Raw genomic sequence first — 112,661 nt, 5'->3', positions numbered from 1 at the left:
CGTGATTCAGGACGCCAAGTTCAAGACCTACGGCTGCGGTTCGGCGATTGCTTCGTCGTCGCTGGTGACCGAATGGGTCAAGGGCAAGACGCTGGATCAAGCGATGTCGATCAAGAACACCCAGATCGCCGAAGAACTGGCGCTGCCGCCGGTCAAGATCCATTGCTCGATCCTGGCGGAAGATGCGATCAAGGCTGCGGTTGAGGATTACAAAGCCAAGCACGGCGAGCAAAAGCAGGCGGCTTAAAAGCTTATCTAGCGAAAAGAGATCGACGGCATATGGCAATCACACTTACAGAAAAAGCGGCTAAGCATATCAACCGCTATATCGAGCGGCGCGGCAAGGGCATCGGCCTGCGCTTCGGCGTGCGCACCACCGGTTGCTCGGGGCTGGCCTACAAGCTGGAATATGTGGACGAGAAGACTGACGAAGATGCAGTGTTCGAGTCGCACGGGATCCAGGTATTTGTCGATCCCAAGAGCCTGCCGTATATCGATGGCACCGAACTTGATTTCGCGCGTGAAGGCTTGAACGAAGGTTTTAAATTTTACAACCCGAACGTCAAGGATGAGTGCGGCTGCGGCGAGAGTTTCCGGATCTGACGCTGGATTTGAGACTCTCCGATTGACCTTGCATCACGTTGGACTAGATGGATGACCAAGCCTGTTGCACTCCAACAGGCTTTTGTTTTAAGAACTATGCAAAATCATTTCGAACTATTCCACCTGCCGCAACACTTCACGCTGGATACTGCGGCGCTCGAACGTGCCTATCACGAGGTGCAGAACCAGACGCACCCGGACCGTTTCGCCAATGCCAGCAGCGCTGAAAAGCGCGTCGCAATGCAATGGACCACGCGCGCCAATGAAGCCTACCAGACGCTCAAGAGCCCGTTCAAGCGCGCCGCCTATCTGTGCGAGCTGAATGGCGTCGAGCTGCAGGCCGAGTCGAATACGGCGATGCCGGCGGCGTTCCTGATGCAGCAGATGGAATGGCGCGAAACCCTGGACGACGCGCGCGCGGCGAAGAGCCTGCCGGCGCTGGAGCAGCTGGACGGTGAATTGCGCGCAGCGCGCAAGGCCGATCTGCAACGCATCGGCATCTTGCTGGATGCGCAGGATTTCCAGCAGGCAGCGCAATACGTGCGGCAGCTGATGTTCCTGGACAAATTTGGGGAAGAGATCGGCAATGCGTTCGCCGTTCTTGAGTCGTAAGATTAAAACACTTAACCGAGTACGAGCATGCCTGAAGTCTGGTTATTCCTGATTGCCGCAATGACGCTGACCCTGGCGCCAGGGCCGGACAATATCTATGTGCTGACGCGCGGCATAACGCAGGGCCGCAAAGCCGGCCTGGTCGCGGCGCTGGGTTTCAGTTCCGGCTTGATTTTCCATACCATGCTGGCGGTGCTGGGTTTTGCTGCGCTGATCAAGGCTTCGCCGCTGGCGTATTCCTTGTTGCGCTACGCCGGCGCCGCTTATCTGATCTACATCGGCGTGCGTACTTTGCGTTCGCACTCAGCGATCCCTTTGCAAGGCAATGCCCAGCACATGAAGCTGTCGCGCATCTATTGGCAGAGCGTGATCGCCAACATGCTGAATCCGAAAGTGACCTTGTTCTTTATCGCATTCCTGCCGCAGTTCGTGAATGCAAGCGCTGGCCATATCCCGGCGCAGATGTTGCTGCTGGCAGCAGTATTCATCGCGCAGGCGCTGGCAATTTTCAGCGTGGTCGCCCTTTTTTCCGGCCTGGTCGGCGCGTTCTTTCAACGCAAGAAATCGGCCGCCACTACCATGAACCGCTTGGCGGGCTGTGCATTTATCGGACTCGGTATTCGCATCGCTCTGCCGCAATAAGCAATAAACGAAAAGCAAGTCACCCTATGGCACTTTTACAAATCTCAGAACCAGGCATGTCCACCGCGCCGCATCAGCATCGGCTGGCGGTGGGTATCGATCTGGGCACTACCAACTCCCTGGTTGCCACGGTGCGCAACAGCATCCCCGAGGTGCTCAACGATGAAGCAGGGCGGCCGTTGCTGCCCTCCATCGTGCGTTATCTGCCGAACGGCAATGCCCACATCGGTTACAAGGCGCAGGCTGCGCAGACCACAGATCCGAAGAACACCATCCTCTCGGTCAAGCGTTTCATGGGCCGCGGCCTGAAGGACATCGCCTACGCAGAAAATCTGCCTTACGATTTCCTCGATGTGCCGGGCATGGTGCAATTGAAAACGGTGGCCGGGGTCAAGAGCCCGGTCGAAATCTCGGCCGAAATCCTGGCGACCCTGCGCCAGCAGGCGGAAGATGCGCTGGGCGACGATCTGGTCGGCGCGGTGATTACGGTGCCGGCTTATTTCGACGATGCGCAACGCCAGGCCACCAAGGACGCCGCCAAACTGGCCGGCATCAATGTGCTGCGTTTGCTCAACGAACCGACCGCGGCGGCGATTGCCTACGGTTTGGATAATGCCTCGGAAGGTGTGTACGTGGTCTATGACCTGGGCGGCGGCACCTTCGATATTTCGATCTTGAAACTGACCAAGGGCGTGTTCGAAGTGTTGGCAACCGGCGGCGATTCGGCACTGGGTGGCGACGATTTCGATCACAGGGTAATTTGCTGGATCAGCCAGGAAGCAGGTCTGGCGCCGTTGTCCGATGAAGATGCGCGGGTACTGATGGTCAAGGCACGCGAAGCCAAGGAACTGCTTTCCAGCAAAACCGAAGTCACCATCGACGCCGCTTTGGGTTCCGGTGAACAAGTGCATCTGCTGTTGACCGCAGAGATTTTTGACGAGATTACCCACCATCTGGTAGCCAAGACCTTGACGCCAACCCGCAAGGCTTTGCGCGATGCTGAATTGAGTGTCGATGATGTGGATGGCGTGGTGCTGGTTGGCGGCGCTACCCGCATGCCTAGTATTCGCAAGGCGGTGGGCGCTTATTTTCAAACCACGCCGCTGGCGAATATCGATCCAGACAAAGTGGTGGCGCTGGGCGCCGCGATCCAGGCCAATCTGCTGGCCGGTAACCGCGCTCCTGGCGACGACTGGCTGCTGCTGGATGTGATTCCCTTGTCGCTAGGCATAGAAACCATGGGCGGCTTGGTGGAGAAGGTAATTCCGCGCAATTCCACCATTCCCTGCGCGCGCGCGCAAGAGTTCACCACCTTCAAGGATGGCCAGACTGCGATGGCGATCCAGGTTTTGCAGGGCGAGCGCGAACTGGTCAGCGATTGCCGTTCACTGGCGAAGTTTGAACTGCGCGGGATTCCGCCGATGGCGGCCGGCGCTGCAAGAATCCGCGTCACCTATCAGGTCGACGCCGACGGTTTGCTGTCAGTCTCGGCGCGCGAGTTGCGTTCCGGCGTGGAAGCGTCGATCAGCGTCAAGCCGTCATACGGCCTGGCGGATGACGACATTGCCAGGATGCTGCAGGAATCGTTTGCCTCGGCCGATGTCGACATGCAGGTACGTGCCTTGAAAGAGGAGCAGGTGGAAGCCGAGCGTATCGTGCTGGCCACCGAATCGGCCTTGCAAGCCGACGCTGCCTTGTTGTCCGAGCAGGAGCGGATGGATATAGCCGGCTTGATCGACGCTGTCCGCGTACAGGCGCAGGGCACGGATCATCTGGCCATCAAGGCCGCGGTCGATGCGCTGGCGCACGGCACCGAAGAGTTCGCCGCCCGTCGCATGGATCGCAGCGTGCATGATGCCCTGACCGGCAAGACGCTGGACCAGGTGTCATAAGAAAAAATTTTACGCATAGAGCTTCATAAAGACTCAACCTATTCCCGAGGTAAACCAAGTGCCCCAAATCGTCGTACTGCCCCATCCCACTTTCTGCCCGGAAGGCGTCGTGATCGATGCCCCGAGCGGCCAATCCGTTTGCGATGCCTTGCTCACGCACGATATCGAAATCGAACACGCTTGCGAAAAATCCTGCGCCTGCACCACTTGCCACGTGGTGGTGCGTGAAGGTTATGCATCCCTCAACGAACTGGACGATAAAGAAGAAGATCTGCTGGATATGGCCTGGGGTCTGGAAGCGACCTCGCGCCTGTCGTGCCAGGCTATCCTCGGCGAGGAAGACCTGGTGGTCGAGATTCCGAAATACACGATCAACCACGCCAGCGAAAATCACTAAGCGAACCCCATCAGATAAAAGGATAGGCCCCCATGAAATGGACCGATACATTGCGCGTTGCAGAAGCCTTGTATGACAAATTCCCGGAGATCGATCCGGAAAAGATCCGCTTTACCGATCTGCACAAATGGGTGCTTGAACTGGATGGCTTTGAGGATGAGCCTAATCGCTCCGGCGAAAAGATCCTGGAAGCGATACAAGCGGCCTGGATAGAAGAAGCCAGATAAAAGCGTCGATACAATAAAAAACCGCTGTCACTACGATCGTAGCGACAGCGGTTTTTATTTGCGGAAGCTGTTTTAGCCGCGGCCTTCCAGGTGACCGTTGACTACACGGACCGGATCGCCGACACGCCATCCTTCGCTTGATTGCGGGAAGCTGCGCACTTTACCGTCATCCATCCGCACCATGACTTGATAGGTGGTATTGGTACGAGTGCGTTTTTCAACTTCGTTACCGGCAAAGCCGCCGCCAACGGCGCCAGCGACAGTCGCCAGGGTATTGCCGTTGCCATGGCCGACCTGATGGCCCAGGACACCGCCCAAGACCGCACCTGCCGCAATCCCTAAGCCGCTAGGCGGGACGGCGTGCTGGATTGCCTGTATCGATTCAACCCGGCCGCAGCTGTGGCAGACGGCAGGTTGCGGCGCTGGCGCCGGCTGGCGTGGCGCTTGTGCATATTCTTGGCGTGGCGCTTGCGCATATTCTGGGCGCGGAGCGGACTGTGGCTGCTGAGCCTGGGCCGGCTGCTGCTGTCCGTAGTAGCCATTCTGGCCGGTTGGCGCAGTGCCTGCCTGTGGCAAGGCTCCAGCTTGCTGATTGTTATAGTCCCCAGGCGCCGTCGACATGGCGGCAACTGGCGCCGGCGCCGGTGTCGAATTCGAGCTAGGAAACAAACCGGTCATGGCGGCTACCGCTACCAGGCTGGCCAGTGTCACTGCCACGGCCGCACCGGCGACCAGTGGATGGATGCGATTATTCGGTTTTGGGTTGTCCATTATTATTACCTCCGGAAAAATATTGTTTATTGCACTGATACCATTATCGAAGCTTAAACCGCGCAAAACCATGCCGATAATGTGTCAGCTGTATCTTAATGTAACGAGTTCAGGCACAGAGTAAATATTTCCAGGGGCAAGTAAAAATTATCTTGCAATAATTGAATGTGTCTGAAAACTGACGCGTCGATCAGCGGCACGCCAGTTTTTCAACAAACGTTTAGACAGTATGGCTCATGCCCACCGCATACCCGGTGGTATTGAGCGTGGTTTTTTCACGATACAGATCGGCATACAAGGCAGTGCGCTTGGACAGCGGGTGGCTGTAACCAAGAAAACAATTGGGGTCAGAGTCAAATTGTTTTTGGTGATTGCTGGGGTTTGTACTCCGTGGTCCGTCAAATGGGGTCAGAGTAATTTACGACGATGAAGCTGTCGTAAAAAAACTCTGACCCCATTTAACTGCGCATGACTTCGGTTTATCAGTCTTCGCGGCGCAGGTGCGGGAACAGGAGCACGTCGCGGATGTTTGGCGAGTCGGTAATCAGCATCATCAAGCGATCGATGCCGATGCCGCAACCGCCGGTTGGCGGCATGCCGTATTCCAGCGCGCGGATGTAGTCGGCGTCGAAAAACATGGCTTCTTCGTCGCCGGCGTCCTTGGCGGCAACCTGGGCCTGGAAGCGGGCGGCCTGGTCTTCCGAATCGTTCAACTCGGAGAAGCCGTTGGCGATTTCGCGGCCGGTGACGAACAGTTCGAAACGTTCGGTGATGCCGGGTACGGTATCGGAGGCGCGCGCCAGCGGCGATACTTCAACCGGATAGTCGACGATATAGGTCGGATCCCACAATTGCGCTTCAGCGGTCTCTTCAAACAGAGCCAGTTGCAAAGCACCGAGGCCGGCGTGAGCGTGCGGCTTGACGCCGAATTTTTTCAATTCAGCCTTGATGAACTCGGCATCCTGCAGCTGTGCGTCCTGGTACTGCGGCGCATATTTGTTGATGGCGCCGACAATCGTCAAGCGTTGGAACGGTTTGCTCAGATCCAGTTCACGCCCTTGATAAGTCAAAGTGGCAGTGCCGTGGGCATCGATCGCAGCCTGGCGGATTACCTGTTCGGTGAAGTTCATCAGCCATTGGTAATCGACGTAAGCCGCATAGAATTCCATCATCGTAAATTCCGGATTGTGGCGTGGCGAAACGCCTTCGTTACGGAAATTGCGATTGACTTCAAACACGCGTTCAAAACCGCCAACCACCAGGCGTTTCAGATACAGCTCAGGCGCGATGCGCAAGAACATCTGCATATCCAGCGCGTTGTGGTGGGTGATGAAGGGCTTGGCCGCAGCGCCGCCGGGGATGGCGTGCAACATCGGTGTTTCGACTTCCATGAAATCGTTTTTTTCCATGAAGCGGCGGATCGACGACATGGCAGCGGTGCGCACTTTGAAAGTGCGGCGCGTGTCTTCGTTGATGATCAGGTCGACGTAGCGCTGACGGTATTTTGTTTCCTGATCGGCCAGGCCGTGGAATTTATCCGGCAGCGGACGCAGCGATTTGGTCAGCAGACGCAAGGTGGTGACTTTGATCGACAGTTCGCCGGTCTTGGTCTTGAACAGCGTGCCTTCGGCGCCGATAATGTCGCCCAGATCGTAATGCTTGAAGTGGTCGTAATCGGCTTCGCCGATGTTTTCCTTGGTGATGAACAGCTGGATGCGGCCGTCGGCCTTGCTGCCCGAAGCATCCTGCAAAGTCGCGAAGGAAGCCTTGCCCATCACCCGTTTCAGCATCATGCGGCCGGCGACCACGACTTTGACCGCAGCGGCGTCCAGCGTCTCGTTTTCCTGCGCGGCATATTCAGCCTGGATGCTGGCAGCTTTATGCGTCGGCCGGAAATCGTTAGGGAAGGCCACGCCTTGGGCGCGCAAGGCGCCGAGCTTGATGCGGCGTTCCGCGATGATTTTATTTTCGTCTTGCGGGACAGGTTGTTGCTGATTGTCTGTCGTCATGTCAGTGTCTTTTTAAATGATGCGATGAAACGTCTGTGGTGCAGCTGAGAAGCTGGAGGGCATTGCCACGGACATCGCCCGTGGCATGGTTTGCAACCTGGTTTGTAACTTACACGCCTTGTTTGAGCGAGGCTGCGATGAAATCGTCAAGATCACCGTCGAGGATGGCCTTGGTATTGCCGCTCTCGAAGTTGGTGCGCAAATCCTTGATGCGCGATTGATCCAGCACATAAGAACGAATCTGGTGGCCCCAGCCGACATCGGTCTTGGAGTCTTCCAGTTTCTGCTGCTCGCTCATGCGCTTGCGCAATTCCAGTTCATACAGCTTGGCTTTCAGCATGTCCCACGCTTCGGCGCGGTTGCGGTGCTGGCTGCGGTCGTTCTGGCATTGGACCACGATGCCGGACGGCATATGCGTCAGACGCACTGCGGAGTCGGTCTTGTTGATGTGCTGACCGCCGGCGCCGGATGCGCGGTAAGTATCGACGCGGACATCGGCCGGGTTGACCTCGATATCGATCGAGTCATCCACTTCCGGATAGACGAACAAGCTGGAGAACGAGGTGTGGCGGCCGTTGGCGGAATCGAAAGGCGATTTCCGCACCAAACGATGGACACCGGTTTCGGTGCGCAGGAAACCGTAGGCGTATTCGCCCTCGACCTTGAGCGTGGCGGTCTTGATGCCGGCCACTTCACCGTCGGATTGTTCCAGGATGTCGACCTTGAAACCCTTGCGCTCGCAATAGCGCAAATACTGACGCAGCAGCATCGAGGCCCAGTCCTGCGCTTCGGTACCGCCGGCGCCGGCCTGGATATCGATAAAGCAGTTGTTGGGATCCATTGGATTGCTGAACATGCGGCGGAATTCCATACCCTCGACCAGCTTGCGCAGGCCCTCGGTATCGGCTTCGATCGCCTCAATGGTGTCTTCGTCCTGCTCTTCGCGCGCCATCTGGAACAGGTCGCTGGTGTCGCGCAGATCGGCTTCGATCTTGGTCAGCGTCAGCACGATGGCTTCCAGCGATTTCTTTTCCTTGCCCAGGTCCTGGGCGCGCTTCTGGTCATTCCAGACGTCCGGGTCTTCCAGTTCGCCGTTGACCTGGTCGAGTTTCTCTAACTTCGTATCGAAGTCAAAGATACCTCCGTAGTTCGGCTTCGCGGCTGGTCAGGTCCGCAAGCAGGTTTTGTAGGGAATTTAAGCGTTCGGCTTCCATTTTCGGCTCTTTTGCAATCAAACCCTAAATTATACGCCAGCGCCATGACAGATGGCGCTGGCGTTTGTGTTTTGCCCTTCTTTGGCGAGTTTTTTGCAATAAATATAGACAAATGTGAACCATTGCAACAAAGCGCACATCGAACCCGCAACTCTCTACAATGGATTGCGCGTTTGATAACTTACCTGCCGATTTACCTGCCGGGCCTTGCCGTATATGTTGATTATGTTCATGCCGATTAAGGCAAAAATCTATTGCCGCGATGCCGGTTTGCCATCGTTTTTGTTGATGGTCCCACTGTGTATGGCGCTTGGCGCTTGCGGCATGCTGGCGCCGACGCCGGCGCCGCATGGCGAGGTGCAGGGCGCCTCCACCAACGGCGCCGAGCTGGCGCAGTCCGACGTCAATCGCTTTGCCACCCTTGCCATGCGCGACAATCTGGATAGCCTGTACCGCTTGCTGGACAAACTGTATCGACGCAATCCAGCCGAATGGAAAAAGACCGCCAGCAGCCGGGAACTGGCGATCAAGCGCGTGCGCGACGCCATCGAAGCGCGCCAGCCGTGGCCGGAGCTGCAAGGCAAACATGACATACAAGCGTTGTCGCTGGCACTGGCTGCGGATTTCAGCGGCGACCGTGCAGCGGCTTTCATTTACGCCGCCGCCGACATGATCATCGTCGCCCATGGCGGTAAAACCAGGTTCTACCTGATCGACGGCTTCGACGCCCAATATCTGTACAACGCCGCCCGCAATATGGAGATCGCGTCATGGATACTCAACAGCCGGAAAAATCCTGCAGGCCAGCCCTTGCTGCTTTCCAATGACATCAGCGACAGCGAGCGCAACATCAGTTTTGAAAGAGAATTCGGCAAGATCATCGGCCGTATCGATTTACTGGCCGAGATGACGACCGAGAAATATAAACGTGCGGGTATCAGCTATCTGCAGAATCTGGTGGGCGGTACGTTCCTGCAGTTTTTGCCGGTACGCTAAGTCGCTGCGTTGCTGCGTTGCTGCGGCAGATCGCTTACGTTGATAGGGGAAGTTTCGCTATCAGGCGACTTCGAGTTCGACATGCACACGACGCCCAAGTGCTGCCGCAATGTTCACCAAAGCATCCAGGGAAAAGCGCGATACCCGGCCTCGCAAAAGATCGTTGACGCGCGGCTGGGTTACGCCGCAGTGGCTGGCGGCCTCAGTTTGCGTCCATGCGCTTTGTTTGACGATGTCGGCGATCTGTTGCATCAGTTCAGCCCTGGCGCGTAGATTCGCGGCTTGTTCCTGTGTGTTGGCAAGCGCATCCCATACGCTGGCGTAGCTTTCGATCTTGCTCATTTTCTACCTCTCATCAATTGCGCAAGGCGTTCCTTAGCAATCTCAATGTCGCGCCTGGCGGTGGCTTGCGTCTTCTTCTGGAAGGCGTGGAGTACATACACGGCATCGGCAATCCGGACAGTGTATATAACCCTGTAAATACCCGAATCGTCCCTTATCCTGATTTCTTCAACGCCCATGCCGATTGATGACATTGGCTTGAAGTCGTCTGGCTGCTTGCCCTTTTGCACTTTATCAAGTTGATAGCCGGCATCTTGTTTTGCATCCTCGGGAAATTCACGTAGGCATTTCAGCGAGTCGCCAAGGAAGCGCACCGGCTTCATGGTCTGATTATACTGGTTCGGATATAAATTGCAATTGGTGTGGATAGACATGGAATATTTGACTAAAGGTGCTAGCAGATAGCAGGCCAGGATGTCCTGTTTTGTCCGCATTATGTCTACCGGAAGCATTTCGCGATATTGGCTATCGGCTTAACATGAATTTAACGATGGCAATCCGGTTCCGGACTGCTCGTGGATGGAATGAGGTTTAAGCATGTTGAGCGTGGGAATATTGGTTTTCGACGATGTTGAAATTCTGGATTTTTCCGGTCCCTATGAAGTGTTTTCTACCGCCGCCCGGGTGCATGGCCGCAGCAATGGCAACCACGCGGCGGCAAATCTGTTCCAGTGTTTCCTGGTGGCGCCGAGCATGCGCCCGGTGCGCGCCCGAGGCGGCATGAAAGTGCTGCCGGATTGCGTGCTGTTGCCATCCTCCGAGCTTGACGTGCTGCTGGTGCCGGGCGGCGATGTTACTGCCATCCTCAATGACGACGCGGTGATCGCCTGGATTGCTGCGCAATCGCTGGCTGCGGTGATCACCGCTTCGGTCTGTACCGGCGCCTTCCTGCTGGCTAAGGCGGGTTTGCTGGATGGCCTGGATGTCACCACGCATTGGGAGGATCAGGACGATTTGCAGAGCAGCTTCCCGGCGCTGACAGTGAAGCGCGATGTGGCTTGGATCGATTGCGGTAAAGTGGTGACTTCCGGCGGCATTTCGGCAGGCGTCGACATGAGCCTGCATCTGGTCGAGCGGCTGGCCGGAGCCGCATTGGCCGCCGCCACTGCTAAACAGATGGAGTATCGATGGCTGCAATAGCCGACCACACAGGTGTCGAGGAAATCACCATCCCGGTCTATTTCCTGCTGCGTGACGCCACCATGGCGCTTGACCTGATCGGTCCGGCGGAGGTGCTGCGCTACGCCAACCGGATTGCCGAACGCGAGGGCCGGGCGAATTTTTTCGATGTGCGCTATATCAGCGCCGCCAGCAGCATCAGTACTTCCATCGGGCTCGGCTTGACCGGTTTTGATGGATTGCCACACAGCTTACCGGCCAACGCCATCCTGGTGCTCAACGGTTGCACCGGCAGCGACGACGATTTCAGCAGCGCCGCCGACCAAACCGCAGTGCGCTGGTTGCGCACCCACTGGAACGATTCGCATCGATTATTGTGCATTTGCACCGGCGCCTTGCTGGCCGGTTACGCCGGCTTGCTCGACGGCCGCCAATGCACCACCCATCACAGCCACTGCGACGATCTGCGACGCATTGCACCGCGTGCGCATGTATTGGAAAACCGGATTTTTGTCGAAGACCGCAATGTCTACACCAGCGCCGGCGTCACCACCGGCATCGATCTGGCCCTGCATGTGGTGGCGCAAATTACCGGTCACGCCCGCAGCGCATCGATTGCCCGTTCGCTGGTGGTGTACATGCGGCGCGCCGGCAGCGATCCGCAACTGTCGCCGTGGCTGGCTTGCCGCAATCATTTGCACCCCGCGGTGCATCGGGTGCAGGACGCGATCATCGGCAATCCCGCCAACGACTGGAATCTGCAGCAGCTGGCCGATATTGCCTGCACCAGCGAGCGGCATCTGACGCGCCTGTTTCGCGAGCATACCGGCAGCAGCCTGGTCGACTATATCCAGCGGATCCGGGTTGCACTGGCGCGCGAGTTGCTGACGCAATCGAAGCTGGATATGGAGCATGTGGCGCAACAGGCGGGATTTAATTCGACCCGCCAGTTGCGGCGGGTGTGGAGCAAGTTTGAGACCTTGCCGCCTAGCCGGCAGCGGTTGGCGGGGTGAGTCTTCGGGTGTTTACATCGCCTCCGCATGCTCCACCATCAACTGCACCTTGGTGACGCCGTTATATTCGTTGGCGTCCAGCCGGAAGGCGACCCTGGCCTTGGCGCCCAATTCATCGGTATGACCGAACCAGATAGCGTCGTAACGCGTGCCGTTTCTTTCCAGCGACAGCTTCAAATGTTTTTCTTTCAGGATGCGTTGGCTGACGACTCTGAATTCGTCGCAGAAAACCGGGGCGGCGAAGCCCTGGCCCCAGACCTGGGCGTCCATCAATTCGATGAAGCTGGTGGTGTAGTAGGCGTCTTCCAGCGGGCCGTCGGTTTCGATCACGCGCTCCAGCTGGCTTTGTCCGAGCCAGTCGCGGCCGACTTTTTCGAAGGCAGCGGCGAAGGCGTCGAAGGCGTCGGCGCGGATGGTGAGGCCGGCGGCCATTGCGTGGCCGCCGAATTTCTGGATCAGGCTGGGTGCGTGTTTGGAGACTAGGTCCAGCGCGTCGCGTAAATGGAAACCTGGGATCGAGCGGCCGGAACCTTTGATCAGGCCTTCGCTGCCGGGCGCGAACGTGATGGTCGGCCGATAAAATTTATCCTTCAGGCGCGAGGCGACGATGCCGATTACGCCCTGATGCCATGAGGCGTCGAAGACGCTGATGGTGGTGCTGTCCTGCGGTTTGAAATCGTCCAGCAGGGCCAGCGCGGTGTCTTGCATATCGGCTTCGATATCACGCCGTTCGCGGTTGATGGTGTCGAGCTGTTGGGCGATGGCCCAGGCGCGGCCTTCATCGTCGGTGGTCAGGCATTCGATGCCGAGCGCCATGTCGGCCAGGCGGCCGGCGGCGTTCAGCCGCGGGCCGAGCGCAAAACCGAGGTCGAACGGCGTGGCGCGGCGGGCTTCGCGGCCGGCGGCGCGGAATAACGCGGCGATACCGGCATGCATGCGGCCGGCGCGCATGCGCTTCAGGCCTTGCGCTACCAGGATGCGGTTGTTGGCGTCCAGCTTGACGACGTCGGCGACGGTGCCGAGCGCTACCAGATCCAGCAGTACGTCTAGTTTGGGCTGGCTCTGGGCGTCGAACACGCCGCGCCGGCGCAGCTCTGCACGCAGCGCCAGCAAGACATAAAACATGACGCCGACACCGGCCAGGTTTTTGCTGGGGAAGCCGCATTCGGGTTGGTTTGGATTGACGATGACTCTTGCTGCCGGCAGCGTATCTGCGGGTAAGTGGTGGTCGGTGACGACCACTTCGATGCCGCGCCGGTTAGCCTCGGCAACGCCGTCGATGCTGGCGATGCCGTTATCGACGGTGACGATGATGTCGGGCGATTTTTCGCGCGCGGTCAGCTCGACGATTTCCGGCGTCAGGCCGTAGCCGTATTCAAACCGGTTCGGTACGATGAAATCGATGTCCGCACCCAGCAGGCGCAGGCCGCGCAGGCCGACGGCGCAGGCGGTGGCGCCGTCGCAATCGTAGTCGGCAACGATCACCATTTTTTTCCTGGCGGCGATGGCGTCGGCCAGGAAGCTGGCAGCGGCGTCGATGTGCAGCAGGCCGGATGGTGGAATCAGGGCGTTCAGTTCGCTTTCCAGCTCCTTGGCATCGAGCAGGCCGCGCGCCGTATACACGCGCGCCAGGACCGGATGAATGCCGCTTTGGCGCAGCCGTTCAGAGTCGCGGAAGGAATAGGGGCGGGTAGTGATGCGGGTCATGGCAATAGGCTGGTGAGGGCCGGCTTCAACCAGAATTTCTTGAGCGAGAGCCGGCTGGTGGTTAATTCGAGCGTGTGTGTGTTGTCGCTAACGATCAGGGACAGACTGTCCAGCTGACGCTGTTGCATGGCTTGCAGCAATGGCGCGAAATATGCGCTTTCCAGGGTTTGCAACTGCTGCAGCCAGCTCGACCATTCGCCGGTGAGGGCAGGCTGGATCAACTGGTCCAGTACCAGCAGGCCATGCTCAGGTTTGGCGTCGATCACTTCGGCGATGGCGGCATCGGCGCGTGCAGTCCTGGCGTATTGGCCGAGGCCGGCGAAGCCGTCCGGCAAATTGAATACCTGGCGTTGGCCTTGGGTTGACGGCTGGGCGCTGGCGCCGCCCCATAGCCAGAGGGAGTTGACGCTTTGCCGTCCCTGCATTTCGCGGCGTTGGTTCAGCGGATGGGAAAACCACAGCATCTGCACTTCATTTTGCAATTTGCGCCAGGCTGGGGCGCCGTCGCCATGCGGCATCCAGATATCGATGTTGTGACCGCAGGTGGCGTCCGGGGTGGAGGTCAGCAGCCCTTGCCAGTCGTCGGCGCGCAGGAACCAGGTGTTGGCGTTGCCGTAGACCAGCATGCGGCCGGCCTCGGCGCACAGCGGCAGCGCGGCCTCGAACAATTCGCGCGAGTCGGTTTCGCTCAAGCCGATCTGGCGGATGTCGGTTAGCACCAGATGGTCGCGGGCGATGTGGATGTGGGCCGGATGCAATATAAACCAGACGCCTTCGTCAACACGCAAGCCCAATGCGCGCATGGCGGCGCAGGCGAGGGCAGGGCTGTTCTGGGCGTCCTGGCCGAATGGCGGCAGGGGAAATTGGGAAGCCAGCCACATTTCGTGCGGCAGGGCCCTGGCAAAATCGTCAAACTGGCGGCGCTGAGGGCCGCTTTTGCTGCGCGCCAGCAGCGTGGCAAGGGCCGGCAGTTTCAATTCACGCAATAAATCGCGCGCCAGTTCCGGCGGTGGCAGGCCGAATGGCAATAGGATAGTTAAATTACTCATGGCGCGATTGTAGGGCATCCCGGGATGGAGGGGAAATTCGCGCTGGCCGGCGCTCGGCTTTCAGCGCGCTTAACAAACGCAGCTAACTGGGGTCAGAGTGAACTTTCTGCGCGCTTTTTGCAGAAACTTCACTCTGACCCCACTTAGCGGGCCACGGAGTAGCTACCTCATCGATAGAAAGAACAAAACCGCATGGCGCGCTTTGTCTCTCTCCGAATCCGTCATGTGGGGGGCAGAGTCAAGTTTCGCGATGAAGCTCTGCGAAAGTTGACTCTGACCCCAGATGACTCTTGCCGTGGCGATGTCATGAATGATGAAACTCTCATTAGTCCAGCTTTTTCAGCTCCGCTGCCAGGTCATTGGCTGACAATGGCAGATGGCGACGATCCGCCGCGATGGCTTTTTGTCCAGCGGGGGATAATGCCGTCTTCAGGTAATTTTTGAGCGCCTCATCCAGCGCCTGGCCGGGTGCCCGGTTGATATACAACTGCAGATACACCGACAGCGGATAACTGCCTGCGGCGACATTTTCACTTGTCGGCGTGACGGCAGCGGCGCCTTCGGCTGGCGCTAACGGCAAGATGCGTAGCGCTGCCGACATCGGAACAGTGTCGGTCGGACCCAGCAAAGCAATCCCGTAAGGATCATCGGCGACCGCCGCTAGTACTGCCTGCGGGTTGTCGAGCGCTTCGTAGTGCGCAGCAAAGGGATGTTTGCCCAGGTGTCCGGTACGCAATACCGTGGCGCTGCCGCCATCGTCGCGCAAACCGTACAAATGAATGCGTCGTTGTTGCCAGCCATCTTTAAGTCCTAGTTGCGACCAGAAATTGATGTTGCCGGCCGCTGCGCCGGCAGTAAATACCTGGGCCAGCTGCTGCATGTTCAGATGGGGCAAGGGATTACGCTGGTTGACGTAGACGGCGGGCGCTCGTTGCCCAAAACCGGCGTAGCCGATGCGGATCAGGAATGGCGGATAGCCCCAGACCTGGCGGAATGCGGCGATTTCGGCAGAGCTTGCCTCATGTGTGACTACTGCCACGGAGGCAGCGCCGGCGGTTAACGCAGGCAGGCCGGTCGACGAACCCTTGAGCGTCAGGTCGACAGGCGTTGCCGGATGCGTTTGGGAAAACATGGCGTTGAACTGCTTGAGCAGATCAGTCATGCCATCGGCGCCGGCCACGGTTACAGCGGATGCGCTGCGGCGCTGCGCGCCAGCGCCGGTGCCTGCAGCGAAGCCGTCCAGCTTGCGCAATTCAGCGCGGACTTCCGCCGCCGATAAGGGAATATAGCCGCCGGCCTGGCTGGCGATGATTTCCTGGCCCTGGCGCGACAACACCAAGCGCAGGTATTCCCTGGCGACCGGATCCAGCGCTTGCCCTGGATCACGGCGCAAATAGAAATATACATAGCGGCCGTAAGGGTAGACGCCGGATGCCACATCCTGGCGGCTGCCGCGTGTCTCGCTGCGGCCATCCGCGGCGACGATGGCAAGCTGCCTGAGCGCAGCGTTTTCATGACCGATGGCGGCAAAGGCAATCCCGGCCGGATCCTGTTCCAGCCGTTTCAGGATGGCTTCGGTGCTGCCCCATTGTTCGTACGCCGGCGTAAAGGCGCGTCCCTGCAACTGCTCGGACTGCATATACGTGCCCATGCCGGTATATTCAGGCGTGCCGAAAGGATGAATCGCCCGCTCCTTCCAGACGCCGCCAGCGCCCAGCTGGCCCCAATGCGAAAGATCGCCTTGCGGATTGCCGTTGCTGAATATGCGCGCCACCTGGCTTGCGCTCAGGCGCTCGATCGGATTGGCGCGATTGACGTAGATGCCGATCGAATACGACATCTCTTGTCGGGCATCGTCGGAGGTGCGGGCGACGCGAATTTCCAGCGGCGCGGCACCGACTTCTTTTTCATAGGCTTGCAACTCGGCCGCATTGGCCGTGCGGCCCATCGGGCCGAACAGCATGCGGCCATAGCTCAGCAGCGGCATGGTGGCGGTGGTGCCTTTGGCGTGATCGGCAAAGCGCATACCTGGGTGGCTGCTGGTGAACAGGGCGTTGAAACGATCGATGATGAATTGCGCATGTTCTGCGCCGCCGATGCGGATCGCGCCGTGCTCATCGAGATAGCTGGCCTGGGCCGGCAAGTCCACGCTGTGTGCTTGATACTCGGGCAAGGCCTCATCCTGCGCCAGCGCAGCAAATGCTGTGGTGGCCAGGAAGAATAAGGCGCAGCCCAGCGCTGCAGTTGAAGATAGACGCATGCCATCCATCCTCAGAAATTCAGCTTGGCGTTGAGCGTCAACTCGCGGCCGGCGCCGATGTTGACGAACGGCGTGCCGCTGCAGCAGCTGGCGGTGTAGTAAGTCGAATCGAAAATATTCTTGATATTGAATTGCCAGTCTACCGATTGACCGCCGATCAGCGTGTTCCAGGAGACGAAGGCATCCATCACACGGCCATAGGGCAAGTGGTAGACCTTGCCGCTGCCGTCGCCCACCGGCAAGCTGCTGAACACGCGGGCGCCGGCGCCGGCTCTGACGCGGCCTTCGACCGGGCCGAGGCGCGCCATGCCGAAATCACGCGTCAGATATAGCGACGCCGCATGCTTCGGCGTGTTGGGCAAGGGATTTCCGGCCAGCTTGGGATCGTCGGCGTAGCGCGCCTCGGTGTAGGCGTAGCTGCCGACCAGGCTCAGATTCTGGCTGAGGCGGCCGTTGGCGTCCAGCTCGATGCCGCGCGAGCGGGCCTTGCCGGCATTGCGGGTGTAGTTGATCCCGCCTATGGTTTCGGTGGTCTGGATGTTGCGCTTTTGGATGTCGAATAAGGCCAGTGTCGCGGTCAGGTTTTCGGTCTCCAGTTTCGAGCCGATTTCATAACCCTTGGCCAGCTCCGGCGGCAATGTGCCGATGGGCGTGGCAATCGAAGTATTGGGTTTGAACGATTCGCTGTAGCTGGCATACATCGACCAGTCGGGCGCCAGTTTGTAGACCAGGCCGGCGCGCGGTGTGGTGCGTCCTGCGGTGACCTTGCTGCCGACAATGAAAGGACGGCCTTTGCCGGTCAATTCATTGAAATATTCATAGCGCGCTCCGGCCAGCAAGATCCAGCGCTCATCAAGATGCATAGAGTCCTGGACAAACACGCCGCGCGAAATCAGCTTGTCGGTCTGATCGCTGTCGGCCGCGCTGATCTTACTGCCGGCCTGTGTCAACCGGCCGTAGACCGGATTGTAGATATTGAACTGGCTGTTGCTGGGGCCGCGGTAAAGATCGGCCAGCACCCGGTAGTTGCGCATATAGTCGACGCCGCCGACGATATCGTGCCGGATCTCGCCCCAGCGCAATTTACCTTCCAGATTCAAGGTCAGCGTATGCGCTGATTGCACACCGTTCTGGGTTGCATCAACGCGCCGGGTGGCGACGCCGCTGGCGTAGTTGACCGACAGCACGCGCGCCTGCCAGTCGTTGTAGTAACTGCGGCTGAAGCCGTAGCCGCCGTGCAGCGTCCAGTCGGCGTTGAGCTTGTGGTCGAAACGCAGGTTGACGGCGTCGGAACGGCCGGCCGAGACGTTGTAGGCTTCGTCGAAGCGGCGTTCCTTGGGTACCGCCACCGGATTACCACTGCGCGGATCGATGACGGTGCCGCGGTCTATCGGCACCGAATAGTTCATGTGCTCGTAGGTGAACGATAGTGTGGTGTCGCGGCCGTACCAGGCCAGCGATGGCGCCACCACGGATTGTGTGGTTTCGCCGAAGTCGCGCCAGTAGTTGTTGCGCTGGTGATCGGCGATCAAGCGGTACGCCAGCCCGGAATCGCCGAGCGGCCCGGTCAGGTCGATCTGTTCGCTGACGCCACCGTAGCTGGAGCCGCCAAGCGTTATCGAACGCTGGCTTTCCAGCAGCGGTTTCTTGCTGATGACGTTGATCACGCCGCCCGGATCCATGCTGCCATACAGCATGGACGACGGCCCTTTCAACACTTCGATGCGCTCCGTGGTCGGGGTGAAATTGCGCGGCTGCACCGACAGCATGCCGTCGCGCAGCATGGAATTGTCGCGGTTATCGCCGAAGCCGCGTTTGATGATCGCATCCAGGGTGCCGCCTAGCGTATTGCCCATGCGCACGCCGGATACGGTGTCCAGCGATTCGGCCAGGCTGCCCGGCTGGCGGTCTTGCAGGAACTGCGAAGTCACGACGCTGACCGCTTGCGGCACGTCGATCAGGGCGGCGTCGCTGCGGCTGGCGATTGAAGCGCGCTTTGCCTGATAGCCGTTTTCCGCCTGGGCGGAGTTATTCCGGTCAGCCTTGACGGAAACCGTAGGCAGCACATTTTCGCTGGCTGCGGCGGTTGTTTGTGTTTGTACGTCGGCGGCGATTGCGCCATGCGTCAACATGGCTGAACAGATTCCCACTAGTTGCTTTTTCAAAACTTGATCCTCACCCGATGATTGCTTATTTATTGATAGTTTGTTTTTAATAATGGGCGTCATTATATACAAATGATAATCATTCGCAATAAAAGGAGTTGGGAAATATGGCCGTGAACTGAGCCGGGCCGCTCTCAGCAGCCCGCAACATAGCTCTGTAGAATCGACGAATGCAAGTTCAGCCGGCAACCCGGATTTTCGAAGAGACATCGTTTAAGGGAACAATCAGTCATGAGTTATCACGCATCAAGCAAGCGTTACGACAACATGCAATACCGATTCTGTGGCCGCAGCGGCCTCAAGCTGCCCTTGTTGTCGATGGGGCTCTGGCATAACTTCGGCGATACCACCTCGCTGGCGCGGCAACGGGAAATGGTGCATACCGCTTTCGATCTGGGCATTACCCACTTCGACCTGGCAAATAATTACGGGCCGCCGTACGGCAGCGCTGAAACCAATTTCGGCCGCATCCTGAAAGAAGACCTGCGGCCTTATCGGGACGAGCTGATCATTTCGTCCAAGGCCGGCTGGGACATGTGGCCGGGGCCGTATGGACAGGGCGGCGGTTCGCGCAAATACGTGCTGGCCAGCCTTGACCAGAGCCTGCAGCGGCTGGGCCTGGACTATGTCGATATCTTTTATTCGCATCGCTTCGATCCGGAAACGCCGCTGGAAGAAACCATGAGCGCGCTGGCGACAGCGGTGCAACAAGGCAAGGCCTTGTATGTCGGCGTCTCGTCTTACTCACCGGCCAAGACTGCCGAAGCCGCCAAGCTGTTGCGCGAGTGGAAAGTGCCATGCCTGATTCATCAGCCGTCCTACAACATGTTCAATCGCTGGATCGAACAAGGTTTGCTGGATACCTTGGAACAGGAAGGCATGGGTTGCATTACTTTTACCGCCCTGGCGCAGGGGCTGCTGAGCGATAAATACCTGGACGGCGTGCCGCAGGATTCGCGGATTAATCGCGAGGGCGGCGGTTCCTTGCAACAGGCGCATCTGAGCCCGGAAAACCTGGTGCGGGTGCGTGCCCTCAACGAGATCGCCAAGACCCGCGGCCAGAGCCTGGCGCAGATGGCGCTGGCCTGGGTATTGCGTGATCCGCGCGTGACCACGACCTTGATCGGCGCCAGCAGCCCGGCCCAGATCCGGGAAAACGTGGCGGCCTTGCAACGCCTGGATTTTACGGCGGAGGAGTTGGCCGCCATCGACGTCCAGGCCAAAGAGGGCGGCATCAATCTGTGGGAAGGTTCTTCAAACGGCTAAGGTGGCTACCGGGCGCTTTTGAGAACTGCCGTTAGCAGATATAAAAACGGGCGCCAGCGGCGCCCGTTTCTTTTTCTTTTTGTTCTGTTTTTTCTTCTTCTCCCTGATTCGCCGCTAAACGAAAACTGCTGCTTGCTGCTGCATCGACGCCGCCAGCAAGGCGGCCGGAACCGGCGTCTGCTGACGGCGTTCGGTACTTGGCGCAACGCTGAATACCTCACGATAGGTTTTGCTGAAATGGCAGGCTGACTGGAAGCCGCAGGCAACCGTGATGCTGAGTATCGACATATCGGTCTGGCGCAGCAACTCCCTGGCTTTACGCAGGCGCAGCGTCAGGTAGTAATGGGTCGGCGACATGCCCATGTGTTCCTTGAACATGCGCTGCAACTGGCGCGGCGACGAGTTTGACAAATGCGCCAGTTCATCCAGCGACAAGGGCTCCTCTATGTTCGCTTCCATCAGCGACACCACCTCAACCATGGCTGGCCGGGCGGACGTCATGCGTACCGTCAGCGGCACGCGCTGCTGGTCTTTGTGGTCGCGCACATGTTCCAGGATAAATTGATCGGCGATCGCGGCAATCGTGGTTTTGCCGACCTGGCTTGAAATCAGATTCAACATCATGTCCAGCGGCGCAATGCCGCCGGTGCAAGTGATGCGGTCGCGGTCCACCACAAACAGATCGGGTGCGAAGGTAATCGCGGGATAAGCGCTTTTTAGCGCCGACAGGTTTTCCCAGTGCGTGGCGCAGGTGTAGCCATCCAGCAGGCCGGCCTTGGCCAGGGCGAAGGCGCCGGTACACAAGCTGCCCAAGGTGATTCCCTGTTGCGCCAGATGTTGCAGCAAGCCCAGCGTGGCGGAGTTGATCGCGGCTGCGGTGTCGGTGCCGCCGCAGACGAAAACGACATCGGCTGCATTATCGGCGGCAATGCATTGGTCGGCCCGGATGGTGGTCACGGACAGGCCGTTGCTGGCCATCACCGGGCCGCCTTCAGGGCTGACGACGGACCAGCGGTACAGGTTTTTCCCTTCCAGGTAATTGGCCATCCTCAACACTTCGATAGCATTTGAAAATGCCAGCATCGTAAAGTTGTTGAGCGGCATGAAAGCAAAATGGGTGAAGGAAGAAGCGCTTTTAGACATGACCTGCTCCGTTGGCAAACATCAGCGATGGACAATGTAACGTTGAAACGACTGAACAACAAATGCTTTCGGTTGTGCGTCGCAATAAGCATGCCAAGCTGACCAGATGATTTATTTTCAACGGCCGCGACCGCAAAAAAGGGGGCGCACGCAGGCGTCCATAGGTGGGCGGATTTCATTTTTCACACCGCCGTTTGCAGCGTATTCAACGCAGGTTTCGGCGGCCGTGCTGACGCAAAAACGAGACAGCAGCGATCCCGGTTTTTGTGCATGTGATCCATTTCGGCGCAAACCGCCAGCCGCTTTGCGTCATCGCGCCTGATCCAGCGGCCCCCTCTGCCAACCGCGCCTGCCAAAAAATGACAGCAATGTCGCAAATTGAAAGGTTCCCGTCAGATCGAATCAATAGCGGGCAGGGGCTTGCGACAAGAATGATGTCAAGCAGAGGGCCATCCCGATTCCGATTTTGATTCTGATTCAAGGCGTACTACGCAATCTTGCATTCTTATTTTTCTGGACATATAAAAATGACACTTCCTGCATTTTCCCAATCGCTGGCCGAACGCGACGCCCCGGTCAAGAAAGCCATCGGCCTGGAGTTGGAGCGCCAGCAAAACCAGATTGAAATGATCGCCTCGGAAAACATCGTTTCGCGCGCGGTACTGGAGGCGCAGGGATCGGTGCTGACTAACAAATATGCCGAAGGTTATCCGGGCAAGCGCTACTACGGCGGTTGCGAATTCGTCGATCAGGTGGAAACCCTGGCGCTGGAAAGAGTCAAGCAATTGTTCGGCGCTAAATATGCCAACGTACAGCCGCATTCCGGCGCCCAAGCCAACGGCGCCGTCATGCTGGCGCTGGTCAAGCCGGGCGATACCGTGCTCGGCATGTCGCTCGACGCCGGCGGCCATCTGACCCACGGCGCACGGCCGGCGATGTCGGGTAAATGGTTCAATGCAGTGCAGTATGGCGTCAATCGCGATACCTATCTGATCGACTACGACGAGGTGGAAGCCCTGGCCAAGCTGCACAAGCCGCGCTTGATCATCGCCGGTTATTCGGCCTATCCGCGCCAGCTCGATTTCGCCCGTTTCCGCGCCATTGCCGATAGTGTCGATGCCTTGCTGATGGTCGACATGGCGCACATCGCCGGCTTGGTGGCAACCGGCCATCATCCGAGCCCGGTGCCGCATGCGCATGTGGTCACTTCGACCACCCACAAGACTTTGCGCGGCCCGCGTGGCGGCTTTGTGCTGACCAACGACGAAGACATTGCCAAGAAAATCAATTCGGCGGTTTTCCCTGGATTGCAGGGCGGGCCCTTGATGCATGTGATCGCAGGTAAAGCAGTCGCTTTCGGCGAAGCGCTGCAACCGGAATTCAAGCAATACATCGGCAATGTGGTGGCTAACGCCAAAGCCTTGGGCGAAGTGCTGCTGGCGGGCGGGGTTGACCTGGTCACCGGCGGTACAGAAAACCATCTGCTGCTGGTGGACTTGCGGCCGAAGGGATTGAAAGGCACACAAGTGGAACATGCGCTGGAGCGCGCCGGGATTACCTGCAACAAGAACGGCATCCCGTTCGATACCGAAAAACCTACCGTTACTTCTGGTATCCGGCTGGGCACCCCGGCTGGCACCGCACGCGGCTTTGGGATTGACGAGTTCCGTACCATCGGCCGCCTGACTGTGGAGATTTTCGATGCGCTGGCGCGCAAGCCTGAGGGCGACGCCGAAGTCGAGCAAAAGGTACTGGCCGAAGTGCATGCGCTGTGCAAGCGCTTCCCGATTTATTGAGGAGTAGAGCATGAGCAATCTGCATCAGCAAAGCCTGGTCATCGACGGCTTGAATATCTCCAAGTGGGAGCGGCCGGTATTCGAAGACATGAAGAAGGGCGGCCTGAGCGCCGTCAACTGCACCATTTCGGTATGGGAGAATTTCCAGGGCACGGTCGGCAACGTGGTCGACATGAAAAACCTGATCCGCGACAACGCCGATCTGCTGACCCTGGTGCGCGGCGTCGACGATATCAAGCGAGCCAAGACGGAAGGCCGTACCGGCGTCATCCTGGGTTTCCAGAACGCCCACGCGTTTGAAGACAATCTCGGTTACATCGAAGTGTTCGCCGAGCTGGGGGTGCGGGTGGTGCAGCTTTGCTACAACACTCAGAACCTGATCGGCACCGGTTGTTATGAACGCGATGGCGGTTTGTCCGGCTTTGGCCGCGAGGTGATTGAAGAAATGAACCGAGTCGGCATCATGGTCGATCTGTCGCATGTCGGCGGCAATACTTCCACCGAGGCGATCCTGGCGTCGAGGAAACCGGTTTGTTATTCGCACTGCCTGCCGTCCGGCCTGAAACAGCATCCGCGCAACAAGAGCGATGAGCAATTGAAGTTCATCGCCGATCACGGCGGCTTCATCGGCGTCACCATGTTCCCGCCTTTCCTCAAGCGCGGCAGCAACGCCAATGTCGACGACTACGTTGAAGCCTTCGACTACATCATCAATCTGGTCGGCGACGATTGCGTCGGCATCGGCACTGATTTCACGCAAGGCTACGGCAAGCCCTTCTTCGAATGGCTGACGCACGACAAGGGCCGCCATCGCCGCCTGACCGATTTTGGCACGGTGATCAATCCGGAAGGCTTCCGCACCATCGGCGATTTCCCCAACCTGACCACGGCCATGGAACGCGCCGGCTGGAAAGAAAGCCGCATACGCAAAGTGCTGGGCGAGAACTGGCTGCGGGTGTTTGGCGAAGTCTGGAACGCTTGAAAATTGTTGCCGCGTATTGCCGCTTACTGCTGCTGCCAGCGAAGACTGTAGAAAAATACTGAGGAGTAGTCATGCAACCCCAATTGCCGATTGAAGTCGACGCCAGCACTGGCGTATGGACCACCGATAGCTTGCCGATGCTGTACGTGCCACGGCATTTCTTCACGAATAACCACATTGCGATCGAAGCGGCGCTGGGGCGTGAAAAATATGCGCAGATCCTGTACGACGCCGGTCATAAATCGGCGTATTACTGGTGCGCCAAGGAGGCCCGGCAACACAGCATGTCAGGCTTGGCGGTATTCGAGCATTACCTCAAACGCCTGTCACAGCGCGGCTGGGGCTTGTTCAGTTTTGCCGAGGTCGACGCCGAAAACGCCAGCGCCAGCATCAAGCTGGTCAATTCCTCTTTTGTGCTGCAACAGCCGGATGCCCACGGCAAGCTGTGCTACATGTTCGCCGGCTGGTTCGCCGGCGCCATGGATTGGGTTTCCGATACAGCCGGCAAACCGCGTCCGTCGTTCTGCAGCGAGACCCAATGCGTCGGCGAAGACCACACGCATTGTGTGTTCACGGTCAAGCCGTTGGCGGCCTAGGGAGCTTAGACAGACATGCGTTATCCGACTTTGTTTTCGCCCTTGACCTTGAACCAGGTGACCTTGCGCAACCGGGTGGTCAGCACCGCCCATGCCGAGGTGTATGCGGACGCAGGCGGCTTGCCGGGCGAGCGCTACATCCGCTATTACGAAGAAAAAGCCAAGGGCGGCCTCGGCCTGGCGATTTGCGGCGGTTCCAGCACGGTTTCCATCGATAGCCCGCAAGGCTGGTGGAAATCGGTCAACCTGACTACCGACAAGGTGATAGAACCGCTGTCGCGCCTGGCCGAAGCGATGCACCGGCATGGCGCCAAGATCATGATCCAGGCTACCCACATGGGCCGCCGTACTGCCTGGCATGGCGAAGACTGGCCGCACCTGGTCAGCCCCTCGGGAATCCGCGAGCCGGTCCATCGCGGCAACGCCAAGATCATCGAGATTGAAGAAATACAGCGCATCGTCGCTGACTTTGCCGCCGCCGCCAAACGGGTCAAGCAGGCCGGCATGGACGGCATCGAAATTTCTGCCGCCCATCAGCAATTGATCGACCAGTTCTGGAGCCCGCGGGTGAACCAGCGTACCGATGAATACGGCGGCAGCCTGGAAAACCGCATGCGCTTCGGCATCGAGGTATTGACCGCGGTACGGGAAGCGGTCGGCAGCGATTTCTGCGTCGGCATGCGCATGTGCGGCGACGAATTCCATGAAGACGGCATCGATCATGAAACCGCGAAACAAATCGCGCAAGTCATGTCGGGCTCCGGCCTGATCGATTTCTTGAGCGTGGTCGGCTCCGGCGCCGATACCCACAATACGCTGGCCAACTGCATGCCGCCGATGGCCTTGCCGCCGGAACCGTTCGTCCATCTGGCGGCCAGCATCAAGGCGGTGTCCAAGGTGCCGGTAATGCACGCGCAAAGCATACGCGACGCCGGCCAGGCGGAACGGATACTGTCGTCCGGCATGGTCGATCTGGTGGGCATGACGCGCGCGCAGATCGCCGATCCGCACATGGTGATCAAGATCCGCGACGGCCGCGAAGACGAAATCAAGCAATGCGTAGGCGCCAACTACTGCATCGATCGTCAATACAACGGCCTCGACGTGTTGTGCGTGCAAAACGCCGCGACTTCACGCGAAGAAAGCATGCCGCATCAGATCGCCAAAAGCCGCGGCCCGAAACGCAAAGTAGTGGTGGTAGGCGCCGGTCCGGCCGGACTGGAAGCAGCACGGGTGGCGCGCGAACGCGGCCACGATGTGGTGTTGTTCGAGCGCAGCGAGGCGGTGGGCGGGCAGATCAACCTGGCGGCCAAGGCGCCGCAACGCGAACAGATGGCTGGCATCGTGCGCTGGTTCGATATGGAAACCAAGCGTCTCGGCGTTGATCGTCGTTTGGGAGTGAATGCCGACGAAGCCATGATCCTGGCCGAACGGCCGGATATCGTGGTGTTGGCCACCGGCGGCAGCAATTACACCAGCCAGGTGGAAGCCTGGGGCATCGCCGAAGGTTTGTCGGTCAGCTCCTGGGATATCTTGCAAGGTAAAGTCGCGCCTGGAAAAAATGTACTGGTATACGACGGCATCAGCACCCACGCCGGCTTCGGCGTGGCGGATTTCCTGGCAAGCCGCGGCAGCCTGGTCGAAATCGTCACACCCGACGTCAAGGTGGCCGACGATACCGGCGGCACCACTTTCCCGATTTTCTATCGGCGCCTGTATGCGCAAGGCGTGATCCCGACGCCCAACTACTGGCTGGACCGGGTCTACGCCGAGGGCGACAAAAAGGTCGCGGTGCTGCGCAATGAATATACCGAGGAACAGGAAGAGCGGGTGGTGGATCAGGTGGTGATTGAAAACGGCATCCTGCCGAACGATCATTTGTACTGGTCGCTCAAGCCGCAATCGGTCAATCGCGGCCAGATCGATATCAACAAGCTGTTCGCCGCCGAGCCGCAGCCGGCTTTGGCGGAGAATCTGGGCGACGGCCGCTTCCTGCTGTTCCGGGTCGGCGATTGCATCTCCATGCATAACATCCACGCAGCGATCTACGATGCGCTGCGCCTGTGCAAAGATTTCTGACCATGAACGCCTCGGCTTTTCCTCTCGATCAGGTCATCACCGCACTGTTCTGGCTATCGGTGGCGGGGTTGTCGGTGGGCTTGCTGCGCCGCGCTGCATTGTGGCGCGCCGGCCGCGAGGCATCGGTATCCTGGCTCGCTCTGCTGGCTATTCCCAAACGTTATTTCGTCGACCTGCATCACGTGGTGGCGCGCGATCCCTACATCGCCCGTACCCACGTAGCGACTGCCGGCGGCGCGATTGCGGCGATGGCGCTGGTGGCGGTCAACTACGGTTTGATGCTGTACGCCTCCTCCCTGAATACCGCGATCGCCTTGTTTGCATTAGTCATGCTGGTTGGCGTGCTGTTCGTCTGGCACCGGCGCCGTACACCGCCGGCCCGTTTGTCGCGTGGCGCCTGGATGCGTTTGCCCTGGATGCTGGCGGCGTTCGCGCTGGGTCTGCTGGCGCTGGGTTTGATTCCTCTGCAATTTGTATCGGGCCTGAGTGCGCTGGTGACTGTGCTGCTGCTGGGGCTGGGCGCCTGGACCTTGACTATCGGTGCCACTCGCGGCGGGCCAATGAAACATGCGCTGGCCGGTTTGCTGCACCTGGCGTTTCATCCGCGCCAGGAACGTTTCAAACATGACGGCAACGGCACACCGGTTACCGCACTCAAGCCTTTGAAACTGGAGCAGGGCGAGCTGGGCGTCGGCAAGCCGGTCGAGTTCCGCTGGAATCAATTGCTGAGTTTCGACGCCTGCGTCCAATGCGGAAAATGCGAAGCGGCTTGCCCGGCTTTCGCCGCCGGCCAGCCTTTGAATCCAAAGAAATTGATACAAGACATGGTGGTCGGCATGGCCGGCGGCAGCGACGCCAATTTTGCCGGCAGCCCCTATCCAGGGATTCCGCTCGGCCGCCACCAAGGCCGACCGCAAGATGCGATTGTGCCAGGCTTGATTTCCAGTGACACCTTGTGGTCTTGCACCACCTGCCGCGCCTGTGTCCAGGAATGTCCGATGCTGATCGAGCACGTTGACGCCATCGTTGACATGCGCCGCCACCAGACCCTGCAATACGGCGAAGTGCCGGGCAAAGGCCCGGAAGTGCTGGCGAATTTGCGCGAGACTGGCAGCGCTGGCGGCTTTGACCTGGGCGTGCGCTACAACTGGGCAATCGATCTCGGTGTCCGTCAGATCAATCCCGGCCAGGCGGTAGATGTGCTGCTGATGGTGGGCGAGGGCGGCTTCGACATGCGTTATCAACGCAGCCTGCGGGCGCTGGTCAAGGTATTGCAGGCGGCCGATGTGGATTTCGCCGTGCTCGGTGCGCTCGAAACCGATAGCGGCGACGTCGCCCGCCGCCTGGGTGACGAGGCAACCTTCCAGAGCATGGCCGGGCAGCTGATCACCCAGTTGTCGGCCTTCAGTTTCAAACGGATTGTCACCGCCGATCCGCATCTCATGCATTGCCTGCGCAACGAATATCCGGCGTTCGGCGGCCGTTATGAAGTGTTTCATCACACCACTTTCATGGCGGCGCTGGCGAATGCCGGCAAACTCAAACTGCATGCTGATTCCGGCGCCGACAGCGAGCGCCGCTTTACCTATCACGATCCGTGTTATCTGGGGCGCTACAACGGCGAGATCGAAGCGCCGCGTGAATTGCTCAAGCTGCTGGGCTTGCCGCTGCATGAGATGGAACGCAATGGCATGCGCGGCCGTTGTTGCGGCGGCGGTGGCGGCGCGCCCTTGACCGATATCCCCGGCAAACAGCGCATCCCCGACATTCGCATCCACGACGCCCGCGCGGTACGTGCAGATACGGTGGTGGTGGCTTGCCCGAACTGCACCGCGATGCTGGAAGGGGTGGTGGGGCCGCGTCCGGAAATACGCGATATCGCTGAATTGCTGGCCGCAGCATTGGAGAATTGAAGATGGATATCGGGAATACGGCGATGCAGAACAGTATCCGACGCGTCAATCCGCGCCGTCCATTTACGCTGAATGCGGATGGTCTCAAACGCATCGTTCTGGGACAGACCGGCGGTGATGCTGAAGGCAGCATGGCCGCAGCGGTTCACACTCAGGTGCATCAGCTAAGCAAGCCGCTAAGGCTGGCCGCGGATACCGTGACGACCCGGTGCCTGCTGGCGGTGGCGCATAGCGACCGTGGCGCGCTGGATGAACATGCGCGTCAGGCTGTGGCTGCGGCAGCGTTGCTGGCGGATGGCGCTACCGAAGTAGTGCTGCTGGTGTTTGGCGAGCTGCATGACGACGCCGCCACGCTGGGCGCAGACCGTTGCATCGTGCTGCCGCAATACGGCGGCCACTTGTTTGCGCCCGAAGCCGAACTGGCGGCGCTACGCGCCTTGATCGAAGAATTGCAGCCGGCCCATGTATTCATTCCTGATAACGGCGTCGCCGCCAGCGATCTGGGGCGGCGTCTGGGTGCGGCTGAGGCTGACAGCGGCATCGCCACCCATGTTGTCGAAATCAGCGGGACCGGCTTGGCAGCCTATCGGCAGCAAGGCAGTTTGCTGGCGCGGCGCAGCCTGGCGCGCATCGTTTTGCTGGAGGTGGATACGGTGGATGCCCGCCTGCCTTTTCTCGGCCGCGGCCAGACAGCGGAATCGCTCGCCGCAGCACTTGCTGCGGCAGCCGGCAAAGCCGCGTCATCCAGCGCCTTTCTGGACCTTGGCAGTAAAACCATGGCGGCCTCGCAGATGGAACTCGATGAAGCTGACTTCATCGTCTCGGCGGGCAACGGGGTTGACGATGTCGTCTTGTTCAATTCTCTGGCTAATGCGCTGGATGCGGCGGTGGGTGCGAGCCGGGTTGCCGTCGATGATGGCAAGTTCAAGCGCGACAAGCAGATCGGCGCTACCGGCAAGACCGTCAGCGCCAGCGCTTATCTGGCCTTTGGCATTTCAGGCGCGGTCCAGCATTTGCAGGGCATCAAGGATTGCCGCCATGTGATCGCGGTCAACCTGGACGCCAGCGCACCGATGATCAAACGTGCCGATCTCAGCATCATCGGCGATGCCCAGGAATTGATGACGGCGCTGCTGGATCAGGTGCGGCAGGCGCGTAGCGTGGAGGTTGGGCTATGAATCCGTCTGTCATTCGAGCCGTCAATCGGGCTGCGGATCAAGCAGTGAATCAGGCCGCCATCAAGCGGATTGCGGTGCTGGTGTCGATAGGCCGCCATCCGGTCAGCGGCGTGCCGCGCTACAGCCGCAATGACGCTGCCGCCCTGGGTATGGCAAGCGAGTTGGCGCAGCGTACCGCTGGCGTTTGTGTCGATGTGATCCATGTTGCTTATACCGGTCATGATGATCATGCGGCCCTGTCTGCGACCTTATCTGAGTACCTGGCGTTGGGTGCCGCCTGCATCACCCTGATAGAGACCAGCAGCTGGCAAGACATATTGCCAGCGTTACAAGCGCAGCTGCCAGCGTATGACCTGGTGTTGTGCGGTAGCCGTGCTGAAGGCGGCGTGGGCAGCGGCATGTTGCCCTATCTGCTGGCGGCGCGCCTGAATCTGCCTTTGCTGGCGGGTGTGATTAGCGTGCGACCTGACCAGGACGCCGTCGTCGCCCAGCAATATTTACCAAAGGGACGGCGTCGTGAGGTGGCGTTCAAACTGCCTGCCCTGATGACGGTGCATCCCTTGGCGCCGTCCAGGCTGCGCTATGCCTACGCCAGATTGCGTCGCGGTGAAATCAAGAAGCAGACTTTTGCCGCAGCTGCCGCATCGGTCTGCGACCGCGCAGAAGAGTGGACAGTCGAAGCCGCCAAAGCCGTACCGCGCAAATTGGTCGCGCCGGAAAAGCGCTCCGGACACGCCCGCATGCAGGCCGCTACCGTGACCGAAAGCAGGGGCGGCAAAGTGGTTCAAGACGGCAGCGCTGCCGATAAAGCACAAGTAGTTCTTGCCTATTTACGTGAGCATCACCTGGTCGATTATTAATGTTTGAACCTGCGTTGAACCCGTGGCGGTCCCATAACTGCAACACATGGAGAAACAATTGAAAGTATCCAAAGAGATTCAATCACTGATCGCCAAGCGCCTGCCTGGGCATAGCCTGGATGCGCCGTTTTACCTGAGCCCGGAAATTTTCGATCTGGATATCCAGGAGATTTTCAGCAAGCACTGGATCCAGGTCGCGGTCGAGCCGGATATTCCTGAACCGGGCGATTACATTACGGTCGAAATCGGTCTGAATTCGATTGTGGTGGTGCGTGACGACGATATGGCGGTGCGCGCTTATCACAATGTGTGCCGTCATCGCGGCGCGCGCCTGTGCTCGGAACACAAGGGTTCGGTGGGCAATCTGGTCTGTCCTTACCATCAATGGACTTACAACCTGGGCGGCGAGCTGATCTACGCCGAGCACATGGGCGAGAAGTTCGATCGCTGCAAGCACAGTCTCAAATCGGTGCATGTGGAAAATCTGGCGGGGCTGATATTTATCTGCCTGGCCGAACAGCCACCGCAGGATTTTGCCGTCATGCGCGAAGCCATGGCGCCGTATCTGCTGCCGCACGGGCTGCAGGATTGCAAGATCGCCAAGCAGGTCGATCTGATCGAAGAGGGCAACTGGAAGCTGACCATGGAGAATAATCGCGAGTGTTATCACTGCGCGACCAATCATCCTGAGCTGACCGTTTCCTTATTTGAATTCGGTTTCGGTTATCAATCCGCGCCCGGCAATGCCGAACAAATCGCAGAGTTCGATCGCCTGGCGGCGGAGCGCTGCGCCGACTGGGAGCGGGGTGGTTTGCCGTCGGCGGAGATCGAGCGGCTGGATGAACTGGTGAGCGGTTTCCGCACCCAGCGCCTGCCGCTGGACCGCGCCGGCGAATCGCAGACGCTGGACGGCAAAGTGGCTTCGAACAAGCTGCTGGGAAATTTCGAGCGCGCTGATCTGGGCGGTCTTTCATTCTGGACCCAGCCCAATTCCTGGCATCACTTCATGAGCGATCACATCGTCACCTTTTCCGTCTTGCCTTTGTCGGCAGAACGCACCTTGGTGCGTACCAAGTGGCTGGTGCATAAAGATGCGCGCGAAGGCATCGACTATCAACTGGATAATCTGACCGCGGTGTGGAACGCCACCAACGACCAGGACAAGCGGCTGGTTGAGTTATCGCAGCAGGGAGCGCGCAGCAGCGCTTATCAGCCGGGCCCTTATTCGCCGTTCACCGAGGGACTGGTGGAAAAATTCTGCACCTGGTATATCGGGCGTTTGTCAGCCGGCTTATCGGCCAACTCATCGGGTGGTTCAGCGACTACGATAGCGATCGCCGTGGAGAATTAATTGAAAGCCGAAATCTTGCCAGGACCGGTCATGGAATCGTACAAACTGAATCGCCGGAATTTCTGGGACAGCATTCCAGCGCTGTGGAACAGCGACAGCGAAGAGACGCTGGTCTGTTGCCAGGTGCGCGCCGAGACGCATGATGTGAAGAGTTTCTTCTTTGCCGCTCCGGATGACGGCGCGTTTGTGTTCCAGCCGGGCCAGTTCATTACGCTGGAACTGGAAATCAACGGCGCGCCTGTCAACCGTTGCTACACGATTTCGTCGTCACCGGCGCGGCCGCACACGATTTCGATTACGGTCAAAAGAGTACCGGGCGGCCCGGTCTCGAACTGGCTGCACGACAATCTCAAAGCCGGCGACAAGGTCAAGGTATTGCCTGCGGCGGGTGAGTTTACTTGCGCTACCCATCCTGCCGAAAAATATCTGTTCCTGTCCGCCGGTTCGGGGATTACGCCGTTGATGTCGATGTCGCGCGCGCATCACGATTTGTGCGATGACAGAGATATCGTCTTTATCCACAGCGCGCGCACGCCGGACGACATCATCTTTGAGCGCGAGCTGGGCCTGATCGCCGCCAGCCAGCAGAATTTCAAGACCCGTTTCATTTGCGAGCGACTGGGCCAGCGGCGCGACTGGTCAGGCCCGACCGGCATGTTATCGCTGGCGGCGCTGAAGCTGATGGCGCCCGATTTCATGGAGCGCGAGATTTTCGTGTGCGGCCCTGCGCCTTACATGAAAGCCGTGCGCGCCATGCTGGATGAAGCAGGTTTCGAGCGCGCCCGCTATCACGAAGAAAGTTTTTCCTTCGAGACTTTGCAGCAAAGTGTCGAGCCGCCGGCAAGCACCAGCGATATCACAGCGGCGGCCGGTTTCGAAATCAATTTCCAGAAAAGCATGCGCCAGATCATATGCGGCCCGCAGCAGCATGTGCTGGAAGCAGCCCGCAGCGCCGGCGTGCGGCTGGCGTCGTCATGCGCACAAGGCATGTGCGGCACCTGCAAGGTCAAGCTGATTTCCGGCAGCGTCGACATGCAGCACAAAGGCGGCATCCGGCAACGTGAAATCGACCAAGGCATGGTGCTTTTATGTTGCAGCAAGCCGCTAAGCAATCTGGTAGTCGACAAATAATTGGGGTCAGCGTGGAATTGTTTTCAAGATTAATTTGACTCTGACCCCAATTAAATATCCATCGTAGTTAAATAGGGGCCGACCATGAATTTGATACGGAAATTATGTTGTTTCACCGCCGCGCTGGCTTGTGTTGCGAGTTCCGGCATGGCTGCCGCTGAGACGAAGCCGGAGATCAGGATCGGTTACGTCGAAGGCTGGTCAGACAGTGTTGCGACTACTTATGTCGCGGCGCAGATCATACGGCAGAACCTGGGTTATGAGGTCAAGCTGGTGCCGGTTTCCGCCGGCCTTATGTGGCAGGGCGTGGCACGCGGTGATCTGGACGCTACCATGTCGGCCTGGCTGCCGGTGACGCAGGGCGCGTACTACGAAAAGCTGAAAGACAAGGTGGTCAACCTGGGCGTTAATTATCCCGGCGCCAGGATAGGCTTGATCGTGCCGGCCTATGTCAACGCCAATAGCCTCGCCGATTTGCCGGCCCAGAAGGCGGCGTTCGAAGGCCGCATTGTCGGTATCGACGCCGGCGCCGGCGTGATGACCAAGACTGAACTGGCGATCAAGGAATACGCTTTGGATTACAAACTGATGCCCAGTTCCGGCAGTGGCATGGTGGCCGAGCTGGAGCGCTCTATCCGCAATAACAAAGCGATCGCGGTGACCGGCTGGGTGCCGCACTGGATGTTCGCCAAGTGGAAACTCAAGTTCCTGGAAGATCCGAAAAAGGTGTATGGCGAAGCCGAGCATGTCGACAATATCGCCAATCCCGGCCTGGCGGCAAAGGCCAAACCGGTCAACGATCTGCTCAAGCATTTTTCATGGAAACCGGGCGAGCTTGATAGCGTCATGCTGGCGATAGAGAGTGGCGAAAAGCCGGAGGCGGCGGCGCGGAAATGGGTCAATGCCAATGCTGAACGCGTGGGGCAGTGGTTGCAGCCGGGGCAGTGAGCCGGGATGATCTTGAAGTAAAGACACCGCACGTTTTCCACGAATGATGGATAAGGTGCGCTGTCTTTGTTTCATCAGAGCGGCAGGTAGAACCTTTTTGCCTTCAGCTTATTTTGTGACCACTTTGATTTGCTTGACTTCCAGCTTCGAAGTGCCAAAGCGTTCCTTGTCGAATTTTCCGGTCAGCTCGACTGCGGTATTGGCGTCGATGGTTTGGTTGGCAGGGAAATATTTCTGTGAAATTTCTACCTGGATTTCACCGCTGGGGTCGGCCAGAACGTAGTGCTTGCCACCGGTGTGACGCACCAGTTTTCCGTTCAGGGTGACGTATTGATCATCCACGCCATTGGCCAGCAACTGCTTGGCAGTCATGGTCGGCACGGCCGATGGGCCGGTGTAGCTGGGGCTGGCCGGGGACACCGAAGTGGCTGACGGGCCGCTGTAGCCCTGGGCGATGACTGCGGTCGAGCTGGCGGCCAGAACGGTGATGGCGATAATTTTGCTGATGCGATTCATGGTGTGTCCTTGATAACGATGATGGAGTTATTCATAGCATCGGTTCAGCGCGCTAGTTGCTGTGCGTTGACCTTGATGCCATTAGACTCCGCCAAGCTTAACGTTATCTTAAGAACAAAATAATTATTGCATTTGATCCTGCTGGCCTTGTTCCCGATTTGGAAAATCCAGGAAAACGCCAAGACCACGGCCATGCAAACCGCCGCCAAACGATAATCTGGCACCATGCAATTCGGCGATGCGGTGCACGATAGACAAGCCCAGCCCATTGCCGCTCTCGCCGCTGCCCAGCACGCGGAAAAAACGTTCGCTCAATCTGGCGTGTTGTTCAGCGTCGACACCCGGGCCGTCATCGCAAATGGCGATGCGCAACTGGCCGGGGTGATGACCGGCTTGAATCTCCACGACGCTGTTTGTTGGGCAGTAGCGCAAGGCGTTGTCGAGCAGATTGCGCAGGGCGATCTGCATCATTTCGGGATTGATTTGCATGTGATCGATATCGCAGTGCAGTTGCAGCGTGACACCACGCTGTGCGGCCATGCCGGCATGGCTTTGCAGCAGTTCCTGCAGGAACTGCTGCAGCGAGATTTCCTGGCGTTGCAAGCTGCCTTGGTTGAGCGGATCCAGGCGCGCCAGCGCCAGCAGATTTTCAACCAGGGCGGTGCTGCGGTCGATGTCGTCGCGCAGTTTTTGAAATGGCAGCGCCAGCTCGCCATGCTGGCGTTGCAGCAGTTGTACATGCATGCGCAGAGCCGCCAGCGGCGTACGCAATTCATGTGCGGCGTCGGCGGTAAACCGGCGCTCGGCTTGCAGTGCGCTATCCAGGCGTAGCAATACACCGTTCAAGGCACTGACGATCGGCTGCAGTTCGCTCGGCTGATTGTCGATGGTGACCGGTTTCAAATCGTCGCGCGATTTCTGCGTCAAGGCATGGGCGGTGAGCTTGATCGGCTTGATCACGCGGCTGACGCAATACCAGCTGGCCAGGCCCAACAGGGCCAGCAGCAGCAATACCGGCAGGGCCAGGCTATCCGCCAGTTCTTCCAGGATATCCAGGCGCTTCTTGAATTTCTGCCCGACTTGTACTTCAAAATGGGCATCCTTGCTGCGCACCACGAAGATGCGCCAGCGCTTGCCGTCGATCTCGATATTCTTGAAACCCTTGCGCTGTTCGAAATCAGGAATGAAAGGCGTGGCCGGCGCCTTGCCGGTGCGCTGGATCACCCTGCCATCGACTACGATCTGATATTGAATGTCCACTTTGCGCGGCTCGCCGGCGCCGATTCCCGCCTCGTTGAGCAAACCGCGATCGTTGAAATCTGTGGTGGCGGCCATGATCAGATAGCTGGATTCCTTCAATGCATCGTCGAAGACGTCGTTGGTTTCGTTCCAGGCGATGAATGCCATGATGCTGAGACTGGCCAGCCACAGCAGCGCGCTGGTGCCGAGTACGGTCCACAGCAGACGCCAGCGCAGCGAATACGAGCGCTGCTTGGCGGTGACCGTCTGGTCTGGAGACGGTTCAGGCATGTTCTTCTTTTAAGCGATAGCCGAGGCCGCGCAGGGTGACGATGGACGCCGCCCCAAGTTTTTTGCGCAGATGATGGATGTGCACTTCGATCGCATTGCTCTCCACTTCATCACCCCAGCCATACAAAGTTTCCTCGATCTGGGCGCGGGTGACTATCTGCCGGCGGCGCAGCATCAAGGCATGCAATACCGCGAATTCGCGCGCGGTCAGTTCTATCGGTGCGCCGCCCAGCGTCACGCGCTTGGCGGCGCTGTCGAGTTCGATGTTGCCGTGTTTTAAAAGATTGTCGGCGTGCAGCCCATGACGCCGTATCGCGGCCCGGATGCGGGCAGACATTTCTTCCAGGTCAAACGGTTTGACCAGATAGTCGTCGGCGCCCAGGTCCAGGCCTTCAATCCGGTCCGCCAACGTGTCGCGGGCGGTGATGATAAGTACCGGCACCACGTCCCTGGCGGCGCGCAAGCCGCTGAGCAGCTGATCGCCCGAAGCGCCCGGCAACCCGCGATCGAGCAGCACGCAATCGTAACTGTGGGTTTGCAAGGCGGTTGCGGCAGAATCGCCGCGCTGCACCCAGTCGACCGCATAGCCGTCAAGCTGGAGCCAGGACTGCACGGTAGCACCGAGCGAGGGGTCGTCTTCTACGAGGAGGATGCGCATGGGATGAATCCTAGCAAGGCTTGGTTAAGGGAATCTTAAGAAGCGCCTGGGGGAAGGCGGGCCGCTAGCCGCGCTCCAGGGCGCTTTCTGTTTGAGGCATAAGCTTAGCTTAAGACTAATTTTTTATCATCCTGCCATTGACGACCAAATAGTACGGAGCAATCTGATGAAGAAATGGTTTTTGGGTTTGATACTTGTACCGCTGCTGCTGTGGGCTTGCAGCGTGTACCCGGACGCCTTTGCCGATAGCGGCATCTGGGCCATGCGTCGCGAAGGCATCGTCATGAGCGGGGTATTGGCTTACGCGATGATGAGTTTTGTGATTGTGCTGGCGACCCGTCCTGCCTGGCTGGAGCAAAAAGTCAACGGCATGGATAAAGCTTACCGCCTGCATAAATGGGCCGGGATCGGCGCTGGTTTGCTGTTTTTCTCCCACTGGATGATCAAACTGGTTCCCAAGTGGCTGGCGGGCTGGGGCTGGATCGCGGCCAAGCCAGGCAACGGCGGCGGCCACGGCGCGGTGTCGGCATGGATCAGCCTGGCCAAGGATATGGGGGAATGGATGGCTTACCTGATGCTGGCCATGATCGCGATTGCGCTGCTGCGGATGATTCCCTATCACTGGTTTCGCAAGATACATCGCCTGTTTGCCGTGGCTTTCCTGGCGGTGACCTATCACGCCGTCATGCTGATGCCGGTCAAGCTGTGGTTGACGCCGCTCGGCATGCTGATTGCGTTGTGCGCGCTGGCCGGTTCGGCAGCGGCGCTGCTGTCGCTGTCTGGCATGATCGGGCGCCGCCGCCAAGTCAGCGGGACCATCAGCAGGATCGATACCCTGAGCAATGGCGTGCTGGAAATCGAATGCCGGCTGGATGGCAACGGCCTGGTGCATCGGCCCGGCCAGTTTGCCTATCTGCGTTTCGACGGTGAGAGCGCCCATCCGTTCACCATCGCATCGTCAGCAGCATCACCCAATACGCTGCGTTTTGCGATCAAACCGCTGGGCGATTACACGCAAACCCTGGCTGCGCGTTTGCATCCGGGGCAGATGCTGCGGGTGGAAGGGCCGTATGGCCGTTTCGATTTTGCCGGAAGCGCAGCGGAACAAGTCTGGGTGGCTGGAGGGATTGGCGTTACACCGTTTTTGTCGCGCCTTGAAGACTTGGCAAAAGAGGGAAGCAAGCAGACCTCGATCGTATTTTTCTACTGTACCAGCGGCGCCGGCAAAGATCCGTATGTGGCGCGCTTGCAGCAAGCATGCGGCGCCGTCGGCGTGCGTCTGGAAGTGGTCGATAGCCAGCGCGACGGTTATCTGGGTTTTGAGCGGATTGCCGCCAGCTTGCAGCAACCGCGGCAAGCAGAATTGTGGTTTTGCGGACCTGCTGCGTTTGGAGACAGTTTGAAAAAAGCTTGGCGCGGAATGGGCTTGCCGGCCCAGCGTTTTCATCGCGAATATTTTGCCATGCGCTAGGTCAACACGCCCTAATACGCTGATCGATCAAAAGGTCTTGGTCAGCGACAGCACCACCGTGGTCGCCAGTGGATTGGAGACAGCGGCGACGCCGGCCGAATTCAGCACGCCGGTGGTGTAACGGTCATACACGCCGTTCTTGCCCCAGCCCTTGGTGACGGCGCCGGTCACTGTCCAACCGCCGTCGAAAGCCTTGGAGAGCGCCACTTTGCCATCTTGAAAGCTGTAAGCCGAAAAATTCCGCACCCGCTCGTTACCGTAATGCAGCAGCAGGCTATAACCGTTGCCCAGATCGAAAGTACCGTTCAGATCCAGATAACCCGAGCCGCGGCTGTGCAGGCCGCTGCCGATGCCAAGCGTGGCGCTGTTATAACCGAAATAATCGGGTGTGTAGGTCAGCCAGTATTTGACGTTGAACCATTTGTAGGTGAGCGAGGCAACCGCTTCGCCGTAGTTGTATCTGGTTTTGGCAGAAGAGATTTCCGCACCCGGGTAGAGGTAGTAGTAAATTTGCCCGGTGTATGTCAGGTCGCCGGCGCTGCCCGTATAGCCGCCGTACAAATCCCATTCGACTGAACCGTTTTCAATGAAATGATCGCTGACGCTGGACATCCAGGTGCCGGCAAACAAGCCGCTTGGCTGGGCGTAATCGACACCGCCCTGGATCGCAGGATTGCCCCAGGTCTGACGGAAACCGCGCGACACATATTGCGAGGCGATGGTCGCATTGGCGGAGAAAGCCGGGGTGGCGGTGACTGGCGCGGCGGCTGCGCCGCCATCGGCGCTTTGCGCCAGCGCCGGTACTTGATAAGCGAGTGTGAAGGCTGCGGCACAGCATGTGCAAATGGCGGTCTTACTGAATTTCTGAAGCATCTGGGCAATTCCCCCTTTTAATATCTTTCCATTTTGATATCGATTGCTTGTTTTGTCGATCGCTTTGTTGATTGCTTTTGCGCGATCAGGACCATGCAAGCGATTACCGCAGGGCGGAAACAAGGCTTCATCGGCAGGAAAATTGCCGAACCGGGGCGGTCTGGAGTTAATGCGACGCCGTCAAGGCCGCCGCTCAAGGGCCTTGTACATCGCGTTCGCGATCAATTGATGAGTACGCCGGGTAGGATGATATTCGTCCCAGAAATAGTAACTGTCCGGGTTGCTGCACGCAGCGCGGAAGTTACCGGTGGAGCCTCCCGGCTGGCAGGCATCTGTGAGATTGCGATAGCCGTTCTTTACAGCATTCTTCCGAATCTCGACGCTCGCCGCGAGGTAGTCGAAGTAGTAGACCTGTATCCCAAGGCGATGCGCGCTTGACGGCAATTCGGACGCCAGGCGGCTGTTGATGCGGTCTTGGAAGGTCTTTGATTCATTGACAAAATTCACGGGTTTTTTCACAAGGCCCTGAAAATTCTGCCCGCGAGCCCACGGCAGCAAACTCAGATCCGGCACGCCAACCACCATCACGCGCTTCGCCCCCAGCGCTGTTAATGCTTGCAGGGCGGTGTCGATGTTGGCGACGCTTTGGTCTGCCAGCGCCTGCAGCGCCGAAGTGGTCAGCGGCATTGCGCTGCTATCGGCAACATTGCTATCCACGTATAGAAATAAGTCGTTGGCGGAAATAAAGATCACGCAGAGCGCATCCGGATCGCCGGCTTTGCTGCCCAAGGTTTTCTTGAAACGTTCAATCTGGCCGAGAACGCCGGTCTTGATGTATGGGGTGAGCCAGGTGTAATAGTTGCCGGCGTCGCTTTTTGCACCGCCCACGGCATAGTCATCCAAGGCAATTTTGTAGCGCGCAGCGAGCTTCTCCACGGCAGTCTTGCCATTCGACCAATGACCCTGCCAATAATGCACCCGGTCCGGTGCTTCGACCTGGCTGAGCGCGGCATCCACGGCGACCGGGCCATTCGGTTGCAGCAGCGATCTGGACAGGGCTTGCGAACCATTGGCGTTGCCGGCGTCCGAATAGCTGTCGCCAAACACGACAATCCTGCTGAAAGGGCGCGCCGGCGCAGCGCTAGCGCAAGCCATCAGCATGACGCCGACCATCACACCACATACCGACAGCATTCTGGACATTGTTTCTCCTCTCTTTTTTGCTTCCTGCCCAACATCCTGCGCCAAGGCGGCAATGATCAATTAGCCGGATGCGACTCGAAACAAGGAGAAAGCGGCATCGCTATCGTATTGCCTGCGATATTTTCGGATGAGGCAGATTGATGCCGCAATGCATCGCGCGCCGGGTAGTTGTCGGCCTTGCCACACTGGGCAAGGTGTGACGCAGGCGGACAATTGTATGTCGCAATATACCCAAGTTGGGCCCGGCTTAGCGTGTAATTTCTAGGCTGTGCAGTGGTGCACCGTACCTTCTTAATCCGGCATGAAAACATGGCACCTTTGCGTTGGCTTGATTCCCGCAAGCTTGTTTCAGCTCGATGTTTCAATCCGAAACGCCGGCCTGAAAAGCGCAACAGAAACTCAAGATCCTTAGCCGGGTCGAGGGATTTTATAAGACACATCATCTGAAAGTTTGGCGAGGAGCTGGATCATGAAAGCAAAACATGTTGTGAGGGCGTTGGCGGCGTTGGGTCTGATTGCCGGAAATGCGTGGGCGGTGACAGCGGCGGATGTGACGCGGCTGGGGCAGGATCTGACCGCGGTCGGCGCCGAAAAGGCCGCCAACAAGGACAGTTCGATCCCGGAATTTTCAGGTACGCAAAGTCCGTTGCCGGGTTGGTCGTACGGCAAGCTGCGCGAAGATTACTGGAAACACAAGGCAGAAAAACCGCTGTTTGTGATCGATGCCTCCAACGTCGACAAATACGCTGACAAACTGACGCCGGGCCAGATCCAGATGCTGAAGCAGGTCAAGGGTTACACCATGCCGGTCTATGCCAGCCACCGCGAATGCGGCTTGCCTGAGGCTGTCGAGAAGAACACCAAGGACGGTGCGCTGAAAGCGTCGATTGCCAAGGACGGCTGGTCGCTGGAGAACGCCACCATGCCGGGCGTGCCTTTCCCGGTACCGCAAAAGGGCATCGAGGTGATGTGGAACTGGCTGATGCGCTATCAGGGTGTGGCGGCAGAGTGGCCGGACGGTTATACCGTGGTATCACCGCGTCCGGGAACCACCAACCCCATCGTCACGCGCTGGAATCAATTGTCCTATTATCCGTGGGCCAAGAAAGGCCAGCACTCGCCACAGGATTCCAAGGGTTTGCAAAACGGTTTTTATTACCTCTATTCCGAACCTGCCGCGCTGGCCGGCCAAGGCACGGTCCAGCGTTATTACTTCAACAAGGATACAGATACCTACTATTACTTCACCGGACAGCGCCGGGTGCGGCGTCTGCCAAGCTATGCCTACGATGCGCCGCTGATCGGTTACGAGAACCAGTATCCGGCCGATATTTCCTTCGGTTTCTACGGCAACCCGGATCGCTTCGACTGGAAGATCGTCGGCAAGAAGGAAGTCTACGTACCGTATAACAACTTCGCCATGCAGCGCTTCAATACCAAGATGGACGACGCGCTGGGGCCGAATTTCGTCAAGCCGGCGCTACGCCGCTATGAGCTGCATCGGGTGTGGGAGATCGAAGGCACGGTGAAGGCCGGCGTGCGTCATTCGACGCCCAAGAAAACCTTGTATGTCGATGAAGATAGCTGGCTGGTCACGGTTGGCGACGATTACGACGCCCAGGGCAAGATCTGGAAGGCCAAGGAAAACTACATCACCGCGCAATCCGAAATCGGCGCCTGCGTGCCGGTGGCTTCGGTCTACAACGATTTGATCAGCGGCCGTTATGTGTTTGACGAAACGATTGTCGGCACCGGCAAGGATTTGAAATTTTATCCTCCAGAAGCCAGCGATCCGCGTTTGACCGATAACTTTTTCACCGGCGAGAACCTGGGCGCGATCAGCGACCGTTGAGTCCGCATAGCCGCCAACGCCAGCGCCAGCGGCAGGAATAGTCGCTGGCGTTGGTGCAAACCGGCTGGCGTTGCGGGTAGGGCGCAACGCCGGCCTGGCCGATACTTTTCAAGAAGACGGCCGGTCTGATTTTTTTACGAATTTGGGGATAGTAGACATGAACAAATCAATGACTCGATTGGTTGGGGTAACCGTGTGCGGGGCTTTGGCCTACGGCCATGCGCGTGCCACTACTTTCGATACCGGAATTGGCGACATGCAGGCGGCGTGGGTCTCGAACATTACAGGTGGACTTGGGGTACGCGTAAAGAACCCGAGTTGCAGCCTGACAGGGGACCCCAATGCGCACGGCTGCGGCAGTGCGGCGAACACCGGCGTCTGGGCCAACGGCGACGACGGCAATCTGAACTACCGCAAAGGACAGGCGTTCACCGGTTACACCAGCTTCACCAGCGAACTGCTGCTGACGATGCCGAAAGAGGGTTACAAATTCCTGGTGCGCGGCACCGGCATGTACGATTTTGCCGCCAACAGCACGGAGCGCACGCCGCTGGCGTCGGACGTCAAGAGCCAGGCCGTGCAGAGTATTCAACTGCTCGATTTCTGGGGGCAGAAAGACTTTAATATCGGCGAGGAGCGCGCCCATATGCGGCTGGGTAACCAGGTGATCAACTGGGGCGAAAGTTATTTCGCCGCGGGCGGGATCAACGCCACCAACTCGGTCGATATCCAGAAATTGCTGATTCCCGGCACCCAGCTGAAACAAGCTTTGCTGCCGGCGCCGATGCTCAGCTTTGCCAGCAGCCTGCCGGCCGGCTTTTCGACCGAGGCTTATTATCAATTCCAATGGAACGGCAACAAGTACCCGCCGGTCGGCACTTACTGGTCGGCTTCCGACGTCTTCGGGCGCGGCGCCGGACCGGCGTCGTTCAATTCGCAGAACTTCAACGTCGCTGGCATCGACGCCGGCACCATCGCCGGGCCGAATAGCAAGAACAGCCAGTTCCTGAACGGCGTCAACCAGAATCTGCTGAATGGCGTCTATGCCGGCGCACCGTTTAACGCTACCGGCGCCCAGTACAAAACGGTTTTGCCTGGCAACAAGCCGCAGTTCGGGCTGAAGGTCGGCTATAAACCTGACGGCGCCGACATCAATTTCGGTTTTTACTATGAGAACTACACCGACAAGGCGCCGGTACTGTCTTATCTGGCCGACGGTTCGTCGCAATGGTCGTATCTGCAGAATCGCAGCCTGCTTGGCGTCAGCACCAATTTTGCGCTGGGCGAATGGGCCATCGGTTCCGAGTTGTCGTACCGGCCGCACGATGCCGTAGCGATGTCGGGATGTTATCTGGCAGGCGGACCGGCGGACGCCAATACCAACCTGCTGAGCGGGGCCAACTGCCGCGCCTGGAAGGATATGAAGAAGGTGCAGTTCGACATTAACGCGCAGTTGAACATGACCAAGACCACCCAGCCCCTGCTGAAACTGATCAACGCCGACCTGGCGGTGTTCACGGCAGAACTGACGATGATCAAATATCCCGGCGTCAACGCCAACACCAAATATACCAGCACCGTGAACGGGCAACAGGTGTATCAAATGGCCGATGCAGCATACGGCACCTGGCTGAACAACAACTCAGGGCTCGGCTATCCAATCGCCGCCGGGCAGGGCAGCTCGACCTCGCTCGGCGCCACCATCGACTTTAACTGGACCTACGACGGCACCTTGATTCCGGGTTGGCAGGTGACGCCCGGCATTACTTTCTATGACGCGGTCAAGGGCTACACGCCGAACTTCTCCGCCAACTACGAGGCCGGCGCCAAATCGGTCAACTTCTACCTGCTGTTCAACCAGAATCCGCAGGTGTGGCAGGCCGGGATCAACTTCACCGCGTACTACGGCGGCAATGCAGTGTCGCAACCGTATTCCGACCGCAATTTCATCGGCGCATTCCTGACACGTAATTTTTAACTGTGCGCGCTGGCCGGACGTAATCCGGCCAGTGTTGTCAGAAGCGTGAGCAATGTGACATAGAGAACGAGGAACGCACGTGTTAAACAGAACCATTCAAAGCCTGGAACATTGGCTCTTTTCCCGCCGCCTGCTGGTGCTGGGCACACTTGCCGCGCTCACCGCAGTGATGGCGTTTTTTGCATTGCAGTTGCGGATGGACGCCGGTTTCGAGAAACAGATTCCGATCGGTCACGAATACGTGCGGACCTTCCAGCAATACCGCGCCGACCTGTTCGGCGCCAATCGGTTGACGGTCGTGGTCAGGGCCAAGCACGGCACGATCTGGACCAAGGAAGGGCTGACCCGGCTCTACAATGTGACGCAGGCGGCCGCCTATCTGCCCAACGTCGATCGCCTCGGCGTGCAGTCCTTGTGGACTCCGAACAGCTTCATCAACGAGATCACCGAGGAGGGATTTCGTTCGCAGCCGATCATCCCGGGCACCGTCACGCCCGACAGCCTGAGCCCGGAGGATATCGCCCGCATCAAGCAATCGACGGCGGAAGGCGGCTTCGTCGGTTCGCTGGTGTCGCGCGACCAGAGCAGCGCCATGATCACGGCAGAAATCGGCGAGACCGGCGCCGACGGCAAGAAAATCGATTACATCCAGTACAACCAACTGCTCGAAGAAAAACTGCGCAAGCCATATGAGGACGCCGGCTTCGAGATCCAGATCATCGGCTTCGCCAAGCAGATCGGCGACATCGCCGACGGCGCCAAATCGGTGCTGGTATTCTGCGCCATCGCCTTGCTGCTGACCGCGCTCTCGGTGTACTGGTACTGCCACTCGCTGCGCTTCACGGTGCTACCGATAGTCTGTTCGCTGACTTCGCTGGTATGGCAGTTCGGCACGCTGCGGCTGTTGGGTTTCGGCCTTGATCCGCTCGGGGTGCTGGTGCCGTTCCTGGTGTTTGCCATCGGCGTCTCGCACGGCGTCCAGCAGATCAATTTCATCACCCGCGAACTGGCGCACGGCAAGTCGTCGATGGATGCGGCGCGGCATAGTTTTACCGGGCTCTTGATACCTGGCACGCTGGCGCTGGTGACGGCTTTGGTATCGTTCATCACGCTGCTGCTGATCCCGATTCCGATGATTCGCGAACTGGCGATCACCGCCTCGCTCGGGGTCGGTTACAAGATCATCACTAACCTGGTGATGCTGCCGGTGGCCGCTTCCTGTTTTAATTTCACCAAGGCCTACGCCGACAAGGCCATGCTCAAGCGCGAACAGCGCGCACGCTGGCTGCGCACCCTGGCGCGAGTGGCCGAGCCGCGCAACGCAGTGATTACGCTGCTGCTGGTGAGCGGCGTATTCGCCACCGCCGTGTGGCAAAGCCGCGACCGCGTGGTCGGCACCTTGCAGCCGGGGGCGCCGGAGTTGCGGCCGGAAGCGCGCTTTAACCGCGACGCCGAATCCATCGCCAATAGTTTCGACGTCGGCCTCGACTGGTTATCGGTGGTGATCCAGGCGCCGCCGGAGTCTTGCGAAAGTCCGGCGGTCGGCGTGTTCGACGACAACCTGGCCTATTCGCTGAAAAATCTGCCGGGCATCGTCTCCATCAGTTCGTATGCAGACAACCTGCGCAGCTACAACCAGGGTTATAACGAAGGCAATCCAAAGATGAACGTGGTGCCTATCGATAGCGGCAACTATGCCGGCCTGTCGACCGAGATCGGGCGGGTGCGCGGTTACCTGAACAAGGATTGCAGCATGACCGCGGTCCACCTTTACCTGGCGGACCATAAGGCAACCACCATCAACCGCGTCATCAATGCGATCAAGGTATTCCGCGACAGCCACCCGACGCCGGGCATCACCGTCAGGCTGGCGGCGGGCAACGCCGGCGTGCTGGCCGCGATCAACGACGAAGTGGCGAAAAGCGAGCTGCCGATGATGCTCTATGTTTACGCCGCGATCATGCTGCTGGTGTTCGTCGTCTACCGCGATTTGCGCGCGGTGCTGGCCTGCTGCCTGCCGCTGACGGTCGGCACCTTCATAGGTTACTGGTTCATGAAAGAGTTCGAGATCGGCCTGACCGTGGCGACCTTGCCGGTGATGGTGCTGGCGGTAGGGATCGGCGTCGATTACGCCTTCTATATCTACAACCGCCTGCAGGGTCATCTGGCGGCCGGCCAGCCTATCGTCAAGGCGATCGAACAATCGATCCTGGAAGTCGGCATGGCCACCATTTTCACCGCGATCACGCTGGCCGTCGGAGTTGCCACCTGGAGTTTTTCGGCACTCAAGTTCCAGGCGGACATGGGCAAGTTGCTGGCCTTCATGTTCATTGTGAATCTGATCATGGCGATGACCGCCTTGCCTGCGCTGGCGGTCGTGCTTGAACGCATTTTTCCACGCCGTAAAGCGGTGCGCGCGCCGGGCGTGTTTAGTCACTAGGAATCTGAAAATGAAAAATATCAATGCAAATCTAGGGCGTGCTGCGATGCTCAGCCTGCTGGCCCTTTGCTGCGTTTCCTGGACTTCGCAGGCGGCCGACCAGGCGCCTGCGCCGGAGCCCAAGCCGCAGTTGCAGATCCTGCCGGCCGAGCATTTCAGCGCCGCCGCCAGCACCCAGATCCTGGCGGCGACGCGGGCCGGCAAGCGCATCGTGACGGTAGGGGACCATGGCGTCGTGCTGCTCTCGGACGACGATGGAAAAACCTTCCGCCAAGCCAAGGCGGTACCGGTCAGTTCGACCTTGACCGCGGTCTGGTTCGCCGACGCCAGCACCGGCTGGGCGGTCGGCCATTGGGGCGCGATCCTGAAAACCAGCGACGGCGGCGAATCATGGGCGCTGCAACGTAGCGACAACAAAGTCGACCAACCGCTGTTCTCGCTGTACTTCAGGAATCCGCAAGAAGGCTGGGCCGTGGGTTTATGGTCGCTGATGCTGCACACCACCGACGGCGGCGCGACCTGGTCTAGCGTCAGCCTGCCGCCACCGCCGGGCACAAAAAAAGCAGATCGTAATTTATATGCGGTCTTTGCCGACGCCAAAGGCGCCTTGTTCGTCGCTTGCGAACAAGGCCGGATAATCCGCTCGACCGATGGCGGCAACAGCTGGAGCTATGTCGAGACCGGTTATGCCGGTTCGTTCTGGAGCGGGGTCGCCTTGCAGGATGGCGCCTTGCTGGTGGGCGGGTTGCGCGGGACGATTTACCGCAGCGCGGACGGCGGCGACAGTTGGCAGGCGTCCAAGACGTCTTTCAAAAGTTCGGTCACAGCCATGGTCCAGCAGCCGGATAAGTCGGTGCTTGCGGTTGCTCTCGACGGCGTCACCTTGCTCAGCGTCGACAATGGCGTCAGCTTCAGCGGCAAGCAGCGTACGGATCGCGCCGCACTGACGGCGGTGGTCGATAATCAGGCGGGGGCGCCTATGCTTTTTTCGAGCAATGGGCCGCTGGCACAATAGTTTGCGCTTAACAAACGCAGCTAACTGGGGTCAGAGTCAAGTTTCGCGATGAAGCACTGCGAAAGTTGACTCTGACCCCAGATGACTCTTGCCGGGGCGATGTCATGCAACTCCCAATAAGACATCAGATTTTTCCCGCATTACCTCAATCGCAAGCGACTTGCCTTGCGGCAGCTATCGCGTTGCCGGTTTTGATTCCCTGGCGACGCAAATCGACTGTATTGCGACATTCCCATGATTTGCCGGGCGGCTGGCGCCAAGGCCAGCAGGGAACAGTCATGGCACGACAAGTGCTTCGTCGTTTTTAACTAAGTGCTTGTCGTAAATCGTCATCCGGCAAAAAACCTTTGTCGCGACTATATAGCTAACTTAGGACGATGAATTCCAGTGAGTTTCCGTGAATTTTCCGTAACTGTGCTGCGTTGCATCGTGCCTGCTGCTTGTGTTCTCCGCCGTACTGCACCTAAACTCTGCAGCGGCGTTTATCAAACAAGCGGGCCATGCCATTTACTTAAGACCCGCACGCTAGCGATATGTTGCGGAACGGAATGACTTCCGTGTAGCAATATCGTCGAATGCTAAATCAGGAGACAGGTGATGAAGTCTGCAAAAGTAGTGGTTGACCGTTTGTACAAGGTCTTCGGCAATAACCCGCAACTGGCCTTAAGCATGCTCGAAAAAGGGCATTCGAAGGATAAGATATTCGCCGAGACAGGGCAGGTGGTCGGCGTCCAGAATGTCTCGTTCGAAGTCCAGGAGGGCGAGATATTCGTGTTGATGGGCTTGTCCGGTTCGGGTAAATCGACCTTGATCCGCCTGATTAACCGCCTGGTCGATCCGAGCGCCGGCAATGTCCTGGTCGACGGCCAGAACGTGGCGCAGATGACGAATTCGCAATTGATCAAGCTGCGCCGGCGCGACATGAGCATGGTGTTCCAGTCGTTTGCACTGATGCCGCATCGTACCGTGCTGTCGAACGCTGCTTTCGGCCTGGAAGTGGCCGGCGTCGGAAAAAAAGAACGCGAGCGGCGCACCATGACGGTACTCGAACAGGTCGGCCTGGCAGCCTTTGCCAGCAAGCTGCCGTGCGAACTGTCGGGCGGCATGCAGCAGCGGGTCGGTCTGGCCCGGGCGCTGTCGGTGAATCCATCGCTGATGATCATGGATGAGGCCTTCTCGGCGCTCGACCCGCTCAAGCGCAAGGAGATGCAGGACGTGCTGCTGGATTTGCAAAAGGAGCAACGGCGCACCATTATTTTCGTCTCGCACGACCTGGAAGAAGCGCTGCGCATCGGCAGCCGGATTGCCATCATGGAGGGCGGCCGGCTGGTGCAGGTCGGCAGCGCCCAGGAAATCATCGACAATCCGGCGGAAGAATATGTGCGCGCATTTTTCGACGGCGTCGATACCAACCGCTATCTCACCGCCGGCGACCTGATGCAAGCCAATGTGGTGCCGCTGGTGGCGTCCGCCGGCGAGGTGTATGCGAACGGCGATTTGTACCAGCGCAGCCGCTCCGATTACGCCTTCGTGGTCGACGCCGCGCGCAAGGTGCAGGGCATAGTCGCGACCCGCTTGCATGCCGACGCCAGCGGCAAGATTCAGGCCAACGTGCTGGACCGGATCGAGGCGATCCATCATCGCAGCAGCCTGGAAGACGTCATGGGCAAACTGATCGCCAGCCGCAGTCCGTTACCGGTGGTGGATGGCGATGGCTGCTATTGCGGCGCGATCAGTCAATCCATGGTTCTCCAAGCATTGTCAAAAACGCGAGGTTCGCATGTCTGAGCACATTCCCTTGGGGCACTGGGTCGACCAGTTCGTCCATTACATACTGGATAAACACGGCAATAGTTTCGACAGCTTCGGCAACGCCATCAGCTGGTTTGCCGAAGCCATAGAACATGGCTTGCAAATCCTGCCGTTATGGCTGCTGATGGGATTTTTCATCGTGCTGGGCATCTGGCGCGTCGGCTTCAAATTTGCGCTGTTTACCGTGGTGTCTTTCTTTGTGATCTACAACACCGGTTTCTGGGATCAGACCATCGTTACGCTGGGGCTCACCATATCGGCGACGCTGATCAGCCTGGTGCTGGGAATTCCGGTCGGCGTCTGGGCTGCCAAGAGTAAGCGGGTGGCGATGGTGGTGCGGCCGATCCTGGACCTGATGCAAACCATGCCGGCTTTCGTCTACCTGATTCCGGCGGCCATGATGTTCGGCCTGGGCCGGGTGCCGGGCATCATCTCCACCGTGATTTTTGCGATGCCGCCGGCGGTGCGCCTGACCGCGCTCGGCATCCGCCAGGTCAACAACGAGATCGTCGAAGCCGGCCAGGCTTTCGGCTGCACCGGCTGGCAGCTGCTGTACAAGGTGCAGTTTCCAAATGCCTTGCCGTCGATCATGGCCGGCATTAACCAGACCATCATGATGGCCCTGTCGATGGTGATTATTGCCTCGATGGTGGGCGCCGGCGGACTGGGCAATGATGTGCTGGCCAGTATCCAGCGGCTGGATATCGGCCTCGGTTTCGAAAGCGGCCTGAGCGTGGTGCTGCTGGCGATCATCCTGGACCGGATTACCGAAAGCTTCGGCCGCACGCCGGAAGCCGGCAAGGTGCAGCGCTTTTTCCGGTTGCGCAAATGGTTTCGTAAAAGTCCTGCGCTGGCGACTGGCTGAGGGAAGAATGAAGGCAGGACAAAAAACGCAGCAAAGAATTGCAGCAACGTGATCCGCGCGCTGGAACGCCAGCGCCGGTAGCCATTGATGGAGGCAAGATGTCTTCGCAACAAGCCGCTTCGAAACCAGCGCCGCAGTCAATATCCATGCAGTCGCAGACCTCGGCGCCTGCGCCGGTAGTCCCGCCTGTAATTCACTTCGGCTTCCTCACTTTGCCGAATTTTTCAATGATCGCGTTTGCCAGTGCGATCGAAGTCTTGCGCATGGCTAACTACATCAGCCGCCAGACTTTGTACCGCTGGTCGGTGATCAGCGTCGACGGCGCGCCGGCGCTGGCCAGCAACGGCTTACCGATCACGCCGACGCTGACCCTGGAACAGGCCGGCACGCCGGACATATTGTTCGTCTGCGGCGGCGTCAAGATCCATGAGGCGGTCAACGATAAGCTGAACGCCATGCTGACCCAGCTGGCGCGCCGCAACGTGATGCTGGGCGGTATCTGCACCGGCAGTTACGCCCTGGTCAAAGCCGGTTTGATGAACGGTTATCAGTGCGCCATCCACTGGGAAAATATTTCGGCCCTGCGCGAAGAATTTCCACGCGTATTGTTTTCCGAGGGCTTGTTTGCGGTGGACCGCGATCGCCTCACCTGTTCCGGCGGCACCGCGCCGATCGACCTGATGCTGAACCTGACTGCCAACCGCTACGGCAAAACGCTGGCGGCCGAGATTTCCGAGCAGTTCATCCTGGAACGTATCCGCGACGGCGCTTATCAGCAGCATATTCCGATTGCCGCCCGGCTCGGATTCAGCCGCAAAGAGTTGATCGAAGTCGCCAGGCTGATGGAAACCCACATCGAAGAAACCCTGTCCTTTGAAGAAATCGCCCGGCTGGTGGGCTTGTCGCAGCGCCAGTTGCAGCGCATGTTCAAGTACTACCTGGACGTCACGCCTACCCATTATTATTTGCAGCTGCGCTTGCGGCGCGCGCGCGAACTGCTGTTGCAGACCACCATGTCGATCATGAGCGTGACAGTGGCTTGCGGCTTCCAGTCGTCCTGCCATTTCAGCAAAGCCTATCGCAACCAGTTCGGCCGTTCTCCCAGCAGCGAACGGCATCTGCGTCATCCCTACCTGTCTGCGGTCGACGAATTGTCAACTTTGCCGTCGTTGCCGGGTTTGCCGGGTTTGCAAGAGTTGCACGATTTGCCGCTGGCGGCGGACCAGCTGCTTGACGCCGGCAGGCAATAGCATGTCGCCTGCGCTCCAGGTGACAAGCCGGATGCGATGTAATTTCTTGTCTATGCTGGCGCGCAGCGCATTTCCATTCATCTTATGCCGATGCAAGCATCGGAGTTCGTCTTTGCCACAGGAGAAAAAACAATGCGTTCATTTAGCTTAATGGTTGCCGGCGTCGGTATGGCGTGCAGCTTGCTGGCGCCGCTGCAGACCCGCGCGCAGGAACAGAAATCGTGCCAGACCGTGCGTTTCGCCGATGTCGGCTGGACCGATATTGCCGCTACCACCGGCCTCGCTTCTGCCTTGTTCGAGGGGCTGGGTTACCACACCACCAAAACCATCGCCTCGGTGCCGATCACCTTTGCCGGCGTGAAGAATAAACAGATCGACCTGTTTCTCGGTTATTGGGCGCCGACCATGGACCCGATCATCGCACCCTTCCTCAAAGAAAAATCGCTCAAGGTATTGGCTACACCGAATCTGACCGGCGCCAAATATACGCTGGCGGTGCCAACTTACGCCTACGACGCCGGGCTCAAGACTTTTGCCGATATCGCCAAGTACTCCAAGGAACTGGACGGCAAGATTTACGGGATAGAACCAGGCAATGACGGCAATGCCGTGATTCAGGGCATGATCAGCAAGAACCAGTTCAATCTGAAAAATTTCAAGATGGTCGAATCGAGCGAGGCCGGCATGCTGATCGAGCTGGGACGCGCCGTCAAGCAAAAGAAATGGATTGTGATCCTGGGCTGGGAGCCGCATCCGATGAACGTGCAGCAAAAGATTTCTTATCTGAGCGGCGGCGACGATGTGTTCGGCCCCAATTACGGCGAAGCAAAAGTCTACACCGTGGCAGCCACCGACTATGCCACGCGCTGCCCCAACGCCGACAAGCTGGCGACCAATCTGCAATTTTCCACCGATATGGAAAACCAGCTGATGGGACACATCATGGATAAATCCGATCCCAAGACGGCGGCCAAAGAATGGCTGAAAAAGAATCCTGCGATTCTGGACAAGCTGCTGGCCGGGGTAAAAACATTCGATGGCAAGGACGGCTTGCCGGCAGTTAAAGCTTCACTGGGCTTGTAATGTCGTAGCCCTTGTTTCTGGTTTTAACCTCAATAACATCCTGACAGGAGGAGACCCAATGTCTGAAAATCGTGGCGTGGTTTATATCGAGCAGGGCAAAGTCGAAATACAGGCTATCCCATTTCCCAAACTGGATAATCCGCAAGGCAAGAAAATCGAGCATGGCGTGATTCTGAAAGTGGTTTCAACCAATATCTGCGGCTCCGACCAGCACATGGTGCGCGGCCGTACCACGGCGCAGGCCGGGCTGGTGCTGGGCCATGAAATTACCGGTGAAGTGATCGAGTGCGGTTCCGACGTCGAAACCATCAAGAAGGGCGACCTGGTTTCAGTGCCGTTCAACGTTGCCTGCGGCCGCTGCCGTACTTGCAAGGAACAGCACACCGGCGTCTGCGAAACCGTCAACCCGGCGCGCGCCGGCGGCGCTTACGGTTATGTCGACATGGGCGGCTGGATCGGTGGCCAGGCCGAGTACGTGATGGTGCCTTATGCTGACTTCAACCTGCTGCGCTTTCCCGACAAGGAACAGGCGATGAGCAAGATACGCGACCTGACTTGTCTGTCGGATATCCTGCCGACCGGTTATCACGGTGCGGTCACGGCTGGCGTCGGCCCTGGAGCCACGGTGTATGTTGCCGGCGCCGGCCCGGTCGGCCTGGCTGCTGCTGCCTCGGCGCGTCTGCTGGGAGCGGCGGTGGTGATTGTCGGCGACGTCAATCCACTGCGTCTGATCCATGCGCGCAGCGTCGGTTTTGAAACCGTGGATTTATCCACCGATGCCTCCCTCAGCGATCAAATCACTCAGATACTGGGTGTGCCCGAGGTCGATTGCGCGATTGATTGCGTCGGCTTCGAAGCACGCGGCCATGGCCATGCCGGAGCACAAGCGGAAGCGCCGGCAACCGTGCTCAATTCACTGATGGAGGTGACCCGTGTCGCCGGCAAGATCGGCATCCCGGGTTTGTACGTGACCGACGATCCAGGTGCCGTCGACAGCGCCGCCAAGCGCGGCAGCCTGAGCATCCGCCTGGGGCTGGGCTGGGCCAAGTCGCATAGCTTCCACACCGGGCAGACGCCGGTGATGAAATACAACCGGCAGCTGATGCAGGCAATTCTTTGGGATCGGATCAAGATCGCCGATATCGTCGGCGTCGAAGTGATTACTTTAGATCAGGCTCCTGCCGGTTATCAGCAATTCGATGCCGGTGCACCGAAGAAATTCGTGATCGATCCGCATCATTTATTGAAAAAAGCTGCCTGAGCGATGCCGCTCTGATTGCCTGCTGACGGCTGGTTTTTGAGCCGTCAGCGGTCGATGTCACGCGGCTGCGAGCAGCGCCTGGAACTGATCCAGGATCGTGGTAATCCGATCGTCGGACAAAGACAGCAGCGCCTCTCCCACATACCACTCGACATAGCTCTGCTGCGGCAAGGCTGCATGCCTGGCGTCGCCAAACAGCCAGACGCCATGCTCCTGGGCTAGCTGGTCACGTGCTGCATTCGCCGTTTCACGCGCGACCGGCAGGTAGAGATGCAGCATATTGCAATGCGGCTGCCGCGGATTGACTTGCCACAGCGGGTAGCGCGTCAGCAGTTGATATACATCCCGGGTACGTTGCAGATATGCGGGCATGCGCGCCAGCTTGTCATTCAGCCGCATCGCAGCTGCCACCACGTAGGGCGAGCGCTGATAGACGTTGCCGCCCAGGCGTTTCATCCATTCTGATGAACGGCTGATGAAATCGCGATTGCCTAGCAGCATGGCGCCGCCCAGGCCGCCGATCCCCTTGTAAAACGACACATATGCGCTATCAAAACCAGCTGTGACGCTGTCCAATGGTTTGCCGTACCCGGCAGCCGCTTCCCATAGGCGTGCGCCATCCAGATGCAGATGAATATGTTGTTCACGACAGTATTCTTTGATCGCGTCCAGTTCTTCCCACGCCGGTAGTTGAGCGCCGATTTCACGCATTGGCAATTCATACAGCGCGGCTCCCAGGCGATCCGGCAAGGCTTTGAGATCATCCACTGTCCATGGCCGCTGCGGGCTTCCCACATTGAGCGAGATGAAATGTTCAAGCAGCTGATAGTTGCTGCTTTCGTGCAGCAATACATGTGCGGTCGGATGGAGAGCCACCAATTGATTGTTCCTGTCCTGGCAGGCAAGCCGAAGCGCGACGCTCTGGGCCAGCGTTCCGGTAATCACGAAGCGGGCAGCCTCGAAGCCTAGCAGCGTGGCAACCTTGTTTTCGAAATCCTGGATCAGCTTGCCTTCGCCGTAGCTGTCATGCTGGACGTCATGTGCCTGGCACCAGGCCGCCATCTCGGCAAAATCCTGAGCGGCAGGGCGCGGCGAGCTTCCGGAAAAGAAGGTATGGCATTGACTGCGTAGATTGGCGTTTGACATATCTTGCGGTTTAAGAATGGGAGTTTGCCATCTTACCCGGATTCGCTATTTCCGCCGCCCGCGCCATCTCCTTACTGCAGTAAAAGATGCTGGCGCCAGGGGCCAGCGCACAGACAAGTTGGCTATTTCAGTTAAAAATATCCAATTGATAATGTTTCACGGTTTGACTTGTGCCCTACAAGAAAAAGTCATCGCTTCCCGTCTGCGACTTGGTCGTAAAATTAAAAGTGTCGCGCATGTCGGAAAAGGACAAACACTTGTCAGCTACGGAAAATAGGCCAGCCTGTGCAAGGACAAAATGATGCCAAGGAATAGCAATGCAATTGACTGAAGGTAACGGGCTGAATCAGCATCCGCAGCATCAGGCTATTGCGCTGTACTCTGGCGTTGTGGTGTCCCCGGATTGACTGCTGCCTCTCTCTGCCGAGGAACCACCTCAACCCACCAAGGAGTTGTAATGAACGGTTTTATCTTGTTTTGCCAGAGTTTTTCATCGAGTTTCCTATGAACATCAGCACATTCGATTTATTCAAGGTCGGCATCGGCCCCTCTAGTTCGCATACGGTGGGGCCGATGATTGCCGCCAATCGCTTCGCTGCTCATCTGCATGACGCCGGTCTGCTGGATGCGGTGCATGCGGTCAGGGTTGAGCTGTATGGCTCGCTGGGCGCAACCGGCAAGGGGCATGGCAGCGACAAGGCGGTGCTGCTGGGGCTGGAAGGCAATCTGCCGGATAACATCGATCCGGACCATGTCGAGCCGCGTCTGGCAGAAATCCGCAGCTCTAAAAAACTGCTGTTGAATGGCAGCCATCCGATCGGCTGTGTGGAAAAGGAGCACGTGCTGTTTTTCCGTCGCGAGGCATTGCCGCAGCATCCGAACGGCATGCGTTTTGTTGCGCTGGATGCCAGCGATAGCGTGATCGCGGAAAAAGAATATTACTCGGTCGGCGGCGGTTTCGTGGTCAGCAAGGAAGGCCAGCGCGTCAATCTGGTCCAGGCCGGCAGTGTAGAGGCGGAGGGTGATCTGCCGTATCCGTTCCACTCAGGCGACGATTTGCTGCGGATGTGCGCCGAAAGCGGCCTGACCATCGCCGCCCTGATGATGGAAAACGAAAAACACTGGCGCTCGGCCGAAGAGGTACGCACCAAGCTGCTGGGTATCTGGGACGTGATGGCGGCGGCGGTCAAGCGCGGTTGCTCGATCGGCGGCGAACTACCCGGACCGATGCGGGTCAAGCGCCGTGCCGCCGAGTTGTACCGGCAATTGAAAGACCGTTCCGAAGAATCGTTCACCGATCCTTTATCCATGCTCGACTGGGTCAACCTGTATGCGATGGCGGTGAATGAAGAAAATGCGGCCGGCGGGCGGATTGTCACCGCACCCACCAATGGCGCGGCGGGCGTGTTGCCGGCGGTGCTGCATTACTACACCAAGTTCATTCCCGGTTCGAACCTGGATGGCGTCATGACCTTCATGCTGACGGCGGCGGCGATCGGCCTGATCTACAAGGAAAACGCTTCGATCTCCGGCGCTGAAGTCGGCTGCCAGGGTGAAGTCGGGGTTGCTTGTTCGATGGCGGCAGGGGCGCTGGCGGCAGTGTTGGGCGGCAGCACCGAGCAGATCGAGAACGCTGCCGAAATCGGCATGGAACACAACCTCGGCATGACCTGCGATCCGGTCGGCGGACTGGTGCAGATTCCCTGCATAGAACGCAATGCAATGGGCGCGGTGAAGGCGATCAACGCTGCCCGCATGGCGTTGCGCGGTAACGGCAAACATTATGTGTCGCTGGATAAAGTGATCAAGACCATGATGCAAACCGGGGCCGACATGAAGACAAAATACAAAGAAACATCGCGTGGTGGATTGGCTGTAAATGTTATCGAGTGCTGAGTCCTGGCGGACTGTAACAACCAACGCAAGATTCGGCTGTTACAGCCCACTAGTCGGCGACAACAATGGTTCAGGAATTATGAGGGGTGTATGAGTAATTATTCGATATTCAGCTTGATCCGCAATGGACTCTCCTATCATGAGAACTGGCAGCGCGCCTGGAAAAGTCCGGAACCGAAAAAGGAATACGACATCGTCATCGTCGGCGGCGGCGGCCATGGCTTGGCCACAGCCTATTATCTGGCCAAGGAGCACGGCTTGCGCAATATCGCCGTGATTGAAAAAGGCTGGATCGGCGGCGGCAACACTGCCCGTAACACCACCATCGTGCGCTCGAACTATCTGTGGGACGAGTCGGCCATGCTGTATGAAAAAGCCATGCAGCTATGGGAAGGCTTGTCGCAGGACTTGAACTATAACGTCATGTTCAGCCAGCGCGGCGTGATGAACCTGGCGCACACCTTGCAAGACGTGCGCGATACCGATCGCCGCATCAACGCCAACCGTCTCAACGGCGTCGACGCCGAATGGCTGACGCCGGCGCAGGTCAAGGAAATCGTTCCTATCATTAATCTCAACAGCCACTATCCGGTGCTGGGCGCGTCGTTCCAGCGCCGTGGCGGGGTTGCCCGGCATGATGCGGTGGCCTGGGGTTTCGCTCGTGGCGCCGACGAGCGTGGCGTCGATATCTTGCAGAATTGCGGCGTCACCGGGATTCGGCGCGAGAATGGCGCGGTGACCGGGGTCGATACCGTCAAAGGTTTTATCAAAGCCAAGAAAGTGGCGGTGGTAGCGGCCGGCCATTCCAGCGTGCTGGCGGCCATGGCGGATATCCGCCTGCCGCTGGAAAGCCACCCGTTGCAGGCGCTGGTGTCGGAACCGATCAAGCCGATCATCGATACGGTGGTGATGTCGAATGCGGTGCACGCCTATATCAGCCAGTCGGATAAAGGTGACCTGGTGATCGGCGCCGGCGTCGATCAATACACCGGTTACGGCCAGCGCGGCAGTTATCACGTAATCGAAGGAACGCTGCAGGCGATTGTCGAAATGTTCCCGGTGTTGAGCCGGGTGCGCATGAACCGGCAGTGGGGCGGGATTGTGGATGTCTCGCCGGATGCCTGCCCGATCATTTCCAAGACGCCTGTCAAGGGGCTGTATTTCAATTGCGGCTGGGGCACCGGCGGTTTCAAGGCGACGCCGGGTTCGGGCTGGGTGTTCGCCCACACCATCGCCAACGATAACCCGCACCCCTTGAATGCGCCGTTTGCACTAGACCGTTTCTACAACGGCCATCTGATCGACGAACACGGCGCCGCCGCTGTCGCTCACTGAGTCCAGACTTAACCTGCCACCTCCCTGGAGATCCACCATGTTATTGATTACCTGCCCTTGGTGCGGGCCGCGCGCCGAGAGTGAATTCCATTGCGGCGGCGAAGCCGACATCGCGCGTCCGCTGGACACCGAAAATATCAGCGATGAAGCATGGGGCGACTATCTGTTCATGCGCAAGAATCCGCGTGGCGTACACCGCGAGCAGTGGCTGCACAGCCATGGCTGCCGGCGCTGGTTCATGGCCGAGCGCGATACCGTTACTTATGAATTCCTCGGCTACAGCAAATTCGGCGAGAAGACTGCAACAGGGAGCGCTACATGAGCAATAACCACATGAGCAACAGTCAAACCCATCGTCTCAAGAGCGGCGGCAGGATAGATCGCGGCGCCGCGCTCGGTTTTACCTTTAACGGTAAGAGTTATCAAGGCTACCAAGGCGACACGCTGGCTTCGGCGCTGCTGGCGAATGGCGTGCATTTTGTGGCGCGCAGCTGGAAATACCATCGGCCGCGCGGCATCGTCACCGCCGGCGTGGAAGAACCGAATGCGTTGGTGCAACTGGAAACCGGTGCGTACACGGTGCCTAACGCCCGCGCCACTGAAATCGAGTTGTATCAGGGTTTGAGCGCGAGCAGCGTCAACGCCAGCCCCAGCATCGAGAACGACCGGATGGCGGTGACCCAACTGTTTGCCCGTTTCATCCCGGCTGGCTTTTATTACAAGACATTCAAGTGGCCGCGCAGCTGGTGGGGCAAATACGAAGAAGTGATACGTGAAGCGGCCGGCTTCGGCAAGGCGCCGACCGCACTTGATCCGGACCGCTACGAAAAAACCTACGCCCATTGCGATGTGCTGGTGGCTGGCGCCGGCCCGGCCGGGCTGGCGGCAGCCTGGGTCGCCGCCAGTTCTGGCGCGCGGGTGGTGCTGGTTGACGATCAGGCGGAACTGGGCGGCAGCCTGCTGTCCGGGCCGGCCGTGATTGACGGCTTGCCGGCCGCAGCCTGGGTCGCCAAGATAGCAGCGGATTTGCGGTGTTCGCCGGAGGTGACGATTTTGTCGCGCAGCACCGTGTTCGGCTATCAGGATCACAATCTGCTGACCGTGACCCAGCGCCTGAGCGAGCACTTGCCGCTGGCGGCGCGCGGCGCGGTACGCGAACGGCTGTGGAAGGTACGCGCCAAACACGTGATACTGGCCACCGGCGCGCATGAGAGGCCGATTGTGTTCGGCAATAACGATTTGCCCGGCATCATGCTGGCGTCGGCGGTGTCAACCTACATCCATCGCTATGGTGTGCTGCCGGGGCGCAAGGCGGTGATCTTCACCAACAATGACGATGCTTACCAGACTGCGCTGGATTTGAAGAGCAACGGCGCCGAGGTGACGGTGGTCGATCCGCGTGCCGCCAATGATAGCAACGGCAACAGTTTGCCGGCAGCCGCCAGACGGCAAGGCGTCAACATCATCAACGACGCCGTGGTGGTGACCGCCAGCGGCGGCCGTCATGTCAAGATGGTGGAAGTGGCGCGCCATCAGGATGGTGTGCCGGGACAGTTCATTACCTCGATTGCCTGCGATTTGCTGGGCATGTCGGGCGGCTGGAATCCGGTGATTCATCTGTTCGCGCAGTCCGGCGGCAAGGCGCACTGGAACAACGATAAAGCCTGTTTTGTGCCGGGTTCGGCGATGCAAAAGGAAACCAGCGCCGGCGCCGCCAATGGCGATTTCAGCCTGAGCGGAGCCTTGCGCGACGGTGCTTTGGCGGCACAGCAGGCGATGCTTGCAGTCGGCTTGAAGCCGGTGGCGCTGCCCAGCTGGAAAGTGGCGGAACTGGCCGAGGCCGCCATCATGCCCTTGTGGCTGGTGGGCGATCGCAAGCATGTGGGGCGTGGCCCCAAGCAGTTTGTCGATTATCAGAATGACGTTTCGGCGGCGGATATCTATCTGGCGGCGCGCGAGGGTTATCACTCGGTGGAACACGTCAAGCGCTACACCGCGCTCGGCTTCGGCACCGATCAAGGCAAGCTCGGCAATATCAACGGTATGGCGATCCTGGCGGAAGTGCTGGGCAAGACCATTCCGCAAACCGGCACCACTACCTTCCGTCCGAACTACACGCCGGTGACTTTCGGTACGGTAGCCGGGCGCGAGCTGGGTGAGTTCCTGACACCGATACGCAAGACCTGCATCCATCCCTGGCACCAGGAGCAGGGCGCCTTGTTTGAAGATGTCGGCAACTGGAAGCGGCCCTGGTACTACCCACGCGGCAAGGAAGATCTGCACGCCGCGGTAGCGCGTGAATGCCTGGCGGCGCGCAACAGCGTCGGCATCCTGGATGCCTCGACCCTGGGCAAGATCGATGTGCAGGGACCGGATGCGGTGACCTTGCTCAACTGGATCTACACCAATCCATGGAACAAGCTGGAAGTCGGCAAGTGCCGCTACGGTTTGATGCTGGACGAAAACGGTATGGTGTTCGACGATGGCGTCACGGTGCGCCTGGGCGAACAGCATTTCCTGATGAGCACCACCACCGGCGGCGCGGCGCGTGTGCTGGACTGGATGGAGCGCTGGTTGCAAACCGAATGGCCGCATCTGAAAGTCAACCTGACCTCGGTCACCGATCACTTCGCGACCTTCGCCGTGGTCGGCCCGAACGCCCGGCGTGTGTTGCAGAAGGTGTGTAAGGACATCGATTTCTCCAACCAGAATTTTCCTTTCATGTCGTTCCGCGAAGGCAGCATCAACAGCGTATTCACTCGCATCATGCGGATCAGCTTTTCCGGCGAATTGTCGTATGAGGTGAACGTGCCGGCCAACATGGGGCGCGCCATCTGGGATGCGATCATCGAAGCCGGCAAGGAGTTCGATATCACCCCTTACGGCACCGAGACCATGCACGTGCTGCGCGCAGAAAAAGGCTACATCATCGTCGGCCAGGATACCGACGGTTCGGTAACGCCGTTTGATCTGGGCATGGGCGGCCTGGTCGCCAAGTCCAAGGATTTCCTCGGCAAGCGTTCCTTGACGCGCTCCGATACCGCGCGCGACGACCGCAAGCAACTGGTCGGACTGTTGAGCGAGGATAAGAATTTCGTCCTGCCGGAAGGCAGCCAGATCCTGGCGGAGCCGAGCAACGAACCGATTGCCAACATGATCGGCCATGTCACTTCCAGTTATTTCAGCCCGATCCTGCAGCGCTCAATTGCCTTCGCGCTGATCAAGGGCGGCCTGAACAAGATGGGGCAGGAAGTCAGTATTCCGCTGGCAAATGGCCGCAATCTTGCGGCCAAGATCAGCAGCCTGGTGTTTTACGATGCAGAAGGAGTCCGTCAACATGTTGAATGAAACCCAGCTTTTCCAGGTGCAGCAAGAGTCGCCTTTCACCGAACTGACGCAGTTGCTGGCGCCGCTAGCGGTTGGCGCCAACCAGGCGGTCAGCATGGAGGAAAAACCTTTCCTCGAATTGATCAACCTCAAGGGTGAAGCGGATTCGGCCGTGCTCCTGAAAGCAGTCAAGAGCCTCACCGGCGCAGCCCTGCCGCTGCAACCCAATACGCTAGCCGAGAGCGAGCAATTCACCATCTACTGGCTGGCGCCCAATGAATGGCTGATCCAGTCAAAAGAACCGCGCTTGCCCACGCTTTGCGCCGATCTGGCCGGCGCGCTGGCTGGGCAGTTTGCCTCGGTGGTGGATGTCAGCAGCGGCAATACCAGCCTGGTGCTCAGCGGCGTGAAGGCGCGCGAGGTATTGCAGAAAGGCTGCCCGCTGGATTTCCATCCTGCTGTGTTCGCGCTCGGCCAATGCGCCCAAAGCCATTACTTCAAAACCGGCGTCTTGCTGCGGCCGCTGGCCGACGGCGCTTATGAGCTGATCATCCGCCGCAGCTTTTCCGATTATTTCGGCCGTATTTTATTAGATGCCTGCCAGGAATACCTGCGATGAAAAATGAAAACATCGCCAGCGGCGTACGCTGGCAAATCTTCGTCGAAGGTTTGTCGGTGACGACCCGCATCGGCCTGCATCCGCATGAACATGAAAAGCCGCAGGCGGTCGAACTGGATATCGAGTTGTCCTATCGCACCGGCGGCAGCGGCCAGCATGACGACAACGCCGCTTCGGTGATCGACTACGATCATTACTGCAGCGTGGTCACGACTTTCCTGCAAGACAAGCCGCATACCCGATTGCTGGAGACGCTGGCGTCCGAAGTCGCCAGCTTGTCGTTCCGGGAATTCCCGATGCTCGATGAAATCCGCGTCGCGATCCATAAACCCAAGATCCGCCCCAACACGGCACGCCTGGGGGTGGCTTCAAGCTGGAGCCGCTGGAGTTATGAAACCATGTTGCTGCAACAGCCCTTGGAGAGCAGCGTGGCAGCTTGAACAATGATGCAGAGAAAGAGCTGAGCTACATCTCTGCCGTTTTATCACGGAGATAACTCAGCACTTGTAAGCATCTCCATTTGGAGTATTATCAATCGTCAAATGGAGAAATATCATGTCTGTCGGAAAATCTGCTATTGAAAAGCACGGCATTTCAAAAAAGCGCCGCTCAAGTGTCGTCAAGGCTAGCCAAGAAGATAGCAGGGTGGCGCAATCCTCAGCCGCGGAATATGTTGTGATTCAACGCGTATCAAAACCGCATGGCGCTGATATATTTAAGCAGATTGTGTCAGGCAAACCTATGGCCGGTTTTGCGGCCGTCAAGGTGATCAGGGAAGGATATCCGGCGCAGGTATTGAAAGCGGCCAGCAGCTTTCTCGGTGTTTCTGACGCCCGAATCCAGACTATTGCTCAGGTCCCGGCAACGACTGCTAGCCGGCTTGAAAAAAATCAATCGAAGATAGATTCAGCAGCCACCGAGCGCGTATACAGAATGGGGACGGTAACCCGTATGGCGATCGAGGTCTTCGCAGACAAAGATTCGGCCATCGAGTGGATGCGTCGGCCTAACCGTGCCCTTGGCGATGCCGCACCGCTGGATTTGATGGACACTGAACCAGGTGCTGTAGCTGTGCGCCAAGTGCTCAATGCCATCGAGACCGGCGGCGTTGCATGAAATTATGGCGTATCACAACGCGCAAGTGGGCGCTCGATAAACGATGCGACGGCGCCAGGCAATACGGCGGGCGCTGGAATCCAATTTCTTACCCTGCTATGTATGCGGGCGCGACGATAGAAATTTGCGCACTGGAAAAATTTGTTCACCTGGATGGGGCGCCGCCGCCGCCTCTGGTACTTGTGTCTATCGAAGTGCCGGACGATAAGAAGCTGTTCGTCCAGCCGTCGCTAGCAACACTTCCCAAAGACTGGTCTGACTTGCCGGCTCCGGCTGGGGCCCAGGAATTCGGCCGGCAATGGCTAGCATCGGCAAGTCAGTTAGTCATGTTTTTGCCCTCCGCCATTATTCCCGAAGCAACAAATGCCGTCATCAACCCCAGGCACGACAGGTATGCCGAAGTGGTCCTGACAATTGAGCGAGAATTCACTTTTGATGCGCGCATGTTCAAAACAAAGTGATGCTGCAAGTTGCGCGGGATTCGTCTACCATTTGCCATGAGTCACATTTTTCAAACCGCCACCTCACAGAATAATTTCGTTTCCCAAAAGCATCTTCAAGCGCAGAGATATCGGTCACCGAGAAACCGAATCGATGGACATTGTGCTAATGTCGCTGCCAACTAATTTTCACTAGCGTACCCAGGAGACCATCAATGAGCACCCCAACCACTCTTTCTGCGGCCGAACAGGCCCTGCGCGACGCTGCGCTCGAATATCATCGCAGCCCGACGCGCGGCAAGATCGCCGTGGTGCCAACCAAACCTTTGTCGAACCAGCGCGACCTGTCGCTGGCGTACTCGCCCGGCGTCGCCTATGCCTGCCTGGCGATCCACGAAGATCCGGAGATGGCGGTGGAATACACCTCGCGCGCCAATCTGGTGGGCGTGGTCACCAATGGCACTGCAGTGCTTGGCCTGGGCGATATCGGGCCGCTGGCCGGCAAGCCGGTGATGGAAGGCAAGGGCTGTCTGTTCCATAATTTTGCCGGCATCGATGTGTTCGACATCGAACTGGCCGAGCGCGATCCGGACAAGCTGGTCGAGATCATCGCCGCGCTGGAGCCGACGCTGGGCGGCATCAACCTGGAAGATATCAAGGCGCCGGAATGTTTCTATATCGAAAAGAAGCTGCGCGAGCGCATGAAGATCCCGGTCTTTCACGATGATCAGCACGGTACCGCCATCATTTCGTCGGCAGCCTTGCTGAACGGCTTGGAACTGGTCAACAAGAAGATCGGTGAAGTCAAGCTGGTGGCCTCTGGCGCCGGCGCGGCGGCGATTGCCTGCCTGGACCTGATGGTCGAACTGGGCGTCAAGCGCGAAAATATTTTCGTGTGCGATTCGCGTGGCGTGATCCACGATAAGCGTGAAGACAAGCTGGATGTGTCCAAGCAGCGCTATCAGCAAGCCACCAACGCCCGCACCCTGGCCGACGCCATTGTCGACGCCGATGTATTCCTCGGCTGTTCCGCGCCCGGCGTGCTGAGCCAGGAAATGGTCAAGACCATGGGCTCACAGCCTATCATCCTGGCGCTGGCCAATCCGGAACCGGAAATCCGTCCCGAGCTGGCGCTGGCCGCGCGGCCGGATTGCATTATCGCCACTGGCCGTTCGGATTATCCGAACCAGGTCAACAACGTGCTGTGTTTCCCTTACATTTTCCGCGGCGCTCTGGACTGCGGCGCCACCAGCATCACGGAGGCGATGAAAGTCGCGTGCGTGCGCGAGATTGCCGATCTGACCAAGGCTGAAATCAGCGAAGAAGTGGCTTCTGCTTATGCCGGCCAGGAATTGCATTTCGGCCCGGAATACATCATTCCGAAACCTTTCGATTCACGTTTGATCTTGCGTATCGCGCCAGCGGTGGCGCGTGCTGCCGAAGAGTCTGGCGTGGCGACACGTCCGATCAAGGATATGGAAGCCTATCGCCAGTCGCTGATGCGTTTCGTCAGCCACACCGGCATGTTCATGCGCCCGGTGTTCCTGGCGGCGCGCGGCGAACCGCAACGCATCGTCTACGCCGAGGGTGAAGATGAACGGGTGTTGCGTGCGGTGCAGATCGCGTTGGAAGAGAAGCTGGTGCGGCCTATCCTGATCGGCCGCCCGGCGGTGATCGAAGCCCGCATCAAGCGCGCCGGTTTGCGTTTGCAGGCCGGCCGCGATTTCGAACTGGTCAATCCGGAAGACGACGTGCGTTTCCGCCAATACTGGGAAACCTATCACGAGATCAAGGCGCGCGACGGTGTCACGCCCGAGATGGCGAAATCGACCTTGCGCCGCTCGAATACCACCATCGCCTCGCTGCTGGTCAAGCTGGGCGACGCCGACGGCATGCTGTGCGGCCTGGTGGGACGTTTCGATAGTCATCTGGAACATGTGAGCGATATCATCGGCCTGCGTGAAGGCGCCAAGTGTTTCGCCACCATGAACGGCCTGGTGCTGGATAAACACACCTTGTTTATCGCCGATACTTTCGTCAATGATGATCCGGACGCCGAGCAACTGGCCGATATCGCGGCGATGGCGGTGGAAGAAGTAAAACGCTTCGGCGTGCCACCCAAGGTGGCGTTCCTGTCGCATTCGATGTTCGGCTCCAGCAGCCGGCCGTCGGCCAAGAAAATGCGCGCCGCGCGCGACTTGTTCGTCAAGCGCATGCCGGAGGTCGAAGCCGATGGCGAGATGCATGGCGACGCCGCCTTGAGTGCAGAGGTGAGGGCGCAGTTCCTGCCGAAATCGACCCTGAGCGGCGACGCAAACGTGCTGGTGACACCGAACCTGGACGCCGCCAATATCCTGTTCAACGTGTTGAAGATGACCGGTGGTCAGGGCGTTACGGTGGGTCCGGTGCTGCTCGGTGCTGCAGCTCCGGTGCACATCTTGAATCCATCGGCGACGGTGCGCCGGGTGGTCAACATGACTGCGCTGGTGGTGGCGAACGCTATCTCTGCCAAGCAGGAAGCGTAAGTGATTGAGGGACAGAGTTCAGCCACAGTGCTTGACTCTGTCCCCCAACTAATTAAATCCCGATTTTCGTACGAACTGCCGAACTGTCAGTCGAACAGCTCCTGCCAGAAACTCTCCTTCTTTTTAGGCCGGCGATAATCGTCGTATTGCGATCCGTGATGTCCAGAGCGATACTCGGGTTGATGCCGCGCGGGTGCAGTCGGTGGTACGCTGGCGCGCGCCATTTCCTGTGTAGATTGCTGAATGATCTTGTCCAGTTCGCCACGGTCCAGCCAGACCCCGCGGCAGCCTGGACAATAATCGATCTCGATACTTTGACGTTCGCTCATCACAAGCTCTTTGTCTTTACATACAGGGCAATACATAGGCACTCTCCATATTATTCAAACGTAATGCCGGCAGGTCTTGCTGAGCCTGCCGTGCGGCTTACTCTTTGTTGGCAAATCCCAGCAACTGCAAGAGGCTGGTGAACAGGTTGAAAATCGATACGAACAGGCTGACGGTGGCCATCACATAATTGGTCTCGCCGCCGCGCACGATATTGTTGGTTTCGAACAGGATCATGCCCGACATCAGCAGCACGAACACCGCGGATACGGTCAGCGACAAGGCTGGAATGCTGAAGAAAATCGCCGCCAGACCGGCAACGAAAGCCACCAGCACGCCGACCGTCAGCATGCCGCCCAGGAAGGACAGATCACGCTTGGTGACCAGCGCATAAGCCGACATTCCCAGGAAAATGATGGCAGTACCGGCCAGCGCCATCATCACGGTCAGGCCGCCGTTGGGCAGGTTCAGGTAATGGCTGATGATCGGCCCCAAGGTGTAGCCCATGAAACCGGTCAGCGCGAACACCAGTCCGACGCCGAGGCCGCGGTCACGATATTTGGTCACCAGAAACAGCAAGCCGAAATAGCCAGCCAGGGTAATGATGATGCCGGGAGCAGGCAGGCTGAAGGCAACCGAGGCGGCGGCGACGATCGCGCTGAAGCCCAGGCATAGCGATAACAGCAGGTAGGTGTTGCGCAAGACCTGACGGGCAGCGCCATCCATCACCGTGGTGGCGGAATACCTGGCGTTGTTGTTTCTGAGTGTGTTGTAACGGTTATTCATGATGTTCCTTCGTAAAATTAAATGAGCGATGCTTCGCTTATCGGCACCGTGTATCTGGTATGAGAAATCGATTTCGCGCGCGACAGCAGCCGGTCTATCGCCTGTGCGGCGCGATGTGCAGCCTGATCGACCATGGCGGCGACATCGCGGCCCTTTTCCGTGACAACCACAGGCGGCAGGCCCGGCAGCGTCAGGTGAATCTGGCAATGTTTGTCGATGCCGCCCTTGGGGCCGTTTTGATCGCTGATGCGCACCTTCACTGCCCGGATGCTGTATCGCTTTCTGTCGAGCGCCAGGCTCAGGCGGCGGATCACGTACTCGCGCAGTCCGCGGCTGAGTTTTACGTTTTTTGCAACGATCGTCGGTTTCATCAAAGACTCCAGTTCGTTTTAGGAAAAGCCATCATATAGCCGCGACATGACTTTAAAAAGCGAAGATAATCGAAGAATTACTTCTGAAAAACAGAACAATGAAATCATCGGGATTGAATTTTCGGCATCTCCATTATTTTTGGGTAGTGGCCAAAGAAGGCAGCGTAACGCGTGCCGCCGAGCGCCTGGGGCTGGCGGTGCAAACCGTCAGCACCCAGCTTTCCCTGCTTGAGCTGGCGGTAGGAAAGTCGCTGCTGGCGCCGCAGGGACGGCGCCTGGTGTTGACCGAGGCGGGACGCTTGGCGCTAGGTTATGCCGATCAGATTTTCCTGTTGGGTGAGCAGATGCAGGATGCGCTGGCCGCAGCCGAAGATGAACCCACCATGCGACTGGCGGTCGGTATTTCGGATTCGTTGCCGAAACTCATTTCTTCACGCCTGCTGGAAGCCGCCTTACGGCTGCCGCAACGGGTAAAACTAGTGTGTTACGAGGATAAATTCGAGTCTTTGCTGGCCGATCTGAGCATGCACAAACTGGATGTCGTGCTGACCGACAGGCCGGCGCCTTCCGGCACCGCGCTGCGGGTATTCAGCCATTTGCTTGGTGAAAGCGACATCGCGCTGTTTGGCAGCACGGAACTGGCAAAGCGCTATCGCGCAAAATTTCCTGCCAGCCTGAGCGGTGCCCCCATGCTACTGCCGACGCGCAATAACCTGATTCGCGGCCGCATCGATCACTGGTTCGAATCGCGCAATCTGCGGCCGGACGTGGTTGGCGAATTTGACGACAATGCACTCCTGAATACCTTCGGCCGTAGCGGCCTGGGCCTGTTTCCAGCACCGTTCGCGCTCGCCGCAGACGTCGAGGAACAATTTGGCGCCGTGCTGATTGGCGAACTGGATCAGGTGCATGAGCAATTTTATGCGGTATCGAATGAACGCAAGATCAAGCACCCGGCGGTTGAGGCGATTTTGTCGGCGATACATGGCAGGGTTTTCACGCCGGCTAGACGTAAATGAACAATGGCAGCCGGATTTAGGCCGCCGACAAAGCCCGCCGATGCTCGCCCGGACTGCTTCCCGTCCACTTCTTGAAGGCCCGGTGGAAGGCGCTGGAATCGGCAAAACCAAGGCTGATCGCAATCTCCTCAATGCTCCTGGCGGAACCGCTCAAATAATTGATGGCCAGGTCGCGCCGCAGATTGTCCTTGATCGCCTGATACGATTGTCCTTCCTGGCTGAGTTTGCGGCGCAAGGTCGACGCCGGCGTATGCAGTTGTTTCGACAAACTGTCGAAGTCTGACCACTCGGTCAGCGGCAGCTGGCGCAAGTGGCGCCGGATGGTGGCTGCCAGGCTATCGTGATTGCTATATTTCACCAACAGGTTGCCCGGCGCTTCGCGCAGGAAGGATTGCAGCGAACGCTGGTTTTGTACTATCGGCAAAGCCAGGCAGGCTGCATCGAAAGTGATGCTGGTCTGTGTTTGGCTGAAGCGGGCCTGCTCGCAAAAACGGGTCTTGTAATCGAGGCTGGCCAGCGGTTCCTCGCAACGAAAATCTGCAGACAACAACTGGATGCGGCGTCCGATCAGCCAACTGCCGACGCCATGCACGATCATCAGGAAGGTAGCGTAGGCAAACATGCGGCCCGGAGCACCGGTTTCGTGGATGGCGATGCGCGCCAGGCCGTCTTGTTCCGAGAGTGTCGCCGACATGTCGTCCAGCACCAGCCGCAGGAAATCCAGCATGCGCGCCAGAGCTTTACCGAGATTGGCGCTATGCAGGACGCTGCGACACAACATGTTGAAGCTGCCGACCCGCATCGGATGGATATCCATGCCGAAAAATTCGTCATCCATGGCGTGCGCGATCAGATACCAGAGCCGGCCGTAGTTGGCGGCGGCGACCCGGGCGTGCGGCGCGCTCAGCCAGCGCGGAGAAATGCCCGCTTCAAGCAGTAGCGCTTCAGTATCCATGCCGCGTTGGCGCATGCTGTGCAGCGCTTCATCGACAAAACTGATGGCGATCGTTCCCTTTTCCCAATCTTCCATAATTCCATTTACCTGGGTATTGCAATTCCGATCAAATTCATTGATCGGTTTTAACATGGTTGCCAGCCACTAAATATTCTAGACTCGGCGGCAGCACTTCCGTTTCTCATAACAACAAGAGCAGATCAAGCCTGCCATTTTAGGTTAGAGGAGAACAATCATGTCATCTGCTTTGCCGGCCGCTGTAATAGTTACCATTCCTGATTATGCCCAGTTCTATGCGGATTTCAGTGCCGACAGCATTGCTGCCGAACTGTCCGGGAATCTGCAAGCCGGGGTTAACGCCTGCGTCGAATGTTGCGACCGGCACGCCGCATCAGACCATGACCATATAGCATTGTTTTGGGAAGGCAAGGATGGCCGCAGCGCCAGTTATACCTTTGCCCAGCTCAAGGAGTTGTCGGGCCGTTTTGCCAATTTCCTGAAGGCGCAGGGCGTCCAGCCAGGCGACCGCGTAGCCGGTTTGCTGCCGCGTACCCCGGAACTGCTGATTGCCATTCTGGGTACCTGGCGCGCCGGTGCGGTGTACCAGCCCTTGTTCACCGCCTTCGGTTCGAAATCGATTGAATACCGGATTGCCGCCAGCGAAGCCAGGCTGATCGTTACCGATACCGATAACCGCCACAAGCTGGCAGAAGTGCCTGCATGTCCGCCGATCATGACCGTCGCCGATCAAGCGCCGGCCGGCGATTTCGGCTTCTGGGACCAGTTGGACCGCCAATCGACAGAGTTTGCACCGGTGATGCGCAAGGCCGACGACGCTTTCATCATGTTGTTTACCTCGGGCACCACCGGCCCAGCCAAAGGTGTCGCGGTGCCATTGCGGGCGATGTTGGCGTTTTACGTGTATACGCGTTATGCGATGGATCTGCGGCCGGAGGATGCTTTCTGGAATATCGCCGATCCCGGCTGGGCTTATGGCTTGTACTACTGCGTCACCGGGCCCTTGCTGATGGGGCATGCGATTACCTTCTATGAGGGCTCGTTTACGGTGGAAAGCAGCTATCGGATTATCGACAAATACAAAATTAGCAATCTTGCAGGTTCGCCCACCGCATACCGGCTGCTGATTGCCGCCGGTGCAGCAGCGGCGGCGCCGGTCAAGGGCCGTTTGCGCGTCGTCAGCAGCGCCGGCGAGCCTTTGAATCCGGAGGTGATTCGCTGGTTCGGCGAGCATCTGGCTTGTCCGATCAACGATCATTACGGCCAGACCGAGCTGGGCATGGTGTTGTGCAACCACCATGGCTTGCGGCATGAGGTGCGCCTGGGTTCGGCCGGTCTCGCCATGCCGGGTTATCGCCTGGCAGTGCTGGACGACGATCAACAGGAGCTGGCGGCGGGCGAGCCGGGCGTGCTGGCGGTGGATCGCCGCAATTCGCCGGTGTATTGGTTCCAGGGCTATTGGCAGCAAGACAATGCGGCTGACAGCAACGACTACTACATCACCGGCGATACGGTCGAGAAAAACCAGGATGGCAGCATCAGCTTTATCGGACGCGGTGACGATATCATTACTTCTGCCGGTTATCGCATCGGCCCCTTCGATGTCGAAAGCGCGTTGCTGGAGCATCCAGCGGTGGTTGAGGCAGCGGTGGTCGGCAAGCCCGACCCCGAGCGCACTGAACTGGTCAAGGCATTTGTGGTCTTGAGCAAGGACTATCAAGCCAGTGCCGAACTGATCGCCGAGCTGCAGCAATACGTCAAACATCGTCTGGCGGCGCATTCTTATCCGCGCGAAATTGAATTTTTAACAGAACTGCCAAAGACCCCGAGCGGTAAACTGCAGCGCTTCATCTTGCGCAATCAGGAAATCGCCAAATCAAAGGTTAACCGGCCCTAAATTTATAGAAGAGAAGAGAAAAACATGCAAATTGAAAATAATGTATTCCTGATCAGCGGCGGCAGTTCCGGCCTGGGTGCGGCAACTGCCGCCATGCTGGTGCAGGGCGGCGCCAAGGTGGTGATCGCCGATATCAACCAGGAAGCCGGCGCCGCATTGGCGACGCAACTGGGCGCCAATGCGCGTTTTGTTGCTACCGATGTGTGCAGCGAGGCCAGCGCCACGGAGGCGGTCAACACCGCTCTTACGGTGTTCGGCGGCTTGCACGGGCTGGTCAGCTGTGCCGGCGTGGCTCCGGCCAAGCGCATAGTCGGCAAGGAAGGGCCGCATGCCCTGGAAGATTTCAGCCGCGTGGTCCAGATCAACCTGATTGGTACTTTCAACATGATGCGCCTGGCCGCCGATGCGATGAGCAAGGGCCAGCCGAACGCGGATGGTGAGCGCGGGGTGATCATCAACACCGCTTCGGTTGCCGCTTTCGACGGCCAGATCGGCCAGGCTGCCTATGCTTCATCCAAGGGCGGGGTAGTGGCCCTGACCTTGCCGGCAGCGCGCGAACTGGCGCGCCACGGCATCCGTGTGATGACGATTGCGCCGGGCATCATGGAAACGCCGATGTTGCTCGGCATGCCGGAAGAGGTGCAGGACGCGCTAGGAAAAATGGTGCCGTTCCCGCCACGCCTGGGTAAACCGGCTGAATTCTCGGCCTTGGTGAAGACCATCGTCGAGACGGTCTACCTGAACGGTGAAGTGATCCGTCTCGATGGCGGGATCCGGCTGGCGCCTAAGTAAGTAAGAAGTAAGCGCCCAGCAGTTGATTTTGAAAGCCGGGGCGGTTGAGCGCGAGCTTAGCCGCCCTGTCTTTTTACGATCTCTTTATTGAAAAAATCGTAGATGCCGTTCTCGCCCATGCGGCGGGCGTCTGCCAGTTCGCCGGCCTTGGTCGAATACAGGATCTTGTTGTCCGGGCTGAGCAGCACCGCAGCTGGAATGCCCTTTTTAATCGGGTTGCCGTAAGACTCGGCGACGTCCAGATTCTTGTCGAAATTGCCGACGTCGACTTTCACCAGAATGAATTTGCCGTCGATCAGCGCCGCGCTTTTGCCATGCAGCGCCTTGTCCAGTTCGCGGCAGTCGGTGCACCAGTTGGCGCCGAATACCAATATCACTTGTTTTTTGCTGGCCTGGGCCTGGCTCAAGGCCTGGCTCAGGTCGGCTTTGGCGTCGGCCTTTTCATCGTAGGGCAGCGGGGCGGCGGCTACCGCCTGCGCCAATAGCAGGCCGAGGCATAGGGCGAAGAATTTTTTCATCATGCGATCCTGTTCAGGTTAGATAGTTATCCGGCATTAGCCCGATGTTTTACGGATGCGGCCGTGTATTCGTGAGTATATTTCGTTTTGGCAATTGGCGGTTTAGGACTGATTCAGCATTGAACGATAGCCCCCGGTTTCGATCAGAGTAAGCCTATTCAGCTGGAAAGCCCCGTGAGTTTGCCAAATTATGGCAAACTGCGGGCTGATTTCGGGAGCCCCCTTTTGAGCATCATAAAAAATTTACCGTTTGAGTGGCTGGTCGGCATACGCTATACCCGCGCGGGCAAGCGCAGCGGCCGCAACAGCTTTATTTCCTTCATTTCGCTGATATCGATGGCCGGCATCGCCCTCGGTGTGGCGGCGCTGATCGTGGTGTTGTCAGTAATGAACGGCTTCCAGAAAGACGTGCGCGACCGCATGCTGTCGGTGCTGGCCCATATCGAGGTGTTCGATGCTTCCGGCTCCATGCGGAACTGGGAAGAGGTCGCCCAGCAGGCCTTCAAGAACAAGGAAGTGATAGGCGCGGCGCCCTATGTCGATGCGCAGGCCATGCTGGTGCGTGAAGGCGTCTTGCGCGGCGTGGCGATACGCGGCGTGTTGCCGGCTGAAGAACCCAAGGTGTCAGAGGTCGCCAGCAAGGTCAAGCAAGGCAGCTTCAATAACCTCAAGCCCGGCGAATTCAATATCGTGCTGGGGATAGAGCTGGCGCATGCCTTGAGCGTCGGCATCGGCGACAAGGTGACATTGATGGCGGCGCAAGGGCAGGTGACCCCGGCCGGCGTGATTCCTCGCTTGCGGCAATTCACCGTGGCCGGGATTTTCGAGGCTGGTCATTTTGAATACGATTCGACCCTGGCCTTTATCCACTTGGAAGATGCGGAAAAGATGTTCCGCCAGGATTCGCCGTCCGGCGTGCGCCTGAAGATCGTCGATATGCTGCAAGCGCCGCAGGTGGTGCAGCAACTGGCGACCACGCTGCCGCCTAATCTGTACTTGCGCGACTGGACCCAGCAGAACAGCAACTGGTTCGCCGCCGTCAAGACTGAAAAACGCATGATGTTCATCATCCTGACCCTGATCATCGCGGTAGCCGCCTTCAACCTGGTGTCGACGCTGGTGATGACGGTGACCGATAAGCAGGCTGACATTGCGATCCTGCGCACGCTGGGCGCATCGCCTGGTTCGATCATGAAGATTTTCATGATCCAAGGCGCACTGGTGGGGCTGATCGGCACCGCCATCGGAGTCGGCGGCGGCGTGCTGATCGCCTTGAATATCGATGTCATCGTGCCGTTTATCGAAAATATGCTGCACGTGCAGTTCCTGCCTAAGAGCGTGTATGTGATTACCGAATTGCCGTCAGACCTGCGCTGGCCGGATGTCTGGACCATCGGCGGGGTTGCCGTGGTGCTGGCTTTCCTGGCCACCTTGTACCCGAGCTGGTGGGCGGCCCGGGTGAAACCTGCTGAGGCATTGCGTTATGAATAAACCAAATAATTCCACAGTTCTTTCCTGCCGCAACCTGGGCAAGACTTTTACCCAAGGTGCATATTCGGTCAAGGTCTTGAACGGCATCGATATCGATGTCGCCAAGGGCGAGCAAGTCGCCATCGTCGGCGCCTCCGGCTCCGGCAAATCGACCTTGCTGCACCTGCTGGGCGGCCTCGATGCACCGACCGCCGGCAACGTCAGCCTGCTGGGCAAGGACTTTACGACGCTGGGGGAAAAGACCCGTGGCGACTTGCGCAATAACGCACTCGGTTTCGTCTACCAGTTTCATCATCTGCTGCCGGAATTTTCTGCGCTGGATAACGTCGCCATGCCCTTGATGATCCGCCGCCTCAAGCGTAGCGATGCGCAACAGCAGGCGCGTGAGATTCTGGCGCGGGTCGGTCTGGCTGAACGGGTAATCCACGTGCCGGGCGAGTTGTCCGGCGGCGAGCGTCAGCGGGTGGCGCTGGCACGGGCGCTGGTCACGCGGCCGGCTTGCGTGCTGGCCGACGAGCCGACCGGCAATCTCGATCGGGCCACTGCACAGATGACTTTCGATCTGATGCTGGAGTTGTCGCAAACCTTGGGTACGGCCTTCGTGATCGTGACCCATGACATCGAACTGGCGCGCCGCTGCGGCCGCATTCTGCGGCTGTCAGAGCGCGGGCTGGAGCCTTATCATGACCGGCTCGAAGCGGTCGAGTGATTGCCGGCATCCTTGTCGATCTCTTGCAGGCTGCCGAAAAATAGCGCGTACTGGCGCGTGAACTGGGCGCCGAAAAAGAAAATCTGCGCCGAGTAATAAATCCACAGTAACAGCGCAATCACCGAACCGGCCGCGCCATAGCTGGAGGCGATACCGCTATTGCCGAGATAGATGCCGATCAGGTATTTGCCGAGCACGAACAGGGCGGCGGTGCCGATCGAGCCTATCCACACATCGCGCCAGGGCAATTTGGTCTGCGGCAGCATCTTGTAGATCGAGGCGAACAGGCTGGCGATCACGGCAAATGAAAACAGTTGCGACAGCGGCGAAAAAACCAGTGTGACGCTGAGCCACATGCCGCCCAGGTACTTTGCCAGCAGCGCCAGCGCCGCGCTGACCACCAGCGAAGTCAGCAACAGGAAAGCCAGCACCAGTATCAGCCCGAACGACAGCAGGCGGGTGCGGATCAGGGACATGATGCCGGATTGGCGGGTACGTTCGACGTACCAGATCTCATCCAGGCTATCCTTCAGTTCGGAGAATACGGTGGTGGCGCCGATCAGCAGCACTGCCACCGCGATCAGCGCCGCAATTGGCCCCGAGCGATTGCTGTGGGCCGCCGCCAGCAGCAGCTGGATGGCGTCGGCGCCGGTCGGGCCGATCAATCCCGCCAGCTGGCCGAAAATTTCGCCGCGCGCCGCCTGTTCGCCGAATACCGCACCGGCAATCGCAATCACCAGTATCAGCATGGGCGCCATCGAGAACAGGGTATAGAAGGCCAGGGCAGCGCCTTTGCTGCCGGAGCGCTGCTTGAACCATTCCTGCAGGGTGCTGGCCAGCATGGCCTGGATGCGTTGCCGTTCTGGGAGTTTGATCGGAAGTTTAATCATGCGCGACGCTTTCTTTTAAGCCTGTCTGGCGATGTTTACATGCCAAAGCGGGTATGTTCATAACGCGGATCGGGGCCGTTTTCGAGCTTGCGCACAATCCCGCTGTCGTCGAAGTAGACCGTCATCATCGAGTTCCAGACGCCGCTTTCCTTGTAACCGTAATTCCAGCCATTCAGCTTGACCCGGCTGTAGTAGATGGTTTCGATCGGCTTGCCGACGGTGCGCAGGACATCGTTCTGGTTGAATTGATTGACCTTGATGGTGGCAAATTTCTCCAGAGTCAGTACTTGCTCGTAGGAAATTAGCTTGTGGTCCGGGCCGATTTTAGCCATATAGGTTGTCTGGCCAAACGGCCCGCGCGAATATTCCAATAATACATCATTGCCGTCTTGATAAGTTCCAGTCGGCTTTCCCAGGCGCGCCAGCACCTGCGCTTCGGGTTCGCCTGGATTGACCGGCGGCGCCAGCAGCGAGGCGCAGCCGCCCAGGCTCAGCAAGCAGGCGGCCAGGAAAAGGGAAAAGGGTTGCTTCATAGCGATACTCCAAAATAGATTGTTGTTGACGGCGCGCTAACTGTTTGAATTGGCAGGGCTTTTGCTATATACTGCGCGTCTGGTCGAGTTCGACCGGATTTTTTAATTGTTTGTTCACGGTGCATAGGGTTACGTACTCTGTACACCGCTTGTGAAAGGTAAAGCATGACTATCGAAAAAACAGCCAAGGCCGCTATTATCACTGATAATGCGCGCGGTCAAAACGACACCGGCTCCCCAGAAGTGCAAGTTGCGCTGCTGACAGCCCGTATCAACGACCTGAACGGTCACTTCAAAGCCCACGCTAAGGATCATCATTCCCGCCGCGGCCTGATCATGATGGTTAACCGTCGTAAAAGCCTGCTGTCCTACCTCAAAGGTAAGGACCTGAACCGTTACCGCTCGCTGATCGAAAAACTCGGCTTGCGTAAGTAATAGTAAGTGCGCGACTCGTCGTCGACCTCCGGTATTTTCAGCGACATCTTGTTTCGATATTTCGTGACGATGTCCTTGGTCCGTCGATAAGTTGAAAAAAATGCCTGTATCAGTTTCTGATGCGGGCATTTTTGCTTTTGCGGCAGATTTATCTCTGCACAAGTTTAAAAAAAATTAGAAGTTAAGAAGTTGGTTACAGGCAAGGAGACGGCAATTCTCTGGTGTTAGCCAGCGATGCAATCGTCTGTGGTGAGGTGAACGACAGCGCCTGAAAATCTGTCGGCAAAATGAAAGGATATATTGTGTTTAATAAAGTTACTAAGACGTTCCAGTATGGTCAGCATCAAGTTACTCTGGAAACCGGCGAGATCGCTCGTCAAGCCTCCGGCGCAGTGCTGGTATCGATCGAAGATACCGTTGTGCTGGCTACCGTTGTGGCACGCAAAGATGCCAAACCAGGTCAGGATTTTTTCCCGCTGACCGTTGATTACGTTGAAAAGACATACGCAGCTGGCCGTATCCCAGGCGGTTTCTTCAAGCGCGAAGGCCGTCCTTCCGAAAAAGAAACCCTGACATCGCGCCTGATCGATCGCCCGATCCGCCCGCTGTTCCCAGAAGGTTACCTGAATGAAGTGCAAGTCATCATTCACGTGCTGTCGGTCAATCCTGAAATCGATCCGGATATCGCTGCGATGATCGGCGCTTCGGCTGCCTTGTCGGTCGCTGGCATTCCTTTCGCCGGCCCGGTCGGTGCTGCGCGCGTTGGTTATATCGACGGTCAATACGTGTTGAACCCAACCACATCGCAACTGACCAAGTCGGCTATGGATCTGGTGGTTGCCGGTACTGAAACCGCAGTGTTGATGGTGGAATCCGAAGCCAAGCAATTGTCGGAAGAAATCATGCTGGGCGCGGTGGTGTTCGGCCACGAGCAATCGAAGGCCGTGATCGACGCGATCCACGAACTGGTGCGCGACGGCGGCAAGCCTGAAGTTGAATGGAGCCCGGCGCCGAAGAATGACGCGCTGATCGCTCGCGTTGCGCATTTCGGCGAAGCCAAGCTGCGTGAAGCTTACCAAACCAAAGACAAGCAAGCCCGCACCACCAAGCTAAAAGACGCTACTGCTGAAGTCAATGCTGCACTGGCTGCCGAAGCTGCATCGATTGGCGGCACTGCACCTGATTCGTCCGAAGTCAGCGGCATCCTGTTCGACCTGGAAGCCAAGATCGTCCGTTCGCAGATCCTTGAAGGCGAACCGCGTATCGATGGCCGCGACACTCGCACCGTGCGTCCGATCACGATCCGCACCGGCGTTTTGCCGCGTACCCACGGTTCGGCACTGTTCACCCGTGGCGAAACGCAAGCGCTGGTAGTTGCCACGCTGGGCACCGCACGCGACGAACAAAAGATCGACGCGTTGATGGGCGAGTACTCGGATCGCTTCATGCTGCACTACAACATGCCACCGTTCGCGACTGGCGAAACCGGCCGCGTAGGTACCCCAAAGCGCCGCGAAATCGGCCACGGCCGTCTGGCCAAGCGCGCACTGCAAGCAGCATTGCCGGCGCCGGAAGATTTCAGCTACTCGGTACGCCTGGTATCGGAAATCACTGAATCCAACGGTTCGTCGTCGATGGCTTCGGTCTGCGGCGGCTGCCTGGCATTGATGGATGCCGGTGTGCCGATGCAAGCACACGTTGCCGGTATCGCCATGGGCCTGATCAAGGAAGGCAGTAAATTTGCGGTCCTGACCGACATCCTGGGCGATGAAGATCACCTCGGTGACATGGACTTCAAGGTAGCTGGTACAGCCAACGGTATCACTGCTCTGCAGATGGATATCAAGATCCAGGGCATCACCAAGGAAATCATGCAGGTCGCATTAGCGCAAGCTAAAGAAGGCCGCGTCCATATCCTCGGCAAAATGCAAGAAGCGGTACCGCACGGTAAAACCGAGCTGTCCGATTTCGCACCACGCCTGATCACCATCAAGATCAATCCGGAAAAAATCCGTGACGTGATCGGCAAGGGCGGCGCTGTGATTCGTGCGCTGACTGAAGAAACCGGCACCCAGATCGATATCAGCGACGAAGGCGTCGTGACTATCGCTTCGGTGGATGCTGCTGCCGGTCAGGAAGCCAAGCGTCGTATCGAAGAACTGACTGCTTCGGTTGAAGTCGGCAAGGTCTACGAAGGTACCGTCTTGAAGCTGCTGGATTTCGGCGCGATCGTGCAAGTATTGCCGGGCAAGGATGGTCTGCTGCACATCAGCCAGATCGCCAATGAGCGCGTGAATGCAGTTGCTGATTACCTGAAAGAAGGCCAGCAAGTACGCGTCAAGGTTCTCGAAACGGATGACCGCGGCCGCTTGAAGCTGTCGATGAAGGCAGCGCAGTCTGACGAAGGCGGCGAAGCTGCTCCGGCAGCGGCGCAGTAATATCGCATTAACTTAGCTGTATGAAAAATGCCCGGGATGCTGATGCATCCCGGGCATTTTTATTTTTACACGATTAAAATGCGGTCAAAAAAAACCGCCCGAGAGATTGTCTCGCGGGCGGCTTTTCTTGTTGTGTGAGCTGATGCTTAATCGAACACAGGCGACTCCACGCCCAAAATCTTGTGCAGTTTTGGCGAAGTAGTGGTGTATTGCATGTGGATCTTCTTGTCCGGGAAGATGTAAGGCGCGGCACCGAATGCAGCCAATGCAGCTTCATGGAAGCCCGACAGGATCAGTTTCTTCTTGCCCGGATAGGTGTTGATGTCACCCACCGCGAAGATGCCCGGCACATTGGTTTCAAACTTCTCGGTATCGACCACCTTCAATTGCTTGCGCTCGATATCCAGGCCCCATTCAGCGATAGGGCCGAGTTTTGGCGACAGGCCGAAGAACACCAGCAGGGTATCCAGCGGCAGGCGGCGGGTCACGCCATCCGGGCCAGTGACCTTGATTTCGCTCAGCTTGCCGTCCTTGGCTTCGTGGCCGGTGACCTGGCCGACCAGGAATTGCATTTCGTAGGCTTCGCACATGGCTTTCATCTTGGCGACTGAAGCCGGCGCCGCGCGGAACTCTTCGCGACGATGCAGCAAGACTACCGATTCCGCCTTGCCGACCAGATCCAGCGCCCAGTCCAGCGCCGAATCGCCGCCGCCGCAGATCACCAGGTTCTTGCCGTGGAATTGTGCAGGGTCCTTGACCCGGTAAAACAGCTGCGTATTGTCGTACTGATCGATGCCGTCGACCTTGATGGTGCGCGGCTGGAACGAACCGACACCGGCGGCGATGAAGATGGTTTTGGTTATGAAGCGCGTGCCGGCCGAGGTTTCCAGGTCGAAGCGATTGTCTTCGCGGCGCGCTACCAGCGTCACTTCCTGGTTCAGGTGGAAGGTCGGCTCGAACGGTTCGATTTGCTTGAGCAGGTTGTCGGTCAGTTCCTGGCCGGTACAGACCGGCACTGCCGGGATGTCGTAAATCGGCTTGTCCGGATACAGTTCAACGCACTGGCCGCCGACCACCGGCAGGGAATCGATCACGTGCGCCTTGATTTCCAGCAGGCCGAGTTCGAAGACCTGGAACAGGCCGACCGGACCGGCGCCGACGATCACGGCATCGGTCTCGATTGGCGTATTGTTGGCGGAGTTAAGTGTTGCAAGCTTGACGTTGGTATCCATACGACGATCTGATTCCTGTTTCAGTTGGGTCCTCCAAAACGCCGTTGCGCGTCGTTGTGGTGTGCTAACGATGGCTGCGACGGCGATTGGATTAAAGTTCTCGCGAATTTCTGTCTGACGGCGATAGGTGTTGCGCTGTGGCTGGGGGCAATGGCCTGGCTCAAATTGGCGGCTTGGCGCCGCTGCTGCATTGGCCGCCATTCCATGCAAAGGCGGGCGGCCAAGCTCTAACTTAAGGTTGCAAATTAACGTTGCAAAAATTCCAATTTATCTTTTACATCTTTCCATTCTTCGGCTTCCGCCAAAGGTGCAATGGTTTTGGTGATCGACGGCCAGTGGCGCGACAGGTCTTCATTGATTTTGATGAATTGCTGTTGATCCGCAGGCACATCTTCTTCAGCGTAGATGGCGTTGACCGGGCACTCGGCGACGCAGACTGCGCAATCGATGCACTCGTCGGGGTCGATCGACAGGAAATTCGGGCCTTGGCGGAAACAATCAACCGGGCATACATCCACGCAGTCGGTATAGCGGCAGCGAATGCAGGATTCGGTCACAACGTGGGTCATAACAACAGTCCTATCTGTAAATTTGATCTTGAAGCGGGTCTTGAAGCAAGTCTTCAAGCGGCGGGTGTTTTCCAGCAAGCGGCGCTGTTCTACGCACCCTGTCGCAAAGCCTTGTATTTTAAGGTAATTCCGGCTTTCTCACAAACGGCTGTTATATAGAATCCATATAAGCAAATGTGAAAATCACATTAGCCGCAATTGCCGGTGTTTGATCAGTTTTACCACATCCGGCCGAAGCGTTTTGAGGCTGCCACGCGATCGTTTGCTGATTGCTTGCATCAGCTTGGCAAAATGGCTATCGTGAACGCCTTTGTTGCTACGGAATAATCATGTCATCTCCTTCGGAAAGCTCCACCAAAGCCATTTTTTATGCCTTGGGCGCGAATGGCGGGATTGCATTGGCGAAGTTTGCCGCTGCTATCTATACCGGCTCCGGGGCGATGCTGGCGGAAGCCATCCATTCGCTGGCCGACTGTACCAATCAGGTATTTCTGCTGATCGGCTTGAAAGAAGCCAGGAAACCGGCAAACGCATCCCATCCCATGGGCTACGCGCGGGTGGTGTATTTCTGGGCGATGATGGTGGCGCTGCTGCTGTTTTTTGTCGGCGGCGCGTTTTCAGTGATGGAAGGCATCGAGCATCTGAAACATCCACAGCCGATCAGCGCGCCCTGGATCGCACTGGGTGTGCTGGGAGTATCGGTGGTGCTGGAAGCATTTTCCCTGCGCGGCGCGATGGTGGAAATCCGCAAGATTTCAGACGGCAAGCCATTCATGCAATGGTTTCGCGAAACCCGGCAGTCGGAACTGATGGTGGTGGCAGGGGAGGATATCGCCGCATTGGCGGGGCTAGCGCTGGCGTTTGTTGCCGTGCTGCTGACGGTCGTAACCGGCAATCCGCTATGGGATGCCTGTGGCACGATCGCGGTTGGCGTCTTGCTGATGATCGTCGCGGTGATAGTGATACGCGAAGTCAAGGCCATGGTCACCGGTGAGTCTGCCGCGCCCGAGGTGCATGCCGCCATCAAGGCGCACATCGAAGCCGACGCCGATGTGGCGAGCGTCAGGAATCTGATTTCGATGCAATGGGGCGAGCAGGTGATGATCGCGGTGCAAGCCGTGATGCGGCCGCAGCCTTCCGACGTGGCGCTGGTCGATGCGATCAACCGCATCGAAGCTGGGATCCAGCAGCGTTGGCCGCAGGTGCACTGGTGCTTTTTTGAGCCGGATCATGCCAAGCCGCCGTCAGTTGCCGCAGAGACGGCATAAAAAAACCGTGGCAGCGCAACGAGTACAATAACATTGTCATGTTGTCATCTTTGCTCGGATAATTGTCATAACAGGTAGTTGCCAAGTCCCTGTTGTAAGATGCAACACAGGTTCAGATAGTCCCCCAGGTTTCGCCAGCCATTTTTCCTCACCGCCCTGTATTCAAAGACCATGATCATTACTTCGCTGCTCGATACCGATTTGTATAAATTCACGATGATGCAGGTGGTCTTGCATCATTTTCCCGGAGCTGAAGTCGAGTACCGCTACAAATGCCGTAACCAGGGCGTTGACCTGCGGCCCTATGTCGACGAAATCCGCGATGAAATCGCCGGCCTCTGCCGTTTGCGGTTTCAGGAGCAGGAACTGGCTTATATGAGCAGCATGCGTTTCTTCAAAAGCGATTTCATCGATTTCCTCAGCCTGTTTCATCTACAGCAGAAATACATCAGCGTGCAGCCGTCGGCTGCGGACAACGGTGAAATCGATATCGTGGTCAAAGGGCCGTGGCTGCATACCATCCTGTTTGAAGTGCCGGTGCTGGCGATCGTCAACGAAGTCTATTTCCGTGCGACCCAGAGTGCGCCGGATCATGCCGAAGGGCGCCGCCGCCTACAGAGCAAGATGGCTCTGATTCGCGACGATGCCGCCATGGACGGTTGCAAGGTAGCCGACTACGGCACCCGTCGCCGCTTTTCGCGCAGCTGGCATGAAGAAGTGGTGCAGACTTTGCAGCGCGATTTCGCGCAACATCTGGTCGGCACTTCCAACGTTTATTTCGCCATGAAATACAATTTGACGCCGCTCGGCACGATGGCGCACGAGTATTTGCAAGCCTGCCAGTCGCTCGGCCCGCGGCTGCGCGATTCGCAGATTTTCGGATTTGAAATGTGGGCCAAGGAATATCGCGGCGATCTCGGGATTGCCTTGTCCGACGTCTATGGCATGGCGGCGTTCCTGCGCGACTTCGATTTATATTTCTGCAAATTGTTCGACGGCGCGCGCCACGATTCCGGCGATCCTTTCGAATGGGGCGAGCGCCTGATCAAGCACTATCAAGACAATCGCGTCGATCCATCTACCAAAACCCTGGTGTTTTCCGACAGCCTGGATTTCGGCAAGGTCAACGAGCTGTACCTGCGTTTCAAGGACAGGACCCGGGTGGCCTTCGGCGTCGGTACCAACCTGACCAATGACCTGGGTTACACGCCATTGCAGATCGTGATGAAGATGGTACGTTGCAATGGCCAGCCGGTCGCCAAGCTATCGGATACGCCATCCAAGAATATGTGCGACGACCAGGCCTATCTGAATTACCTGCGCCAGGTTTTCGAGATCGCTGATCCGGTAGCCGCCGCGGTTTAGTGTGTGTGGTGTCTTTGTTATTTATCCGATATTGTTTTCAGAATAAAATAGCCCGCTGTCTTGGTTGCATACCCTTTGCACACCCAGCCGATAACCTTATCCGGAAGATTACATTGCATAAAAAAGTTCTCGCTCTCTTGATCGCATTCCTGCCTCTGGCGGCGCAGGCCGCAGAACTGGACGGAGCCCAATTGTCGATCTGGTGGGGCGTGCCTTTTATCGGTTTGCTGCTGTCGATTGCGCTTGGCCCTTTATTGGCGCCGGTCTTCTGGCACGATCATTTCGGCAAGATTTCGGTGGCCTGGTCGCTGGCTTTCGTGATTCCATGTGCGCTGGGATTCGGTGTGCCGATCGCGATTGCCGGCGTGGTGCATGCCTTCCTGGCAGAGTATTTTCCCTTCATTATTTTATTGACCGCCTTGTTCGTGGTGGCGGGCGGGATTTGCTTGCGCGGCCATTTGCGCGGCACGCCTGCCATGAATACCGGCTTGCTGGCGCTGGGCACCGTGCTGGCCAGTCTGATGGGGACCACCGGCGCAGCGATGCTGCTGATCCGGCCAGTGATCAACGCCAATGAAAACCGCAAGCATACGGTGCACATCATCGTGTTTTTTATCTTCCTGGTGGCAAATGCCGGTGGTGCGCTGACGCCTTTGGGTGATCCGCCGCTGTTTCTAGGTTTCCTGAAAGGCGTCGATTTTTCCTGGACCTTTAAGAATATCTTTGGCCAAACCATGTTCATGTGGGGCACGCTGCTGGTGATTTTTTATTTTCTGGATAATTATTATTTCCATACAAAAGGCGAAGAATTGCCGCCCAAGCCGGATCCGGCGCAACCGGGTGTCAGGCTGCATTTCGAAGGAAAATTCAACTTTGTTTTGCTGGTTGTAGTGGTGCTGCTGGTGTTGATGAGCGGTTTCTGGAAACCGGGAATCAGCTATGACATCTATGGCACGGTGGTGGAATTGCAGAATCTGCTGCGCGACGGCTTGCTGGTGCTGGTGATTCTGGCTTCGCTCTGGCTGACTCCCAAAGTCGCCCGCGAAGGCAATGATTTCAGCTGGGGGCCGATCCTTGAAGTAGCCAAATTGTTTGCCGGGATTTTCGTCACCATCGCTCCGGTGATCGCCATGCTGCGCGCCGGCGAACATGGCGCTTTCGGTCTGGTGGTCAGCGCCGTCACCGGCGCCGACGGCCAACCTAACAATGCCATGTATTTCTGGGCCACCGGCGTACTCTCGTCGTTCCTCGACAATGCGCCAACCTATCTGGTGTTCTTTAATACCGCGTCCGGCGATGCGCTTGAGCTGATGACCAGGCTGGCGGCGACGCTGGCGGCGATTTCCTGCGGCGCAGTGTTCATGGGCGCCAATAGCTATATCGGTAACGCCCCTAATCTGATGGTCAAAGCCATCGCCGAAGAGCGCGGCATCAAGATGCCGTCTTTCTTCGGCTATATGGCTTGGGCTTGCGTGGTGTTGCTGCCTTTGTTTGCTGTGATGACCTTGATTTTTTTCCGCTAACGGTGGTGTGAGCATGAAACCAAAGATATTGATGGCTAGAGCAGTATTCCCTGAAGTGATCGCGAGATTGCAACAGTACTTCGAAGTGGAAAGCAACCAGGAAGACCGCATTTTCAGCGCTGTCGAACTGGCGCAAAAACTGAGCGACAAGGATGGCGTGATCGCCACCGCCAGCGAACGCATTTCAGCGGAATTGCTGCAGGCCAGCCCGCGTCTGAAGGCGGTATGCAATCAAGCCGTCGGTTATAACAATATCGATGTTGCCGCGGCCACCAAGGCCGGGGTAATGGTGACCAATACCCCCGATGTGCTGAATGAAACCACCGCCGATTTCGGCTGGGCTTTGCTGATGGCCACCGCGCGCCGGGTGACGGAGGCTGAGCACTGGCTGCGCGCCGGCCACTGGAAACAATGGCGTTACGATAGTTTTCTGGGCACTGATGTGCATGGCGCCACGCTGGGCATCATCGGCATGGGACGCATCGGCCAGGCGATCGCGCGGCGTTCCTTGGGATTCGATATGCAAGTGCTGTATCACAATCGTTCACGCCTGTCGCCCGAGCTGGAAGCGCGCGCCAACGACGCCCGTTATGTCAGCAAGGAAGAATTGCTGGCGGCGGCTGACCATGTGATCCTGGTGCTGCCGTATTCGCAAGAATCGCACCATACCATCGCAGCTGCCGAGCTGGCTTTGATGAAGCCGGGCGCGACCCTGGTCAATCTGGCGCGCGGCGGCATCGTTGACGATCTGGCATTGATCGCTGCACTGCGCGACAAGAAAATCGCGGCTGCCGGACTCGACGTATTCGAGAACGAGCCGGCGCTGCATCCGGATTTCCTGGCCTTGTCGAATGTGGTGCTGACGCCGCATATCGCCAGCGCTTCCGAGCCTACCCGGCGGGCGATGGCCGATTGTGCGGCGGATAATCTGCTGGCGGCATTGCTGCCGACGGCAGAGCGGAAATGGCCGCCGAACCTGCTCAACCCTGAAGTGCTAGGCCGGGTTACCTTAAGTTAAGCCGGCCTTCCGCTTTAGTCTTTCAGGCCTTCGACCAGGTCGATGTATTGCTGCTGAGCGGCTTCGTTTGCAGTGCCTTTCAGCTCGTTCCAGGCGTCCCATTTGGCACGGCCGACAAAGTCGGTCATGCCAGGGCGCTCGCCTTGCACGTCGCCGCTGCTGCCCTGTTTAAACAACGCATACATTTTCAACATGGTCATGTTGTCCGGGCGCTCGCTCAATGTCTTGGAGTCGGCCTGGGCTTGTTCGAATTGGGCTTGGAGTGTCATTAGAGTCTCGTATGAGTATGAACGGGTCGGGAAAATCGAATCAATCGGTTACGGCGCCGACTACCGCCGAACCTGCTTTAACGGTGCCTTCCACCACGGTAGAGGCAACTCCCACCGCAGCACTGCCGACGCTGACACCGGCGCCGATCACACTGCTGGTGACGCTGACAACGGTACAGCCGGCGAACAGCGGCAGAGTCACCAGCAACGACGCCATGCGGCGTGAGTACAAAACAAATGCAGGCAATGTCATCGGGCGGCCGTTGCAGGTAGATGGAGTGCAGGGGAGCTTATACGCCTAGCAGTTCAACTTCAAAAATCAGGGTAGCGTTGGGTGGAATCACGCCACCGGCGCCGCGCGGGCCATAACCCAGCGCTGCCGGAATGATCAGCTTGCGCACGCCGCCGATTTTCATACCTTGCACGCCTTCATCCCAACCTTTGATGACATGGCCGGCGCCCAGCGGGAATTCGAACGGGTCGCCGCGATCCTTGCTGGAGTCGAACTTCTTGCCTGCGTTGCCATCAGGATTTTGCAACCAACCGGTGTAATGCACGGTCACATGATCGCCTGCTTTGGCTTCAGCGCCGTCGCCAATGGTGACATCTTCGTACTGCAGGCCGGAAACGGTAGTGGTGGTCGACATGGGAGTCCTTTTCTAAATAATCGTCAATGTAGGGCAGCGATCAAGAGTCACCACAGTGTGGTGAATTGCTCTGTCCTGCCAGGTAGTGCAGTGTAAACCAAAATTCGGCCGGCGACCGGTGTCGGAAGGCAATTCCAGCGGCGTTTCGCCATGGCCGGCCAAGTCATTTAAATCTATGGGTGTCATTCATGCGCGGTAAAATAGTCGTTTTTGCTTTTCAGAGTTTTGTTATGTCTGTTGTTAAGTCTGTAGTTAGGTCTGTTTTTGCTCGTCGTTCTGTTGCCGCCGCTTGTGGCTTGTTGGTCGCATTTTCCACTTTTGCGGCTGCGCCTGCCGCCGTAACGTCTGTTCCGTCTGCCTCTGCCAATGCTAATACAGTGGTTGTACTGAATTCGCGCGACGCCACCATTACTTTGCTGGACCAGACAACTTACAAGGAAATCGGTACTTTCCCGGTCGGCAAGGAGCCACATCATCTGATGCCGACACCGGACAACAAATCACTCATCGTAGCCGCTGCTACCGGCGACTCTCTGCTGTTCCTGGACCCGAAAAGCGGCCAGATCCAGAACCAGGTGAAGGATATTGTCGATCCGTATCAAATCGGCTTTTCGCCCGATCAGAAATGGTTTATCGCCAACGGCCTGCGCCTTGATCGCATCGATATCTATGGTTACGACGGCAAGAACCTGAAACTGGCCAAGCGCCTGCCGCTGCCGGCCATGCCTAGCCACATGGCGTTCACCGCCGACAGCAGACTGGCTTTCATCAGCCTGCAGGGCAGCGATGAACTGGCCGCGGTCGATCTGGCTACGCAAAAGGTGAAATGGACCATGCCGATCGGCAAGCAGCCGGCCGGCGTATACATGACTCCCGATAACAAGTATTTGCTGGTGGGCGTGATGGGGAGCGACTACGTGGCCGTGGTTGACTGGCGCAACCAGAAGATCATCAAGAAAATCCAGACCGGCGACGGCGCCCATAATTTCCGTCCGCAGGGCGACAATCGCCATCTGTTTGTTTCTAACCGGGTTGCGGGCACCATCAATGTGCTCGATTTGGATACGCTGGAAAGCGTTGGCAGTATCGCCGTTCCCGGCGGTCCGGATTGCATGGAAGTGACGGCAGACGGCAAAACCATGTGGGTTACCCAGCGCTGGCTGAAGCGGGTTTCGGTAGTCGATCTGACGACACGTAAAGTGATCAAGACGATTCCAGTGGGGCGTTCGCCGCACGGTATCTATTTTCATAATCGCGCTTCTGAATTGTGATGTCCATGGTTCCCGCAAGCAGGCGTAATTTGCTGGCAGCTGCAACTGTAGTGGCGCTGGCAACGCTGGCGCCGGCGACGCTGGCGTTGGCGCAGCCGCAAGCGGCCAAAGCATGCAGCGGCACGATCTACCTGAGTTTCGATACCGGCAGCCAGTCGCAGGCCGAGTACATTGCGCAAACCCTGAGACGGCATCACGTCAAGGCCACTTTTTTCATGGCCAATGAAAAAACCGTGAATGGCGATTACACCCTGGATCCATCCTGGGCGCCATTCTGGAAAACCCTGGTGGCTGACGGCCATGCCTTTGGCAGCCATACTTTCGACCATGTTTACGCCAAGCGCGACCTGGCTGACGGCAAGATTGAAGTGAAACCGCAGTTCGGCGCCAACGCCGGCAAACTGCTGGGCTGGACCCCGCAACAATATTGCGATGAACTGAATCGCGTTGACCAACGCTTCCAAAGCCTGACCGGCGCCCATATCGATCACTTTTGGCGTACTCCCGGCGGCCATCTGACGCCGCATACGCTGGCAGCAGGAGAGGCTTGCGGTTACAAGCATGTGGCGTGGGCCGCAGCCGGTTTCTCCGGTGACGAGTTGCCCAGCGATAAATGGCCGAATCAGATGCTGCTGGAGCGCAGCCTGAAAAATCTCAAGGACGGTGATATTGTCATGGCGCATCTGGGAATCTGGTCGCGTAAAGATCCTTGGGCGCCGGCAGTGCTGGAGCCATTAATCAGCGGCCTTGAGAAAAAAGGTTTTTGTTTTGCCACGCTGCGCGACCATCCGGACTACAAAGGCAACTTGAAAGGACCGGTCGCCGAGCTTAAAACAGGAAAGGCACCATGACAGACACTTTGGTAGATTGGTTTGCCAGCGCTCAGGCATGGCTGTTTCAGTCCGTGGTGCAGCCGCTCATGTTCCATGCCGGTTTCAGCGAATATCTGGAAGACGCCTTCGACGGCACCGAATGGTTCTTGATCGGCGTTTGCGAATTGATCGTCCTGTTTCTCATCCTGCGGCCGCTGGAAGCCATGATCCCGGTGCATGATTTTACCGAACGCCGCGCGCGCTGGACCGATTTTATCTATACCGTGCTGTATCGCCTCGGCGCTTTTTCGGTGCTGGTGTTCTTCCTGGTCGATCCGCTGATGGCAAAGATCACCGAGCTGTTGCATCTGCAGGGGATCAATCCATTCAATCTTGAAAACCTGTTGCCCGGGATTACCGACCGGCCGCTGATCACCTTCCTGGTGTATCTGCTAGTGCTCGATCTGTGCGAATACTGGTACCACCGCGCGCAGCACGGTTTCGGCTGGCTGTGGGGTTTGCACAGCCTGCATCACAGCCAGCAAAACATGAATCTGTGGAGCGACGATCGCAATCACCTGCTCGATGGTTTGATCCATGACGTCGTCATGGCCATGGTGGCGCTGGCGATTGGGGTCGAGCCGGCGCAATATGTGCTGCTGGTATCGGTTACCCGCATGTTGCAAAGCCTGCAACACGCCAATGTACGGATTCACTTTGGCCGCCTGGGCGACGCCATCGTGGTCTCGCCGCGCTTTCATCGCTGGCATCATGCGATTGGCATTGGCCATGAGAGCAAGGGTGGGAGTACTTTGGGCGGCCATAATTTCGGCGTGCTGTTTGCGTTCTGGGATATCTTGTTTCGCAGCGCGCATTTCGGCCAGAGCTTCGAAGCTACCGGCGTGCGCGACCAGTTGCCGACCGCAAGCAGGCCGGCTCGCGACTACGGCCGCGGTTTCTGGTCGCAGCAATGGCTGGGCCTGAAGCGCATGGTCGAATTTGCCAGAAAGCCGTCCCGCTGATGCGCCCGGTACTGGCAGCCTTCGGCCGGGCTTTATTGTCGCAGCTGCATTACCGCATGCTGATGCTGACTTTCCTGCCGTTTGTATTATCGATCGTGATCTGGGGGCTGGCCCTGTGGTGGGGTTTGCAGCCGATGATCGACTGGCTGCAAAAGAATTATTTTGCCGGCAACGATGGCTGGGGAATTGCCAACTATGTTCCCGCCTGGCTGGGTCTGGGCGCGCTCAAGACCGTCATCGTGCCCTGGCTGGCGTTGTGGGCTTTACTGCCGCTGATGATTCTGACCGCCTTGCTGTTCGTCGGCGCGTTCGCCTTGCCGGCCACCGCGCGCCACGTCGGCCGTCGCCACTTTCCCAATCTGGAGCTACGCAAAGGCGGCTCGCTGCTTGGCAGCATCTGGATTTCATTTTCCGCGTTCTTGCTATTCTGCGTATTGTGGCTGGTGACTTTACCGCTGTGGCTGATCCCGCCGTTTGCCTTCCTGGTGCCGCTGGTATTGTGGGGCTGGCTGACGTATCGGGTATTCGCCTACGAAGCCTTGGCGGCGCATGCCGACAAAGATGAAATACGGGCGCTGCTGCGGATTCACCGCTGGCCACTATTGCTGATCGGCGTGATTGCCGGCGCCATGGGCGCTGCGCCGACCATATTGTGGCTGGGCGGCGCCCTGTGGCTGGTGATTTTTCCGGTGTTGGCGGCCGGTTCCATCTGGCTGTACGTACTGGTGTTTGTATTTACCGGCTTGTGGTTTGAATATTATTGCCTGGCGGCGCTGGCCAAATATCGGGCTGGGGTACAGGCTGCTATTATTATGGCTGAACGTGGCGACGTTCAGAGTTAAGGGGGACTTACGCAAAACAGCCCCAGCGGCGTTGCTCCTCCTAGCCGTGCAGGTGCACTGTCTTCGTCGTCAGGGTTTGACAAACCCGTTGCTGGGGCAGTTTTGCGTAAGTCCTATTAAGATCTGCATAGATTGCAATAGCGTTAATACTTTATTCATCCTCAGCTAAACGGCGATCCCCATGGCAATCGGACTTATCATCATCGGCGACGAAATCCTGTCAGGCAGGCGCACCGATAAACACTTTCCGAAAATACTGGAAATGCTTACCACCCGCGGCTTAAGCCTGGACTGGGCAGAATACATAGGCGACGATCCAGCCCGTATCACGGCGACTCTGAAACGTACTTTCGACAGCGACGACATCGTGTTTTGCACCGGCGGCATCGGCGCCACGCCCGACGACCATACGCGTCAATGTGCGGCGGCGGCGCTCGGCGTGCCGCTGGTGCTGCATCCGCAAGCGCGCGAGAAAATCCGCGAACGGATCGCCGATACCGCACGCGATGCCGGACTGGCGCCGGACTACGACACAGCCGATAACCTGCACCGCCTGAAGATGGGCGAGTTTCCGCAGGGCGCCGCCATCATTCCCAATCCGTTTAACAAGATTCCCGGTTTTTCAGTGCCGCACCAGGGAGCGGGGGCGCATTATTTTGCCCCGGGTTTCCCGGTGATGGCGTGGCCCATGTTCGAGTGGGTGCTGGATACCTATTACGCAGACCGCTTCCATCAGAATCCGCAACTGGAGCAATCGGTGCTGGTGTTCGAGGCCATGGAGTCGACGCTGACGCCATTGATGGAAGCCATCGAGGCAGAGTTTCCCTTGGTCAAAGTGTTTAGCCTGCCGCACGTTGGCGATGCCGATACCCGACGTCACATTGATCTAGGCGTCAAAGGCGAGCCGGAGCAAAGTGCGGCAGCGTTCAAGAAAATGCTGTCTGGCCTGGATCAGCTAAAGGTGGATTACCGGCCGGCGTCGTAGCGAGTCCAGCCATTTTCCGTCCTACGCTTTTACCTCACACACTTTCGCCTCGCTTTTACTTGATTAACCAACAGCGTTTGCCGCTAGCGATTAGTGGCAATCCGCTTCTATCTGATTGCCATCACATGTTCGGATTTCTTTTCAAACGCGCAGACCGTACCGACCGCAATACGCCACAACCGGCCCCCGCTCCCCAGGCCGCACAGCGCGCCGAAGCCCGGCAAGTGTCAGATCAGGCCAGAGAGCAAGCGCTGCTGCAGGCACAGGCCCTGACCGACGAAGCTGCGGCAGTGGCGTTCATTTTGCAATCCACTTTTGCCGACGCCCGGTTGTGTGCGGCGCAACAGGTGCAATCGCGTGCGGCTTTGGAACAAGTGCTGCAGGCATGCCGCAATACGGACAGGCGGGTTGCCAAACTGATGCAGGGGCGGCTCGACAGCGAACGCCAGCAGCAACTGATTGCCGGCAAGGCAGCTGCATCCGTAGCGCAAGCGCAGCGCCTGCAGCAAGAGCAGCAGCTGATGCCGAACCAGGTTGCCGAGCTGGACCGTGGCTGGAACGCCAAGGATGTGCCTGCTGAATTGCAGCAACAATTTACCCAGCTGCGGGCCGTGCTGGCCGAGCGTCTGACGGCCCAGGCCGACTTGCAACACAGCGCCATCGGTTTGTTGAGCAGTGTGCGGGCATTGCATCTGCAGATCAAAACGTCGACGGCAGCTGAGGCGCAAAGCCTGCAGGATCTGGACGCACTGGAATCGCAAATGGCCGCCTGCACCAGCCATGCCGAGGCGCAGGTTTTGCCGCGTCATCTGGCGCTTGAGTTTGCGGAAGAAGCGCAAGCGCTGCGCAAACTGCTGGCGGATTTGCAGCAGCATCAATCTGCTTTGCAAATGCGTAACGATTTGCTGGCAAACTGGGAAGCGGCGACCGAGGCGCTGCATCCGGATACATTGAAAAGCGCTTGGTCGGGATTGCCCAGATTGCCAGCGGCACTACTTGACGACGGCTTGGAGCAACGTTATCAGGCACTGTTGAAGCAACATGCCATAGTCCCTAGCAAACCGCAAAAGACCCAGGCTCCGGCAGCGGTGACCGAAACCAGCGAGCGCCCGCAAATTGACGAAGCCTTGGATGGCCTTGAAAAAGCCCTGGAAGACGGCGCGCTGCAAGTGGCGATGGATTTCGACAAGGTATTGCGAGCCATCGATTTCAAGCAACACAAGCCGAGCGCGCTGCAGAGCAGCCGTTTGGCGCAGGCGCGTGGTGAACTGACCCGGCTGCAAGGCTGGGCGCGCTGGGGCGGCAATGTCTCGCGCGAAGAACTGACCAAGGCCGCCCAGGAATTGTCGGAACAGGCACTGGCGCCGGCTGAACTGGCAAAGAAAATCGGCAGCCTGAGGGCGCGCTGGAAATCGCTGGATGGCAATTCGGGGCCCGCACCAAAAATACTGTGGGAAGGATTTGACGCGGCCTGCACTAAGGCCTACGCGCCAGTGGCGGCGCATTTCCAGCAACAGGCTGAACAGCGTCAAGTCAATCAAGTCAGCGCCCGTGCATTGATCGATGAGGTGCAGCAGTATGCCCAAGTGGCTCTGTCGACAGAGATTGCGCCCGACTGGAAAGCCATCGCCCAGTTTTGCCAGCAAAAGCAGCAGGCATGGAAGAGCCTGGGGCCGATCAATCGTAGCGAAAAAAAGGCACTCGATAGCAATTTCGCCACGACTATCCAAACCTTGCTGGCGCCGCTGGCGCAGCAGCAAGGCATCGAAATCGCCAGGCGCGAAAAATTGATTACCGAAGCGGGGCAGTTGCCTGCCAACCAGCGCGATACAGCCGAACGTGTGAAGGAATTGCAACAACGCTGGCAGGAACAAGCCAAGGCGCTGCCTTTGCCGCGTCAGGATGAGCAGGAACTGTGGCAGCGTTTCCGCAATGCATGCGACGCCATCTTTGCCCAGCGCAAGGAGGCGGCGTCCAGCGCCGATGCCGAGCGGCGCGACAATCTGCGCCTGCGTGAAGAGCAATGTGCTGCGCTGGAAGCCGCGCTAACCCAGCCTCAGTCGGAAGGGGAGTTGTCGAAAATCCTGCAACAGGCCCAGCAAGAATGGGCGCGCAGCGGGCAGGTGCCGCGCGCTGTCCAGCCGCAAATCGACGCACGTTTTCAGGCCGCGCTCGGCGCTTTGCAAGCGCGGCTTGACCAGAGTCGACGCCAGGCCGCATTGGCGCAAGCCGATGCCTTGCGCGACAAGTTGATCTTGTGTCAAAAAATTGAAGAGATCATCAGCGCTGCCGATGCTAATGTCGATGCCGCGATCGAATCTGACTGGCGCAACCGCTGGCAAGCATTGCCACGGCTGGCGCCGGCATTTGAAAAAGTCGTCGCGGCGCGTTTCGAACGGGCTTTGCAAAATGCCGGCAACTACGCCGCCACTCTGGAAAGCCAGCGCCCTGTGTTGCAGCAGGAGTTGTTGCGCGCTGAAATCCTGGCCGGCATCGATAGTCCGCCAGCGCTTTCGCGCGAGCGTTTGCAGTTGCAGGTAGAAGTGTTGCAAGCGTCGTTGAAGGCGGGCGGCTCAGCGAAAAATATCGAGCAGCAGCTGTTGCATATTTGTAACTTGCCGGCCCTGATGGATGAGGCGGCGCTGCAGAGGCTGTTGAAACTGGTGGCCCAGGTCAAGCCTTGATACTGCCTCGGCTAATAAACCGCCCAGGCAAAAAAATACCCCGGTAAGCCGGGGTAAGAACGATACCGGTGCTGCCGGGTACCGAGGAGATTCAAGGCAGGCGCGCCAAGAAACCAGGCGCGCCTGCATTACAAATTACTTCTTGGTCGAGCGAGCAGCAGTCTTGGTAGCCGCTTGCGTCAGTTGGTCGACTGCGGTGTTGACGTTGCTTTCCAGAGTTTCAACAGCTTGCTTGGTGCTCTTGGCGAACTGTTCGTAACCGGCGTTGGCGCTGCCGATTGCCGATTTGACGAAAGCGACTGCGCCTTCTGCGCCAGGAGGCACGTTTTTGGATGCCTGGTCAACGAACTCGATGACTTTACGCTTGGTTTCCGCAACTTGGGCTTCTGCCGACTTGGTCAGTTCAGCTTGTGTGCTGGAGGCGATGCTGGCGAAATGACGACCGTAGGCAATCGCTTTTTCTGTGTTCGGCTGGGCCAGCGCTGCGCTCAGTGAGAAAAATTCTTGCGGATCTTTAGCCGCAAACAATTTCTGGGTGGCGGCGTTCGAATCTTCCAGCGAAGCCTTGGCGGCGTTCAGGTTAAGGTCGATCAGCTTTTCCACACCGGCAAATGCCTTGGTAGTGAATTCGGTGAATACGGCCAGGTTGGATTCGAAATTGGCTTTGGCGGCGGCTGAAAATTGTTCTGCAACGGTAGACATGGCTTCTCCTAGGATTCGATGCTGTAAAAAAGACATAAATAGGGCTAAGGGTGGCTAGAATCTAGCCGTCGATTGCGCCTGCCAGTGGTCTTGAATGAACATTGTGCGACGCAACAATTTGATTGTAAATTATTCTGAAACCGTGTCAAGAGATTTTTTGTGCACTGCAATATATTGTTTATACATATTAAGACAAAGCTTATGAAATCAACTTATTAGCGGATCCATGTGTTGTTATTTTGAGCACTCTGCTGTTGACATTTGCTGATGTTAGACTAATCGATTCACCTGATTCCCTGCACCCATCTTGAAAGCCTTTTACAGCGACCATTTTGTTTTGCCTTTGCCGGCCGGCCATCGCTTCCCTATGCAAAAGTACCGGCTGATCCACGAAGCCGCAGTGGCAACCATCAGCGATATCGATTTTCACGAGGCGCCGACCACCAGCGACGGCGTGCTGGCCCTGGCCCACCATCCGCACTATATTGCTGCGGTCAGCGACGGTACTTTGGCCGAGAGTGTGCAAAAGGCGATCGGTTTCCCGTGGACGCCGCAGATGGTGGAGCGTTCGCGACGCTCGGCCGGCGCCACCATCGCCGCCTGTCGCGCCGCCTTGACGGAGCCCGAGCGGATTGCGATCAACCTGGCAGGCGGCACGCATCACGCGTTTGCCGATCAAGGCGCAGGCTTTTGCGTCTTCAACGACGCGGCGATTGCGGCCCGGCTGATGCAGGCCGAACGCAGGGTGCAGCGGGTTGCCATCGTCGATCTGGATGTCCATCAAGGCAACGGCACGGCGGCGATCCTGGCCAAGGACGATTCGATTTTCACCTTGTCGCTGCATGGCGCCCGCAATTATCCTTTCGATAAGGAGTGCAGCGATCTGGATGTGGCGCTGGCGGACGGCACCGGCGACGAGGCTTACCTGAGCGCATTGCAGGATGCGCTGGCCGGCATGTTGGGGCGCTTTTCGCCGCAGCTGATCATTTTCCTGGCTGGCGCCGATCCGCACGAAGGTGATCGGCTAGGGCGTTTGAAGCTGAGTTTTGACGGCTTGGCCCGGCGCGACGCCATGCTGCTGGAAACTGCCAGCCGCCATGCGATACCGGTGGCAATCGCGATGGCCGGCGGCTACGGCAAGAATATACAAGACACGGTAGCGATCCACCTGCAAACTATCACGCTCGCGGCACATTTCGCCCGTCAGCACAGTGCTGCGCAGCGGCCTGCTCAACCCGGATAATTCATGCATTCAGCCAGTCTTCCCTCCGCATCGCGGCCAGCCCATTTCCTGCTAGCGGCTATGCCAATGGTGTTTGTGCTGCTCTGGAGTACCGGCTTTGTGGTGGCCAAATTCGGTTTGCCGTACGCACCGCCGTTGACGTTTCTCTTGTTGCGCTTCGTCGGCGTGCTGCTGGTCCTGCTGCCGTTGGTGTTATTCATGCGCGCGCCCTGGCCGTCGGGCCGGATCGGTCATATCGCGTTTGCCGGAATCTTGCTGCAGGGCGGTTATCTGGCTGGCGTCTGGTGCGCCATCAAGCTCGGCATGCCGGCCGGGGTGTCGGCGCTGATTGTCGGCATGCAGCCTATCCTCACAGCATTTGCGGCGCCCCTGATCGGTGAATCGGTGCGGCCACGGCAATGGCTGGGCCTGTTGCTTGGCATTTGCGGAGTAGGGCTGGTGGTGGCTGCCAAAATTACCCTGATCGGTTTGTCCTGGCAAAGTATCGCGCTGTGTTTGCTGGCTTTGGTCTCGATCACGCTTGGCACGCTGTACCAGAAACGCACATGCCCGCATTTCGATTTGCGCACCGGCACCATCATCCAGTTTGCCGCCTCGATCGTGGTGTTGCTGCCATTTGCTATTTTCTATGAACACCTTGGGCCTAGCCTGGACACGGTGCAATGGACGCCGCGCTTCATAGGCGCACTGCTATGGTCGATACTGGCCTTGTCGATAGGCGCGATCTTCCTGTTGTTTGCACTGATACGCAAGAGCGCGGCAACCCGGGTCACCAGTTTGCTTTACCTGACGCCGCCGACCACGGCGTTGATGGCCTGGCTGATGTTTGGCGAAGTCTTCAATTTGCTGGGCATGGCCGGCATGGCGGTGGCGATATTGGGTGTGGTTTTCGTCATGAAAAAATAAGCGGCGCTTAGCTTAGTTAACGCAAAGCCGTAACTCTAAACCGGCAGCAACATCACCAGCTTCAGCTCGGGCCGGTTGGCCACCCGCAGATTGACTTGCCGATACGACAGCTGGCCCAGCGTCGGATGATTGAAGCGACGTTCGCCGCCTTCTTTTTCAACCACATCGTGCAGATTCCAGGCGCGCTTGAATGCGCTGCTGGCGGCGCTCAGGCGTGTCACCAACTGAGCAATCTCCGGCTGGTCCAGGTACATGCCGCAATCGGCGCGAAATTCTGCCGCAAGACGGCTCGCGCGTTGCTCCCAGTCGCTGATCAAGGCCGCGGCATCGGCGCTGCAGTAGGTGTACTCAAGCAGATTCCTGCTAACGTTTTTTTTGTCCAGCCAGCCGACGAACAAGGTTTTTGCGGCGCGGTTCCAGGCTATCGCATTCCAGTGGCGATCCAGCAGATAAGCCGGGCTCTTGATGGCGCTGGCGACCGCCAGTATTTCATCCGGGATTTCCTTGATCAGCGCATCCTGTACCTGCGGATCCTTTTTGCCGGAGAGTTCAAACAGATAAGCGCGCTTGGCGCGCGACAATTGCAATGCCTCGGCGATTCTAGCCAATGCCGCCGCCGATACCGAGACGCTGCGCCCCTGTTCGATCCAGGTATACCAAGTGACGCTGATATCGCACAACTGAGCGACTTCCTCGCGCCGCAAGCCCGGTGTGCGGCGGCGCGCGCTGTTGCCGCCCAGTCGCAATTCCGCGGTCGCGAGCTGGGTGCGCTGGGTTCTGATGAATTCACCTAGTGTTTTGCGTTTGCCGGCTTGGTCCATGCTTGGTCCATGTTTATCCTGTTGTTTGTGGTACTAGTATAAGCACTAGTCTTGTAACAGGATGAAAAATAATTAAACTGGACTCTGCTCTAAAGCCATTACCCATTCTTGAGGAGAGAACCGATGACCGTCGCACGCAACCACGATAAGGTGGTTTCTGAACAATTCGGCAGCACCGCTGCCGCCTATCTGACCAGCACCGTCCACGCCCAAGGCGACGATTTGCAACAACTGGCCGCCTATGCCAGCCAATTTCCGCAAGGTAAAGCGCTCGATGTCGGTTGCGGAGCCGGGCATGCCGCGTTTGCCATTGCACCACATATGGGCGTGGCAGTCGCCTACGACCTGGCACAAGAAATGCTTGATGTGGTAGAGCATGCTGCGGTGGAGCGTGGTTTGAAAAATCTGCACGTACAGCAGGGCAGTGCCGATGATTTGCCGTTTGCCGACGCCAGTTTCGATCTCGTGTGTACCCGTCTCAGCGCACATCACTGGAAAAACCTGCCGCAGGCATTGGCTGAAATGGCGCGGGTATTGAAGCCGGGCGGTAAATGCATCGTCATCGATACGGCATCGCCCGAAGATGTCTTGACCGACACCTATTTGCAGTCTATCGAATTGCTGCGAGATGCTTCGCACGTGCGCAATCGAAGCCTGTCGGGCTGGCGCCAGTTGCTGACCCAGGCCGGTTTGAAGCCGAGCGTCGATAAAAGCTGGAAATTGCCGCTGCAATTTGATACCTGGGTAGCCAGGATGCGTACCCCGCCGGAAAGAGTGGCGGCGATCAAGTCACTGTGGGACAGTGCGCCGTCGGAAGTGTCGGCTTACTTTAACCTGCAAGCGGATTATTCTTTTTTAATCGACGTTATATTGCTTGAATGTCACGTATAGGTAGTAGATACTAAATTGAATAACGGGCCGACGAGTTGCGGTAAAATCTATCTCGCAAATCGTCGCCAAGACATAGAAATTCGTTTAATTTACTGCGCTAAGCCCCTAATTTTCTTGCGATTTTTCCGATATTTGCCTACACTGCCACAAAGTTATAACCGCCGAATATGGGAGCCGCAAATGGGCAAATCCGCGCTAATTGTTTTTTTGTCACTCTTCCTCGCGCTCGCGAACGCGCCCGCCGCTCTTGCTGCTGCTCAAACCAACGACAGCACCGTCAAAAAAACTGCTAAAACCCCTGCTTCTGCCAACAAAAAGGCGGGGGCCAAGGCCCGTGCCAGAAAACATGCCGTGATCGCTGCGCGTGACAGCAGCAATACGGCGTCTTTTAATAAAAATGAGAAGCTGGTAAGGAAAGTTGTGATGGTTCATGGTCGCCGCAAGGTGACTTACCAACGCGTTGCATTCGCGCCGGCGGTTCCTGTTTTGCCGCCGGTTCTGTCGGCCGGCGAACAAGCCGGATTGAATCTGACGCATGATCCGCTTGAGCTGAAATCCAGCGTAGCGCTGGTGCTGGACCAGAACAGTTCGGAAGTGTTGCTGGATAAAAATTCCCAGATCGCGTTGCCGATCGCTTCGCTGACCAAGTTGATGACCAGCATGGTGGTGGTCGAAGCGAAACAGGATATGAACGAAGTGCTGACCGTGACCGATGACGATATCGATCGCGAAAAACACAGCGGCTCGCGCTTGCGTATAGGTTCGCAACTAACCCGTGCCGACATGCTGCACATCGCCTTGATGAGTTCGGAGAATCGCGCCGCATCCGCGCTCGGCCGCAATTACCCAGGTGGCTTGCCGGCTTTTGTTGCCGCCATGAACGCCAAGGCCAAGGCTTTAGGCATGACTGAAGCGCACTATGTCGATTCGACCGGCTTGTCGCATCTGAATGTCGCCAGCGCCCGCGATTTGTCGCGCCTGGTGATGGCGGCTTATCAGCATCCTGTAATTCGCCAGTATTCGACTGACGCCAAATATGTCGTGGAGCCGGGCGGCCGGCCGCTGCAGTACTCGACATCGAATCATCTGGTTGAAAATCGTGAGTGGCAGATCGGTTTGCAAAAGACTGGATACATCAACGAAGCGGGCCGTTGCATGGTGATGCAAACCACGATCGACGGCCGCCAGATCGTGATGGTGTTCCTCGATTCGCGCGGCAAGTATTCGCGCCAGGCCGATGCCGACCGGGTCCGCAAATGGCTGGCTGATTCACATCCTGCCACCCTGACGCGTGTAAAAATCGCGGACGGTCAAAGCTAGGATTTTTCCAGAATCGCGTGTTGACCGGATCGTCATCCGGCACAAAAAAACAGGGTTTATTCGTGATGAATAAACCCTGTTTTTTTGCGCCTTGCTGCGACGCTGTGACTATTGCTGCGGCGTATATCCCAGCACTGCGGAAATCTGATTCGCGGTGCTGATCAGATCTTCCACCCATTCCTCTTGCAAGCGATCGGCCGGCGCCGAGATCGACAAGCCGGCGACCATCTTGCCGGAGTCGTCGCGGATGCCTGCGGCCATGCAGCGCACGCCCAGCTCCAGTTCCTCGTTATCGCGCGCATAACCGAGTGCGCGCACCAGGCTCAACTCACGTTCCAGCTTGCTCAGATCGGTGATGGAATTCTTGTTGTGTCCCGCCAGCCCGGTACGGGTGGCGTAGGCGCGCACCATTTTCGGATCGTCGATGGATAAAAACAATTTACCGGTAGAGGTCAGGTGCAACGGCGCCCGGCCACCGATGGCGCGCACCACCTGCATGCCCGAGCGCTCTGAAAATGCGCGATCGATGTAGACGATTTCATCACTCTGACGCACCGACAGGTTGACCGTCTGATTGGTCTTGCGATGCAGGCCACGCATGAAATCGAGCGCGGCCTCGCGCACATTGAGCCGGCTTTTGACAACATTGCCCAATTCCAGCAGGCGCATGCCAAGCCGGTAACTGCCAGGCTCGGAGCGGTCGACAAAGCGCTTTACCACCAGGTCGTTGAGAATCCTGTGCGCGGTTGACGGATGCAAGCCGGTGACTGCCGATAGTTCTTTCAGGCTAACCGGATCAGGGTAGAGCGCCAGCGTATCTAGCAGCGAAATCATGCGCTCTATAACCTGGATCGAAATTTTATCGGTGTCGTCGGTAGTGGCTGTTTTCATTGGTGTAATGGTGCATTGCAATGGAATGTTTATATCATAATGTGAAAAATTGTGCTGCGTTATCGTCATCGATTAGAGTGCAGCCACGAGCCGGCGCAATGTTCATTAACCGAGGAAAAGCATTTAGCTGCAACGCAGCAAGACTGTTAAAATCCGCTAACGCAAACCTGCGTTTCCATTACAGCCAGCCTAGTAGAACCAGCACAGCATGAGCGAAAACAAGCAAGCACCGCAATCGCAAGAGCAGCAGCCACAACAGCCGCAGCCGATCAGCGAATTCAAGAGCACCAGCGGATTCAAGAGAATTTTTTCAGCTTTTTTCTATTCTGCGGAAGGTTTCAAATCGGCTTGGAAAAACGAGCACGCATTCCGCCAGGAACTGATGATCGTCATCCCGGGCATCATCGTCGCCTTGTTGCTGCCGGTGACGCCGCTGCAGAAACTGTTGCTGATCGCGGTACTGGTCTGGATCATCATCATCGAGCTGATCAATTCGGCGATTGAAGCGGTGGTGGACCGGGTCTCGCTGGAACGCAATCCGCTCTCCAAGAACGCCAAGGATTTCGGCAGCGCCGCGGTGTTGCTGACTTGCGTGCTTGCCGTCGCTACCTGGGCTGTGATTCTCTATCCCGTCCTGACTCAAGGCTAAGACTCAAGGCGAAGATTCAATCCATATAAATCTCGCAAAAAAGCTTGTTCGTGCTTCTTTTGCGTGGCCAACTGTTGCTGATGTTTGCACGTTTGTGTATATTTACACTTGTTTGTGCATGATATCGGTCAATATGAACACCATTAATCTCCTTCTCAAAGAGCGCCACGCATTCATCCAGCAACGTCTGCTGGCCGACGGCCGGGTACTGGCGCTGGATCTGGCGCAGCAATTGAACGTCTCGGAAGACACTATCCGGCGCGATCTACGCGACCTCGCCGCAGCCGGCTTGTGCACGCGGGTGTATGGTGGCGCGCTGCCCTTGTCTCCCGCAACGGGCGCGCTGGCCGAACGCCGCGCCCAGGCGCCGCAGCGCAAAGCACTGCTGGCGCAGGCGGCGGTATCGCTGGTGGTCGCCAACAGCGTGCTGTTCATCGACGCCGGTTCGACCAACCTGGCGATCGCCGCAGCTTTGCCGGAACTGCCGCTGACGGTCATCACCAACGCTGCTGCTGTCGCGCTGGCGTTGCAAGAGCGGCCGGCAATCGAATTGATCATGGTCGGCGGCCGGGTCGATCGCCGCACAGGCGCCAACCTGGGCGCCGCCGCGCTGCGCGACGCCGAGCGCATACGGCCTGACATTTTCTTTCTGGGCGGCTGCGGCGTCGATGTCGACGCCGGCGTCACCTGCTTCAACTACGAAGAAGCCGAATTCAAACGCAGCCTGGCAGCCATCAGCAAAGCGGTGCTGGTGGCTGCCACCGGCGAGAAATTCGGCACTGCCGCACCCTATGCTGTGCTGCCAGCCGCCCATCTCACGCATCTGGTATTGGAGCCCGGCACGGATAAAGAGCAGGCCCAGGGTTTTGCGCGCCAAGGCGTGCAATTACTGTACGCAAACGCTGACTGATTTGAAAGCCCAGCCATGAACCATATTGGCCCTAAGCAACGCCGCGCCACCCGTTTGGCCTTCCTGACCGCAGGCCTGGCCATGGCGGCTTGGGCGCCGCTGGTGCCGTATGTGAAAACGCGGCTGGGGCTGGAGGAAGCTGAGCTTGGGCTGCTGCTGTTATGCCTGGGTGTCGGCTCGCTACTCGCCATGCCGCTGACCGGCGTGCTGTCGGCGCGCCTTGGTTGCCGTCGTGTGATCCTGGTTGCCGGCGGCCTGGCTTGTCTGCTGCTGCCTTGCCTGTCGCTGGCCGCCAGTCCGCTGCAACTGGCGCTCGCTCTGTTCATGTTCGGCGCTGCGATCGGCACTCTCGACGTTGCCATGAATATCCAGGCGGTGATGGTGGAAAAAGCCAGCGGCGGCGCGCTCATGTCAGGTTTTCACGGGCTGTTCAGCGTCGGTGGGTTTATCGGCGCCGGCGGCATGGCGTTGCTGCTGTGGAGCGGTTTGAGTCCGTCGTGGGCCAGCCTGGTTGCAGCCGTGATCGTGGCCGCGGTATTGGCGGCGGCCGGCCCGCACTTGTTGCGCGAGCCGGAGCTGGGCGAACGCGGTGCGCTGTTCGTGTTGCCGCATGGCGCAGTGATTTTTATCGGCGTGCTGTGCTTTATCGTATTCCTGGTGGAGGGCGCTATCCTCGACTGGAGCGCCTTGTTCCTGACCGCCACGCGCGGACTGGACGCTAGCCAGGGCGGCCTCGGTTACGCCGCCTTTGCCATCGCCATGACCAGCGGCCGTTTAAGCGGCGATCGCATCGTCAGGCGTTTCGGCGGCAAACGTGTGCTGCTGCTGGGAGGCCTGTGCGCTGCCGGCGGCTTTTTTGTGGCGGTGCTGGCGCCCACTGCCGGCGTGGCTTTGCTAGGTTTTGTGCTGGTCGGCCTGGGCGCATCCAACATCGTGCCCATCCTGTTTACTGCTGCCGGCAACCAGGCGGCGATGCCGGCCAGCCTGGCGATTGCCGCCATCACCACCATCGGTTATGCAGGCATCCTGGCGGGCCCCGCTGTGATCGGTTTTGTGGCGCACGCCAGCAGCTTGAGCGTGGCCTTCGCCGGCTTGGGTTGCGCGCTGCTGCTGGTCGCGGCAAGTGCCCGTCTTGGGGCGTCGGGCAAGGGCAGCGGCATTGCTCGGCGCTGACACTTTCCGACCACTTCGCGGCCAGTTTTAGATTCAGCTTTATGCCAATTCAGCGGGAATAAGCATTTTCCTTATTCATCGCGCCGGTCCATGCATATCTGTTTTCCGCATAAGGAGAGAAGAAAGAATTCGTTTTGTTTTCCAGGCCGCCTCATTAATCTGTATTCCTCAAAACAAAAAACGTTCACAAGGGAAGCAGAACATGTTGAAGAAAATCGTCCGGTCGGGAGTCGCCATAGCCATCGCCTTGCTGGCGCAGAGTGCGCAATTAGTGCATGCGGCGGATTTTTCGCTGCTCAATGTTTCTTACGATCCCACCCGTGAGCTGTATCAAGAGTACAACAAGGCTTTTACCAAATACTGGAAAGAAAAGAGCGGCGACAACCTGACCCTGAAAGCATCGCACGGCGGCTCCGGCAAGCAGGGGCGCTCGGTGATCGATGGCCTGGAAGCGGATGTGGTGACGCTGGCGCTGGCTTACGATATCGATGAGATTTCCGAAAAAGCCAAGCTGCTGCCGGCCGACTGGCAAAAGCGTTTGCCGCATAACAGCACACCCTACACCTCGACCATCGTGCTGCTGGTGCGCAAGGGCAATCCGAAAGGCATCAAGGACTGGGATGATCTGGTCAAGCCCGGCGTGTCAGTGGTCGTCGCCAATCCAAAAACTTCCGGCGGAGCGCGCTGGGCCTATCTGGCAGCCTACGGTTATGCGCTGAAGAAGAACAATAACGACGACACCAAAGCCCGCGATTTCATCTCGCGCCTGTACAAGAATGTACCGGTGCTGGATTCCGGCGCGCGCGGTTCGACCGTCACCTTTGCCGAGCGCGGTGTCGGCGATGTGCTGTTGTCGTGGGAAAACGAAGCCTATCTGGTCGAGGCGGAATTCGGCAAAGGCAAGTTCGATACCGTGTTTCCTTCGCTGAGCATCCTGGCCGAGCCGCCGGTAGCGGTGGTCGACAAGGTGGTCGACAAGCGCGGCACGCGCAAGATTGCGCAAGCCTATCTGGAGTATTTGTACTCGCCGGAAGGCCAGGAAATCGCTGCCCACAACTACTACCGTCCTATCGATCCTAAAGTCGCCGCCAAGTACGCCACCAAGTTTCCAAAGCTAAGTTTGTTTACCATCGACGACACTTTCGGCGGCTGGAAAAATGCGCAGAAAGTCCACTTCAGCGATGGCGGCGTGTTCGACAAGATCTATCAGCCTGGCGTGAAATAAACCGGCTGATCGAAACGATCGTAATGACTCAGCCGCTATGCCTGGCAGGGCGGTTTCAAGATTGCTGCTTCAAGATTGCAGTTTCAAGATTGCTACAGATGACTATTTTGTTACTGGCCGGCAGCCCCTCGGCGCCATCGCGTTCTACTCGTTTATTGCATTTCACAGGTGAAAAACTGGCTTTGTTAGGACATCGTTACAGCAAGATGGATGTACGGGATCTGCCAGGCGATGCGTTGCTGCGGGCCGATTTCAACGACACGTCGATCCAGGCGGCGCTGGCGCAAGTGGCGCAAGCCACGGCGGTAGTGGTGGCGACGCCGGTCTACAAGGCATCGTATAGCGGCGCGCTAAAAGCGTTTCTCGATTTGCTGCCGCAGTTTGGCCTGAGCGGCAAGCTGGTGCTGCCGCTGGCTACCGGTGGCAGCCAGTCGCACATGCTGGCGCTGGACTATGCCTTGCGGCCGGTATTGTCGTCGCTGGCGGCGCGCCATGTACTGCCCAGCATCTATGCGACGGAAGCGCAGGTGCAATGGTCGGAGCAGGAAGGTTTGAGCCTGGATCAGAATATTTTCCAGCGGATTAATGAGGGCGTACAGCAGTTGTCGGATAGCTTGCTGGCACTACGCAAGATCAGCAACAACGATTTCGATCCGATTCCGTTTTCGCAGGTGCGATGTAGTGTGTAAGCAGAAAATCAGCCAAATCAGCTGACTAAATAATTTACCCGTCCAACGTTGTGTAAAAACCGCCGTCACCGGTGGAGGGGATCGTTTTGTCTAAAAATTCAGGAAACCGGCAATGACAGTCTCGACCACAAACAAACACACAAGACGCCAGGTGCTGGCGCTGCTCTCAGCGGTCGCCGCCGGTGCGTTTGCGGTTGGCGTACCGCAGCTGGCGCTAGCGCAGCCTTTGACCGATAAAAATGAACCGGAGCAGATACGCATCGGCTTTCAAAAAAGCGCGGTCAATCTGGTGCTGCTGAAACAGCGTAATACGCTGGAGCAGAGGTTCAAGAACAGCAAGATAGTCTGGCTGGAATTTCCCGCCGGTCCACAGCTGCTGGAAGCCTTGTCTGCCGGTAGTCTGGATTTCGGCATGACTGGCGACAGTCCGCCGGTATTTGCCCAGGCCGCCAACAAGGATTTGCTATACGTCGGCGCTGAGCCGCCCAAACCAGAGAGTTCCGCGTTGCTGGTGCAGCCAACTTCAACGATCAAGACTCTGGCGGATTTGAAAGGCAAGCGGATCGCCTTGCAAAAGGGATCGAGCGCGCATTTCCTGCTGGTGCAAGCGGTGAAGAAAGGCGGTCTGGCCTGGAGCGATATCCAGCCGATCTATCTGGCGCCGGCCGACGCTCGCGCTGCCTTTGAACGCGGCAGCGTCGACGCCTGGGCGATCTGGGATCCGTATTACGGCGCCGCCGAGCTGAGTTTCAAACCGCGCGTCCTGAGTAGCGGGCGGGGTTTGTCCAACAATAATTCCTTTTACCTGGCAGCAAGAAGTTTTGCCGAAAATTATTCTGGCACGGTGCTGAACCTGCTGGATGAACTGAGCAAAGCCGATCGCTACGTGCAGCAAAATCGCCAGCAAGTGGCGCAGCTGATTGCCGATGTCAGCGGCTTGAATCTGGCAACCGTGCATCTGTTCCTGAGCCGCCGCGCCAATCCGTCGCCGACCACGGTGATCAGCCCGGCCATGGTGGCCGACCAGCAGCGGGTCGCCGACAGTTTCAAGGAAATCGGTTTGATTCCACGCGCTATCAAGGTGGCGGACATTGTCTGGTCACCCAGGAATGCGCCGCTGGCGCAGCAATGAAGAACCCAAGCTCAATCAATACAGGAGTCTCATGAACGTTTTCTGGTTTATCCCTACCCACGGCGACAGCCGTTACCTCGGTACCTCTCAGGGCGCGCGGCCGGTCAACTTCGACTACATGAAGCAGATCGCGGTGGCTGCCGACACCCTCGGTTATGACGGTGTCTTGCTGCCGACCGGACGCTCCTGCGAAGACGCCTGGGTGGTCGCATCGAGTTTGCTTGGCTTCACCCAGCGCCTGAAATTCCTGGTGGCGATCCGGCCTGGCTTGAGCACCCCAGGCCTGGCGATCCGCATGGCGTCAACCTTCGACCGGCTGTCGAACGGCCGTTTGCTGATCAATGTGGTGACCGGCGGCGATCAGGCCGAACTGGAAGCGGACGGCTTGTTTGCCGAGCATGCCGAGCGCTATGAAATTTCCTCGGAGTTCCTGAAGGTGTGGCGCGCCGCCCTGTCAGGCGAAGGCGGCGATGGCGGCTACAACTTCATCGGCAAACACATCAAGGTCAAGGGCGCTAAAACCCTTTACCCGCCGGTGCAGAAGCCGTATCCGCCTTTATATTTCGGCGGCTCATCGGAACCGGCGCATGAACTGGCGGCGGAACAGGTCGATGTCTATCTGACGTGGGGCGAACCGCCGGCCGCGGTCGCTGAAAAGATTGCCGATATCCGCGCCCGTGCTGCTAAACATGGCCGCAGTGTGCGCTTCGGAATCCGCTTGCACGTGATCGTGCGTGAAACCAATCAGGCGGCATGGGCTGCAGCCGAGGATTTGATCAGCCATGTCGATGACGAGGTGATTGCTCGGGCGCAGGCCGCATTTTCCAAGATGGATTCGGAAGGGCAGCGGCGCATGGCGGCCTTGCACGGCGGCCGCCGCGACAAGCTGGAAGTGTCGCCCAATCTGTGGGCCGGGGTTGGCCTGGTGCGCGGCGGCGCTGGCACGGCGCTGGTCGGCGATCCTGAAACGGTGGCTGAGCGGATGCAGGAATACGCCGCATTGGGGATAGATACATTCATCCTTTCCGGCTATCCGCATCTGGAAGAGTCTTACCGTTTTGCCGAGCTGGTTTTCCCGTTGCTGGGCAAAGGACGCGCAGCGTCCGGTCAGCCAGCGTTGACAGGACCATTCGGTGAAGTGATCGCCAACGGCTTGCTGCCGAAGGCGTCGCAAAGTTGAAGGAGGCAAGATGAACGCAATCAGTACAACAGCGGAAGCACCCGCATCGCTGCGCCGGCCGCGAACCGGCACCGGAACAGCGCGCAAAGGTAACGCGACAAAGATCTGGCAAGACCGCCTGTTGCCCTGGCTGCTGCCGGTGGCCTTGATCCTGGCTTGGGAGTTCGCCGCGAAAGTCGGCTGGCTGTCGAGCCGGATCTTGCCGGAACCGTGGGCGGTGGCGCGTGCTGCCTGGTCGTTGGCCTTATCCGGTGAATTGTGGACCCATGTGCGAATCAGCGCCTGGCGCGCAATTTCCGGTTTTGCTGTCGGTGGCGGCCTGGGTTTGTTGCTGGGTTTGCTGACCGGGACTTTCAAGCAGGCCGAAACCCTACTCGACACCAGCATCCAGATGATCCGCAACATTCCGGCGCTGGCCTTGATTCCGCTGGTGATCCTGTGGTTCGGTATCGATGAATCGTCGAAGCTGTTTTTGGTGTCGATAGGGGTGTTTTTCCCGGTGTACCTGAATACCTTCCACGGCATTCGTTCGGTCGACAAGGGGTTGATCGAGATGGCCAAGAGTTACGGCTTGTCCGGATGGCCCTTGTATCGCGATGTGATCTTGCCGGGCGCCTTGCCATCGATATTGGTAGGAGTGCGTTTCGCACTGGGTCTGGTGTGGGTCTTGCTGATTGTCGCCGAGACCATTTCGGCGCAAGCGGGCATCGGTTACATGACCATGAATGCGCGTGAGTTCCTGCAAACCGATGTGGTGCTGGTAGGGATCTTGTTATACGCCTTGCTCGGCAAACTGGCGGATATCCTGGCGCGCGCCTTGGAACGTTACTGGCTGCGCTGGCATCCCGGTTACCAGTGAGTGTGTTGTGTCGCAAAGTTAACCAAGATGGAAGCAAAGATGCAAATTGATCCTGTTGAAAATGCCGAAATAGAAACCGCCGCCAAGCTAGGCGCCGGCCGTGGTGTCGGCGTCCGGGTGCGCTCGGTGTCGAAATCGTATGGCGGTCGGGAAGTGCTGAAGACGCTCAACGTCGAAATCGCCGCTGGTGAATTCGTCGCCATCGTCGGCCGCAGCGGTTGCGGCAAGAGCACTCTGCTGCGCCTGATCGCCGGGCTGGAACAGCCGAGCAACGGCAATCTCTACTTTGGCGCCGGCGATGTCAAGCCGGAGATTCAGCCGGAGATCCGCATCATGTTTCAGGACTCGCGCCTGTTGCCGTGGAAGCGGGTGTTGAACAATGTCGGCCTGGGTTTGCCACGCGCCTCGCTGGCTTCGGCCAAAGCCTTGGCGCAGGTCGGCCTGGAAGAGCGCGCTCACGAATGGCCGGCGGTGCTGTCCGGCGGCCAGCGGCAGCGGGTGGCGCTGGCGCGAGCGCTGGTGCATGACCCGGAACTGCTGTTGCTGGACGAACCGCTGGGTGCACTGGACGCCTTGACCCGTATCGAAATGCAGCAACTGATCGAATCGTTATGGAAAGAACGCGGCTTCACCGCCGTGCTGGTGACGCATGACGTGCAAGAGGCGATTGCCCTGGCCGACCGCGTGCTGTTGATCGAAGACGGTGAAATCACGCTGGATGAACGGATCAGCCTGGCCCGTCCGCGGGCCCGCGGCAACCTGGCTTTTGCGCAGCTGGAAGAACGGATTCTGGCGCGCGTATTGAAACACCCTGCAGCACAGCTTGATTCGGCGCTGGGCGATGTGTCGCTGCAGCGCACGGTCAGCCAGGTTGGCTGGGCTATCTGATTAAGATGTAATTTTGAAGCAATTTTTAATGTAACCGTATGACCAAAGGAGAAACCATGAGCATCCAGGCAATTAACGTCCGCAACCAGTTCCGCGGCAAGATCAAGGCTATCATCGAAGGCAGCGTGGTGTCGGAAGTCGATGTCGAGACTCCGGCCGGCATCGTCACTTCGGTGATTACTACCCGTTCGGTCAAGGACCTGGGGTTGGTCATCGGCACCGAAGTGGTGGCGCTGGTAAAGGCGACCGAAGTCTCGATCGCCAAGATCTGATCGCCATCTGTTTTTGTATTGACCATATCGAGATCAGCCATGTCCTTTCCCGCTCTGGAGCAGTATCTGGCACGTTTGAATGGCGCCAAGGGTGACACAACCCCAGACCAGACCCGCAGCGATTGCCGGGTCTGGCTGGATGGCGAGGGGCGTGCTCAGGGGCGTTATTTCAATACCACCCTGACCAGTGTATTCCAGCCCTTGCGCCGGATCGAGGTTGGTGCTGGCAAGGGCGCCATCATCGGCCATGAAGGTTTTGCCCATAGTTATTCGGCCAACGACAACGGCTTGTATCTATGGAAACTGCTGGACCATGCGGCCAGCGACGACGAGTCGATCGAACTCGATCGTCTGTGCCGCATGCTGCACTCGATCAATTTCTATCGGCAGGCAGAGGCGCTCGCCGGTGATCTGTACCTGAGCGTGCATGCACGTTTGCTGGCGGCGGTCGACAGCAATCACGGCATGGCGTTCCGGCGTATCCTGAACTTGCTCGGTTTGCCGCATGACCGGATCGTGCTGCAACTGCCGACCATTACTGAAAACCAGGGCTGGCTGCTGAACTATGTGCTGGATAACTACCGGCGCAATCATTTCCGGCTGGCGGTGAATGCAGACGATGTGGCGCAAGCCGCGAATCTGCTGGAACGGGTCAGGCCGGATGTGATCAAGATCGACGCCCGCGGCGTCACCCACGACGAACAGACCGCACGTTTGCTGGAAGACTGCGCCAAGCGCGAGATCCAGGTGATTTTCAAACGCCTGGAAAAAGCACGCGATCTGGAAGTGTTGCAGCAACTGGCAAGAATCGCCGCATCGCCTTTGCATGCACAGGGGTTTCTGTGGGATCTGCCGCAAGCGGCGTTGCATGCGTTTGCCGCTGCCACGTCGCTGCAAGACAGTATTTCGATCGCAGCGCTTGATACCGGAGCAGATTGATCATGGCAACGCTGTCATCGTTTCGTGTGCTGGTAGTGCCCGGGCTGTACAACAGCAGCCCGCTGCATTGGCAATCGCGATGGCAGCGGCTGTATCCCAGCTTCGAACGGGTTGAGCAAGCGCAGTGGGATGCGCCGCTGCTGGAAGTCTGGTCGGAACGCTTGCAGCAGCAACTGCGGCAGTCGGAGCAGCCGACTCTGGCGGTAGCGCACAGTTTCGGCTGCCTGACCACGGTGCATAGCGGGTTGAGCGAGATCCCGAATCTGGCAGGGGCTTTATTGGTGGCGCCGGCCGATCCGGATAAATTCGATGTCAGCGCGGCAGTAAACGGACGCCTGCCGCTGCCGTCGATTGTGGTTGGCAGCCTCAACGATCCGTGGATGGAAAGCCGGCGCGCCCGTCACTGGTCGCAAATCTGGGGAGCGCAATACATCGATGCCGGGGCACTTGGGCATATCAACGCCGAATCCAATCTTGGCGATTGGCTGTATGGCCAGTCCTTATTGCAACGCCTGGTGACGTTGGCTAGCGAGCATTTGCAGGAAACCGATACTGCGCGTCCCGCGGCCACTCGCTAACCGATCTTCTTAGGCAAACTTGCCGATCTGCCTGACCACCGCATCGCGCACCGAACCGCTCACCACAAACGATTGCGCCACCGCGATATCGTTGTGGAACCAGCGATCGCCTTCCAGGCAAGCCGGAATCTGCCGGCGGATTTCCTGATACGCCGCCTGCGTACCCTGGCCCAGCACAAAACCCGGCAGCAAATCTTCCGTCATGGTCAAGGCCTGCGCCGCCAGCAGCATCTCA

Annotated in this window: 103 protein-coding genes and 2 pseudogenes (1 of these 105 running past the window's edge); 73 read left to right on the top strand and 32 right to left on the bottom strand. The window is 58.1% G+C overall.

Annotation, left to right across the window (positions count from 1 at the left end; all coding sequences use genetic code 11):
- The 7 genes from iscU to iscX all read left to right on the top strand — a co-directional run.
- On the top strand, nt 1-247 hold the 3' portion of the coding sequence (gene iscU, locus VNZ60_RS24880; RefSeq protein ID WP_038486996.1) for a Fe-S cluster assembly scaffold IscU. 152 nt of this gene lie to the left of the window's left edge; the window shows 247 of its 399 coding nt (coding positions 153-399); its start codon lies beyond the left edge, outside the window; it ends in the stop codon at nt 245-247.
- Between the two features lie 32 nt (nt 248-279).
- Nucleotides 280-603: an iron-sulfur cluster assembly protein IscA gene (iscA, locus tag VNZ60_RS24875; protein WP_014007106.1), complete on the top strand. Its 324-nt coding sequence runs from the start codon at nt 280-282 to the stop codon at nt 601-603.
- Between the two features lie 96 nt (nt 604-699).
- Nucleotides 700-1,215 carry a Fe-S protein assembly co-chaperone HscB gene (gene hscB, locus VNZ60_RS24870; protein WP_325664035.1) on the top strand — a complete coding sequence of 172 codons (516 nt, stop codon included), beginning with the start codon at nt 700-702 and terminating at the stop codon, nt 1,213-1,215.
- A gap of 27 nt (nt 1,216-1,242) precedes the next feature.
- Complete coding sequence (locus VNZ60_RS24865) at nt 1,243-1,857, top strand: LysE family translocator (protein ID WP_325664033.1); 615 nt, start codon at nt 1,243-1,245, stop codon at nt 1,855-1,857.
- Nucleotides 1,858-1,883: 26 nt separating this feature from the next.
- On the top strand, nt 1,884-3,749 hold the full coding sequence (gene hscA, locus VNZ60_RS24860) for a Fe-S protein assembly chaperone HscA (protein ID WP_325664032.1): 1,866 nt from the start codon (nt 1,884-1,886) through the stop codon (nt 3,747-3,749).
- A gap of 58 nt (nt 3,750-3,807) precedes the next feature.
- Nucleotides 3,808-4,146 (top strand): ISC system 2Fe-2S type ferredoxin, encoded by a 339-nt coding sequence (gene fdx, locus VNZ60_RS24855; RefSeq protein ID WP_325664030.1) that lies wholly within the window; start codon nt 3,808-3,810, stop codon nt 4,144-4,146.
- 32 nt (nt 4,147-4,178) lie between these two features.
- Nucleotides 4,179-4,373 (top strand): Fe-S cluster assembly protein IscX, encoded by a 195-nt coding sequence (gene iscX, locus VNZ60_RS24850; RefSeq protein WP_325664028.1) that lies wholly within the window; start codon nt 4,179-4,181, stop codon nt 4,371-4,373.
- 72 nt (nt 4,374-4,445) lie between these two features.
- On the opposite strand, the gene VNZ60_RS24845 is transcribed toward iscX, so the two are convergent.
- From VNZ60_RS24845 to prfB, 3 genes are all read right to left on the bottom strand, one after another.
- Complete coding sequence (locus VNZ60_RS24845) at nt 4,446-5,144, bottom strand: outer membrane lipoprotein (RefSeq protein WP_325664025.1); 699 nt, start codon at nt 5,142-5,144, stop codon at nt 4,446-4,448.
- A 482-nt stretch (nt 5,145-5,626) separates the two neighbouring features.
- Complete coding sequence (lysS, locus tag VNZ60_RS24840) at nt 5,627-7,153, bottom strand: lysine--tRNA ligase (RefSeq protein ID WP_325664023.1); 1,527 nt, start codon at nt 7,151-7,153, stop codon at nt 5,627-5,629.
- A 109-nt stretch (nt 7,154-7,262) separates the two neighbouring features.
- A protein-coding gene (prfB, locus tag VNZ60_RS24835; RefSeq protein ID WP_325664021.1) for a peptide chain release factor 2 occupies nt 7,263-8,367 on the bottom strand; the annotation gives its coding sequence in 2 pieces (ribosomal slippage) (nt 7,263-8,285 and nt 8,287-8,367; 1,104 coding nt in all).
- Between the two features lie 231 nt (nt 8,368-8,598).
- On the opposite strand from prfB, the gene VNZ60_RS24830 reads away from it, so the two are divergent.
- The gene (locus tag VNZ60_RS24830; protein WP_414648972.1) at nt 8,599-9,363 is read left to right on the top strand and encodes a hypothetical protein; all 765 of its coding nucleotides are present in this window, start codon (nt 8,599-8,601) and stop codon (nt 9,361-9,363) included.
- A gap of 60 nt (nt 9,364-9,423) precedes the next feature.
- On the opposite strand, the gene VNZ60_RS24825 is transcribed toward VNZ60_RS24830, so the two are convergent.
- Nucleotides 9,424-9,705 (bottom strand): helix-turn-helix domain-containing protein, encoded by a 282-nt coding sequence (locus VNZ60_RS24825; RefSeq protein ID WP_325664019.1) that lies wholly within the window; start codon nt 9,703-9,705, stop codon nt 9,424-9,426.
- Nucleotides 9,702-10,079 carry a type II toxin-antitoxin system RelE/ParE family toxin gene (locus VNZ60_RS24820; protein ID WP_325664017.1) on the bottom strand — a complete coding sequence of 126 codons (378 nt, stop codon included), beginning with the start codon at nt 10,077-10,079 and terminating at the stop codon, nt 9,702-9,704. Before VNZ60_RS24820 ends, VNZ60_RS24825 begins: the two co-directional genes overlap by 4 nt.
- Before the next feature lie 163 nt (nt 10,080-10,242).
- Here VNZ60_RS24820 and VNZ60_RS24815 point away from each other — a divergent pair, with 163 nt between their 5' ends.
- Nucleotides 10,243-10,845, top strand: coding sequence for a DJ-1/PfpI family protein (locus VNZ60_RS24815; protein ID WP_325664015.1), 603 nt, complete (start codon nt 10,243-10,245; stop codon nt 10,843-10,845).
- Complete coding sequence (locus VNZ60_RS24810; RefSeq protein ID WP_325664013.1) at nt 10,833-11,837, top strand: GlxA family transcriptional regulator; 1,005 nt, start codon at nt 10,833-10,835, stop codon at nt 11,835-11,837. Before VNZ60_RS24815 ends, VNZ60_RS24810 begins: the two co-directional genes overlap by 13 nt.
- A gap of 12 nt (nt 11,838-11,849) precedes the next feature.
- On the opposite strand, the gene recJ is transcribed toward VNZ60_RS24810, so the two are convergent.
- From recJ to VNZ60_RS24790, 4 genes are all read right to left on the bottom strand, one after another.
- Nucleotides 11,850-13,544: a single-stranded-DNA-specific exonuclease RecJ gene (gene recJ / locus VNZ60_RS24805; RefSeq protein ID WP_325664012.1), complete on the bottom strand. Its 1,695-nt coding sequence runs from the start codon at nt 13,542-13,544 to the stop codon at nt 11,850-11,852.
- The gene (locus tag VNZ60_RS24800) at nt 13,541-14,593 is read right to left on the bottom strand and encodes a hypothetical protein (RefSeq protein WP_325664010.1); all 1,053 of its coding nucleotides are present in this window, start codon (nt 14,591-14,593) and stop codon (nt 13,541-13,543) included. The genes recJ and VNZ60_RS24800 overlap by 4 nt, the downstream gene beginning before the upstream one ends.
- Before the next feature lie 325 nt (nt 14,594-14,918).
- Nucleotides 14,919-16,853: a PstS family phosphate ABC transporter substrate-binding protein gene (locus VNZ60_RS24795; protein WP_325664008.1), complete on the bottom strand. Its 1,935-nt coding sequence runs from the start codon at nt 16,851-16,853 to the stop codon at nt 14,919-14,921.
- 11 nt (nt 16,854-16,864) lie between these two features.
- On the bottom strand, nt 16,865-19,018 hold the full coding sequence (locus VNZ60_RS24790) for a TonB-dependent siderophore receptor (protein WP_325664006.1): 2,154 nt from the start codon (nt 19,016-19,018) through the stop codon (nt 16,865-16,867).
- Nucleotides 19,019-19,249: 231 nt separating this feature from the next.
- Between VNZ60_RS24790 and mgrA the strand changes: the two genes are divergently transcribed.
- Nucleotides 19,250-20,284: an L-glyceraldehyde 3-phosphate reductase gene (gene mgrA, locus VNZ60_RS24785; protein ID WP_325664004.1), complete on the top strand. Its 1,035-nt coding sequence runs from the start codon at nt 19,250-19,252 to the stop codon at nt 20,282-20,284.
- A gap of 114 nt (nt 20,285-20,398) precedes the next feature.
- Here the strand turns inward: mgrA and VNZ60_RS24780 are convergent, their stop codons facing one another.
- Nucleotides 20,399-21,427, bottom strand: coding sequence for a GlxA family transcriptional regulator (locus VNZ60_RS24780; RefSeq protein ID WP_325664002.1), 1,029 nt, complete (start codon nt 21,425-21,427; stop codon nt 20,399-20,401).
- A gap of 527 nt (nt 21,428-21,954) precedes the next feature.
- On the opposite strand from VNZ60_RS24780, the gene VNZ60_RS24775 reads away from it, so the two are divergent.
- The 10 genes and pseudogenes from VNZ60_RS24775 to VNZ60_RS24730 all read left to right on the top strand — a co-directional run bounded on the left by VNZ60_RS24775 (nt 21,955) and on the right by VNZ60_RS24730 (nt 34,261).
- Nucleotides 21,955-23,223, top strand: coding sequence for a serine hydroxymethyltransferase (locus tag VNZ60_RS24775; RefSeq protein ID WP_325664000.1), 1,269 nt, complete (start codon nt 21,955-21,957; stop codon nt 23,221-23,223).
- A 10-nt stretch (nt 23,224-23,233) separates the two neighbouring features.
- The gene (locus VNZ60_RS24770; protein ID WP_325663999.1) at nt 23,234-24,205 is read left to right on the top strand and encodes a dipeptidase; all 972 of its coding nucleotides are present in this window, start codon (nt 23,234-23,236) and stop codon (nt 24,203-24,205) included.
- Nucleotides 24,206-24,276: 71 nt separating this feature from the next.
- Entirely contained in the window at nt 24,277-24,801 is a 525-nt protein-coding gene (locus VNZ60_RS24765; RefSeq protein WP_325663997.1) for a DUF5943 domain-containing protein, read from the top strand.
- A gap of 15 nt (nt 24,802-24,816) precedes the next feature.
- On the top strand, nt 24,817-26,880 hold the full coding sequence (locus tag VNZ60_RS24760; protein WP_325663995.1) for an NADH:flavin oxidoreductase: 2,064 nt from the start codon (nt 24,817-24,819) through the stop codon (nt 26,878-26,880).
- 2 nt (nt 26,881-26,882) lie between these two features.
- Nucleotides 26,883-28,793, top strand: coding sequence for a (Fe-S)-binding protein (locus VNZ60_RS24755; protein ID WP_325663993.1), 1,911 nt, complete (start codon nt 26,883-26,885; stop codon nt 28,791-28,793).
- Nucleotides 28,794-28,816: 23 nt separating this feature from the next.
- The gene (locus tag VNZ60_RS24750; protein WP_414648974.1) at nt 28,817-29,971 is read left to right on the top strand and encodes an electron transfer flavoprotein subunit alpha/FixB family protein; all 1,155 of its coding nucleotides are present in this window, start codon (nt 28,817-28,819) and stop codon (nt 29,969-29,971) included.
- Complete coding sequence (locus VNZ60_RS24745) at nt 29,968-30,831, top strand: electron transfer flavoprotein subunit beta/FixA family protein (protein WP_325663989.1); 864 nt, start codon at nt 29,968-29,970, stop codon at nt 30,829-30,831. The genes VNZ60_RS24750 and VNZ60_RS24745 overlap by 4 nt, the downstream gene beginning before the upstream one ends.
- Before the next feature lie 46 nt (nt 30,832-30,877).
- A complete protein-coding gene (locus VNZ60_RS24740; RefSeq protein WP_414648970.1) occupies nt 30,878-32,182 on the top strand; it encodes an aromatic ring-hydroxylating oxygenase subunit alpha in 1,305 nt (434 codons plus the stop codon).
- An 81-nt stretch (nt 32,183-32,263) separates the two neighbouring features.
- Nucleotides 32,264-33,313: pseudogene (locus VNZ60_RS24735) on the top strand (FAD-binding oxidoreductase); the annotation flags it as partial.
- Between the two features lie 84 nt (nt 33,314-33,397).
- Complete coding sequence (locus VNZ60_RS24730; protein ID WP_325663985.1) at nt 33,398-34,261, top strand: glycine betaine ABC transporter substrate-binding protein; 864 nt, start codon at nt 33,398-33,400, stop codon at nt 34,259-34,261.
- 108 nt (nt 34,262-34,369) lie between these two features.
- On the opposite strand, the gene VNZ60_RS24725 is transcribed toward VNZ60_RS24730, so the two are convergent.
- From VNZ60_RS24725 to VNZ60_RS24715, 3 genes are all read right to left on the bottom strand, one after another.
- A complete protein-coding gene (locus VNZ60_RS24725; protein WP_325663983.1) occupies nt 34,370-34,777 on the bottom strand; it encodes a YgiW/YdeI family stress tolerance OB fold protein in 408 nt (135 codons plus the stop codon).
- A 123-nt stretch (nt 34,778-34,900) separates the two neighbouring features.
- The gene (locus VNZ60_RS24720) at nt 34,901-36,307 is read right to left on the bottom strand and encodes an ATP-binding protein (protein WP_325663981.1); all 1,407 of its coding nucleotides are present in this window, start codon (nt 36,305-36,307) and stop codon (nt 34,901-34,903) included.
- Nucleotides 36,300-36,965 (bottom strand): response regulator transcription factor, encoded by a 666-nt coding sequence (locus VNZ60_RS24715; RefSeq protein WP_325663979.1) that lies wholly within the window; start codon nt 36,963-36,965, stop codon nt 36,300-36,302. The genes VNZ60_RS24720 and VNZ60_RS24715 overlap by 8 nt, the downstream gene beginning before the upstream one ends.
- Before the next feature lie 166 nt (nt 36,966-37,131).
- Between VNZ60_RS24715 and VNZ60_RS24710 the strand changes: the two genes are divergently transcribed.
- On the top strand, nt 37,132-38,436 hold the full coding sequence (locus VNZ60_RS24710) for a ferredoxin reductase family protein (RefSeq protein WP_325663977.1): 1,305 nt from the start codon (nt 37,132-37,134) through the stop codon (nt 38,434-38,436).
- A gap of 27 nt (nt 38,437-38,463) precedes the next feature.
- Here the strand turns inward: VNZ60_RS24710 and VNZ60_RS24705 are convergent, their stop codons facing one another.
- Both VNZ60_RS24705 and VNZ60_RS24700 read right to left on the bottom strand, forming a co-directional pair.
- The gene (locus tag VNZ60_RS24705; protein WP_325663975.1) at nt 38,464-39,309 is read right to left on the bottom strand and encodes a TorF family putative porin; all 846 of its coding nucleotides are present in this window, start codon (nt 39,307-39,309) and stop codon (nt 38,464-38,466) included.
- A gap of 180 nt (nt 39,310-39,489) precedes the next feature.
- Nucleotides 39,490-40,512, bottom strand: a complete 1,023-nt coding sequence (locus VNZ60_RS24700; protein WP_325663973.1) for an SGNH/GDSL hydrolase family protein — start codon at nt 40,510-40,512, stop codon at nt 39,490-39,492.
- Between the two features lie 469 nt (nt 40,513-40,981).
- On the opposite strand from VNZ60_RS24700, the gene VNZ60_RS24695 reads away from it, so the two are divergent.
- From VNZ60_RS24695 to fdhA, 9 genes are all read left to right on the top strand, one after another.
- Nucleotides 40,982-42,364 (top strand): DUF1329 domain-containing protein, encoded by a 1,383-nt coding sequence (locus VNZ60_RS24695; RefSeq protein WP_325663971.1) that lies wholly within the window; start codon nt 40,982-40,984, stop codon nt 42,362-42,364.
- Nucleotides 42,365-42,521: 157 nt separating this feature from the next.
- Entirely contained in the window at nt 42,522-44,342 is a 1,821-nt protein-coding gene (locus VNZ60_RS24690) for a DUF1302 domain-containing protein (RefSeq protein WP_325663969.1), read from the top strand.
- Between the two features lie 79 nt (nt 44,343-44,421).
- Nucleotides 44,422-46,782 (top strand): efflux RND transporter permease subunit, encoded by a 2,361-nt coding sequence (locus tag VNZ60_RS24685; protein WP_325663968.1) that lies wholly within the window; start codon nt 44,422-44,424, stop codon nt 46,780-46,782.
- A gap of 46 nt (nt 46,783-46,828) precedes the next feature.
- On the top strand, nt 46,829-47,797 hold the full coding sequence (locus VNZ60_RS24680) for a YCF48-related protein (RefSeq protein WP_414648973.1): 969 nt from the start codon (nt 46,829-46,831) through the stop codon (nt 47,795-47,797).
- A 597-nt stretch (nt 47,798-48,394) separates the two neighbouring features.
- Entirely contained in the window at nt 48,395-49,585 is a 1,191-nt protein-coding gene (locus tag VNZ60_RS24675; protein WP_325663964.1) for a quaternary amine ABC transporter ATP-binding protein, read from the top strand.
- A complete protein-coding gene (gene choW / locus VNZ60_RS24670) occupies nt 49,578-50,474 on the top strand; it encodes a choline ABC transporter permease subunit (RefSeq protein ID WP_414648969.1) in 897 nt (298 codons plus the stop codon). The genes VNZ60_RS24675 and choW overlap by 8 nt, the downstream gene beginning before the upstream one ends.
- Nucleotides 50,475-50,620: 146 nt before the next feature.
- The gene (locus VNZ60_RS24665) at nt 50,621-51,724 is read left to right on the top strand and encodes a GlxA family transcriptional regulator (RefSeq protein WP_325664158.1); all 1,104 of its coding nucleotides are present in this window, start codon (nt 50,621-50,623) and stop codon (nt 51,722-51,724) included.
- A gap of 168 nt (nt 51,725-51,892) precedes the next feature.
- The gene (locus tag VNZ60_RS24660; RefSeq protein ID WP_325664156.1) at nt 51,893-52,807 is read left to right on the top strand and encodes a choline ABC transporter substrate-binding protein; all 915 of its coding nucleotides are present in this window, start codon (nt 51,893-51,895) and stop codon (nt 52,805-52,807) included.
- A 58-nt stretch (nt 52,808-52,865) separates the two neighbouring features.
- Nucleotides 52,866-54,068 carry a formaldehyde dehydrogenase, glutathione-independent gene (gene fdhA / locus VNZ60_RS24655; protein WP_325663962.1) on the top strand — a complete coding sequence of 401 codons (1,203 nt, stop codon included), beginning with the start codon at nt 52,866-52,868 and terminating at the stop codon, nt 54,066-54,068.
- A gap of 57 nt (nt 54,069-54,125) precedes the next feature.
- Here the strand turns inward: fdhA and VNZ60_RS24650 are convergent, their stop codons facing one another.
- Nucleotides 54,126-55,214 carry a threonine aldolase family protein gene (locus VNZ60_RS24650; protein ID WP_325663960.1) on the bottom strand — a complete coding sequence of 363 codons (1,089 nt, stop codon included), beginning with the start codon at nt 55,212-55,214 and terminating at the stop codon, nt 54,126-54,128.
- 504 nt (nt 55,215-55,718) lie between these two features.
- On the opposite strand from VNZ60_RS24650, the gene VNZ60_RS24645 reads away from it, so the two are divergent.
- The 9 genes from VNZ60_RS24645 (at nt 55,719) to VNZ60_RS24605 (ending at nt 66,472) form a co-directional block, all read left to right on the top strand.
- Nucleotides 55,719-57,110 carry an L-serine ammonia-lyase gene (locus VNZ60_RS24645; RefSeq protein ID WP_325663959.1) on the top strand — a complete coding sequence of 464 codons (1,392 nt, stop codon included), beginning with the start codon at nt 55,719-55,721 and terminating at the stop codon, nt 57,108-57,110.
- A gap of 90 nt (nt 57,111-57,200) precedes the next feature.
- Entirely contained in the window at nt 57,201-58,445 is a 1,245-nt protein-coding gene (locus tag VNZ60_RS24640; protein ID WP_325663957.1) for a sarcosine oxidase subunit beta family protein, read from the top strand.
- 37 nt (nt 58,446-58,482) lie between these two features.
- Nucleotides 58,483-58,767, top strand: coding sequence for a sarcosine oxidase subunit delta (locus VNZ60_RS24635; protein WP_325663955.1), 285 nt, complete (start codon nt 58,483-58,485; stop codon nt 58,765-58,767).
- A gap of 11 nt (nt 58,768-58,778) precedes the next feature.
- Nucleotides 58,779-61,793, top strand: coding sequence for a sarcosine oxidase subunit alpha family protein (locus tag VNZ60_RS24630; protein WP_325664154.1), 3,015 nt, complete (start codon nt 58,779-58,781; stop codon nt 61,791-61,793).
- Nucleotides 61,783-62,391: a sarcosine oxidase subunit gamma gene (locus tag VNZ60_RS24625; protein WP_325663953.1), complete on the top strand. Its 609-nt coding sequence runs from the start codon at nt 61,783-61,785 to the stop codon at nt 62,389-62,391. The genes VNZ60_RS24630 and VNZ60_RS24625 overlap by 11 nt, the downstream gene beginning before the upstream one ends.
- Entirely contained in the window at nt 62,388-62,831 is a 444-nt protein-coding gene (locus VNZ60_RS24620) for a dihydroneopterin aldolase (protein ID WP_325663951.1), read from the top strand. Before VNZ60_RS24625 ends, VNZ60_RS24620 begins: the two co-directional genes overlap by 4 nt.
- 115 nt (nt 62,832-62,946) lie before the next feature.
- A complete protein-coding gene (gene parS / locus VNZ60_RS24615; RefSeq protein WP_325663950.1) occupies nt 62,947-63,507 on the top strand; it encodes a type II RES/Xre toxin-antitoxin system antitoxin in 561 nt (186 codons plus the stop codon).
- Nucleotides 63,504-63,968: an RES family NAD+ phosphorylase gene (locus VNZ60_RS24610; RefSeq protein WP_325663949.1), complete on the top strand. Its 465-nt coding sequence runs from the start codon at nt 63,504-63,506 to the stop codon at nt 63,966-63,968. The genes parS and VNZ60_RS24610 overlap by 4 nt, the downstream gene beginning before the upstream one ends.
- Nucleotides 63,969-64,162: 194 nt before the next feature.
- Nucleotides 64,163-66,472, top strand: coding sequence for an NADP-dependent malic enzyme (locus VNZ60_RS24605; RefSeq protein ID WP_325663947.1), 2,310 nt, complete (start codon nt 64,163-64,165; stop codon nt 66,470-66,472).
- A gap of 86 nt (nt 66,473-66,558) precedes the next feature.
- Here VNZ60_RS24605 and VNZ60_RS24600 read toward each other — a convergent pair whose 3' ends face one another.
- The 3 genes from VNZ60_RS24600 to VNZ60_RS24590 form a co-directional block, all read right to left on the bottom strand.
- On the bottom strand, nt 66,559-66,837 hold the full coding sequence (locus VNZ60_RS24600; protein ID WP_325663945.1) for a TFIIB-type zinc ribbon-containing protein: 279 nt from the start codon (nt 66,835-66,837) through the stop codon (nt 66,559-66,561).
- A gap of 61 nt (nt 66,838-66,898) precedes the next feature.
- Nucleotides 66,899-67,585 carry a Bax inhibitor-1/YccA family protein gene (locus tag VNZ60_RS24595; RefSeq protein WP_325663943.1) on the bottom strand — a complete coding sequence of 229 codons (687 nt, stop codon included), beginning with the start codon at nt 67,583-67,585 and terminating at the stop codon, nt 66,899-66,901.
- Nucleotides 67,586-67,602: 17 nt separating this feature from the next.
- Nucleotides 67,603-67,956 (bottom strand): HPF/RaiA family ribosome-associated protein, encoded by a 354-nt coding sequence (locus tag VNZ60_RS24590; RefSeq protein WP_325663941.1) that lies wholly within the window; start codon nt 67,954-67,956, stop codon nt 67,603-67,605.
- A gap of 98 nt (nt 67,957-68,054) precedes the next feature.
- Here VNZ60_RS24590 and nhaR point away from each other — a divergent pair, with 98 nt between their 5' ends.
- Nucleotides 68,055-68,975: a transcriptional activator NhaR gene (gene nhaR / locus VNZ60_RS24585; RefSeq protein ID WP_325663940.1), complete on the top strand. Its 921-nt coding sequence runs from the start codon at nt 68,055-68,057 to the stop codon at nt 68,973-68,975.
- Between the two features lie 16 nt (nt 68,976-68,991).
- On the opposite strand, the gene VNZ60_RS24580 is transcribed toward nhaR, so the two are convergent.
- Entirely contained in the window at nt 68,992-70,005 is a 1,014-nt protein-coding gene (locus VNZ60_RS24580; RefSeq protein WP_325663938.1) for an AraC family transcriptional regulator, read from the bottom strand.
- A 160-nt stretch (nt 70,006-70,165) separates the two neighbouring features.
- Between VNZ60_RS24580 and VNZ60_RS24575 the strand changes: the two genes are divergently transcribed.
- Both VNZ60_RS24575 and VNZ60_RS24570 read left to right on the top strand, forming a co-directional pair.
- Nucleotides 70,166-71,845: an AMP-binding protein gene (locus VNZ60_RS24575; RefSeq protein WP_325663936.1), complete on the top strand. Its 1,680-nt coding sequence runs from the start codon at nt 70,166-70,168 to the stop codon at nt 71,843-71,845.
- A gap of 24 nt (nt 71,846-71,869) precedes the next feature.
- Nucleotides 71,870-72,637 carry a 3-hydroxyacyl-CoA dehydrogenase gene (locus VNZ60_RS24570; protein ID WP_325663934.1) on the top strand — a complete coding sequence of 256 codons (768 nt, stop codon included), beginning with the start codon at nt 71,870-71,872 and terminating at the stop codon, nt 72,635-72,637.
- Between the two features lie 56 nt (nt 72,638-72,693).
- Here the strand turns inward: VNZ60_RS24570 and VNZ60_RS24565 are convergent, their stop codons facing one another.
- Nucleotides 72,694-73,158, bottom strand: coding sequence for a thioredoxin family protein (locus VNZ60_RS24565; RefSeq protein ID WP_325663933.1), 465 nt, complete (start codon nt 73,156-73,158; stop codon nt 72,694-72,696).
- Nucleotides 73,159-73,380: 222 nt separating this feature from the next.
- On the opposite strand from VNZ60_RS24565, the gene VNZ60_RS24560 reads away from it, so the two are divergent.
- Nucleotides 73,381-74,646: a lipoprotein-releasing ABC transporter permease subunit gene (locus tag VNZ60_RS24560; protein ID WP_325663931.1), complete on the top strand. Its 1,266-nt coding sequence runs from the start codon at nt 73,381-73,383 to the stop codon at nt 74,644-74,646.
- Nucleotides 74,639-75,355, top strand: coding sequence for a lipoprotein-releasing ABC transporter ATP-binding protein LolD (lolD, locus tag VNZ60_RS24555; RefSeq protein WP_325663929.1), 717 nt, complete (start codon nt 74,639-74,641; stop codon nt 75,353-75,355). Before VNZ60_RS24560 ends, lolD begins: the two co-directional genes overlap by 8 nt.
- Here the strand turns inward: lolD and VNZ60_RS24550 are convergent.
- Nucleotides 75,328-76,245, bottom strand: coding sequence for a YihY/virulence factor BrkB family protein (locus VNZ60_RS24550; protein WP_325663927.1), 918 nt, complete (start codon nt 76,243-76,245; stop codon nt 75,328-75,330). The two genes, lolD and VNZ60_RS24550, sit on opposite strands and share 28 nt — an antisense overlap.
- A gap of 35 nt (nt 76,246-76,280) precedes the next feature.
- Nucleotides 76,281-76,778: a hypothetical protein gene (locus tag VNZ60_RS24545; RefSeq protein WP_325663925.1), complete on the bottom strand. Its 498-nt coding sequence runs from the start codon at nt 76,776-76,778 to the stop codon at nt 76,281-76,283.
- 165 nt (nt 76,779-76,943) lie between these two features.
- Between VNZ60_RS24545 and rpsO the strand changes: the two genes are divergently transcribed.
- Both rpsO and pnp read left to right on the top strand, forming a co-directional pair.
- Nucleotides 76,944-77,213 carry a 30S ribosomal protein S15 gene (gene rpsO / locus VNZ60_RS24540; protein ID WP_014007042.1) on the top strand — a complete coding sequence of 90 codons (270 nt, stop codon included), beginning with the start codon at nt 76,944-76,946 and terminating at the stop codon, nt 77,211-77,213.
- A 302-nt stretch (nt 77,214-77,515) separates the two neighbouring features.
- Nucleotides 77,516-79,651 (top strand): polyribonucleotide nucleotidyltransferase, encoded by a 2,136-nt coding sequence (gene pnp, locus VNZ60_RS24535; protein WP_325663919.1) that lies wholly within the window; start codon nt 77,516-77,518, stop codon nt 79,649-79,651.
- Nucleotides 79,652-79,797: 146 nt separating this feature from the next.
- On the opposite strand, the gene VNZ60_RS24530 is transcribed toward pnp, so the two are convergent.
- Both VNZ60_RS24530 and fdxA read right to left on the bottom strand, forming a co-directional pair.
- Complete coding sequence (locus VNZ60_RS24530) at nt 79,798-80,883, bottom strand: NAD(P)/FAD-dependent oxidoreductase (protein ID WP_325663917.1); 1,086 nt, start codon at nt 80,881-80,883, stop codon at nt 79,798-79,800.
- Between the two features lie 245 nt (nt 80,884-81,128).
- A complete protein-coding gene (gene fdxA, locus VNZ60_RS24525; RefSeq protein ID WP_325664152.1) occupies nt 81,129-81,452 on the bottom strand; it encodes a ferredoxin FdxA in 324 nt (107 codons plus the stop codon).
- Nucleotides 81,453-81,781: 329 nt separating this feature from the next.
- Between fdxA and VNZ60_RS24520 the strand changes: the two genes are divergently transcribed.
- From VNZ60_RS24520 to VNZ60_RS24505, 4 genes are all read left to right on the top strand, one after another.
- On the top strand, nt 81,782-82,720 hold the full coding sequence (locus VNZ60_RS24520; protein ID WP_325663915.1) for a cation diffusion facilitator family transporter: 939 nt from the start codon (nt 81,782-81,784) through the stop codon (nt 82,718-82,720).
- Nucleotides 82,721-82,891: 171 nt separating this feature from the next.
- Nucleotides 82,892-84,085 (top strand): nicotinate phosphoribosyltransferase, encoded by a 1,194-nt coding sequence (gene pncB / locus VNZ60_RS24515; protein ID WP_325663913.1) that lies wholly within the window; start codon nt 82,892-82,894, stop codon nt 84,083-84,085.
- Nucleotides 84,086-84,198: 113 nt separating this feature from the next.
- Nucleotides 84,199-85,608, top strand: coding sequence for a sodium:proton antiporter (locus VNZ60_RS24510; RefSeq protein ID WP_325663912.1), 1,410 nt, complete (start codon nt 84,199-84,201; stop codon nt 85,606-85,608).
- 13 nt (nt 85,609-85,621) lie between these two features.
- Nucleotides 85,622-86,626 carry a 2-hydroxyacid dehydrogenase gene (locus VNZ60_RS24505; RefSeq protein ID WP_325663910.1) on the top strand — a complete coding sequence of 335 codons (1,005 nt, stop codon included), beginning with the start codon at nt 85,622-85,624 and terminating at the stop codon, nt 86,624-86,626.
- A gap of 14 nt (nt 86,627-86,640) precedes the next feature.
- On the opposite strand, the gene VNZ60_RS24500 is transcribed toward VNZ60_RS24505, so the two are convergent.
- The 3 genes from VNZ60_RS24500 to VNZ60_RS24490 are packed head-to-tail and all read right to left on the bottom strand — an operon-like array spanning nt 86,641 to nt 87,542.
- Nucleotides 86,641-86,895, bottom strand: a complete 255-nt coding sequence (locus tag VNZ60_RS24500; protein ID WP_325663908.1) for an acyl-CoA-binding protein — start codon at nt 86,893-86,895, stop codon at nt 86,641-86,643.
- 40 nt (nt 86,896-86,935) lie between these two features.
- Nucleotides 86,936-87,148, bottom strand: a complete 213-nt coding sequence (locus VNZ60_RS24495; protein WP_325663907.1) for a hypothetical protein — start codon at nt 87,146-87,148, stop codon at nt 86,936-86,938.
- 37 nt (nt 87,149-87,185) lie between these two features.
- The gene (locus tag VNZ60_RS24490) at nt 87,186-87,542 is read right to left on the bottom strand and encodes an FKBP-type peptidyl-prolyl cis-trans isomerase (protein WP_325663905.1); all 357 of its coding nucleotides are present in this window, start codon (nt 87,540-87,542) and stop codon (nt 87,186-87,188) included.
- 188 nt (nt 87,543-87,730) lie between these two features.
- On the opposite strand from VNZ60_RS24490, the gene VNZ60_RS24485 reads away from it, so the two are divergent.
- The 6 genes from VNZ60_RS24485 to VNZ60_RS24460 all read left to right on the top strand — a co-directional run bounded on the left by VNZ60_RS24485 (nt 87,731) and on the right by VNZ60_RS24460 (nt 95,158).
- Nucleotides 87,731-88,813 (top strand): YVTN family beta-propeller repeat protein, encoded by a 1,083-nt coding sequence (locus VNZ60_RS24485; protein ID WP_325663903.1) that lies wholly within the window; start codon nt 87,731-87,733, stop codon nt 88,811-88,813.
- Nucleotides 88,813-89,664 carry a polysaccharide deacetylase family protein gene (locus VNZ60_RS24480; RefSeq protein WP_414648968.1) on the top strand — a complete coding sequence of 284 codons (852 nt, stop codon included), beginning with the start codon at nt 88,813-88,815 and terminating at the stop codon, nt 89,662-89,664. The genes VNZ60_RS24485 and VNZ60_RS24480 overlap by 1 nt, the downstream gene beginning before the upstream one ends.
- Nucleotides 89,661-90,647, top strand: coding sequence for a sterol desaturase family protein (locus tag VNZ60_RS24475; RefSeq protein ID WP_325663901.1), 987 nt, complete (start codon nt 89,661-89,663; stop codon nt 90,645-90,647). The genes VNZ60_RS24480 and VNZ60_RS24475 overlap by 4 nt, the downstream gene beginning before the upstream one ends.
- The gene (locus tag VNZ60_RS24470; RefSeq protein ID WP_325663900.1) at nt 90,647-91,489 is read left to right on the top strand and encodes an EI24 domain-containing protein; all 843 of its coding nucleotides are present in this window, start codon (nt 90,647-90,649) and stop codon (nt 91,487-91,489) included. Before VNZ60_RS24475 ends, VNZ60_RS24470 begins: the two co-directional genes overlap by 1 nt.
- 181 nt (nt 91,490-91,670) lie before the next feature.
- The gene (locus VNZ60_RS24465; protein WP_325663898.1) at nt 91,671-92,474 is read left to right on the top strand and encodes a competence/damage-inducible protein A; all 804 of its coding nucleotides are present in this window, start codon (nt 91,671-91,673) and stop codon (nt 92,472-92,474) included.
- Nucleotides 92,475-92,599: 125 nt separating this feature from the next.
- Entirely contained in the window at nt 92,600-95,158 is a 2,559-nt protein-coding gene (locus VNZ60_RS24460) for a DUF349 domain-containing protein (RefSeq protein WP_325663896.1), read from the top strand.
- A gap of 135 nt (nt 95,159-95,293) precedes the next feature.
- Here the strand turns inward: VNZ60_RS24460 and VNZ60_RS24455 are convergent, their stop codons facing one another.
- Nucleotides 95,294-95,860, bottom strand: coding sequence for a phasin family protein (locus tag VNZ60_RS24455; RefSeq protein WP_325663894.1), 567 nt, complete (start codon nt 95,858-95,860; stop codon nt 95,294-95,296).
- A gap of 307 nt (nt 95,861-96,167) precedes the next feature.
- Here VNZ60_RS24455 and VNZ60_RS24450 point away from each other — a divergent pair, with 307 nt between their 5' ends.
- The gene (locus tag VNZ60_RS24450) at nt 96,168-97,103 is read left to right on the top strand and encodes a histone deacetylase family protein (RefSeq protein WP_325663892.1); all 936 of its coding nucleotides are present in this window, start codon (nt 96,168-96,170) and stop codon (nt 97,101-97,103) included.
- 3 nt (nt 97,104-97,106) lie between these two features.
- Nucleotides 97,107-98,009 carry a DMT family transporter gene (locus VNZ60_RS24445; protein WP_325663890.1) on the top strand — a complete coding sequence of 301 codons (903 nt, stop codon included), beginning with the start codon at nt 97,107-97,109 and terminating at the stop codon, nt 98,007-98,009.
- A 35-nt stretch (nt 98,010-98,044) separates the two neighbouring features.
- Here VNZ60_RS24445 and VNZ60_RS24440 read toward each other — a convergent pair whose 3' ends face one another.
- Nucleotides 98,045-98,830 carry a helix-turn-helix transcriptional regulator gene (locus VNZ60_RS24440; protein WP_325663889.1) on the bottom strand — a complete coding sequence of 262 codons (786 nt, stop codon included), beginning with the start codon at nt 98,828-98,830 and terminating at the stop codon, nt 98,045-98,047.
- A 123-nt stretch (nt 98,831-98,953) separates the two neighbouring features.
- On the opposite strand from VNZ60_RS24440, the gene VNZ60_RS24435 reads away from it, so the two are divergent.
- Both VNZ60_RS24435 and pbpG read left to right on the top strand, forming a co-directional pair.
- Nucleotides 98,954-99,721, top strand: a complete 768-nt coding sequence (locus tag VNZ60_RS24435; RefSeq protein ID WP_325663887.1) for a class I SAM-dependent methyltransferase — start codon at nt 98,954-98,956, stop codon at nt 99,719-99,721.
- A 180-nt stretch (nt 99,722-99,901) separates the two neighbouring features.
- Nucleotides 99,902-101,041: a D-alanyl-D-alanine endopeptidase gene (pbpG, locus tag VNZ60_RS24430; protein ID WP_325663885.1), complete on the top strand. Its 1,140-nt coding sequence runs from the start codon at nt 99,902-99,904 to the stop codon at nt 101,039-101,041.
- Between the two features lie 108 nt (nt 101,042-101,149).
- Here pbpG and VNZ60_RS24425 read toward each other — a convergent pair whose 3' ends face one another.
- Nucleotides 101,150-101,932: an IclR family transcriptional regulator gene (locus VNZ60_RS24425; RefSeq protein WP_325663883.1), complete on the bottom strand. Its 783-nt coding sequence runs from the start codon at nt 101,930-101,932 to the stop codon at nt 101,150-101,152.
- A gap of 208 nt (nt 101,933-102,140) precedes the next feature.
- Between VNZ60_RS24425 and VNZ60_RS24420 the strand changes: the two genes are divergently transcribed.
- From VNZ60_RS24420 to VNZ60_RS24365, 12 genes are all read left to right on the top strand, one after another.
- Complete coding sequence (locus VNZ60_RS24420) at nt 102,141-102,581, top strand: diacylglycerol kinase (RefSeq protein WP_325663881.1); 441 nt, start codon at nt 102,141-102,143, stop codon at nt 102,579-102,581.
- Between the two features lie 133 nt (nt 102,582-102,714).
- Nucleotides 102,715-103,491, top strand: a complete 777-nt coding sequence (locus tag VNZ60_RS24415) for a DeoR/GlpR family DNA-binding transcription regulator (RefSeq protein WP_325663879.1) — start codon at nt 102,715-102,717, stop codon at nt 103,489-103,491.
- Nucleotides 103,492-103,506: 15 nt separating this feature from the next.
- Nucleotides 103,507-104,664 (top strand): MFS transporter, encoded by a 1,158-nt coding sequence (locus tag VNZ60_RS24410; RefSeq protein ID WP_325663877.1) that lies wholly within the window; start codon nt 103,507-103,509, stop codon nt 104,662-104,664.
- A gap of 202 nt (nt 104,665-104,866) precedes the next feature.
- Entirely contained in the window at nt 104,867-105,889 is a 1,023-nt protein-coding gene (locus tag VNZ60_RS24405) for a sulfate ABC transporter substrate-binding protein (RefSeq protein WP_325663875.1), read from the top strand.
- 98 nt (nt 105,890-105,987) lie between these two features.
- Nucleotides 105,988-106,578 (top strand): NADPH-dependent FMN reductase, encoded by a 591-nt coding sequence (ssuE, locus tag VNZ60_RS24400; RefSeq protein ID WP_325663873.1) that lies wholly within the window; start codon nt 105,988-105,990, stop codon nt 106,576-106,578.
- 112 nt (nt 106,579-106,690) lie between these two features.
- A complete protein-coding gene (locus VNZ60_RS24395) occupies nt 106,691-107,710 on the top strand; it encodes a sulfonate ABC transporter substrate-binding protein (RefSeq protein ID WP_325663872.1) in 1,020 nt (339 codons plus the stop codon).
- 31 nt (nt 107,711-107,741) lie between these two features.
- On the top strand, nt 107,742-108,890 hold the full coding sequence (gene ssuD, locus VNZ60_RS24390; RefSeq protein WP_325663871.1) for an FMNH2-dependent alkanesulfonate monooxygenase: 1,149 nt from the start codon (nt 107,742-107,744) through the stop codon (nt 108,888-108,890).
- A 10-nt stretch (nt 108,891-108,900) separates the two neighbouring features.
- Complete coding sequence (ssuC, locus tag VNZ60_RS24385; RefSeq protein WP_325663869.1) at nt 108,901-109,749, top strand: aliphatic sulfonate ABC transporter permease SsuC; 849 nt, start codon at nt 108,901-108,903, stop codon at nt 109,747-109,749.
- 39 nt (nt 109,750-109,788) lie between these two features.
- Nucleotides 109,789-110,637: an ATP-binding cassette domain-containing protein gene (locus VNZ60_RS24380; protein WP_325663868.1), complete on the top strand. Its 849-nt coding sequence runs from the start codon at nt 109,789-109,791 to the stop codon at nt 110,635-110,637.
- Nucleotides 110,638-110,693: 56 nt separating this feature from the next.
- Nucleotides 110,694-110,909 (top strand): TOBE domain-containing protein, encoded by a 216-nt coding sequence (locus VNZ60_RS24375; RefSeq protein ID WP_325663866.1) that lies wholly within the window; start codon nt 110,694-110,696, stop codon nt 110,907-110,909.
- A 39-nt stretch (nt 110,910-110,948) separates the two neighbouring features.
- On the top strand, nt 110,949-111,848 hold the full coding sequence (locus VNZ60_RS24370; protein ID WP_325663864.1) for an EAL domain-containing protein: 900 nt from the start codon (nt 110,949-110,951) through the stop codon (nt 111,846-111,848).
- Nucleotides 111,849-111,850: 2 nt separating this feature from the next.
- The gene (locus tag VNZ60_RS24365; RefSeq protein ID WP_325663862.1) at nt 111,851-112,426 is read left to right on the top strand and encodes an RBBP9/YdeN family alpha/beta hydrolase; all 576 of its coding nucleotides are present in this window, start codon (nt 111,851-111,853) and stop codon (nt 112,424-112,426) included.
- Between the two features lie 9 nt (nt 112,427-112,435).
- Here VNZ60_RS24365 and VNZ60_RS24360 read toward each other — a convergent pair.
- A pseudogene (locus VNZ60_RS24360) lies at nt 112,436-112,661 on the bottom strand (aromatic amino acid lyase); the annotation flags it as partial.

Origin of the sequence: Collimonas sp., assembly GCF_035566375.1 — a bacterium.
GTDB lineage: Bacteria > Pseudomonadota > Gammaproteobacteria > Burkholderiales > Burkholderiaceae_D > Collimonas.
This window is presented reverse-complemented; position numbering and strand designations above follow the sequence as displayed.

What these genes read in the sequence shown, in the direction of transcription:
- VNZ60_RS24745 (WP_325663989.1), top strand. Translation starts at nt 29,968, where the DNA reads ATGAATCCGTCTGTCATTCGAGCCGTCAATCGGGCTGCGGATCAAGCA.
- VNZ60_RS24370 (WP_325663864.1), top strand. Translation starts at nt 110,949, where the DNA reads ATGTCCTTTCCCGCTCTGGAGCAGTATCTGGCACGTTTGAATGGCGCC.
- VNZ60_RS24830 (WP_414648972.1), top strand. Translation starts at nt 8,599, where the DNA reads ATGCCGATTAAGGCAAAAATCTATTGCCGCGATGCCGGTTTGCCATCG.
- lysS (WP_325664023.1), bottom strand. Translation starts at nt 7,153, where the DNA reads ATGACGACAGACAATCAGCAACAACCTGTCCCGCAAGACGAAAATAAA.
- VNZ60_RS24780 (WP_325664002.1), bottom strand. Translation starts at nt 21,427, where the DNA reads ATGTCTAAAAGCGCTTCTTCCTTCACCCATTTTGCTTTCATGCCGCTC.
- VNZ60_RS24470 (WP_325663900.1), top strand. Translation starts at nt 90,647, where the DNA reads ATGCGCCCGGTACTGGCAGCCTTCGGCCGGGCTTTATTGTCGCAGCTG.
- VNZ60_RS24845 (WP_325664025.1), bottom strand. Translation starts at nt 5,144, where the DNA reads ATGGACAACCCAAAACCGAATAATCGCATCCATCCACTGGTCGCCGGT.
- VNZ60_RS24665 (WP_325664158.1), top strand. Translation starts at nt 50,621, where the DNA reads ATGCAGTCGCAGACCTCGGCGCCTGCGCCGGTAGTCCCGCCTGTAATT.
- VNZ60_RS24800 (WP_325664010.1), bottom strand. Translation starts at nt 14,593, where the DNA reads ATGAGTAATTTAACTATCCTATTGCCATTCGGCCTGCCACCGCCGGAA.
- lolD (WP_325663929.1), top strand. Translation starts at nt 74,639, where the DNA reads ATGAATAAACCAAATAATTCCACAGTTCTTTCCTGCCGCAACCTGGGC.
- VNZ60_RS24695 (WP_325663971.1), top strand. Translation starts at nt 40,982, where the DNA reads ATGAAAGCAAAACATGTTGTGAGGGCGTTGGCGGCGTTGGGTCTGATT.
- VNZ60_RS24750 (WP_414648974.1), top strand. Translation starts at nt 28,817, where the DNA reads ATGCAGAACAGTATCCGACGCGTCAATCCGCGCCGTCCATTTACGCTG.
- VNZ60_RS24520 (WP_325663915.1), top strand. Translation starts at nt 81,782, where the DNA reads ATGTCATCTCCTTCGGAAAGCTCCACCAAAGCCATTTTTTATGCCTTG.
- ssuD (WP_325663871.1), top strand. Translation starts at nt 107,742, where the DNA reads ATGAACGTTTTCTGGTTTATCCCTACCCACGGCGACAGCCGTTACCTC.
- VNZ60_RS24755 (WP_325663993.1), top strand. Translation starts at nt 26,883, where the DNA reads ATGAACGCCTCGGCTTTTCCTCTCGATCAGGTCATCACCGCACTGTTC.
- VNZ60_RS24825 (WP_325664019.1), bottom strand. Translation starts at nt 9,705, where the DNA reads ATGAGCAAGATCGAAAGCTACGCCAGCGTATGGGATGCGCTTGCCAAC.
- iscA (WP_014007106.1), top strand. Translation starts at nt 280, where the DNA reads ATGGCAATCACACTTACAGAAAAAGCGGCTAAGCATATCAACCGCTAT.
- VNZ60_RS24425 (WP_325663883.1), bottom strand. Translation starts at nt 101,932, where the DNA reads ATGAAAACAGCCACTACCGACGACACCGATAAAATTTCGATCCAGGTT.
- VNZ60_RS24715 (WP_325663979.1), bottom strand. Translation starts at nt 36,965, where the DNA reads ATGCGCATCCTCCTCGTAGAAGACGACCCCTCGCTCGGTGCTACCGTG.
- VNZ60_RS24475 (WP_325663901.1), top strand. Translation starts at nt 89,661, where the DNA reads ATGACAGACACTTTGGTAGATTGGTTTGCCAGCGCTCAGGCATGGCTG.
- VNZ60_RS24810 (WP_325664013.1), top strand. Translation starts at nt 10,833, where the DNA reads ATGGCTGCAATAGCCGACCACACAGGTGTCGAGGAAATCACCATCCCG.
- VNZ60_RS24590 (WP_325663941.1), bottom strand. Translation starts at nt 67,956, where the DNA reads ATGAAACCGACGATCGTTGCAAAAAACGTAAAACTCAGCCGCGGACTG.
- VNZ60_RS24700 (WP_325663973.1), bottom strand. Translation starts at nt 40,512, where the DNA reads ATGTCCAGAATGCTGTCGGTATGTGGTGTGATGGTCGGCGTCATGCTG.
- VNZ60_RS24820 (WP_325664017.1), bottom strand. Translation starts at nt 10,079, where the DNA reads ATGTCTATCCACACCAATTGCAATTTATATCCGAACCAGTATAATCAG.
- VNZ60_RS24595 (WP_325663943.1), bottom strand. Translation starts at nt 67,585, where the DNA reads ATGAATAACCGTTACAACACACTCAGAAACAACAACGCCAGGTATTCC.
- VNZ60_RS24765 (WP_325663997.1), top strand. Translation starts at nt 24,277, where the DNA reads ATGCAACCCCAATTGCCGATTGAAGTCGACGCCAGCACTGGCGTATGG.
- VNZ60_RS24865 (WP_325664033.1), top strand. Translation starts at nt 1,243, where the DNA reads ATGCCTGAAGTCTGGTTATTCCTGATTGCCGCAATGACGCTGACCCTG.
- VNZ60_RS24490 (WP_325663905.1), bottom strand. Translation starts at nt 87,542, where the DNA reads ATGTCGACCACCACTACCGTTTCCGGCCTGCAGTACGAAGATGTCACC.
- VNZ60_RS24680 (WP_414648973.1), top strand. Translation starts at nt 46,829, where the DNA reads ATGCTCAGCCTGCTGGCCCTTTGCTGCGTTTCCTGGACTTCGCAGGCG.
- VNZ60_RS24740 (WP_414648970.1), top strand. Translation starts at nt 30,878, where the DNA reads ATGGAGAAACAATTGAAAGTATCCAAAGAGATTCAATCACTGATCGCC.
- VNZ60_RS24440 (WP_325663889.1), bottom strand. Translation starts at nt 98,830, where the DNA reads ATGGACCAAGCCGGCAAACGCAAAACACTAGGTGAATTCATCAGAACC.
- VNZ60_RS24530 (WP_325663917.1), bottom strand. Translation starts at nt 80,883, where the DNA reads ATGGATACCAACGTCAAGCTTGCAACACTTAACTCCGCCAACAATACG.
- VNZ60_RS24720 (WP_325663981.1), bottom strand. Translation starts at nt 36,307, where the DNA reads ATGCCTGAACCGTCTCCAGACCAGACGGTCACCGCCAAGCAGCGCTCG.
- nhaR (WP_325663940.1), top strand. Translation starts at nt 68,055, where the DNA reads ATGAAATCATCGGGATTGAATTTTCGGCATCTCCATTATTTTTGGGTA.
- VNZ60_RS24410 (WP_325663877.1), top strand. Translation starts at nt 103,507, where the DNA reads ATGAACCATATTGGCCCTAAGCAACGCCGCGCCACCCGTTTGGCCTTC.
- VNZ60_RS24435 (WP_325663887.1), top strand. Translation starts at nt 98,954, where the DNA reads ATGACCGTCGCACGCAACCACGATAAGGTGGTTTCTGAACAATTCGGC.
- VNZ60_RS24635 (WP_325663955.1), top strand. Translation starts at nt 58,483, where the DNA reads ATGTTATTGATTACCTGCCCTTGGTGCGGGCCGCGCGCCGAGAGTGAA.
- fdxA (WP_325664152.1), bottom strand. Translation starts at nt 81,452, where the DNA reads ATGACCCACGTTGTGACCGAATCCTGCATTCGCTGCCGCTATACCGAC.
- VNZ60_RS24395 (WP_325663872.1), top strand. Translation starts at nt 106,691, where the DNA reads ATGACAGTCTCGACCACAAACAAACACACAAGACGCCAGGTGCTGGCG.
- VNZ60_RS24620 (WP_325663951.1), top strand. Translation starts at nt 62,388, where the DNA reads ATGAAAAATGAAAACATCGCCAGCGGCGTACGCTGGCAAATCTTCGTC.
- VNZ60_RS24610 (WP_325663949.1), top strand. Translation starts at nt 63,504, where the DNA reads ATGAAATTATGGCGTATCACAACGCGCAAGTGGGCGCTCGATAAACGA.
- VNZ60_RS24705 (WP_325663975.1), bottom strand. Translation starts at nt 39,309, where the DNA reads ATGCTTCAGAAATTCAGTAAGACCGCCATTTGCACATGCTGTGCCGCA.
- VNZ60_RS24730 (WP_325663985.1), top strand. Translation starts at nt 33,398, where the DNA reads ATGAATTTGATACGGAAATTATGTTGTTTCACCGCCGCGCTGGCTTGT.
- VNZ60_RS24690 (WP_325663969.1), top strand. Translation starts at nt 42,522, where the DNA reads ATGAACAAATCAATGACTCGATTGGTTGGGGTAACCGTGTGCGGGGCT.
- VNZ60_RS24495 (WP_325663907.1), bottom strand. Translation starts at nt 87,148, where the DNA reads ATGACATTGCCTGCATTTGTTTTGTACTCACGCCGCATGGCGTCGTTG.
- VNZ60_RS24465 (WP_325663898.1), top strand. Translation starts at nt 91,671, where the DNA reads ATGGCAATCGGACTTATCATCATCGGCGACGAAATCCTGTCAGGCAGG.
- VNZ60_RS24645 (WP_325663959.1), top strand. Translation starts at nt 55,719, where the DNA reads ATGAACATCAGCACATTCGATTTATTCAAGGTCGGCATCGGCCCCTCT.
- VNZ60_RS24405 (WP_325663875.1), top strand. Translation starts at nt 104,867, where the DNA reads ATGTTGAAGAAAATCGTCCGGTCGGGAGTCGCCATAGCCATCGCCTTG.
- parS (WP_325663950.1), top strand. Translation starts at nt 62,947, where the DNA reads ATGTCTGTCGGAAAATCTGCTATTGAAAAGCACGGCATTTCAAAAAAG.
- VNZ60_RS24630 (WP_325664154.1), top strand. Translation starts at nt 58,779, where the DNA reads ATGAGCAACAGTCAAACCCATCGTCTCAAGAGCGGCGGCAGGATAGAT.
- VNZ60_RS24725 (WP_325663983.1), bottom strand. Translation starts at nt 34,777, where the DNA reads ATGAATCGCATCAGCAAAATTATCGCCATCACCGTTCTGGCCGCCAGC.
- ssuE (WP_325663873.1), top strand. Translation starts at nt 105,988, where the DNA reads ATGACTATTTTGTTACTGGCCGGCAGCCCCTCGGCGCCATCGCGTTCT.
- hscA (WP_325664032.1), top strand. Translation starts at nt 1,884, where the DNA reads ATGGCACTTTTACAAATCTCAGAACCAGGCATGTCCACCGCGCCGCAT.
- VNZ60_RS24455 (WP_325663894.1), bottom strand. Translation starts at nt 95,860, where the DNA reads ATGTCTACCGTTGCAGAACAATTTTCAGCCGCCGCCAAAGCCAATTTC.
- VNZ60_RS24570 (WP_325663934.1), top strand. Translation starts at nt 71,870, where the DNA reads ATGCAAATTGAAAATAATGTATTCCTGATCAGCGGCGGCAGTTCCGGC.
- VNZ60_RS24500 (WP_325663908.1), bottom strand. Translation starts at nt 86,895, where the DNA reads ATGACACTCCAAGCCCAATTCGAACAAGCCCAGGCCGACTCCAAGACA.
- pbpG (WP_325663885.1), top strand. Translation starts at nt 99,902, where the DNA reads ATGGGCAAATCCGCGCTAATTGTTTTTTTGTCACTCTTCCTCGCGCTC.
- VNZ60_RS24460 (WP_325663896.1), top strand. Translation starts at nt 92,600, where the DNA reads ATGTTCGGATTTCTTTTCAAACGCGCAGACCGTACCGACCGCAATACG.
- mgrA (WP_325664004.1), top strand. Translation starts at nt 19,250, where the DNA reads ATGAGTTATCACGCATCAAGCAAGCGTTACGACAACATGCAATACCGA.
- hscB (WP_325664035.1), top strand. Translation starts at nt 700, where the DNA reads ATGCAAAATCATTTCGAACTATTCCACCTGCCGCAACACTTCACGCTG.
- VNZ60_RS24380 (WP_325663868.1), top strand. Translation starts at nt 109,789, where the DNA reads ATGCAAATTGATCCTGTTGAAAATGCCGAAATAGAAACCGCCGCCAAG.
- VNZ60_RS24580 (WP_325663938.1), bottom strand. Translation starts at nt 70,005, where the DNA reads ATGGAAGATTGGGAAAAGGGAACGATCGCCATCAGTTTTGTCGATGAA.
- VNZ60_RS24770 (WP_325663999.1), top strand. Translation starts at nt 23,234, where the DNA reads ATGAGCAATCTGCATCAGCAAAGCCTGGTCATCGACGGCTTGAATATC.
- VNZ60_RS24445 (WP_325663890.1), top strand. Translation starts at nt 97,107, where the DNA reads ATGCATTCAGCCAGTCTTCCCTCCGCATCGCGGCCAGCCCATTTCCTG.
- VNZ60_RS24660 (WP_325664156.1), top strand. Translation starts at nt 51,893, where the DNA reads ATGGCGTGCAGCTTGCTGGCGCCGCTGCAGACCCGCGCGCAGGAACAG.
- VNZ60_RS24625 (WP_325663953.1), top strand. Translation starts at nt 61,783, where the DNA reads ATGTTGAATGAAACCCAGCTTTTCCAGGTGCAGCAAGAGTCGCCTTTC.
- VNZ60_RS24565 (WP_325663933.1), bottom strand. Translation starts at nt 73,158, where the DNA reads ATGATGAAAAAATTCTTCGCCCTATGCCTCGGCCTGCTATTGGCGCAG.
- VNZ60_RS24575 (WP_325663936.1), top strand. Translation starts at nt 70,166, where the DNA reads ATGTCATCTGCTTTGCCGGCCGCTGTAATAGTTACCATTCCTGATTAT.
- fdhA (WP_325663962.1), top strand. Translation starts at nt 52,866, where the DNA reads ATGTCTGAAAATCGTGGCGTGGTTTATATCGAGCAGGGCAAAGTCGAA.
- VNZ60_RS24420 (WP_325663881.1), top strand. Translation starts at nt 102,141, where the DNA reads ATGAGCGAAAACAAGCAAGCACCGCAATCGCAAGAGCAGCAGCCACAA.
- VNZ60_RS24710 (WP_325663977.1), top strand. Translation starts at nt 37,132, where the DNA reads ATGAAGAAATGGTTTTTGGGTTTGATACTTGTACCGCTGCTGCTGTGG.
- VNZ60_RS24775 (WP_325664000.1), top strand. Translation starts at nt 21,955, where the DNA reads ATGACACTTCCTGCATTTTCCCAATCGCTGGCCGAACGCGACGCCCCG.
- ssuC (WP_325663869.1), top strand. Translation starts at nt 108,901, where the DNA reads ATGAACGCAATCAGTACAACAGCGGAAGCACCCGCATCGCTGCGCCGG.
- VNZ60_RS24650 (WP_325663960.1), bottom strand. Translation starts at nt 55,214, where the DNA reads ATGTCAAACGCCAATCTACGCAGTCAATGCCATACCTTCTTTTCCGGA.
- iscX (WP_325664028.1), top strand. Translation starts at nt 4,179, where the DNA reads ATGAAATGGACCGATACATTGCGCGTTGCAGAAGCCTTGTATGACAAA.
- VNZ60_RS24480 (WP_414648968.1), top strand. Translation starts at nt 88,813, where the DNA reads ATGTCCATGGTTCCCGCAAGCAGGCGTAATTTGCTGGCAGCTGCAACT.
- rpsO (WP_014007042.1), top strand. Translation starts at nt 76,944, where the DNA reads ATGACTATCGAAAAAACAGCCAAGGCCGCTATTATCACTGATAATGCG.
- VNZ60_RS24605 (WP_325663947.1), top strand. Translation starts at nt 64,163, where the DNA reads ATGAGCACCCCAACCACTCTTTCTGCGGCCGAACAGGCCCTGCGCGAC.
- VNZ60_RS24795 (WP_325664008.1), bottom strand. Translation starts at nt 16,853, where the DNA reads ATGCGTCTATCTTCAACTGCAGCGCTGGGCTGCGCCTTATTCTTCCTG.
- VNZ60_RS24815 (WP_325664015.1), top strand. Translation starts at nt 10,243, where the DNA reads ATGTTGAGCGTGGGAATATTGGTTTTCGACGATGTTGAAATTCTGGAT.
- VNZ60_RS24375 (WP_325663866.1), top strand. Translation starts at nt 110,694, where the DNA reads ATGAGCATCCAGGCAATTAACGTCCGCAACCAGTTCCGCGGCAAGATC.
- VNZ60_RS24545 (WP_325663925.1), bottom strand. Translation starts at nt 76,778, where the DNA reads ATGAAGCAACCCTTTTCCCTTTTCCTGGCCGCCTGCTTGCTGAGCCTG.
- choW (WP_414648969.1), top strand. Translation starts at nt 49,578, where the DNA reads ATGTCTGAGCACATTCCCTTGGGGCACTGGGTCGACCAGTTCGTCCAT.
- recJ (WP_325664012.1), bottom strand. Translation starts at nt 13,544, where the DNA reads ATGACCCGCATCACTACCCGCCCCTATTCCTTCCGCGACTCTGAACGG.
- VNZ60_RS24550 (WP_325663927.1), bottom strand. Translation starts at nt 76,245, where the DNA reads ATGATTAAACTTCCGATCAAACTCCCAGAACGGCAACGCATCCAGGCC.
- VNZ60_RS24415 (WP_325663879.1), top strand. Translation starts at nt 102,715, where the DNA reads ATGAACACCATTAATCTCCTTCTCAAAGAGCGCCACGCATTCATCCAG.
- VNZ60_RS24640 (WP_325663957.1), top strand. Translation starts at nt 57,201, where the DNA reads ATGAGTAATTATTCGATATTCAGCTTGATCCGCAATGGACTCTCCTAT.
- VNZ60_RS24675 (WP_325663964.1), top strand. Translation starts at nt 48,395, where the DNA reads ATGAAGTCTGCAAAAGTAGTGGTTGACCGTTTGTACAAGGTCTTCGGC.
- VNZ60_RS24600 (WP_325663945.1), bottom strand. Translation starts at nt 66,837, where the DNA reads ATGTATTGCCCTGTATGTAAAGACAAAGAGCTTGTGATGAGCGAACGT.
- VNZ60_RS24365 (WP_325663862.1), top strand. Translation starts at nt 111,851, where the DNA reads ATGGCAACGCTGTCATCGTTTCGTGTGCTGGTAGTGCCCGGGCTGTAC.
- pncB (WP_325663913.1), top strand. Translation starts at nt 82,892, where the DNA reads ATGATCATTACTTCGCTGCTCGATACCGATTTGTATAAATTCACGATG.
- VNZ60_RS24505 (WP_325663910.1), top strand. Translation starts at nt 85,622, where the DNA reads ATGAAACCAAAGATATTGATGGCTAGAGCAGTATTCCCTGAAGTGATC.
- VNZ60_RS24760 (WP_325663995.1), top strand. Translation starts at nt 24,817, where the DNA reads ATGCGTTATCCGACTTTGTTTTCGCCCTTGACCTTGAACCAGGTGACC.
- VNZ60_RS24485 (WP_325663903.1), top strand. Translation starts at nt 87,731, where the DNA reads ATGCGCGGTAAAATAGTCGTTTTTGCTTTTCAGAGTTTTGTTATGTCT.